Annotated in this window: 87 protein-coding genes, 2 tRNA genes, 1 other RNA gene and 1 pseudogene (1 of these 91 running past the window's edge); 75 read left to right on the forward strand and 16 right to left on the reverse strand. The window is 48.2% G+C overall.

Annotated elements, in window-relative coordinates; all coding sequences use genetic code 11:
• From EKM94_RS05025 to EKM94_RS12330, 15 genes are all read left to right on the forward strand, one after another.
• Nucleotides 1–346, forward strand: partial view of a type II secretion system F family protein gene (locus tag EKM94_RS05025; RefSeq protein ID WP_164511110.1) — the 3' portion only. The gene continues 647 nt to the left of window position 1, outside the view; 346 of the gene's 993 nt are visible here — the last part of the coding sequence; its start codon lies beyond the left edge, outside the window; its stop codon occupies nt 344–346.
• Between the two features lie 2 nt (nt 347–348).
• Nucleotides 349–696, forward strand: coding sequence for a competence type IV pilus major pilin ComGC (gene comGC / locus EKM94_RS05030; protein ID WP_125598430.1), 348 nt, complete (start codon nt 349–351; stop codon nt 694–696).
• 43 nt (nt 697–739) lie between these two features.
• Nucleotides 740–1,126 carry a substrate-binding domain-containing protein gene (locus tag EKM94_RS05035; protein WP_125598433.1) on the forward strand — a complete coding sequence of 129 codons (387 nt, stop codon included), beginning with the start codon at nt 740–742 and terminating at the stop codon, nt 1,124–1,126.
• Nucleotides 1,113–1,388 (forward strand): LapA family protein, encoded by a 276-nt coding sequence (locus tag EKM94_RS05040; RefSeq protein WP_125598436.1) that lies wholly within the window; start codon nt 1,113–1,115, stop codon nt 1,386–1,388. Before EKM94_RS05035 ends, EKM94_RS05040 begins: the two co-directional genes overlap by 14 nt.
• On the forward strand, nt 1,321–1,962 hold the full coding sequence (locus EKM94_RS05045) for a competence type IV pilus minor pilin ComGF (protein ID WP_125598439.1): 642 nt from the start codon (nt 1,321–1,323) through the stop codon (nt 1,960–1,962). The genes EKM94_RS05040 and EKM94_RS05045 overlap by 68 nt, the downstream gene beginning before the upstream one ends.
• On the forward strand, nt 1,949–2,140 hold the full coding sequence (locus EKM94_RS05050) for a hypothetical protein (protein WP_125598442.1): 192 nt from the start codon (nt 1,949–1,951) through the stop codon (nt 2,138–2,140). Before EKM94_RS05045 ends, EKM94_RS05050 begins: the two co-directional genes overlap by 14 nt.
• Before the next feature lie 124 nt (nt 2,141–2,264).
• Nucleotides 2,265–3,278: a class I SAM-dependent methyltransferase gene (locus EKM94_RS05055; protein WP_164511112.1), complete on the forward strand. Its 1,014-nt coding sequence runs from the start codon at nt 2,265–2,267 to the stop codon at nt 3,276–3,278.
• Nucleotides 3,279–3,291: 13 nt separating this feature from the next.
• Nucleotides 3,292–4,485 carry an acetate/propionate family kinase gene (locus tag EKM94_RS05060; RefSeq protein WP_125598448.1) on the forward strand — a complete coding sequence of 398 codons (1,194 nt, stop codon included), beginning with the start codon at nt 3,292–3,294 and terminating at the stop codon, nt 4,483–4,485.
• 79 nt (nt 4,486–4,564) lie between these two features.
• Nucleotides 4,565–5,026: a hypothetical protein gene (locus EKM94_RS05065; RefSeq protein WP_125598450.1), complete on the forward strand. Its 462-nt coding sequence runs from the start codon at nt 4,565–4,567 to the stop codon at nt 5,024–5,026.
• A gap of 23 nt (nt 5,027–5,049) precedes the next feature.
• Complete coding sequence (locus EKM94_RS05070) at nt 5,050–5,496, forward strand: hypothetical protein (protein ID WP_125598453.1); 447 nt, start codon at nt 5,050–5,052, stop codon at nt 5,494–5,496.
• Between the two features lie 246 nt (nt 5,497–5,742).
• Entirely contained in the window at nt 5,743–6,201 is a 459-nt protein-coding gene (locus EKM94_RS05075; RefSeq protein ID WP_125598456.1) for a hypothetical protein, read from the forward strand.
• 5 nt (nt 6,202–6,206) lie between these two features.
• Complete coding sequence (locus EKM94_RS05080; protein WP_125598459.1) at nt 6,207–7,466, forward strand: ABC transporter permease; 1,260 nt, start codon at nt 6,207–6,209, stop codon at nt 7,464–7,466.
• 1 nt (nt 7,467) lies between these two features.
• Nucleotides 7,468–8,145 carry an ABC transporter ATP-binding protein gene (locus EKM94_RS05085; protein WP_125598462.1) on the forward strand — a complete coding sequence of 226 codons (678 nt, stop codon included), beginning with the start codon at nt 7,468–7,470 and terminating at the stop codon, nt 8,143–8,145.
• Nucleotides 8,146–8,147: 2 nt separating this feature from the next.
• Entirely contained in the window at nt 8,148–8,300 is a 153-nt protein-coding gene (locus EKM94_RS12325; RefSeq protein WP_164511113.1) for a hypothetical protein, read from the forward strand.
• Between the two features lie 5 nt (nt 8,301–8,305).
• Complete coding sequence (locus tag EKM94_RS12330) at nt 8,306–8,443, forward strand: hypothetical protein (RefSeq protein ID WP_164511114.1); 138 nt, start codon at nt 8,306–8,308, stop codon at nt 8,441–8,443.
• A 160-nt stretch (nt 8,444–8,603) separates the two neighbouring features.
• On the opposite strand, the gene ssrA is transcribed toward EKM94_RS12330, so the two are convergent.
• Nucleotides 8,604–8,970: a transfer-messenger RNA gene (gene ssrA / locus EKM94_RS05090) on the reverse strand.
• A gap of 283 nt (nt 8,971–9,253) precedes the next feature.
• Nucleotides 9,254–10,030, reverse strand: a complete 777-nt coding sequence (locus tag EKM94_RS05095; protein ID WP_125598465.1) for a Cof-type HAD-IIB family hydrolase — start codon at nt 10,028–10,030, stop codon at nt 9,254–9,256.
• A 296-nt stretch (nt 10,031–10,326) separates the two neighbouring features.
• On the opposite strand from EKM94_RS05095, the gene EKM94_RS05100 reads away from it, so the two are divergent.
• The 3 genes from EKM94_RS05100 (at nt 10,327) to EKM94_RS05110 (ending at nt 13,308) form a co-directional block, all read left to right on the forward strand.
• Nucleotides 10,327–10,677, forward strand: a complete 351-nt coding sequence (locus tag EKM94_RS05100) for a hypothetical protein (protein WP_125598468.1) — start codon at nt 10,327–10,329, stop codon at nt 10,675–10,677.
• A 379-nt stretch (nt 10,678–11,056) separates the two neighbouring features.
• Entirely contained in the window at nt 11,057–11,794 is a 738-nt protein-coding gene (locus EKM94_RS05105; protein ID WP_125598471.1) for a response regulator transcription factor, read from the forward strand.
• The gene (locus tag EKM94_RS05110; protein ID WP_125598474.1) at nt 11,794–13,308 is read left to right on the forward strand and encodes a sensor histidine kinase; all 1,515 of its coding nucleotides are present in this window, start codon (nt 11,794–11,796) and stop codon (nt 13,306–13,308) included. The genes EKM94_RS05105 and EKM94_RS05110 overlap by 1 nt, the downstream gene beginning before the upstream one ends.
• Before the next feature lie 261 nt (nt 13,309–13,569).
• Here EKM94_RS05110 and EKM94_RS05115 read toward each other — a convergent pair whose 3' ends face one another.
• A complete protein-coding gene (locus EKM94_RS05115; RefSeq protein ID WP_191987495.1) occupies nt 13,570–15,801 on the reverse strand; it encodes an LTA synthase family protein in 2,232 nt (743 codons plus the stop codon).
• 294 nt (nt 15,802–16,095) lie between these two features.
• Here EKM94_RS05115 and EKM94_RS05120 point away from each other — a divergent pair, with 294 nt between their 5' ends.
• From EKM94_RS05120 to EKM94_RS05130, 3 genes are all read left to right on the forward strand, one after another.
• A complete protein-coding gene (locus tag EKM94_RS05120) occupies nt 16,096–16,728 on the forward strand; it encodes a VanZ family protein (protein ID WP_125598481.1) in 633 nt (210 codons plus the stop codon).
• Between the two features lie 173 nt (nt 16,729–16,901).
• Entirely contained in the window at nt 16,902–17,783 is an 882-nt protein-coding gene (locus tag EKM94_RS05125; RefSeq protein ID WP_125598484.1) for a class II fructose-bisphosphate aldolase, read from the forward strand.
• Nucleotides 17,784–18,010: 227 nt separating this feature from the next.
• Nucleotides 18,011–19,351: a glucose-6-phosphate isomerase gene (locus EKM94_RS05130; protein ID WP_125598488.1), complete on the forward strand. Its 1,341-nt coding sequence runs from the start codon at nt 18,011–18,013 to the stop codon at nt 19,349–19,351.
• 135 nt (nt 19,352–19,486) lie between these two features.
• On the opposite strand, the gene EKM94_RS05135 is transcribed toward EKM94_RS05130, so the two are convergent.
• The gene (locus tag EKM94_RS05135; protein WP_125598491.1) at nt 19,487–20,005 is read right to left on the reverse strand and encodes a hypothetical protein; all 519 of its coding nucleotides are present in this window, start codon (nt 20,003–20,005) and stop codon (nt 19,487–19,489) included.
• A 298-nt stretch (nt 20,006–20,303) separates the two neighbouring features.
• Between EKM94_RS05135 and EKM94_RS05140 the strand changes: the two genes are divergently transcribed.
• The gene (locus EKM94_RS05140) at nt 20,304–20,939 is read left to right on the forward strand and encodes a superoxide dismutase (protein WP_125598494.1); all 636 of its coding nucleotides are present in this window, start codon (nt 20,304–20,306) and stop codon (nt 20,937–20,939) included.
• Nucleotides 20,940–20,973: 34 nt separating this feature from the next.
• On the opposite strand, the gene EKM94_RS05145 is transcribed toward EKM94_RS05140, so the two are convergent.
• Nucleotides 20,974–21,645 carry a histidine phosphatase family protein gene (locus EKM94_RS05145; RefSeq protein ID WP_125598497.1) on the reverse strand — a complete coding sequence of 224 codons (672 nt, stop codon included), beginning with the start codon at nt 21,643–21,645 and terminating at the stop codon, nt 20,974–20,976.
• Between the two features lie 73 nt (nt 21,646–21,718).
• Here EKM94_RS05145 and EKM94_RS05150 point away from each other — a divergent pair, with 73 nt between their 5' ends.
• The 4 genes from EKM94_RS05150 (at nt 21,719) to EKM94_RS05165 (ending at nt 22,566) form a co-directional block, all read left to right on the forward strand.
• Nucleotides 21,719–22,045 carry a hypothetical protein gene (locus tag EKM94_RS05150; RefSeq protein WP_125598500.1) on the forward strand — a complete coding sequence of 109 codons (327 nt, stop codon included), beginning with the start codon at nt 21,719–21,721 and terminating at the stop codon, nt 22,043–22,045.
• A complete protein-coding gene (locus EKM94_RS05155; protein ID WP_125598503.1) occupies nt 22,038–22,235 on the forward strand; it encodes a hypothetical protein in 198 nt (65 codons plus the stop codon). The genes EKM94_RS05150 and EKM94_RS05155 overlap by 8 nt, the downstream gene beginning before the upstream one ends.
• Nucleotides 22,236–22,416: 181 nt before the next feature.
• A tRNA-Glu gene (locus EKM94_RS05160) sits at nt 22,417–22,488 on the forward strand.
• A gap of 5 nt (nt 22,489–22,493) precedes the next feature.
• Nucleotides 22,494–22,566: transfer RNA gene (locus EKM94_RS05165), tRNA-Gln, on the forward strand.
• Between the two features lie 241 nt (nt 22,567–22,807).
• Here the strand turns inward: EKM94_RS05165 and EKM94_RS05170 are convergent.
• From EKM94_RS05170 to EKM94_RS05190, 5 genes are all read right to left on the reverse strand, one after another.
• Complete coding sequence (locus EKM94_RS05170; protein ID WP_125598506.1) at nt 22,808–24,208, reverse strand: glycoside hydrolase family 1 protein; 1,401 nt, start codon at nt 24,206–24,208, stop codon at nt 22,808–22,810.
• The gene (locus EKM94_RS05175; RefSeq protein ID WP_125598509.1) at nt 24,208–26,499 is read right to left on the reverse strand and encodes a helix-turn-helix domain-containing protein; all 2,292 of its coding nucleotides are present in this window, start codon (nt 26,497–26,499) and stop codon (nt 24,208–24,210) included. Before EKM94_RS05175 ends, EKM94_RS05170 begins: the two co-directional genes overlap by 1 nt.
• Entirely contained in the window at nt 26,492–27,172 is a 681-nt protein-coding gene (locus EKM94_RS05180; protein WP_125598512.1) for a DUF624 domain-containing protein, read from the reverse strand. The genes EKM94_RS05175 and EKM94_RS05180 overlap by 8 nt, the downstream gene beginning before the upstream one ends.
• Nucleotides 27,173–27,262: 90 nt before the next feature.
• A complete protein-coding gene (locus EKM94_RS05185; protein ID WP_164511115.1) occupies nt 27,263–29,134 on the reverse strand; it encodes a beta-N-acetylhexosaminidase in 1,872 nt (623 codons plus the stop codon).
• A 192-nt stretch (nt 29,135–29,326) separates the two neighbouring features.
• Nucleotides 29,327–29,788 (reverse strand): hypothetical protein, encoded by a 462-nt coding sequence (locus EKM94_RS05190; protein WP_125598518.1) that lies wholly within the window; start codon nt 29,786–29,788, stop codon nt 29,327–29,329.
• 167 nt (nt 29,789–29,955) lie between these two features.
• On the opposite strand from EKM94_RS05190, the gene EKM94_RS05195 reads away from it, so the two are divergent.
• The 12 genes from EKM94_RS05195 (at nt 29,956) to EKM94_RS05245 (ending at nt 44,019) form a co-directional block, all read left to right on the forward strand.
• A complete protein-coding gene (locus EKM94_RS05195; protein ID WP_125598521.1) occupies nt 29,956–31,356 on the forward strand; it encodes an alpha-L-fucosidase in 1,401 nt (466 codons plus the stop codon).
• Nucleotides 31,357–31,384: 28 nt separating this feature from the next.
• Complete coding sequence (locus tag EKM94_RS05200) at nt 31,385–32,344, forward strand: ABC transporter permease (RefSeq protein WP_125598524.1); 960 nt, start codon at nt 31,385–31,387, stop codon at nt 32,342–32,344.
• Between the two features lie 15 nt (nt 32,345–32,359).
• Nucleotides 32,360–33,283, forward strand: coding sequence for a carbohydrate ABC transporter permease (locus tag EKM94_RS05205; RefSeq protein ID WP_125598527.1), 924 nt, complete (start codon nt 32,360–32,362; stop codon nt 33,281–33,283).
• 30 nt (nt 33,284–33,313) lie between these two features.
• Nucleotides 33,314–34,975 carry an extracellular solute-binding protein gene (locus tag EKM94_RS05210; RefSeq protein ID WP_125598530.1) on the forward strand — a complete coding sequence of 554 codons (1,662 nt, stop codon included), beginning with the start codon at nt 33,314–33,316 and terminating at the stop codon, nt 34,973–34,975.
• A gap of 70 nt (nt 34,976–35,045) precedes the next feature.
• Complete coding sequence (locus EKM94_RS05215) at nt 35,046–36,095, forward strand: glycoside hydrolase family 18 protein (RefSeq protein WP_164511116.1); 1,050 nt, start codon at nt 35,046–35,048, stop codon at nt 36,093–36,095.
• Between the two features lie 362 nt (nt 36,096–36,457).
• The gene (locus EKM94_RS05220; RefSeq protein WP_125598536.1) at nt 36,458–37,210 is read left to right on the forward strand and encodes a class I SAM-dependent methyltransferase; all 753 of its coding nucleotides are present in this window, start codon (nt 36,458–36,460) and stop codon (nt 37,208–37,210) included.
• Between the two features lie 242 nt (nt 37,211–37,452).
• Nucleotides 37,453–38,121 carry a TetR/AcrR family transcriptional regulator gene (locus EKM94_RS05225; protein ID WP_125598539.1) on the forward strand — a complete coding sequence of 223 codons (669 nt, stop codon included), beginning with the start codon at nt 37,453–37,455 and terminating at the stop codon, nt 38,119–38,121.
• Nucleotides 38,114–39,850 carry an ABC transporter ATP-binding protein gene (locus tag EKM94_RS05230; protein WP_125598542.1) on the forward strand — a complete coding sequence of 579 codons (1,737 nt, stop codon included), beginning with the start codon at nt 38,114–38,116 and terminating at the stop codon, nt 39,848–39,850. The genes EKM94_RS05225 and EKM94_RS05230 overlap by 8 nt, the downstream gene beginning before the upstream one ends.
• On the forward strand, nt 39,843–41,732 hold the full coding sequence (locus EKM94_RS05235) for an ABC transporter ATP-binding protein (protein ID WP_125598545.1): 1,890 nt from the start codon (nt 39,843–39,845) through the stop codon (nt 41,730–41,732). The genes EKM94_RS05230 and EKM94_RS05235 overlap by 8 nt, the downstream gene beginning before the upstream one ends.
• A 29-nt stretch (nt 41,733–41,761) precedes the next feature.
• The gene (locus tag EKM94_RS05240; RefSeq protein WP_125598548.1) at nt 41,762–42,502 is read left to right on the forward strand and encodes a hypothetical protein; all 741 of its coding nucleotides are present in this window, start codon (nt 41,762–41,764) and stop codon (nt 42,500–42,502) included.
• 272 nt (nt 42,503–42,774) lie between these two features.
• On the forward strand, nt 42,775–42,936 hold the full coding sequence (locus EKM94_RS12335; RefSeq protein WP_164511117.1) for a hypothetical protein: 162 nt from the start codon (nt 42,775–42,777) through the stop codon (nt 42,934–42,936).
• A 69-nt stretch (nt 42,937–43,005) separates the two neighbouring features.
• Nucleotides 43,006–44,019 (forward strand): serine hydrolase domain-containing protein, encoded by a 1,014-nt coding sequence (locus EKM94_RS05245; RefSeq protein WP_318531099.1) that lies wholly within the window; start codon nt 43,006–43,008, stop codon nt 44,017–44,019.
• Between the two features lie 3 nt (nt 44,020–44,022).
• Here the strand turns inward: EKM94_RS05245 and EKM94_RS05250 are convergent, their stop codons facing one another.
• Nucleotides 44,023–45,372, reverse strand: coding sequence for a Mur ligase family protein (locus tag EKM94_RS05250; RefSeq protein ID WP_318531101.1), 1,350 nt, complete (start codon nt 45,370–45,372; stop codon nt 44,023–44,025).
• Between the two features lie 321 nt (nt 45,373–45,693).
• Between EKM94_RS05250 and EKM94_RS05255 the strand changes: the two genes are divergently transcribed.
• The 24 genes from EKM94_RS05255 (at nt 45,694) to EKM94_RS05370 (ending at nt 64,738) form a co-directional block, all read left to right on the forward strand.
• Nucleotides 45,694–46,284 (forward strand): thymidine kinase, encoded by a 591-nt coding sequence (locus EKM94_RS05255; RefSeq protein WP_125598557.1) that lies wholly within the window; start codon nt 45,694–45,696, stop codon nt 46,282–46,284.
• Nucleotides 46,285–46,341: 57 nt separating this feature from the next.
• Complete coding sequence (gene prfA, locus EKM94_RS05260) at nt 46,342–47,439, forward strand: peptide chain release factor 1 (protein WP_125598560.1); 1,098 nt, start codon at nt 46,342–46,344, stop codon at nt 47,437–47,439.
• Nucleotides 47,417–48,286, forward strand: coding sequence for a peptide chain release factor N(5)-glutamine methyltransferase (gene prmC / locus EKM94_RS05265; RefSeq protein WP_125598564.1), 870 nt, complete (start codon nt 47,417–47,419; stop codon nt 48,284–48,286). Before prfA ends, prmC begins: the two co-directional genes overlap by 23 nt.
• Nucleotides 48,287–48,360: 74 nt before the next feature.
• Nucleotides 48,361–49,404 carry an L-threonylcarbamoyladenylate synthase gene (locus EKM94_RS05270; RefSeq protein WP_125598567.1) on the forward strand — a complete coding sequence of 348 codons (1,044 nt, stop codon included), beginning with the start codon at nt 48,361–48,363 and terminating at the stop codon, nt 49,402–49,404.
• A gap of 272 nt (nt 49,405–49,676) precedes the next feature.
• Entirely contained in the window at nt 49,677–50,915 is a 1,239-nt protein-coding gene (glyA, locus tag EKM94_RS05275; RefSeq protein WP_125598570.1) for a serine hydroxymethyltransferase, read from the forward strand.
• 69 nt (nt 50,916–50,984) lie between these two features.
• Entirely contained in the window at nt 50,985–51,614 is a 630-nt protein-coding gene (gene upp, locus EKM94_RS05280) for a uracil phosphoribosyltransferase (protein ID WP_125598573.1), read from the forward strand.
• Between the two features lie 167 nt (nt 51,615–51,781).
• On the forward strand, nt 51,782–52,501 hold the full coding sequence (atpB, locus tag EKM94_RS05285) for a F0F1 ATP synthase subunit A (protein ID WP_125598576.1): 720 nt from the start codon (nt 51,782–51,784) through the stop codon (nt 52,499–52,501).
• 30 nt (nt 52,502–52,531) lie between these two features.
• Nucleotides 52,532–52,747, forward strand: coding sequence for a F0F1 ATP synthase subunit C (gene atpE / locus EKM94_RS05290; protein ID WP_125598579.1), 216 nt, complete (start codon nt 52,532–52,534; stop codon nt 52,745–52,747).
• Between the two features lie 48 nt (nt 52,748–52,795).
• Entirely contained in the window at nt 52,796–53,329 is a 534-nt protein-coding gene (gene atpF, locus EKM94_RS05295) for a F0F1 ATP synthase subunit B (RefSeq protein WP_125598582.1), read from the forward strand.
• Nucleotides 53,316–53,867 carry an ATP synthase F1 subunit delta gene (gene atpH, locus EKM94_RS05300; RefSeq protein WP_164511118.1) on the forward strand — a complete coding sequence of 184 codons (552 nt, stop codon included), beginning with the start codon at nt 53,316–53,318 and terminating at the stop codon, nt 53,865–53,867. The genes atpF and atpH overlap by 14 nt, the downstream gene beginning before the upstream one ends.
• 29 nt (nt 53,868–53,896) lie before the next feature.
• Entirely contained in the window at nt 53,897–55,408 is a 1,512-nt protein-coding gene (gene atpA, locus EKM94_RS05305; RefSeq protein WP_318531100.1) for a F0F1 ATP synthase subunit alpha, read from the forward strand.
• 53 nt (nt 55,409–55,461) lie between these two features.
• Nucleotides 55,462–56,394, forward strand: a complete 933-nt coding sequence (locus tag EKM94_RS05310) for a F0F1 ATP synthase subunit gamma (RefSeq protein ID WP_125598591.1) — start codon at nt 55,462–55,464, stop codon at nt 56,392–56,394.
• 28 nt (nt 56,395–56,422) lie between these two features.
• Complete coding sequence (gene atpD, locus EKM94_RS05315) at nt 56,423–57,838, forward strand: F0F1 ATP synthase subunit beta (protein ID WP_125598594.1); 1,416 nt, start codon at nt 56,423–56,425, stop codon at nt 57,836–57,838.
• 13 nt (nt 57,839–57,851) lie between these two features.
• Nucleotides 57,852–58,289, forward strand: a complete 438-nt coding sequence (locus tag EKM94_RS05320; RefSeq protein WP_125598599.1) for a F0F1 ATP synthase subunit epsilon — start codon at nt 57,852–57,854, stop codon at nt 58,287–58,289.
• Nucleotides 58,290–58,435: 146 nt separating this feature from the next.
• On the forward strand, nt 58,436–59,089 hold the full coding sequence (locus EKM94_RS05325; RefSeq protein WP_125598602.1) for a YczE/YyaS/YitT family protein: 654 nt from the start codon (nt 58,436–58,438) through the stop codon (nt 59,087–59,089).
• A 154-nt stretch (nt 59,090–59,243) separates the two neighbouring features.
• Nucleotides 59,244–59,474 carry a DUF1146 family protein gene (locus EKM94_RS05330; RefSeq protein WP_125598605.1) on the forward strand — a complete coding sequence of 77 codons (231 nt, stop codon included), beginning with the start codon at nt 59,244–59,246 and terminating at the stop codon, nt 59,472–59,474.
• An 18-nt stretch (nt 59,475–59,492) separates the two neighbouring features.
• Nucleotides 59,493–60,794, forward strand: coding sequence for a UDP-N-acetylglucosamine 1-carboxyvinyltransferase (murA, locus tag EKM94_RS05335; RefSeq protein ID WP_125598608.1), 1,302 nt, complete (start codon nt 59,493–59,495; stop codon nt 60,792–60,794).
• 231 nt (nt 60,795–61,025) lie between these two features.
• A complete protein-coding gene (gene mreB / locus EKM94_RS05340) occupies nt 61,026–62,015 on the forward strand; it encodes a rod shape-determining protein (protein WP_125598611.1) in 990 nt (329 codons plus the stop codon).
• Between the two features lie 14 nt (nt 62,016–62,029).
• Entirely contained in the window at nt 62,030–62,215 is a 186-nt protein-coding gene (locus tag EKM94_RS12615; RefSeq protein WP_225422165.1) for a DNA-directed RNA polymerase subunit beta, read from the forward strand.
• A gap of 18 nt (nt 62,216–62,233) precedes the next feature.
• Nucleotides 62,234–62,539 carry a membrane protein insertion efficiency factor YidD gene (gene yidD, locus EKM94_RS05350; RefSeq protein ID WP_125598614.1) on the forward strand — a complete coding sequence of 102 codons (306 nt, stop codon included), beginning with the start codon at nt 62,234–62,236 and terminating at the stop codon, nt 62,537–62,539.
• Nucleotides 62,540–62,542: 3 nt separating this feature from the next.
• Nucleotides 62,543–62,761 carry a DUF2969 family protein gene (locus EKM94_RS05355; protein WP_125598617.1) on the forward strand — a complete coding sequence of 73 codons (219 nt, stop codon included), beginning with the start codon at nt 62,543–62,545 and terminating at the stop codon, nt 62,759–62,761.
• 27 nt (nt 62,762–62,788) lie between these two features.
• The gene (locus EKM94_RS05360) at nt 62,789–63,997 is read left to right on the forward strand and encodes an FtsW/RodA/SpoVE family cell cycle protein (protein ID WP_125598620.1); all 1,209 of its coding nucleotides are present in this window, start codon (nt 62,789–62,791) and stop codon (nt 63,995–63,997) included.
• A gap of 94 nt (nt 63,998–64,091) precedes the next feature.
• Nucleotides 64,092–64,439 (forward strand): cupin domain-containing protein, encoded by a 348-nt coding sequence (locus EKM94_RS05365; protein WP_125598623.1) that lies wholly within the window; start codon nt 64,092–64,094, stop codon nt 64,437–64,439.
• On the forward strand, nt 64,436–64,738 hold the full coding sequence (locus EKM94_RS05370) for a cupin domain-containing protein (RefSeq protein ID WP_125598626.1): 303 nt from the start codon (nt 64,436–64,438) through the stop codon (nt 64,736–64,738). The genes EKM94_RS05365 and EKM94_RS05370 overlap by 4 nt, the downstream gene beginning before the upstream one ends.
• On the opposite strand, the gene EKM94_RS12340 is transcribed toward EKM94_RS05370, so the two are convergent.
• Entirely contained in the window at nt 64,730–64,894 is a 165-nt protein-coding gene (locus EKM94_RS12340; RefSeq protein ID WP_164511119.1) for a hypothetical protein, read from the reverse strand. The genes EKM94_RS05370 and EKM94_RS12340 overlap by 9 nt on opposite strands.
• A 556-nt stretch (nt 64,895–65,450) precedes the next feature.
• On the opposite strand from EKM94_RS12340, the gene EKM94_RS05380 reads away from it, so the two are divergent.
• The 12 genes and pseudogenes from EKM94_RS05380 to EKM94_RS05435 all read left to right on the forward strand — a co-directional run bounded on the left by EKM94_RS05380 (nt 65,451) and on the right by EKM94_RS05435 (nt 76,591).
• Entirely contained in the window at nt 65,451–65,678 is a 228-nt protein-coding gene (locus EKM94_RS05380) for a hypothetical protein (protein WP_125598632.1), read from the forward strand.
• Between the two features lie 273 nt (nt 65,679–65,951).
• On the forward strand, nt 65,952–66,254 hold the full coding sequence (locus EKM94_RS05385; RefSeq protein ID WP_125598635.1) for a glycine cleavage system protein H: 303 nt from the start codon (nt 65,952–65,954) through the stop codon (nt 66,252–66,254).
• 117 nt (nt 66,255–66,371) lie between these two features.
• A complete protein-coding gene (gene sufC / locus EKM94_RS05390) occupies nt 66,372–67,160 on the forward strand; it encodes a Fe-S cluster assembly ATPase SufC (protein WP_125598637.1) in 789 nt (262 codons plus the stop codon).
• Between the two features lie 11 nt (nt 67,161–67,171).
• Nucleotides 67,172–68,512 carry a Fe-S cluster assembly protein SufD gene (gene sufD, locus EKM94_RS05395; RefSeq protein WP_125598640.1) on the forward strand — a complete coding sequence of 447 codons (1,341 nt, stop codon included), beginning with the start codon at nt 67,172–67,174 and terminating at the stop codon, nt 68,510–68,512.
• Nucleotides 68,481–69,710, forward strand: coding sequence for a cysteine desulfurase (locus tag EKM94_RS05400; RefSeq protein ID WP_125598643.1), 1,230 nt, complete (start codon nt 68,481–68,483; stop codon nt 69,708–69,710). Before sufD ends, EKM94_RS05400 begins: the two co-directional genes overlap by 32 nt.
• On the forward strand, nt 69,707–70,162 hold the full coding sequence (sufU, locus tag EKM94_RS05405) for a Fe-S cluster assembly sulfur transfer protein SufU (RefSeq protein ID WP_125598646.1): 456 nt from the start codon (nt 69,707–69,709) through the stop codon (nt 70,160–70,162). Before EKM94_RS05400 ends, sufU begins: the two co-directional genes overlap by 4 nt.
• 34 nt (nt 70,163–70,196) lie before the next feature.
• Entirely contained in the window at nt 70,197–71,594 is a 1,398-nt protein-coding gene (gene sufB, locus EKM94_RS05410) for a Fe-S cluster assembly protein SufB (protein ID WP_125598680.1), read from the forward strand.
• A gap of 657 nt (nt 71,595–72,251) precedes the next feature.
• Entirely contained in the window at nt 72,252–72,824 is a 573-nt protein-coding gene (locus tag EKM94_RS05415) for a TetR/AcrR family transcriptional regulator (RefSeq protein WP_125598649.1), read from the forward strand.
• A gap of 13 nt (nt 72,825–72,837) precedes the next feature.
• Nucleotides 72,838–73,583: pseudogene (locus EKM94_RS05420) on the forward strand (SDR family NAD(P)-dependent oxidoreductase).
• 15 nt (nt 73,584–73,598) lie between these two features.
• Entirely contained in the window at nt 73,599–74,663 is a 1,065-nt protein-coding gene (locus EKM94_RS05425) for an alkene reductase (RefSeq protein WP_125598652.1), read from the forward strand.
• 62 nt (nt 74,664–74,725) lie between these two features.
• Nucleotides 74,726–75,730 carry an NADP-dependent oxidoreductase gene (locus EKM94_RS05430; RefSeq protein WP_125598655.1) on the forward strand — a complete coding sequence of 335 codons (1,005 nt, stop codon included), beginning with the start codon at nt 74,726–74,728 and terminating at the stop codon, nt 75,728–75,730.
• Nucleotides 75,731–75,823: 93 nt separating this feature from the next.
• Nucleotides 75,824–76,591, forward strand: coding sequence for an alpha/beta fold hydrolase (locus tag EKM94_RS05435; RefSeq protein ID WP_125598658.1), 768 nt, complete (start codon nt 75,824–75,826; stop codon nt 76,589–76,591).
• A 266-nt stretch (nt 76,592–76,857) separates the two neighbouring features.
• On the opposite strand, the gene EKM94_RS05440 is transcribed toward EKM94_RS05435, so the two are convergent.
• On the reverse strand, nt 76,858–78,375 hold the full coding sequence (locus EKM94_RS05440; RefSeq protein ID WP_125598662.1) for a hypothetical protein: 1,518 nt from the start codon (nt 78,373–78,375) through the stop codon (nt 76,858–76,860).
• On the reverse strand, nt 78,372–78,590 hold the full coding sequence (locus EKM94_RS12620; RefSeq protein WP_225422166.1) for a hypothetical protein: 219 nt from the start codon (nt 78,588–78,590) through the stop codon (nt 78,372–78,374). Before EKM94_RS12620 ends, EKM94_RS05440 begins: the two co-directional genes overlap by 4 nt.
• Before the next feature lie 81 nt (nt 78,591–78,671).
• Between EKM94_RS12620 and EKM94_RS05450 the strand changes: the two genes are divergently transcribed.
• On the forward strand, nt 78,672–80,300 hold the full coding sequence (locus EKM94_RS05450) for an ABC-F family ATP-binding cassette domain-containing protein (RefSeq protein ID WP_125598665.1): 1,629 nt from the start codon (nt 78,672–78,674) through the stop codon (nt 80,298–80,300).
• A 115-nt stretch (nt 80,301–80,415) separates the two neighbouring features.
• On the opposite strand, the gene EKM94_RS05455 is transcribed toward EKM94_RS05450, so the two are convergent.
• Together EKM94_RS05455 and EKM94_RS05460 are read right to left on the reverse strand one after the other, a co-directional pair.
• Complete coding sequence (locus tag EKM94_RS05455; protein WP_125598668.1) at nt 80,416–81,159, reverse strand: class I SAM-dependent methyltransferase; 744 nt, start codon at nt 81,157–81,159, stop codon at nt 80,416–80,418.
• A gap of 67 nt (nt 81,160–81,226) precedes the next feature.
• The gene (locus EKM94_RS05460) at nt 81,227–82,000 is read right to left on the reverse strand and encodes an HAD family hydrolase (RefSeq protein WP_125598671.1); all 774 of its coding nucleotides are present in this window, start codon (nt 81,998–82,000) and stop codon (nt 81,227–81,229) included.
• Nucleotides 82,001–82,987 lie beyond the last annotated feature (987 nt).

Consider the following 82,987-nt stretch of genomic DNA (forward strand, 5'->3'; position numbering starts at 1 on the left):
TATTCTGACTTTATTGATCACCACGGTTCCCCAGTCCCTACAAGGGCAAGTGGCCGCGTTAGTTCAGCTGAAGTTGCAAGCAGGCCAGCCACTGGCGACCGTCATTCAAGAAGAACCCTTGTTGCCCCGGAAGCTCACCTTATTGCTGGCACAAAGCCGCCCCCGTGCTTTCCAGGGGGCCGCGCTGAAAACACTGGCCCAGCAAAGTTACCAGCGGCTCGATCAACGCTTACAACATCTGATCGATCAAGTTCAACCGCTCTTATTCGTGGTGATTGCATTGATGATCACCCGTTTGTATTTACAAATTCTCTTACCGATGTATCACATGATGAAAGGATTTTAACAATGAAGAAGATGGACCTACATTTATCCCGCCGCCAGCAAAAGCGATCAGGCTTTACTTTGATTGAAATTTCTCTGGTTTTGTTAATTATCGGCCTGCTGTTACTTATCATGATTCCGAATCTCAATCAGCAGAAGAAGATGGCCGAGCAACGAACTGACGCGGCATTTGTAACTAATATGAACACCCAAGTGACCTTGTACCAAAATGATGAGCAGGAGGCACCAGTCAGCTGGTCCTCCTTGGCTAAGGCAGGTTTGATCAGTTCGAAACAGCAAAAAAAGGCGGAACAGATGAAATTGACGATTCGCACGGATGAGTCAGGTAATTATTGTGTGGAGACAGAATAAGAACAGTTGTCAAGCCGCGTTCACTTTAGCTGAAATCAGTCTAGTGCTATTTTTGATCAGTGCGGGGTTGATCATTGGTGGTTATTTTTGTCGGCCAAATTGGGATGAACTCCTTGAACGGGCAGCCTTCCAACGCTTTCAAGACGCCTATGAACAGGCCTTTGACTATAGTTTGGCTCACCGTGAGGACGTTACCATGATGATCGACGAGCCAGGTAAACAAGTTGTTTTCGAGGCAGCGGCCTGGCGCCAACCGCATTGTGTACATTATCCCGCAACCGTAATGATCGAAAAGAACTGGACCAAACGGATGTTGATCAGTCAAGGACGGGTCAAATCACCAAATACGATTCGTTGGCGTGGTCAATATTGCCAGTATGATCTCAAACCACAAATGCGCTGGGGGCGATTGAAAATTGATCGGAAATAGCCAGTATCCTCGCCGACAAACGAATCATAAAGTGGTGTGTTCTCAGAAAAACGCCGGATTTATCTTGTGGGAAACTGTCGTGGACTTGATTGTGGTTATCTTGATCAGCTTTTTCTTATTTGAAACGATCACGGTCGATCAACGGCAACTTAATCAATTGCAGGCCACGAACCAAAGATTGATCGAGGAGAATAATGAACTCAAACAAACTTGGGCAGTCCAACAGCCCCAAACGCAATTTGATCCGGAAGATTCTGAATAAACAGTGTGCTGGGTTCACCTTAGCCGAAGTAACGGCCAGCCTATTCATTATGCTGCTGACCTGTCAGTTATTAGTGGGCAACTTACAATTATGTCGGATCGGCGCACAACTGGTCCAAACAGGTCAGCAGGCGCCCACCGAGGTAGGCTTGCTCCAACTGGAAGAAACGCTTCAGGAAATGACGATCGATTGGTCTTGCAGCACGAAAACCAAGTTATTGCTGGTCGATCAACAAGGTAAACGGTTCTATTTGTCACATAAATTGGAAAAGCCTAAAAGCGCCAGTTATCGTGATGTTCTGCTGTCGGCGGAAGATGGTGCGGGCTACATGCCTTTGTTACAACGAGTGTTGCGGATCAGCTGGGACTATCAAGCGCCACTCCTGACTTTGGATTTGAAAATGATGGATGAGAAGCAGACAACCTATCACCGCTGTTATTTAATCTGGCCGAACCAGCGCCCAACCAAAAATGAGGCGAACGCCGCTGATACCAGTCCTGAAGATGTCAGTGACAAGCACCAGAAAATTGAAGACCAGCGAGACATGAGTGAGGTGACAGATGGATCCAACTAACTTTTGCAGGCGGAAACGTGCTGGTAGTATTACGTTATTAACTTTGACGATTCTAACCTTTGATCTCCTCTTGATCGGATTGTTCCAAAGTTATTACAGCCAGCGCGTGACCCATTATCAGAATCAAAACTTTTATTATCAACAGCAAAATCAACAATTACGGCGTCAACTCAAGTAAGTTCACCGCCATTGGTTGCCCGATCTGAACTAGACCACGCTTGCGATTCGTCTGAAAATGCTTGCATATCCGTGACGATATCGGTAAAATGGCAACTAGGTTCATCATTGATTGGAGTGACGGGATGACGGCGAATTTGGATCAAATCGAGAAAACGTATCAGCAGATTGATTCTGCTGTGGCACTGTTACGATCAGCGTTGAATTCTGACTATCTAACTGCTTTGACAGAAACATTGAGTAATCTGCTCCAGCATCAAGTTCATGTGGAAAATGGTGCTCCCAACGCTGAAACGGTTGCTGACTTAGAGGCAAAGTATGCCCAGATCGAATGGGTCTCCTTATCGGCAGCACAACGGCTAGAACTCAGTCAGTTATTATTGTTCCGACGCCAGCAACAAGACCATCCACAGGCCAACTTCCAAGCGACGCCAAATGCGATCGGCTTGTTGATTAGCTTGTTGTTGGTGACCTTCATGAAGCAAGACACCCCGGCCTTATCGATCGTGGATCCTACGGTTGGCTCGGGCAGTTTGCTGTTCACGTTACGGCAGCAACTGCGGTTTCGTGTTCCTGAGGTCAGGTTAGTGGGGCTGGATAATGATGATGATCTGTTGGCGCTAGCGGCGGTGTTAAGTGAGTTTCTTCCTAGCGACTTGGCTCTGATGCATCAAGATGCGTTGATGCCTTGGTTATTGGATCGTGCCCCTGATGTGGTTGTTGCGGATTTGCCGGTGGGGTATTATCCGGTGGATTCACGGGCGCAAGCTTATGACCTGCATGCAAAAAGTGGCCATTCTTTTGCCCATTTCTTGCTGATCGAGCAAAGCATCAAAATGTTAGCTCCTGGCGGGTGGGGGATCTTTGTGGTCCCAGCGAACCTGTTTAATAGTGCGGGTGCCCTAGATCTGTTGGGTTGGCTGACCAAACACGCTTATTTACAGGCGTCTTTGAGTTTAGCGAACACGACTTTCCAAAATCAGCAGGCTGAAAAGGCATTGATCGTCTTGCAAAAACACGGCGATGATGCGCAGCAGGCCAAGGAAGTTTTGATAGCCAAAGTTCCAGATTTAAATAAAGTTACTGCCGTTCAGCATTTCTCACAGGAGTTGCAAGGCTGGGCGCGGGATAATTTATAGAGGAGATTGACAAATGGTTAAGATTTTAGCGGTAAATGCGGGAAGTTCGACACTAAAGTGGAAGCTCTTCGAAATGCCTCAGGAAACGGAAATCGCTTCGGGCATGGTCGATCGTTTAGGCCTTCCAGGTTCGACGTTCGCAGTGAAATTCAATGGTACGAAAACAAAAGACGAGATCGATATTCCCGATCAAGAAAAGGCAGTTAGTTTGTTGCTGCAACGCTTGACGGATTCGGGAATCATCGCTGACCTGACCGAAATCAAAGGTGTTGGTCACCGAATCGTTGCTGGCGGTGAATTTTTTAAAGAGTCTGCTGAAGTCACCCCAGAGAATCTACAAAAGATCATTGAATTATCTGCCTATGCGCCATTGCATAATCCTAATGAGGCCAAGGGAATCCAAGCATTCCAGCATAATTTACCACATGCCAAGCAGGTTGCTGTTTTTGACACTTCTTTCCATACGTCAATGCCAGAAGTCAATTACCTTTACAGCGTGCCGATGGATTACTATCACAAATATGGTGCTCGGAAATATGGAGCGCACGGAACTAGTCACCGCTATGTTTCACAACGAGCGGCGGAAATTCTGGGCGTGCCTTTGAAGAGCCAGCGGATGATCACCATGCATTTAGGCAGTGGTGTTTCGATCACCGCCATTAAAGATGGTAAATCATTTGATACATCAATGGGCTTCACACCGCTGGCAGGTGTGACGATGAGTACACGCTCCGGCGATATTGACGCTTCTCTAGTTGCATTCTTAATGAAGAAACTCTCAATTACGGATCCCGATGAGATGATCGACATCCTTAATAAGAAATCTGGTTTGCTGGGCATTTCGGGGCTGTCTCCTGATATGCGTGATTTACTTGATACCAGAGCTGAGCGTCCAGAATCACAGTTGGCGATTGATATTTTCGTTAACCGCATTGTTCGTTATGTTGGACAATACGTGGCTGAAATGGGTGGCGTCGATACTTTGGTCTTCACCGCCGGGATGGGCGAAGGCTCGATTCCAGTTCGGAAGATGATTGTCGATAGTCTTGGCTTTATCGGTGCGAAGCTGGATGAGGAAGCTAACAAAGTTCAAGCCGTTGAACGGGTGATTTCAGCACCGGATTCAAAGGTCAAGGTACTGATCGTGCCAACGAATGAAGAGCTGATGATCGTTCGCGATGTGATCAAATTGACGAATCTAGCGTAGACAATCGAGTGACAACAATACTGAGGGCGGCACTGACCGCCCTTTTTTTGCTAAGAATGATTGTTTGGGAGGTGGCGTGATGGCAGTAGGTTATTTGTGGTTAGCGATCGTGATCGGAATTTTCGACTTGGTTGCCTTGGCCACGAACTGGTTCTTCTTGGAGATCCATGCAGGTTGGTCAATGGTCCGCTTGATCATTGGCGGGATCCTAGCCGTGGGACTCACGATTTTGAATTTACGCTTGTCGGCGACCACTGATGCGGTCCAGCACCTGGTTTTGGCGATTTTCGCGTTGACCGCACTGCTTTGGGCCGTGATTCGGAAGGGGTTGGGCAAGCGCTATGTTTTGACCTCTTTAAGTACTAACGGCCTCAAGGACTGGCGGGCCTTTAGTGATTTCCGGATTGAAACGGATACGGCCGATCGCACGCTTCTCACGTTGATCGACTTCGGTCAGCGCGAGTATCAGCTCAAGTTGATGGCCACCGAGGCGGAAGTTCGGGACTTCGTGACAGCACACATTAATCAGCAATCATCATGAACAGCAACAATGGAGTGGAAAAAATGGCAATTGAACAACGAAAGCAACGTATTTTTTATGGCCGTTGGTGGCAAGGTAGCAATCAGGCGACCCGAGATGGCGAATTGAACAATGAAATCGAGAAATTTCTGGCTCAATACCCTGATCTGACTCAGTTTACTGGGATTGCTTTTCATGATATCCCAGGTGGTCTCCGCTACTTTATTGGTTCGGAAAACTTGGGGATCGGTGAGGCTTTCACTTTGATCGCCGATGATTACTGGATCGAACCGGTGAAGAACGGTCGGGTGAAGCCGGTTTATCAGCGGATCCAGCGAGCGTTTAAAACAGATGATCTATCCGTGATCATTGAACCACTGGCTAATAGTACTGATTTCTTACCGATCAAGATCGAGAATTACCAGGTCGATGAAGAAACCGGTGAATTTCAGGTGGTCCAAGTGGAGATCCCGATCGATCCCAAACACTGATTTATATTCTCAATAATCTAACTGCGAAATCGTTTCTTTTTCAATTGGGCCAAAGCGCCTGATTGTTTTGAGAAACGATTTTTTGCGTGGGCGGATCCGGGCACCAACTAACGGCAACAAGCGAGAAGCTAACGATTAAGGGTTTATTAAGAATGTTCACAAAGATTAAGACTAGCTTGATAATAACAAGATAAGGAATAAAATAAGAAATGAAAGCGCGTTCAACTATTCGGGAGGCTTGGGCGAATGGACAAGGATGTGGTGTTGTGTGGCAATCGAATCATCATTCTGATCATTGATCTGCTATTTGCCGGTCTGTTGGCTGTGACCTTAGTTTTGTACCAAGCTGATTTCCAAACGACGAATCGCTGGCTCCTGTTGTTGACGCTACATCCGCCGCTGTTGTTCGGCTTGCTACTCTTCTTTGACTTGGGTGGATTATTGGTGATTTATCACCTGAGTGAACAAACGCGAGTTGAGCGGCGGTTGCGCGTTATTCTGGGGGCGACCGCGGCAAGTGTCAACGGCTTGCCACTAGTTGATTTAAGCATCATCGGGGCGGCGGCCGGTATCCTTGGTTTGGGCGGGTGGTTCGCGTTGGCGTCGCGAACTTGCTCGATTAGCTTAGTTGGTTGGTTTGCGCTGATTTTGGGTCTCTTTGTCGGGCAACAAGTTGCGCTTTGGTTGTATTTAGTGGGCAGGTGACGGGGTTGAAATATTTCGAATTTATTCGGCATGTTTATTTGAAGCGGATGGTGCTGACGATTTTGGGCGTGCTCTTCATGATGGCGTTTGCCTTCATCGCCTTTATTTGTACGAGTTCGCTTGTTTCGGTCGTCCGTGGTTATCAGGGGCTGGCGGCGTTGCGCAGTGAAGAGGTTTACGCGGGAAATAATCAGTCAGATCCAGAGAAATTGAATCAGGCTTACCAAAATGATCCGGAGAAACTCGCCAAAAATACAGCTGCGATCATGGCCAGTCTGGAAAAGACTGGTGATTACGTGTTGCACTGGCGCTATACGACGACGCAAAAATTTCCGAACGCCAAGGGGACCGAGAGTTTGACGGCGGAATTAATGTTTGCCAATCAGCATTTTTTCAAATTCTATCCGCTGACCGTGGTTCAAGGTGAGCCGTTGGACAATGCCGTTTTCCAACAAACGGGGTCAAAGATTCCGGTTCTTGTCGGGGCGAATTTAGCGGCGGCCTTACCCTTGGGGCACACATTCAAACTAACAGATCCCGGTTTGGGGCGGTCGGAGTCTTATTATGTGCGTGGTATTTTGCAAGCGAATCAGGGCATTCAGTCGATGTACATGCTGGATTCTGAAGATTTATTGAATAATACGATTGTTCGACCATTGCGGCAGCGAGATCTGGCGACCCTTAGTCCGGATCAGCTGTCAGCCGGGTTGCAGGACCTGCTTGTTTTTGGCAAAGCCACCAAACAGTTACCAGCAATCAGCCGGCAAATCAATCGAGATCAGATCTTCAAGGTGAAATTCTATTCCGTCGAAGCCAATATCAATGAATTTCTCACGTTTTATCGTCAACAGGATCCTTTAGTCATTATTGCACTGGTCATTTTGCTGGGGACTGCCGGCTTTTTAGTCTGGAATACCATCAAAACAATCAGGGATTCTCAAAAAGAAATTACGCTTCGTTTGGCGCTGGGCTTGGCGCCGAATGATGTTTTCCTGGCAACTTTTATTTTGGAAGCCTTGGCGTCCGTGATCGCCTTAGGTCCGGCGGTGGCTGCCGCGCGAATGCTGGCCCGATTTATGCAAGATCCCGCGTCATCTGGAGGCGTACAGCTGGCCCAGACAACCTTGATCAGGAACGATGATTTGCTTGCCTTAGCCATTGTGGCGCTGATTTTATTGGTGCTGGCGCTACTGCTTAGCGTGATTGCGCGGCGAACTGTCCGTCAAGGAACCACACGTCATGGAACAACGATCGAGGTCAATTAAAATGGTTAAACTTACTGGCGTTAAGCTTTCAAAATCCTTTTCCCAACATGGTCAGGAGCAGCGAGTGCTGTGGGACCTGTCACTGGCGCTGACGCCGGGAACGATGACTGCGTTGATTGGGCCATCGGGAATCGGGAAGAGCACGTTGCTAAATATTCTCGGGTTATTGGATCGTGACTATCAGGGCACGGTCAGTTTGGATCAAACTGTGACCAACGATCTCAATGACCGTGAGTTAGCGCATCTGCGTAATTCTCAGATCGGTTTTGTCTTGCAGGAGGCGTTATTGATTGAAAGGCTGACGGTTCGAAAGAACATTTTGTTGCCAACGATCTACGGGGACAAACAGGATAAAGCTGTGCTGGCCCACCGCGTTCAGCAACTGGCGACACAGATCGGCATCGAAACCCTCTTGGATAAGTATCCGCGGCAACTTTCAGGCGGGCAGAAGCAGCGGGTCGTGTTGGCCCGCGCTTTGATCAATGACCCCGATATCATCTTGGCGGATGAACCGACGGGGTCGTTGGATGAACAGAACGCCGCCAGCGTGGTGGCCTTGTTGGCGCAGTTGGCCGCCCAAGGGAAGACGGTATTGACGGTGACCCACGATCATTTGGTCGCCGAGCAGCATCAGTATATTTTTCGGATGGCGTCCGGGCAATTAGTGAAGGAGCGATAACAATGGGATTTTGGGCAATGATAGGTTCATTCTTTCTGGGGTTGATTTTGGTGGTCCTTAGTTTTCAAGCGAAAATTCGCCGTCGCTGGCCGCAATATCTTCTCTTATTGCTCGGCGTCGCGCTGCTTGTTGTCGCAATCATCTTGGCGCTCTGACTCTGTTGGCTGATGATGAATTTTTTGAAATTGATGAGATCATGGCCACCTTGCTTCAAACAGCGAGTTTTGACGTCAAATATGGGCCTATGAGAATCGGTTGGATGTATGAAAGCATTCGAGACACCATGGCGGAGATGTAGCACCTAGTAATTGCGCTAAGTGCTATTTTTGTACCCAAAAAAATGCGCACATCATGTGCACGCGCGATTTCAAATCAAGCAAAACGAGTGCAAACAAAAACCGTCAAAATGTTGATTTGACAACATTCTGACGGTTCAAAGGAAGCAATTAAAAGCCTGGAAATGGAGGCGAGGGGAATTGAACCCCTGTCCATCCATACTGCAACGCAAACGTCTACATTCATAGCTGTACTATTTGGGATTTAATCATCAGCGCGCGCCGCACCGCATGGCTAACCGCTAATGACGAGTCTGCGAATCTCTTCACCACGCCTCAGACGGCAACGTGGTGCGTAACCTAATTAATTTGAGACCCTAAATCTGAACCTTAGGTAAATCCAGCAGGATCACGCTAGCTGGTTTTTAGGCAGCTACTGCGTAAGTGTTTTCTTTGTTTGCAGTTAGATTAACTGTGGCGTTTTTACGTAGACGCGACCTACGGAATGCAATTCACGCCCAGATACAAATGTCGAATCCAGAACGCCCCCGATTTGGGTTACTTAAGTATTATACCACAGTGCCCGCATGTGACAAGCAAATCCATTGGCATTAGAGTGCGAGCTACCCCGGGCAGCTTCTGAGCATTAGCCTAGCCAGGATTTTGGAGGCTGGGCTTGGCCTCCGAAATCCTGGCGTAGCTAAGCGGAAGAAGCTGGGGTAGCGAACACGTTTCAAAAAAGCGTGGCTGATGATCTGGCAGTGTTGGCATTCAAAGTGATCTTCTGGAGGCGAAAAGGACCGGCTGATTTATGAGGGCGTTCATCGATTCATTTAGATCAAATCGAAGTGTTGCAGACCTTTAATGATCCCCCCGTCACGATTACTATTGGTGACAAACTCGGCGGCTTCCTTGGCTGCCGGGATGCCATTAGCCATAGCGACGGCGTGATCAACGTAATTCAACATGGTCAGATCGTTGGGACCATCGCCGAAACCGTAAGTCGGCAGATCAGTCAAATGCAGGCGATCGATCAGTTCAATGATCCCATTCATTTTGGAGTTTCCTTGGCGCACGGTATCGATGGAGTAGGCGCCGTTCCGGTAATAAGTGAACTCTGGAAAACGTTCTTGGTAGATCTGGTCGTTTTTCGTGGTCAGCACCAGCAACATTAGAATTTCGTGGGTCAGATAGTAAGCTGGCTCGATCGTCGGCACCGGTGTGTGGATCGAATGGTAAGAGGCTTGTAGATTAGCGTCATCCTTGATGGCGTGGATCGCGTCTTTGCTATAAAACGATAATGAGTCATTTAGTTCGGTGGCGAGGTCAACCATGCCGCGAATCAGTTCTGTCTCAATGACGCCTTGGTAAACCGGGCGTTGGCGATGTTCCAAATAACTGCCATTTAGGGAAACGAAGGTATCGATGCCAGTTGCCTGGCAAGTGTCCACGATTTCCAAAGGCGAACGGCCAGTGTTGATCACGGGCAGATAGCCATTTTTCCGTAATTGATGGATCGCCGTGCCCACTTCGGGACTGATCTGTGAGTGTTCGTTCAGTAAGGTGCCGTCAAGATCGAAGAAGACGACGCCACGATATTCTGTTGCCAAATTTGTGACCTCCGTGTGTCAATTTAACTTGATTCTATTTTTGCTGGATTCCATTTTAACTTGATTCCATAGCTAGCTTGATTCTGTTGCTAACCTGATCTTGCTCTAAAGATCGATCGTTTCCATTTTAACAGATAACTGGGGCTTGGTAAAATTACCTTATTCTGAAATCACAAGGAACTTGGAAACGGTAAATCGATGAAGCGCTTTAATTAAATTTATGATAAGACGCGCAGGTTGGCCATATTCCATAGAAAACATGATATACTAGACATATCTGTAGGAGGAATTGCCTAATGATCAATACAGTACTTGGTAGTGCATTTGTTATTTTTGGTTTGATTTTTCTCTTTCATCCCGCTCAAAAACCATCGACCGTGCTTAGCTATAAATCTTTGTTGGCCCGTCAAACGACCAGTGGCTTTTATTTGGCGCAGCGTTGGTGTCGGGATATGCTTTTGTTGACAGGTGTCTTACAATTAAGTATGGGGCTGGTCATCAATTACTATCACTTGAACCATTTGAGCCCGCTATGGCTGGCCTTGACTGGTTTACTGGCTTGGGGTAGCTTTCTGCTTTTGGAAAGTAAATTACGTCATTATTTGATGCGGATCGGACAATTACCAATCAAATATCAGTCTAAATAGTCGCGCAGCAGCGAAACCTGATCGCCAACCTAGCTTCTTCCGCTTAGCTACGCAATTGTCTAGGAGGCAAGAATCGCCTCCAAAACAATTGCTAGGCTAATGCTCAGAAGCTACCCAGGTTGGCTCACACTCTTAGACGAAACGTGATCGCCAACCTAGCTTCTTCCGCTTAGCTACGCATTTGTCTAGGAGGCAAGAATCGCCTCCAAAACAATTGCTAGGCTAATGCTCGGAAGCTACCCAGGTTGGCTCACACTCTTAGAAGTTTTTTGTTCACAAAAAAGTAGTATTTGAAAAATGTCGGTTTTTTAAGTGAATTTGCTTTTTTCACGGCGTTTTATCGTTATAATACTTATCAAACGGGGATGTGCAAGCTTTTATGAAATTATTGATGGTCGAAGATAATACGTCAGTTTCTGAAATGATGGGGATGTTTTTCCAGAAAGAGAAATGGGACGTGGATTTCGCTTACGATGGCAACGAAGCCATGGACAAGTTCAAGAGTGACCCAGAAAGCTGGGACATGATTACGCTGGATCTCAATTTACCTGGTAAGGATGGCATGCAGGTTGCCAAGGAGATTCGCGAGATTTCAAAGACCGTGCCTATTATTATGTTGACGGCGCGGGATAGTGAAAGTGATCAGGTTCTTGGCTTAGAGTTGGGCGCCGATGATTATGTGACGAAGCCGTTTAGTCCGATTACCTTGATCGCACGGATCAAAGCGATCCATCGGCGGGCGGACTTAAACAATGGTCACACAGCGGCCGATGGCGATGGTGACGTGGACGTCAATCAAAGCCAATTCGATGTGACTACGGATAATTTCAAACTAAGCTCGAAGACCCGAGAAGCCTTCTTGAATGGTAAGGAGATCCAGGGGTTGACGCCAAAGGAATTCGATTTGTTGAAGACCCTGGCCAAGAAACCGCGGCAAGTTTTCTCACGTGAACAATTGTTGGAATTAGTCTGGGATTACGAGTATTACGGTGATGAACGGACAGTTGATGCACACATCAAGAAATTACGACAAAAAATTGAGAAAGTGGGGCCACAGGTGATCCAAACTGTTTGGGGCGTCGGTTATAAATTCGATGATTCGGAAGCAGGTCGTTAATGAAACTTATTTATCAACAAATGATTGGCTTTTTTGTGGTGATTCTGACCACACTCTTGATTGTTAGCGCGGCCGTCATTAATTACAATAATCGCCAAGCTTACGAGACCACCTGGGTTCAGTTGGAAGGTTACGCTCGTAATTTTGGCGATCTTTTCACAACTAAGGATAAACGTACTGGCGAATATACGGCGATTTCCACGGACTTCTTGGATGAGGTCCAAATGGTGTTGCGCAGTGACGCAGTGGTTTACGCTGTTTATAATGCAGACAATGAGCAGATCTACCCCAGCTACTCCGTCAGCAAGGGTAATCAACCGTCGCTTTCCAGCAGCGTTTGGAAAACGTTGAAGTCTGGTAAAAGCGTGCGCAAGCAAACCAATCGTGCGAGTGGTACCCAGGGACCTGCCCTAGGCAATGGCGCCGAGTTGACTTATGTGATCTATCCTTGGTTTGATAGCAATAAGAAGTTTGTTGGCGCGATGTTTATTGCCTCCAAGGTGACCAAGATCAGGTCAACGGTGCAGGAAATGGAAAAGAATCTGTTTACGGCACTGTTGCTTTCGTTGTTGGTGGCGCTGGGGCTAAGCTTCCTGCTGGCGCATTTCTATGTGCGTCGGATCAACCGATTGCGGTCAGCGACGCGGGCCGTGGCTGATGGTAATTTCGACGTGGAGTTGGTGTCGCGCGGCCGCGACGAAATCGACGATCTGGCCAATGATTTCAACTTAATGGTTCATTCTTTAGATGAATCCAATAAAGAAATTGCCCGCCAAGAAGAACGACGCAAGCAATTTATGGCCAATGCGGCTCATGAAATGCGGACACCGTTGACTACGATCAATGGGCTTTTGGAAGGCTTGGCTTACGACGCGATCCCTGAAGAGGCCAAGGACAAGAGCATTACACTGATGCAAAATGAAACCAAGCGCCTGATTCGACTGGTCAACGAGAACTTGGACTACGAGAAGATCAGGAACAATCAGATCGTCTTGAACAAACGAACCTTCAATGGGACTGAGGCGTTAAGTAATATCGTCAGTCAGCTGCAACAGAAGGCGGAGGCGGCTGGTGACCAGTTACTTTTGACCAGTCAGGAGCCGGTGACGGTTTTCGCGGATTATGATCGCTTCGTCCAAGTTGTTTTCAATATCAGTCAAAACGCGATCCAGTTTACGACCAAGGGGCAAGTTACCCTGAGCATTACCAGCGTTGATCATGGTGTGAAGATTGTCATCAGTGATAATGGCATCGGCATGAGTGATGATCAACTGCAGAATATCTGGGAGCGGTACTATAAAGCGGATCCTTCACGCAAGAACACCAAATATGGCGAGTCGGGGCTGGGCTTAGCCATCGTCCATTCGCTGGTGGAACAACACTATGGCACGGTTTCGGTGACTTCGGCGTTGCATCAGGGGTCGACTTTCACGGTATTCTTCCCTGATGAGGCCACGGCCAAAGAAAAAGCGATCACGGCCGAGAGGAAGACAATCAAGCCTAAAGATAATTGATCGATTGATAGCGCAAAGGAGCGTGATTCTCAGAAGTTTACTTCTGAAGAACCACGCTCTTTTTTTTGAAATGTGTTCGCCACCCCAGCTCCTTGCGCTTAACTACGCCAGGCTTCTGGAGGCCAAGCCCCGCCTCCAAAATCCTGGCTAGGTTAATGCTCAGGGGCTACTCGGGGAGGCTCTCACTCTTTTTTGAAACGTGTTGCCACCCCAGCTCTTTGCGTTTAACCTCAGTCGAGAACGTGCCTACTTGCGCCTGGCTTAGTTGGACTTGCTGGCGTTTTTCGTCTGACTGGAGCTACTTTTGGAAGTTTGCTTTGAGCTAGTGCTACTTTGGGCACCCTTCTTGGTGGTATCGATCTCGGGAAATTCTTCAATATCATTTTCAGGGTCAGTCAGCTCTGGTGCGTCGGTTTTGTACATTTTAGTAGTAGTGTGACCAGTTTGGCTATAAAGGGAGGTTGATTGATCGCCTAATTTATCTTGTTGCTGGATCAAGGCGTTGATTTCGTCTAAATAATCAAATTTAGTAGGATCAACGGGTCGGAAGCCAGTCGGTGTATAAAAGCGGAGAAGGTTCTTATAATTCAACGAGTCGGACAGTGACAGGGCTTGATCCACCTTGTCTTGGTCCTGATCGATCGCTTTCGTTTGCGTGTCAGTCAGTTCAGTCAACAGTTGTCCCGTGGCGTTATCATAGACACTACTTTTGGCGCCCTTACCGCCGAGGACGGTGTATTGCTTGGTGATAAAATTATTATTTCGAAAGGCGACGATTTGTTGATGATCTTTAGAAAGTAAATCTTGACCGAATTGAATATAATTGGTTGTTTTGACGCCCAGTAAGTGGAGAAGTGTTGGTAGCACGTCGATTTCACCGCCATAAGTATCTTTGATGCCACCCTTCAAACCGGGCATGTGGATGATCAATGGCACCCGCTGTAATTGCGCGTTGTCAAAGGCGGTCCATTCTTCTTTATCAGGATCCAGTAAGGTCGCTAACGCCTTGTTGTCGGTATTGGAGAGGCCATAGTGGTCGCCATAAAGCATGACCAGGGAATTCTTGGCCAAACCGGAACGATCCAAGTAATCGAAGAATTCTTCCACCGCCTGATCAAGATAGTGGGCGGTCTGGAAATAGTTGTTAACGGAACTGTTGGCCGTGTCAGGAACTTCAAAGTCGGTATCAGCCTTGGCCAAATCGAAAGGAAAATGGTTGGTCACCGTAATGAATTTCGTATAGAAAGGTTGTTGCAGGCGCTCCAAGTATTTGACGCTCTCGGCAAAAAACAGTTTATCTTTCAAACCGTAGCCGATATTCGCATCGGCACTGGAATTGAAATAGCTTGAGTCGAAGAAGTAATCATAACCGAGATTCTTATAGGTATGATTACGGTTCCAGAAGCTACCCACATTACCGTGGAAAACGGCACTGCTATAACCGTCTGTTTGTTGCAGAATCGCTGGCGCGGCCTGGAAAGTGTTGTCTGTGCCCAGGGAGGTGAACGCCGATCCTTGTGGTAGTCCGAAAACACTATTTTCTAACATATTTTCGGCGTCAGAAGTTTTCCCTTGACCTACTTGATGGAAGAAATTACTGAAGCTCAAGGAATTCTGATCGTGATACAGCTGATTGAGGAACGGGGTGACCTCTTGGCCGTTGACCTTGAAGTCTAGCAGAAATTGTTGGAAGCTTTCCAGATGAATAATGATCACGTTTTTGCCCTGGGCCTTGCCAAAGTAGGCGGCATTCGGGGCTGCCTGGTGGCTACTGTTATAGTTCAAGACTTCGTTGATGTCGGTGCCGTCCGCCGAGGCGCGGATCTGGTTGTTCTGGGCTGTTTTGACGCCATCGTAGACCATGAAGGTATTCAAGCCCAGATATTTGACGATGTAGTTTCGGTCAAAAGTTCGTGTCAGCAATTGCGGCCGATTGGATTCACTGAGGGTCAAATTGAGCAGGAAGATAAAGGCCCCCAGAGAGGTCAAGGTGAAAGCCTTGACGGTGCTATATTGCCGTTGATCGATCTTGATCCAGCCGCGTAGCAAGGCAATCAAGATCACAATCATGTCAAGAATCAAGAAGAGGTCAGGCCAGGTTAGAATCGAATTGATACTTTTGCCTAAGCCGTTGGTCACTTTCCCGACGCCGGCGATGGTATTGATCGTTAGAAAGTCCGTGAATTGGCGATAGTAAATAACATTGGCCAGTAGCAGGATACTATCGAGGACATAAATGCCGTACATGACCCAATAGCTTAAACGGGGACGCTTGATGTAAAAGCCGAATGATAGTAAGAGGATCGTGGTTCCAATGGGATTGAAAATCATTAATAAATGTTGAAGCGGATCGCTGGCGCCTAGTGAAAAGCCAAGATAATAACTGGCAACTGTTTTGACCCAGATCAGGATAGTCAAAAGAGAAAAGAAGCCGAGTCGCGTTTGCAGCCAACGCTTAAGGGGCAATTTTTTCAATGATAAAACCTCACACATAGAATGTCTTTATTCTACAATGTTTTGACCCTAATAAGCAATTTATCCCGAATCGTGTTCTGAAAGCGACGCTGCCGCAAGCCTTGATGAGCATGGATTTGTGGTCATCAGTTAAACTTTAAATAAGTTTGCGCGCCGATGAGGTGGGGACTGATCGGCGGCCAACGGGGCGTCGTGGTGATCGCGCCAATGGGCAATGTTTAGCAATTTCTTTAAAATGTCACAAAAACAAACCGGTGACGCGACTTTCTGGTAAACTAAGCTTGAAGCATTTCGGTGGGAAGAGGTAATGCCATGTATTTTTTAGGGCCGCTGTATCGGATCGTGGTTGCGCACTATGCGGATCGGATCAATCATTTTCCGTTGGTTAAATTGGTATTTTATAGTTTAGATAAAACGATTTTGTATTTCATCATTTTCATGATCTTGCGGGTGTTGTATCTGAAGCTGACGGGACGTCCTTGGCGATGGGGACCGGAATTATTGCGGGCGGCGTTTTTATTCTATCTGCTTTTGCTGTTGGCGCTGACCGTCTTTCGCGGCATCTATTTCCCGTGGCAAATCAAGATCTATTGGAATCGATCTCCAGCGTTGATCAATTGGACGGTCTTGACGGAAACGCTGAAATTGCAATATGCACAGTCAAAACTTGATTTCCTGTACAATTTCTATGGAAATATTCTTTGGTTCATTCCTTTTGGCTTGATGTGGCCCCTGGTCCATCAGCGTCGAAGCGGGCTAATGTCGACGGTGATCACAGGCGCGCTTCTCTCGGTGTTGATTGAAACGATCCAATTCTTCTTAGCAACCGGTGTGAGCGACATTGATGACGTGATTTTTAACACGGTGGGGGCTTTGCTGGGTTACATCATCTATTTGGTGTTGATTCCGCGACGAATCCGGCGAAAAAAAGTTATCACCACATGAAATCGCTGACATTGAGCTGTGAGTAAGTCAGCTCGCATTTGCAGAAATAGCTATTTTCTGAAATATTGCTAAATCAGCAAAATTTCTTTCAAAATATTACCATTTTATCTCAAAAAATGATAAAGTAACAATGTAGGTAAAATTATAATTTACACACACAGGAGGATTCATCAATGTCATTAGTACATGGTACAGAAATTTTTGCCGCTGCACGTAAGGGTCATTATGCAGTAGGTGCGTTCAACACAAACAACTTGGAATGGACTCGCGCAATCTTGTCCGCAGCCCAAGAAAAGAATGTGCCCGTTTTGATCCAAACATCAATGGGTGCTGCAAAATATATGGGTGGCTATGAACTTTGCCAACAATTGATTGCTGCAACAGTTAAGAGCATGGCAATTACTGTTCCTGTTATTATCCATCTTGATCATGGTAACTACGAAGCAGCTAAAGAAGCCATCGCTGCTGGTTACAACTCAGTTATGTTCGATGGTCATGACTTACCATTTGCTGAGAACTTGGAGAAGACCAAGGAAATCGTTGAATTGGCTCATGCTAAAGGCATCTCTGTCGAAGCAGAAGTTGGTTCGATCGGTGGCGAAGAAGACGGTATCGTTGGCGAAGGCGAATTAGCTGACGTTGAAGAAGCTAAGCAATTAGCTGCAACTGGGATCGACTTCTTGGCAGCAGGGATCGGCAATATCCACGGCCAATACCCAGCTAACTGGACTGGTTTACACTTTGATCGTTTGCAAGAATTAGCTGACGTCATCTCAATTCCTTTGGTATTGCATGGCGGCTCTGGCATCCCTCAAGACCAAGTTGAAAAGGCGATCTCAATGGGTGTTGCCAAATTGAACATCAACACTGAATGCCAATTAGCATTTGCTAAAGCAACTCGTGAATATATCTTAGCTGGCAAGGATCAAGAAGGTAAAGGCTTTGATCCTCGTAAGTTATTAGCACCTGGTACTGAAGCAATCAAGGATACTGTTGAAGAGATCATCGACTGGATGGGTACTCGTCCAATCAAATTGGTTCCTGAAGAATTATAATTTAAATAAGTGGACAGCGGCTTTGTGAGCGCGGTCCAAACAAGTGAAACTGGGGTGGTTAGCCAACTTCCTCAGTTTCTTTTTGGTTGAAAGCCCGGTCAGGCTTGATTTTGTGGGAAAATCACTTGACTAGACCAATAGCCAATAACCTTGCAATTATTGATAAAAAAGGCTAAAGTTAACAAGTGAAAAGTCACTTACTTTTTATTTCTAGGAGGATCAGATCAATGGCACATATTTCTTTTGATAGTAGTAAATTAACACCTTTCGTTCACGAAAATGAATTAGGTGAAATGCAAGCGATGGTGACCGCGGCTGACACAGAGTTACGTCAAGGCACTGGTGCAGGCGCTGATTTCCGTGGCTTCATTGACTTACCAGTTGATTACGATAAGGACGAGTTTGCTCGCATCAAGGCTGCTGCTAAGAAGATCCAAGGCGACTCAGAAGTGTTCGTGGCGATCGGTATTGGTGGTTCATACTTAGGCGCGCGCGCTGCGATCGATTTCTTGAACAGCACTTTCTATAACATGGCGCCTGATCGCAAGGGCCCGCAAATTCTATTTGCTGGGAACTCAATCAGCCCTAATTATTTGGCTGATGTGGTCGCTTTGATCGGCGACCGCGATTTCAGTATCAATGTGATCTCCAAGTCAGGGACGACCACAGAACCTTCGATTGCTTTCCGGGTCTTGAAGGAAAAATTAGTCGCAAAATATGGTCGCGAAGGCGCCAAAGGTCGGATCTATGCCACGACTGATCGCGCTAAAGGGGCTTTGAAGTCTGAATCCGATACAGAAGGCTACGAAGAATTCGTTGTGCCTGATGATATCGGCGGACGTTTCTCCGTTCTTTCTGCAGTTGGCTTGTTGCCGATCGCCGTTGCTGGTGCTGATATTGACGCCTTGATGCAAGGTGCTGCTGACGCGCGCAGTGAATACAACGATCCTGATTTGACCAAGAACGAAGCGTACCAATATGCGGCCTTACGGAATATTTTGTACCGCAAGGGCTTCACAACTGAATTGCTCGAAAACTATGAACCAACTTTGCAATACTTTGGTGAATGGTGGAAGCAATTAGCCGGCGAATCAGAAGGTAAGGATCAGAAGGGCATCTACCCATCATCCGCAAACTTCTCAACGGACTTGCACTCATTGGGTCAATATATTCAAGAAGGTCGCCGCAACCTGATGGAAACCGTCGTCAAAGTTGACGCACCTCGGGCTGATGTTCAGATTCCTTCTGAAGAAAAGGACCTGGATGGTTTAGGCTATTTGGAAGGCAAGTCAATGGACTATGTCAATGACAAGGCTTATAAGGGCGTTGTCTTGGCGCATACTGATGGTGGTGTTCCGGTCATGACTGTCAATATTCCTAAGCAAGATGAATACACGTTAGGCTACATGATCTACTTCTTTGAAATTGCCATTGGCATTTCTGGCTACTTGAACGGAATCAACCCATTCAACCAACCAGGTGTGGAAGCTTACAAGAAGAACATGTTCGCCTTATTAGGCAAGCCAGGCTTTGAAGCGTTAGGCAAGGAATTGAACGAACGCCTGTAAGACGGCTGCGTCCGGCGAGCAGTGGACGCTGGCGTTAGCTTTTACCATTAATCTGACCGCTGCGCTTGACTGAATTTAATCAAAAAAATCTGTTTCCTGCGCTTTTGAGCGGCTGGAAACAGATTTTTTTATTTTCTACAAATGATCGTTGATCTTACCGGTTTTTTCCATGTGTTCTGCCCGCTCAATGGCACGCAGGAACTTCCGTTGATATTGCCGATATTGACTATTGTCTTTCTGATTGTCGATGAAGTCCTGCAATAGGGCGACTTCATTGCGATACTGCCGCATTTGGTGATAATTAGCCGCAATCCGCTCAGTGATCACGCCGCGCATATATGAGTGCTCAGCAGGAATGTTCTCCAATAATGGCAAGAGCAGATCCTGTGATTCGGCGCAATAGCCATCATTGGTCAATCTTTCCGCTGTCACCAAAGGACGCCGAATTTCTGCCTTTTGACGTTCCTGCTCCTGCAACCAAGCTCGTCGATTCTCCACATTCTCCGTAGTCAGAGAATTCAATATTTCTTGGCGTTCTAAATAATTCTGCTTGGCGGTGGTACTTGTTTTCTCAGCAGTTGAATCTGGTCCGGTAGTGGGACCGTCTCGTTTTGATTTTGGTTGTTTTTTAAATAGATTTGTAAATATGCCCATTTTTATTAATCCTCAGCCTAATAATCTTAACTCATGTGGTTCCGTGTTGTGTTGTCAGTTTTTCGTTCGTTCGGAGCCCTTAACTACATTATAACGTGATTAGTTTTTATTGAAAGGTATTTACGACTTCTTGTCCAAGTATTTTTAGATAATGGCTTTAAACGTGGATTCTGGGTTAAGCCAGCTGGCGTGTACCTATGATTTCCGAATCTTCAATAATAACGCACAAGCAAAAAGATTGCGACGACTGATTTGATTCGATAATATTTGCTTATGGTTATCAAAAGGAGGAAATAATATGAAATTTCAATTGGCGCCGTTACCTTACGCGTACGCAGCTCTAGAACCGGTGGTCGACCGGGAAACGATGCAGCTTCACCATGATCGTCATCACGCTGCCTATGTTAATAATCTGAACCAGGCCATTGCCAAGGTTGGCGGGATCTGGGCGACGCGCTCGCTGCCGGAGTTGCTGCTGGATCTTTCGGCGCTACCGGTTTCGATTCGTGAACTTGTCCGCAACAATGGCGGAGGTCATTTGAATCACACGTTATTCTGGCAGATGCTGCAACCAGGAGGCGTCACGAACAAACCAGCCGAATTGACCACGGTGATTCAACAGCAATTTGGTGGCTGGTCACAGTTAAAAGAACAAATCATCACTGCTGGCCTAGGCCGCTTCGGTTCTGGTTGGGTTTGGCTGGCGCAAGATGAACTGGGTCATTTACAAATATTGACGACCGCCAATCAGGATAATCCGCTGAGTTCCGGTTGGCATCCGGTACTGGGTCTCGACCTGTGGGAGCATGCCTACTATTTGCAATATCACCAGCAACGCGCGATTTACCTGGAAAACCTCTGGCAGATCATTGATTGGAAATTCGTCCAACGCTTATGGCTAGATCCCACCCGCGTTCAGCATATAATTTACTAAAGCAAGCAGGCTGGTCAAGCCAAACCTGGGCGCTTTAGGCGCGTAGCAGGGTCTGAATTGTCGCGGGATCAGTCAAGTTGACGGCGCGGACCTGGAAGCCGGCCGCGTCTTTGGTAAGAATCGAAACACTGGTGTTTTTCAGCAAGAAGGCTGGCAATTCCTGCGGGGCCAACAAATGGATCATCATACTCAGCAGGAGTCCGTGGGCGACAACCAAAACATTGCCATCGCTTGGGTTCGTCGCATAGGTGTCCAATAATTGTTGGGCACGCGCCTTGAAGTCGGGATACGTCTCGGCTTGTTTGGTGTTATCTAGGGCGGCGAACCCGCGCACCAGCTGCGGGAAGCCTGAGCCGCGGCGGGTACAGTTCAAGGTCTGGCGCAGGCCAAATTTCCGCAGAAAGTGGCGCAGGATCTCACCTTCGTCTTGGCCTTCCAAGGCCCCGAAATAATACTCCCGCAAGAGCGGCTCTGTTGTGATCGGGACTTCCGGGAAACGGTGAGCCAAAATCAAACTGGCCGTATCTTCGGCTCTTTCGCGGTCGCTGGTGTAGGCGGCCGTTAATTTGATCGGTTCTAGGACCTGCCGTAATTCTTTGGCCGTTTCCCGTCCTCGTGTTGTCAGCGGGGCATCGATCCAGCCCTGAAGTTTGTTTTGAGCGTTAAGTTCTGTTTGACCGTGACGAACAAGAATCAAGTTTTTCATTTTGGGACCTCCACTGATTTTTAGCTAAGCAAGTATGTTAAAATAAGACTAATAGGAAAGTGTGGCTTGAAAGATGACAGAAAAAGAAATTGTTAAAGCAATCATTAACTTCATTTTAACCAATTCAGGCGTTGTACGCGAGCCCCGTGTTTATATTAATCAAATTACTTTTGCTTTCGCGGACAATTTACCGGTGCCTGGGGACGACGTGTTCTTCCCATCCATGCGGTTACATGTGTTTCGACTGACCCCAGAATTCGTTAAAGAAAATCAGGCCATACTCCAGCAACTGTTTGCGCAAACAGCCGAGGCCAAGTCCGAATCTTACGACCAAGTCTGGTTTACCAGCTCGCACTTGACCGATCGCCACTTGAACTTGGTGGAGTTCTCCTTTGAATAGATGGCATCTATTTGGTGATCGGGTCAGCCAAACGACTGGCTTTGCGGTGTTGACTTTAGTTTTGCGTTTCATGGAATTGGGCTTTAACTTGCCGGTCCTGCGCTATTTTGTTGCTGTCAGCGGCGGCGTCACAATCGTCCTTTTGATTTGGACGATCTGGCAGGCGCTCTTGACCCACCGGGGACGATAAGGACGCAATGGACCTTGTGGGTGCAGTTCGCTGCAGTCACGCGTTACTTGCAAGCAACCGGAACAAGATTTGCATGGTTGAACGCGGGCCAAGATAAAAACTAAAAAGGCTGACTGTAAAAACTAAAAAAGGCTTGACGTTCATATTTAGATACGCTAAACTATTACTTGTGCTTTTTAATTGCCCGTTGGTCAAATGGTTAAGACGCCACCCTCTCAAGGTGGAGTTACGGGTTCAATTCCCGTACGGGTGATTCATTGGGATATAGCCAAATTGGTAAGGCGGTGGACTCTGAATCCATAATTTCTTGGTTCGAACCCAAGTATCCCAATATTGTTATCACGAAAGTCTATCTCTGGATAGGCTTTTTTTGTTGCGCAGCTTTTGGCGCAGGGGCAATGTTTTCCTTGGTAGAAGTAAAAAAGCAAACCCTGTTTATGGAACGATGGTTTGCTTCCGGTATGGAATTGGGTTAATTAAAATTTTTAGGCCCATAAACTGCCAGTCGGCCACTAGCCGGCTTTTTTATTGCGTTTTGGCGCCTGTGGTCTGGGTTGGGCGTGATCGCGAACTTATTGGTCCAAACTAAAGCCGTTATTCTGGCTGAGGTCGTGGAACCAGTAGGCTGAGCGCTTCAAGGTTTTGGTTTGGGTATGGATCTCGTTGCGAATCAGGCCATAGCGATTGCGATAAGCATTGGCCCACGACCAGCAGTCGATCGGAGTCCAAACATGGTAACCGTGGCAATTGGTGCCTGCCGCGATGCCTTGATGAAGGTAGGCCAAATGTTGTGCCATGAATTTGATGCGATACGCGTCGTTGATCAGGCCTTCCGCATCAAGAAAACGCTCTTCCTGATGGACGCCGATGCCATTCTCGGAGACGTACCAAGGAATATTGTCATATTGGTCGCGAATCGTGATGGCGATGTCATAAAGACCGCGGGGATAAATTTCCCAGCCTTTATCCAAGTTCATCACGCGCCCAGGCAGTTGGTAGCCGCGATAATATTTGCTGGGGCGCCAGGCCATCAGGCTATCGGGAGAAACATCCGGGCGTTGCACGCGTAAAGGTTGGTAATAATTAACGCCCAGTTGGTCAATGGTTTGTGCCTGGATCAGGGCGAGTTCATCAGGTGTGCTCTCCCACAACACCCCGTCTTGGCGCAGCATTGCCACCAGCTCAGGCGCAAATTGACCTTTGATTGCTGGACCGAGGAAAAGCTGATTGACCCATAAATCGGCCATGTGCGCCGCTGCTAGATCGGCTGGTTCCTGCGTTGCCGGATAGATCGGCGCCAGATTAAGGATGATCCCAATTTTACCTTGATTGTGCTGGTCCAGTTGGCGGTATTTGGCTATGGCTTTGGCCGAGGCCAAGGAGAGATTATAGGCAACCTGAACGGCCTTGTGACCATCAACCAGTTTGGGATATTGGTATTGCGAAAGGTATTGTCCGTCCACCATCACCAGCGGCTCGTTGAAAGTAAACCAGTTGGTCACACGGTCGCCAAAGAGCTTGAAACATTGTTCGGCGTAAGCGGCGAAGAGATCGGTGACGTGCTTGTTCTCCCAGCCGTGATAGCGTTGATAGAGTTCGATCGGCAGGTCGAAGTGGTTGAGGTTGATGATCGGGGTGATTTGATTGGCTAAGAGTTCATCGATCAGCGCGTTATAGAAGCGAACGCCATCCGGATCAGGCGTGGCCGTTTCAAAATCGGCGATCAGCCGACTCCATTGGATCGACGTGCGCAATGAGTTGAGACCGGCCGCCTTCATTAACTGAATATCGGCCCGAAAACTGTGATAGAAGTCGGAGGCGGTATCTGGACCGACGAACTCATAGAAATCTTGCGGTTGGGTGTCGTACCAGTAGTCAAACATATTGGCGTGGGGTTTATGGAAGCGACCTTCACTTTGCGGGCCAGAAGTTGCGGCGCCCCACCAGAAATTCTTTGGAAAAGTAAGTTGCATCAGCTTTTATCTCCTGTCGTGGTCTGATCGGATTCAAAGGGACGATGGTGCGGTTGGTGCGTGCGGCGATAAGCCCCAGGTGTGATGCCGGTCAGTTTTTTGAATTTGCGGGTGAAGCTGGCCACGTCATAGTAGCCATGTTGTTCGATAATCGCTTTGATCGGCAGATCAGTGGTGGTTAGGGCGTATTGAATCATTGTCATCCGCCGTTCTGTGACGAAATCGGTGAAAGTTTTCCCGGTCACCTCCTTGATGTAACGGCTGGTGTAGGGGACGGACAAGTCAAAATGATCGGCCACATCGACCAAGGACAGCGTTGGTGAACAGACATTGGCGATGATGTATTGCCTTAATGCTTCACCTTGTTCTGCCGGCGTGGGCGTTGGTGTTGGTGTAGGGTCAGCGGTTGTGATCCGCTGGATCGTTTTCAGCAAAATCCCGTGAAGTTGGCTGAGGGATTCATTCATCAACAGTTGCGAAACGAGCTCATCATTGACTTCCGCGTGTTTTTGATAGTCAGCCTTGAGGATACGCGTAATTAGGTTTGACATGCCCAAATCGAAGCGGGCCCGAGGATCATAACTTTGACTAGCCAGGTTGAACAATTTCTCGAAGGCTTCTTGGGCGTTGCGATAATTTCCCTGAATAAGGCTGTTATCCAATTTCAGTTCACTGGTAAAATCAAATAAATCTTCACCCAGCAAGGTCTGATTGTTGGCAGTGTCATAGGTGACTGTTTCACCCACCCGCGGATGCGCCGTGATCTGGGTAGAAATGGCCTCGATATAGGCTTCATGAAGGTCGCTGAGTTGATCCAGCGAGCGACTTAGGTAAATCGCGGTTTCTGGACCGATCAGCGGCACTTTCTCCCTCAGCGTCGCGGTCAGCTTGGTCAACGGTAATTCATTGGTGTAATTGAGTAAGATGACCACTTGTTCTTGGGTAACTTGATAAATGAAGTACGCCGAGAAATCGGGCGTGGTCAAGGGATCCAGCGAACTGTTATCTTTCCAAGAAACAGGTGCATCGATCAGCACCAGCATCCAATGGGGACGTTTGAACTCAATCGCGGCGATGGTGAGAAAGTGTTTGATAATAACTGGATCCACCACACGTCCATTCAGGATCAATTGTAGAATCTGATTTTGAACGAATGGTAATTGGTTCTTGGAGGTGAGAATGAGGTCCTGATGACTGGCCACATAACGGTCAAAGGATTGTTGCAGTTGGGCTGCCTCAGAATGGGCCAAGCCATCACTGAGCGGCTTGGGGAGGCTGGCCTCCAGCTGGCGGATGATCGAGTATTGACGTTTGCTGAACCAATGGATCAACAGACCACCTAAGGTCAAGATCAAACAAAAGAGCCATAAGTAATGATTGAGAAAGGTCAGCAGTGGGTGACTAGGCGCAGCCGGGCGTGTGTAGGAAACGACTTTGAAGAAACCGGTATCGCTCGACCGTGTTTGGAGCGCAATCGTTGTTTTGTCGCGCTTGAACTTCACAGGTTGGTTTGGCGAATGATTATCTTCCAGCAGACGCCGGCCAGCCGGACTTGCAGTGAGTTCCGCTAAAGAGATGCCAGCTAGTTGGTCATGAGGTAATAAAATACTGCGCTGGTTCTGAGCGATGCCCAAGACTTGATTCTTTGAAACGGCGCTGGTCGCCAGCCAATCCTGTAGGCGGCCGCTGTTCAGCACAAAGAAGACGGTGCCTTTAGGACCAGTATCGTGTACCACCAGCGGAACTTTCAGGCAAAGCGTACTTTCTAAGGCCCCATTTGGGTTGCTGATGGGAGTAATGACCAATTCTGGGGTACTGGTGTGCAGAGCGGCCGTGATTTGTGCCGGCTGCAGTTGCGGAGCCAACAGATGATAGGTCTGAATTGCTGGGTCAGTGTCATAGGTGCCATCCGTTGCATAAAGCGTGTTGGGATTTCGATAAAGGTTAATGAAAATTTTATCGATCAGGGTGGTGCTGAGATTATATCGTTGGATCGCCTGTTCGATCGTGTGAAAATCCTCAGGGGTATTAGGTTCCGCGAAAAAATCATCATCGAGTGCGATCTGGTTGGCGGTGCTGATCAAATGGGCAATGGTGTTATCTAGGCCGTCAGTGATTTGATCCAAGGCGTGTTCCTGGGTAGCGGCCACGATGCGTTTTTGATTGGCGACTTCTTCACGGAGCCAATTGCCACTGAGAATCAGGATCGGGATCAAGAAAATCACAAGAAAGAAAAACCAGTACATGGTGATGATTTTTTTAGGTTGCCATTGACGCAACCACTTAATCAAGGTTAGTCACATCCTGTTGGCTAATGAAGGCCTCGACGAAAAGGCAGGAACGGTAGGAGAACCAGATCAACGGGGTCAAGTACAGTGGGATCAGTGCGATGATCGAGAGAACTGGGAAGAGGACAATCAATGCCGTGATCAAAACGATTCCCAGGGCGATTGCTAGTGTGTTGCTGAATTTCGCGATCGAGATGATCCAGGCTTGGCGGAAATATTGCCAGAAGGTCAATTGGTAGCGGGCGTAGATCGTGAGAATATACAACCAATAAATCAAAGTCATCGCTAGTAAAACAATCAAGCCATACTGGAGCCAAGTGGAGTGCAAGAAGCTGCGGTTGACCGCGAAGTCCACCAAGAGCAGTGCCATTAGAATTGCACCCAAGTAGCTGATACCATTAAATTCCCAGAAAGATGCTTGATAGAAGTTTCGAAATTCTTGATAGAGCGGCGCGAAACGTTCGTCACTACCGGCGAAACGGTCATGCCAGTCGTCAGTCCGTGTCAGTCGACGAATCAATAACTTGGCGCAGCTGGCCAATGCTGGAAAGAACCCCAACACGACGAACCCGCGGATCGTGAACCACAGCCAAAGCAATTGTAGCTTGAGGCCAAAGACGAGTAAATAACCAAGATCGATAGTTAGTTTGACGATACCACGTGGTTCTGTTTTCATGTTGATCAGACTCCCTTACTTTGTTCTGGCCAGTTTGTCAGCCGGCTCCCGCCTCCCATTATAATGAGTTTGCGGGGAAGTGCTGCCGGCTTATACGCCAGAAATTTTACTAGTTGTGACAATTTCTGAATAGAGACCGCGACCAATACTATTTGCGGTGACGGTACCATTGACTAAGTTAGGTTCAGTTAGTTCGGGCAGTGTGTTGACCGTACCATCGGCCCAGTCCATTAGGCGGACCTGGCTAGAGTGGCAGCGCGCGATCAATCCGCCATAACGAATATCCATGACTTCCCAGCCAAACGGCGAGTAGAGGCTTAGCCACACTTGGCGATGGGCCGTCTGCAAGGCCGTTAACTGTTGGGCGAGTTTGGTTAATTCAGGCACAACCTGAGCCATTGCTGAGCGATCCTGTGATCGGTAATGCTGTTGAATCAGAGTCAGGAGCCGATTTTTCAAGACCAATGTCCGGGCCAATTCCTGATAAAAGCGGAAAAGTTCGGTCTCGTCCGGCTGCACTTGCACCTGATCTAGTTTCGCCTGTAGTTGTTGATAATGATGGGTCAAATCAACTTGGGCGAAATTAGCCTGAAACAAAGGATGCAGGAGGTCCTCATAAAGTAGAATCTTACTTGGATTGGTGGCGTCAGGATTTCCCGCGGTCAGTTCAGGTAATTGGTCGAATTCATCGAGCAACCAGTAATTAGCGGCTTGTTTGTTTTGATAGGTGGTCAAAGCGGTAGCCAATGCTTCGGAAGTTGGGGTGGCTTGATGATAGACTTGCTCCGCGAACGCTTGGATGCCCAAGGCGCCGGCGGTGAATGGCGTCTCACCGCCGTCATCGCCCCACATGGTGGCGTAAACGGTTTTAACGCCAACTTTCTTAGCGCCGGCCATTCCTGCCGCCATTGTGCGCATGGTCTTGCCATAGTTGGGCGCGAGACCATTCCAAGTCCAAACTCCTGTCGCAAAACTGACCGGTGTGCCTAAGTCTTGGTGGAGGCGCAGAACTTGTTCGTAATTTTCTTGGCTATTATTGTAATAGTCCCAATACATCAAATCAACATCGGGAATCTGCTCCTTCAGCGCTTCAGGGAAGACGGTCTGGGGATCACCATAACCAAAACCAGCGGCGTTGAACCACATGTCACTCCACATGATCGCGTCGAGATCCAGGGACTTGGTAATGGCGATCACTTGGCGAACGTGATCAAGCATGATTTTGGTGCGATCGACCCAACCGTGTTGATTCAAATAAATGCCGCGGCCAAGGTCGTGAGCCTCATCCATGCCAATATGAATCTTCTGCGAACGAAATGGCCGGGTCGCCGCCGCAATGATCTGACGGAGGAAGTCATAGGTTCGCGGTTCGTCAACCAGGAGAATGCCATCGGTGTCGCGGATCTGATCCATAAAATGCCATTTCATCGGGTTGATCAAGTGGGCGAGCGTTTGGATGCAAGGAATCAATTCCACACCCAGACTATGAGCGTAATCATCGGCAGCTTGTAACTCGGACTCCGTCAAACGGCCGCGTTGGTAACCCCAATAAGGATAGGCTTCAACTTGATAAACATCTTCCATATAAAGGAGGGCCGCATTCAGACCTAACTTGGCGCTGAGACGAATCATTTGCTTGAGCCCATTGAGATTCAGGGCGGCATTACGAGACATGTCGATCATCAAACCACTGGTTGTAAACTGAGGTGTCTCGTTCAGTTGTAGCGGTTGGTCTGCTTTGATGGCGGCGACTAGGGCTGTTAATCCCCGGAAGAAGGCGGCGGGGTATGGGTAGGAGATGGTCGCCTGATTCTCTTGGTAAGTGACGGTCAAATCCGCGGCTTGGGTCTGCACCGTGATGGGGACGCCATCGGCCGCGATCTGGTAACCTAATTCGGTTTGCAGCAAGTCGATTCCGGTGGCTAATTCACCGGGTACGGACATGAAATTCAATTTGATCAAAATGATTCCCTCCATAAACTAGATTGGGGGTGAGCCCCCATAAATTCAAAACTGAACCGCGCAAAACGGCGTTATAACGATATAGCGCTTACATTTATGATGCCAACATCTTTTGATTTTACCTGATATATCAACAATCAACACTGACAAAACTATAGATTTTGTGCAGAATCAATGGAACTTGCAGATTTATCAATTGGTCACGACGTTGAAGAGAATGCTTTGCTTGATGTACCACTGCTCACCGTGTCGCGTGAATTCCAGATTACTCTCGAGCACCTGCTGCTTGGCTTGACCTTTGGTAGTCTGGAGTTGGTCAACCTTCGCCACGAGACGATCCGCGGTTTGTTTCTGCACAGTGAAGCGTCGAAGTTTGAGCTGGGTGCGTTGTTGCTTGAATGTTGGCGCTAGTTCTTGCTCTGTTGTTGCCCGTTTCGAAGGGGCGATCGTCGCCAAGTAAGCCGCTAGATCACCTTGATTGGTGGCCGTGATATTGGCCTGCAAGACGCGTTTGGCGGCTTGACGATCCGCTTGGACCGTTGCAGGAGCTAAATCAGCCACCACCACTTGGCGGTCTTTCTGGGTGAACCAAATCAAACCGATCACCAATAAACTGGCCAAGCTGATGACGAAAACTTTTCCAAATTGACGCATGCATCAACCTCCTCTGTGATGAAAAGGCTATCATTCACGCTATGAAGTATAGCAGGTGTAACGCCACAGCGACAAGCAAAGGTTAAGAACTGCATAGTCTAAAATTTCGCATATTGTAATCGCTTACTCATCCGGGTTATGCTCGACATGCAAAAAGGAGGGAGCACATGTCAGAGCAAGATTCTGAACGTCAAGATATTGAGCAAGCCAAGGCCGGGCCGTTAACGCCAGCCGATTTTGCTCAATATCCTGAATATTCAGCTTTAAAAAAGAATTGGCACTGGTTCCAAAATCAGAAGATCGGCGTCCTACTTCACTGGGGCTTATACACTGTCCCGGGCATGGTGGAGTCATGGCAACTATCTGATGAGGATACTTGGGCACGAGGCAACAAACCTTTTCGTCCGAATATGCGGCAATTGAAACGGGATTATTGGGGCTTAGCCACGCAATTCGTCCCTGATCACTATGATCCAGACGCATGGGCCCGTCTTTTTAAAGAGGCGGGGATTCGATACGCGATCCTAACCACTAAGCATCATGACGGGTTTACCCTATATGATACGGCGCTCAGTGATTTCAAGGTGACCAATCCTGATTATCCCGCGGCGCATCTCCAGCAACCAGATCTGTTTGGTCGTTTTACGACAGCGATGCGCGCTGCTGGCGTCATGCCGGGGGCGTATTATTCTAAAGCGGACTGGCATTATCCAGATTATTGGCGCCACGATGGGTTACCTAAAGGTCGTCACGCGGACTATCTGCCCAGTGAGGATCCGCAACGCTGGCAGCGCTTTGTGGATTTCGTCCACCAGCAACTGTTAGAGATTTCCGGAAATTATGGGCCGCTGGGCATGCTCTGGTTAGATGCGGGGTGGGTCGGCAATCAGCGTGAACCGTTGGATTTTGATCCGCTGATGGCGCAGATCCGGAAACTGCAGCCAGAGATGTTGATTGTTGATCGTACGATTGGCGGGCGTTATGAGGAATATGTGACCCCTGAACGGCAAGTCCCAGATCCGGATCATTTACCGACGATGCCTTGGGAGAGTAATATTCCCTTGACCCATGATTGGGGCTATGTCCCTCATGGCCAATATAAATCGATCGAAACGGTGATCGCCACGATTTTACGGGTGGTTAGTTTAGGTGGAAATATTGTGCTAGGGGTGGGTCCCAAGGTCGATGGCACGATTGCGCCGCCTTATCGCAAATTGTTACGGCAATTGGGCGCTTGGTTACAGCTGAACGGTCAAGGAATTTACGGTACTCGCGGCGTCCAGCCAAGCTTGTTCAAGCGAGCAGCGCAACTTGGTTGGTTCGTGACTGAAGATGCGGGACACTACTATCTGTTTCCACAAATGACAGTGCCACCGCGGCAACTTGACCTGAAACGCTTTGATTTCCCTGAAGCGATCAGTGGCGCCGCCTTGTTGGGTCGCACCCAAGCCTCCTTGCCGCTTGCGCCTACAGGTTGTTTAGGATTGCCTGGTGGACTACGCCAGCAACTGTATCCTGGCATCGTGTGTGTGAAAGCAACTGCAGGTACGCCCGAAGCATCAAATTGATCCGATGATAAAGAAAGGAGTTGCTGAAATGGCTGCTGCAACCGCAACTGTCAGTGCACCAAAACAAAAAAAGACCCGCGAACCGCTTTTTTCCAAACGACGGCTGAAACAGAATTGGCAATTATATATTCTGATTTTACCTGCATTCTTGTCCTTCTTGATTTTCTCCTACATTCCGATGTATGGGATTTTGATCGCGTTCAAGGATTACGTGCCAACTTTGGGCATCTGGGGCTCACCATGGGTTGGGTTCAAATATTTCAAACAATTTTTTGATTCCTATTACTTCTGGGACTTGATCCGCAACACAATCGGGATCCAAGTCTACGGGTTGATCGTTGGGTTTCCATTGCCCATTATTTTGGCCTTAGCACTCAACGAAATGAAGGATGGTTTCTGGAAGAAATTTGCCCAAACGGTGACTTATGCCCCTAACTTCATTTCGATCGTCGTTATGGGTGGGATGTTGATCGCTTTCTTGGATCCATCAACGGGGATCATCAACCATGCCCTGGGCTTCTTCGGCGTCAAGCCGATCGCCTTTATGTCCGACCCGAAATGGTTCAAAACCGTTTACGTCTTGTCAGGCGTTTGGCAAGGGACCGGTTGGGGTTCCGTCATTTATTTGGCCGCCTTGGCCGGGGTCGACCCGAGCTTACATGAGGCAGCGATCGTTGATGGTGCCTCGCGGGTCCAACGAATCTGGCACATTAATTTACCTGCGATCGTGCCAACGATGGTTATTTTATTGATCATGAACGTGGGGAGCTTGTTCTCCATGGGCTATGAGAAAATTCTGTTGTTGCAAAATCCGCTGAATATGTCCAGTTCTAACGTGATCGCGACCTTTGTTTATAGTCAAGGGTTGATCAACGGGCAGTATAGTTATGCCGCCGCGGTTGGCTTGTTCAACGCTGCGATCAATGCCGTGCTCTTGATCAGCGTTAATGCCATCGCCCGGCGCGTGTCAGAAAACAGTTTATGGTAGAGAGGAGATCAACAAATGACCAATACGAATCATTTGATCAAGGATACCAAAGCTGATCGCGTCTTTAAGGTCTTTCTCTACATTTTCATTTTCCTTGCTGTCGCAATCGTGGTTTACCCCTTGGTTTATATCATCAGCGCCTCAATCAGTTCGCCGCAATCCGTTAACTCTGGGGCGATGTGGTTCTTCCCGAAAGACATCACTTGGGAAGGATATGGCGTTATTCTCAAATATAAGGATATCTGGCGTGGGTACGGCATGACGATCTTTTATACCGTGACCGGAACGTTAGTCAGTTTGATTTTGACGATTCCTTGCGCCTATGCGATTTCGCGCCCAGATTTCTCGGGGAAGAAATGGTTCACCAGTTTCATGCTGGTGACAATGTTCCTTAATGGTGGCTTGATCCCCACCTACCTCTTGATTCGGAATATGGGGATGATCGACACCGTCTGGGCCATTATCTTACCAGGCGCCGCCTCAGTTTACAACATCGTGGTTACCCGTTCGTTCTTCCAGTCTAGTGTTCCTTGGGAAATGCAAGAGGCCGCGAAAATCGATGGTGCCTCCGATTTCCAAATTTTCTTCAAAATCGTCTTGCCCCTATCAGCGCCGATCATTGCGGTGATGGCCCTGTTCTACGGGGTGGGGATTTGGAATTCCTATTTCAGCGCGTTGGTTTACTTACAAAATAAGGCGCTGTATCCGTTACAAATGGTTTTACGTCAAATCTTAGTGCTGCAAGATATGCAACAAGGCGCGGCCACTGGGGCCAATGTGACCGCCAGCGCGGCGCAAGCGGCTTATGATAAAGCAACTTTAGCCGCGATTATCAAATATGGCGTCATGATCGTTTCCAGTTTGCCGGTCATTATTGTCTATCCATTTTTACAGCGATTCTTTGTTAAGGGTGTTTTGATTGGATCTTTAAAAGGTTGATCAGCGTTTAAAATTGAGAGGAGCAAAATCATGCATTTATCAAAAGTAGTCAAAGGGCTGGGAATCACAGCATTGGCCGCACTTGCCTTGGCAGGCTGTGGCAAAAAGAACGATTCTGGAGGTAGCGCCACGGCCAAAAACGATGCGAAAGTCGCCACCTCCGGCTTCCCGATCGTCAAGAGCAAGATGAGCATGACCTTGATGGCGCCAAGTATGGGCGAGGCTGAATGGAAGGACATGCAGGTTCTCCAGGATTATGCCAAAAAAACGGGGATCTCGTTGAAGTACAACACCCCACCTAACAGTGACTTTGGTACCAAATTAAATTTGGCATTTGCATCGCAGGACTTGCCAGATATTATCTATGCGGCGGGGACAGCGAACTTGACGCCGGCTAATGAAGTGACTTATGGGGAACAAGGGCAGCTCGTCGCGCTAGAGAAGTTGATTCCCAAATATGCGCCTAATTTGAATAAGTTAATGAAGGAAGATCCGAGTATCGCGAAATCGATCACAACACCAGATGGTCATATTTATTCGTTACCAATGCTATCGCGGGGCTCAACTTCAGCTTGGTACATTGGGCCACTGTGGTATAACGGCGAATGGCTCAAGAATTTGGGTGTGACCGAACTACCAAAAACCGCTGATGAGTTTTATGATTTGCTGAAGCGTTTCAAGACAGAGGACCCCAACAAAAACGGGAAAGCCGATGAGATCCCACTAAGTGATGTCAAGTTAGATGCCAGTCGTTGGTGGCTCATGTCGATTTTCGGTTTGTTGACAAACGATGTACAAAATAATGGCGATAAAGTCTTCTATACGCCAATTTCCAATCAATATAAAGAATACCTGACCTATATGCATAAACTATACGAAGAAGGCTTATTGGATAAGGATACCTTCTCCCAATCCGATGATCAAAAGAAGGCCAAAGGGAAGGCCGATCGTCTTGGGGTGTTCCAAGATTATTACTCACTCTTCACCACTGGTCGTTCACAATCGGAAGCAATGAGTGATCCGATGTGGCAACCTTTGACCAGTTCTGTTTCCAAGAAGGCGGTTGTCCCTGGGAATCCTCGGATCAGTCGCGGTAATTTCGCCATCACTAAGAATAATCCTTCACCTGCCGCAGCATTACGCTGGGTCGACTATTTCTACTCACCAATTGGCGCAGCATACCTAGCTAGCGGTCCAGAAGGCCTACTTTGGAAGTACGAGACGAATAAAGCCGGTGAAAAAGTACGTGTTTACGCTGACGGTATCAACTCTGAAAATGCCGAAGAAAAACGATCAAAGATCACGCCAGATTATGGTTTGACGGTACCAAAATTATCCGGATCAGATGCGAAAGGTGAGGCTGAATACAAATACGCGATTCGGCCATCCGCAGACGCCAGTCCAATTGATGATTTCACCAAATTCATTAATAGCGAAACGGCTAAGAAAATCGATCCTTATGCAACTGTTCCATTTCCTTTGATTTACCTGACCAAGGCAGAACAAGATTCTGTTTCGGCAACGGCCAACGATTTAAAGACCTTTGTAACGCAATCAGAAGCTAAGTTTATTACAGGAGTGACACCGTTGTCTGATTGGGACAAATACGTGAAAACCATCGAAGGAATGAACGTGAAACAATACGTTAAGGTTTATCAAACCGCCTATGATCGGTGGAAGAGCGCCAAGTAATTTAGAACGAATGGTCAAATTAAGCAGTGTCGCAAGCAATTGCGGCACTTTTTTAAAGGAGGAAAGTGCAGTGACTGAAGTGATTGTGTACTTAGACGATAATTCAACCTGGACGCAGGCTGAGATTCCTTGGCAAAACCTGACGTGTATCAATTATGCCTTTGGGAAAATCAGTGGGACCACGATCGTTCCCGAACTTAAGAAGATTGGCCTGATCAATGGGCTGAAAAGAGCGCATCCTGAGTTACGGACTTGCTTAAGCATTGGCGGGTGGAGTACCGAGGGCTTCTCGGATGGGGTGGCGACGGCCGCTTCCCGGCAGGCCTTGGTGGCCAGTATCGTCGCCTATTGTCAGCGCTATGATTTCGATGGGGTCGATCTCGATTGGGAATATCCAGGGATGGATTTGGCTGGGATCAAAGCGCGTCCTGATGATGCCGCTCATTTCTTGGCCTTTGTCCAGGCCTTGCGTCAGGCATTGGACCAGGCCGAAAATGATCATTCGCGGCGTTACTGGTTGACTGCGGCGATCGGTGCGGCGAAACCGTTGCTAGATACGATGAGTCCAGACGATGATTACCACTATCTTGATTATCTCGATTTCGTTAATGTGATGACTTATGATCTGCGGGGGAGCTGGACGCATGAGGCCAGTCATCATACCAATTTATTCTCCTATGGTGACACGGATTTTACCGCTTTATCAGCGGATCAAGCAGTGTTGAATTTACTGGCGAAAGGGGTCAGTCCCGACAAAATCGTGATTGGGGCGGCTAGTTACAGTCGTGATTGGTTTGGTTTCCCGTCAGAAACAACAAGTGGGTTAGGGGCCGTGGCTGCAACTTTAGGCACGGCCACGACGGATTACAATCAGTTACGACAATTGATTGCAACCCATCCCGAGTTTTACCATTGGGACGAGCAGGCCCAGGCGCCTTATTATTTCGATGGTCAGCGTTTTTCTTCCTTTGATGATGTGCGGTCGATCAAGGCTAAGGCGGACTATATTAGACAGCACCAGTTACGAGGCATGATGTTCTGGGAATATTCGCTGGATCATTCGGGCGAACTGTTGGCCACCGCCGCCGCTGAATTGCGGGCCCCTAATCAAGGCAGTTAGCTTTTCCGACAATCCGTTGGTGGAAAATAGATTTGGACCGTCAAGTCTAGAACCGTTAAGTTTAGAACCGTTAAGTTTAGAACCGTCAAATATCAGGGTGGCAACACCTCCCCTGGTGTTTGACGGTTTTTCTGTGCTTCGCAACGGCCAGCCATCCAGTCAAATTGTACGGTTGACTTTGAGTTGGAGAAGTTTTAGATTCAAGTTAGTCCGTAATTACTATTACTGGCAAGTAACCGCCGGACCGGCAATTGCCCAGACCGAAAATCAAGGGGCAGGCACGTTGATTGACGTGGCCGTTGAGCGGCACAATGAATTGCGATCTGTTTCAATTACTGGCAACTGACAGGGAGGCTCGTCTGATGAAATATCAAGATATTAACGCGCGAACGATCGATCACTGGGTTCACGAAGGTTGGCAATGGGGGATTCCGATCGATCACGCCACGTACTTGGCGGCCCAACAAGGCCAATGGTCGATGGTGTTGACACCGACGAAAGCAGTTCCCCGAGACTGGTTTCCCACCACTTTCGAGAATCTAAAGGTGCTGGGCTTAGCTGCTGGCGGTGGCCAACAAATGCCGATTTTCGCCGCGCTGGGGGCGAGGGGCACGATTTTAGATTACTCGCCTGCACAGCTCGATAGTGAGCGCATGGTTGCGCGGCGCGAAAAATATGAGATCGAGGCGATTCGCGGTGATATGTCACAGCCTCTACCCTTCGCGGACAATAGTTTTGATTTGATTTTCCACCCGGTTTCTAATGTGTACATCGCCGATGTGCGGCCGGTTTGGGCAGAGTGTTACCGCATCCTCAAGCCCGGCGGTCGGTTGTTGGCCGGCTTGGATAATGGCGTCAATTTTCTGTTTGCTGATGATGATGAAAGCCAGGTCAAATTTAGCCTGCCCTTTGATCCGCTGATTCATCCGGAACAAATGGCGTCCTTGCAAGCCAGTGACAGTGGCGTCCAGTTCTCCCATACCTTGGATGAGCAGATCCGGGGTCAGCTTCAGGCTGGATTTAAATTGCGAGATCTCTACGAGGATACCAATGGCGAAGGCTTCTTGCATGAACATGGGGTACCCACATTCTGGGCCACTTGGGCTGAAAAATAATTTCGATCAGCTGGTTGAAATAGCGTTGGGCAGCAAAAGCCAACGCTATTTTTTGTGGACCAGTGAAGTGGTCGCGGCCAAGCTGCTGGCCACTTTCGGTCAGTACAGGTCATTCCGCTGCCCGAAGTCTGAGCGGCAAATAATCCTTGCATCTGCCGCCGAGGGTGTTATAATGACACAGTGTCATATGACAAGCCGTCATTTTTTTGGCGGTCGAATCTTCTGTGAGAGGAGTTGCGGTTATGCCCAGTCGTACTTTTTTTGGCTTGTCGGCAGGCAAACAACGGAAAATCATTCAAGCCGCACGGACGGTTTTCGCGACGGCGCCCTATACTGAGGTCACCATCGCGGATATCGTCAGTTTGGCGGAGATCCCCCGTGGCAGTTTTTATCAGTATTTCGCTGATAAGGAGGATCTCTATTTTTACCTTTTGAAAACGTTCATGGACGATTTCCAGAAGAAATTTATTAGTAATCTAGAGGACTTGCATGGTGATCTGTTCGCGACCTTTCGCTTGAGTCTGCAACAGCAGACTGACTTTCTCGCCACGAGTCCTGATCGCGAATTGTTACGGAATTTGTTTATGCGGATCGATTATCACGATTTCCAGAAATTTTCGCAACGACAGGCGCATCAACCACCGCATCCTCATCACTTGCTATCAATGTGGAGTGCCGAGGTGGAACAGAAAACAGATTTTACGAAATTGCGGATCAAACCCGATCAATTCTATCTTCTGTTTAGAATGTTGTTAATGATTTTGGGTCATTCGACGGCCCATTACTTTTCAACAGTCGAAGAACAGCCGGAACAAGCCAGCGAAACCTTTCAGAAACAATATGAAATGGTCCTGAGTTGGTTCGAGCACGGCGTAGCGCTAAATTCGCAAGGAGGAAACAAGGATGCTTAAAATCGCTAAGAATCGTGTTTCCATTTGGGCAGTCATTGGAGCGATCCTGTTCATGACTGGCCAAGTGATCACGAATCTTTATTTACCGAATTTAACCTCGGATTTGGTTAACGACGGGGTCGCCACCGGGGATGTTAGCATGATCTGGCAGATCGGTGGAAAAATGTTGGTGGTTTCATTTCTAACGGTGATTTTTGCCTTCGGAAATGTGCTGCTGGCGGCGCGGACGTCACAAACATTAGGGAAGAATCTCCGCAAAGATATTTATAAAAAAGTCCTGTACATGTCTAACGATGAATTCGATCAGGTCGGGACTTCTTCACTGATCACGCGGACCACCAACGACGTGATGCAGATCCAAAACGTGGCGATGATGGCCTTACGGATGATGATCATGGCGCCGATCACCTTGATCGGGGCCAGCTTCATGGCTTATCAGAAGGACGCTGAATTGACGGGGATCTTTCTGGTCGTGATCCCGATCATTATTGTGGTGATCGGCGTGGTGATGTATTTCGCCGTCCCTCTATTTAAGGCGATGCAGTCAAAAACAGACCGGTTGAACTTGGTCTTTCGTGAAGGCTTGACCGGCGTTCGGGTCATTCGGGCCTTTATCAGGGATAAATTCGAGCAAGATCGCTTTGATGTCGCTAACAAAGATTATACCGATAACGCGCGGCGTGTTTTCTCGATCATGGCGGCAATGTTGCCGATCATGACTTTGGTAATGAGTGGGACAAACATTGCTATCACGTGGATGGGTGGTCATTTGATCGCCAATCAATCTATGCCAGTAGGGAATATGTTGGCCTTCATGACTTACGCGATGCAGATCTTAATGAGCTTCATGATGCTGGCCATGGTCTTCGTCTTCATTCCGCGGGCCCAAGCCTCAGCGGAACGGATCCAGAAGGTCTTTGACTTGGAAACTCGGTTAACGGAACCAGAACAACCGCGTGACGTGCAAAACGTTGCCGCCGCTGCCTTGGACTTCGATCAGATCGTTTTCCGTTATCATGGCGCCGAAAAACCAGCGTTGACAGGGGTGGACGCTCATTTACGGAGTGGTCAGACCTTGGCGATCATTGGTGGGACTGGCGCCGGCAAATCGACGCTGACCAACTTGATCCCCCGCTTTTACGATGTTGAATCCGGCGCGGTCAAGGTCAATGGGTATAACGTGAAGGACGTCGCCAAGATGGCCTTGCAAGATGTGATCGCGTTGGTGCCACAAAAAGCGGTCCTTTTCAAGGGGACGTTGCGCGAAAACTTGCTTTACGGGAATCCTGAAGCCAGCGATGAGCAACTCTGGCACGCCTTAGAAATCGCCCAAGCGGCCGATTTCATCCGCGAGAATGATGGTTTGGAAACCTTCGTGGAACAAGGTGGGAATAACTTCTCTGGCGGTCAGAAGCAACGCTTGGCGATCGCCCGCGCGCTGGTCAAGAAAGCGTCGATCTACATCTTTGACGATTCGTTTTCTGCCTTGGATTTCAAGACTGACGCCTTGTTACGCCAAGCTTTACGCCAAGACGCGACGATTCAAAAGGCAGTCGTTGTGATCGTTGGTCAACGGGTCTCTACCGTCGCTGACGCCGATCAGATCATTGTGCTGGAAGACGGCAAAATGGTCGGTCTGGGCACGCATCAAGAATTAAAGGCGAACAACGAAACCTATCGCGAGATCGTCGATTCACAGATCAAAGAAGGGAGTGCCACCAATGAGTGAGAAAGAAACGAGTCGTCCGCAAGCACGGCCAATGGGCGGTCACGGTCCTGGCGGCGGTGGTCGCATGGGGATGCCTGGTGACAAACCCAAAAACTTCTGGGGCACCACCAAACGTTTATTCAATTACATGGCTAAATATCGGATCGCGTTGATCATCGTGATGATTTTCGCGATCGCCTCACAGATCCTGCAAGTCCGGACACCTAAAATTTTAGGGAAAGCGACCACCGAGATCTTTACTGGGGTAATGAGCGGGACGGCCATGCAAAAAGCCGGAATCAGTATGAAACAATTCCCAATCGATTTCGGTAAGATCGAGTCGATCATCATTACGGTGATCTTCATGTATGTCGCTTCGGCGATCTTGAATTTCGTGATGCAGTTCGTGATGACGCGGATCTCCCAGGAGACGGTTTATCGGCTGCGGAAAGAAATGAAAGCCAAGATGCAGACGTTGCCGATCAATTATTACGATACCCATTCCAATGGTGATATCATGTCCCGTGCGATCAACGATATGGACAATATTGCCGGGACCTTACAGCAAAGTGTGACTCAGTTGATCACCAGTACGGTGATGTTTGTCGGCACGTTATGGATGATGTTGACGATCAGTTGGCAATTGACCTTGGTCGCGTTAGCTACGATCCCATTGAGTTTGGTGATCGTTGGCGTCGTCGCACCACGTTCGCAAAAATATTTCGCCGCGCAACAGAAGAGTTTAGGTTTGCTGAATAATCAGATCGAAGAAAATTATTCTGGCCAGATCATCAACAAGAGTTTCAATCATGAAGAAGCGGCGATCGGCGAATTCGTTGAAGAAAATGAGCGCTTGTATACCGCCTCGTGGAAGGCTCAATTGATTTCGGGGATCATCATGCCTTTAATGACCTTCGTCAATAACTTAGGCTATGTTTTCGTTGGGGTCCTTGGTGGGATCGGCGTCGCTAACGGTACGATGACTTTAGGGAACGTGCAGGCGTTTCTGCAGTATACTCAACAATTCTCGCAACCGATCACGCAATTGGCCAACTTGGCTAATACAATCCAAGCTACGGTCGCTTCCGCGGAACGGGTCTTTGAAGTTCTGGACGAACCAGATATGACCGATGATCACGTTGATTTACCAGCAGTGACAACGGATGATATTTTGACGATGGAACATGTGCAATTCGGTTATCAAGGTAAGGATTTATTGATGACGGATTATAATTTGCAGGTCAAACCGGGACAAATGATCGCCATCGTTGGCCCGACTGGCGCCGGTAAAACCACGATCATCAATTTGTTGGAACGCTTCTATGATATTTCCGACGGTTCGATCCGCTTAAAGGGGACGGACACCCGGAATATGAAGCGCGCTGAGTTGCGGAAGCATTTCGCCATGGTTCTGCAGGATACCTGGCTGTTTACGGGCACGATCTACGATAACTTGAAGTATGGACGCGAAGAGGCGACCCACGATGAGATCATTACCGCGGCCAAAGCAGCCCACGTTGATGAGTTTGTGCGGCAATTACCGGATGGCTACGACACGATTTTGAACGAAGAGGCCTCCAACATTTCTCAAGGGCAACGGCAATTGTTGACGATCGCCCGGGCCTTCGTCGCTGATCCAGAAATCTTGATCCTAGACGAAGCCACTTCTTCAGTTGATACGCGGACAGAGTTACAGATCCAGCATGCCATGGGCTTACTGTTGAAAGGGCGGACCAGCTTCGTGGTGGCCCACCGGTTGTCAACGATTCGTGACGCCGACAATATCTTGGTCATGAATCATGGCGCGATCGTGGAGACCGGCAATCATGATGACCTAATGGCGCAAAACGGCTTCTATGCGGATCTCTATAATTCGCAATTTTCCGGAAACGTTGAGATCTAAGCGCGTGTTGAGCGAAAGGAGTTTTTATGATGAAGTTAAAGAAAGCCGTAATTAGCGCGCTACTGGCGGTCGGTTCACTGTTCCTCTTGGCAGGTTGTGGCAACGATTCGCTAAAGCTTGACCCCAGCGCCGCCAGTTACAGTCCTGATGGGATCGTGACGGTCGTTAAAGGAAATGTCGCTAAAAAGGCCAAGCTGACCTATCAAATCGGCGACGGCGCGAAGCAAGCAGCCCATGTGGAAGATGGGACATTCGTGATCCAAGTGCCCAGTCAGTTAAGTGATACCAAAGTCAAATTGACCGCTACCGAAGCGGGAAAAACCGCCACGAAAACAGTGACCGTCAAGAAGACCAAGTCACTGGTGCCTTACACGCAGTTTGCGATGGCCTACAACATGGCCAATCAACAGCTGAAAACCGGCGCCAAAGCCTTTCCTGTAACCATCAAGGATGGCCTGCATGACCTGGTCGATGCCAACGGGATGCGGATCCGCGTCAATGTTCAGAATCAGAATGTGGTCGGCGTCGCCTATGTTTTCGCCGTCAAGAAGATGAAGAACAAGACCCAAGTCAAGAACTTCGCCATGCAATTGTCGATTTTGGCGCAAGGCGTGGGCGCTGATGGCAAACAAGTTTTGAAGGATTATCAGAAACTTGCCAAAAAGGCGGAAAACGGCCAGACCACGATTGATAATATTTATAGTAAGGCGGTCAAGTTTGAAACGAACTTCTCTACCGAAGCGCTCTATATGTATATGTTGAAGAAATAAACTGACCTGATCAAGCTCGCATTCACGGATAAAGTGGATGAGAGCTTTTTTTGAGTCGTTTTTAAAAATACCATTCCTGATTTTATTACTTTGCTTGATTGCAGATTTGTTGGGTTTGGGCGTGTGCTGGGCAAGATTGAGCCTATCTGCAATATAGGCGGAGTAAGTTACGAAGTGTTTTTGCAAGTGTGTCAGTCAAACTAGTGTCATTTCGATTGGAAAAATGGTGTGACAACTTTAACTGTCTATAATCGTTGAGCAACTGCAACGGAGTGGTTCGGGGTAAGGTCGCCGTGAAATTGGTCTTAGTGGCTGTGCCACTTAGACCAAGGCTCAGCTTTGAGATTCGCGTTCTTTGCGAAGCTCAAAGTGATGCCCACAGCGAACTTGCCCCGAACCACGCAGTGAAAGTTACAGCCAAGATACAGAAGTAGAAGCACAGCGAGCGGATCACGAATTTGTGTTAAACTAGAACCGTTTAACAAATCACGGAAAACGAGGTCGTGTCATTGTATCCGCAAACAATCAAGCTTTTAAACAAATTGGTCAGTGCCAGAATCGTTCCCGGAATCAGCTATGCCCTGATCGACCGACAACGGGTGCTCACCGAAGTCCGGGGCCAGCGGCGTTGGTTACCCACGCTGGCGCCGTTAACACCAGGCTTACGTTACGATTTGGCCAGCCTAACCAAGGTGATCGGGACAGCCACGGTTATTTTCCAGTTGGTGGAACAAGGGAGCGTCGCGCTGACGGATCCTGTCCAACAATATCTGCCGGAATTTACGGATGCCCGCGTTCAAATCCAACATTTATTGACCCACACTTCGGGCATTCATGGCTTTATTCCCCAACGCGATCAACTCAGCGGCGCCGAACTGAAGCACGCTCTGCTGCGGCTACCGGTGACGGCAACCTTTGAACGGAAAATGGTTTACACCGATGTTGGCTTTCTCTACTTAGGGTGGATCATTGAAAAAGTTACCGGCCAACCTGTTCAAACGGTGATCCAACAACAGGTGTTGACGCCGCTGCATCTATGGGAGAGTTCGTTCGCGCCGCCTGCGTCTGCTTGCGTGCCGACAACTTACGCCCATGGCATTCTCCGTCAGGGGGAAGCGCATGATCCGAAGGCGCGCCAACTAGGGGTCCATTGCGGTTCGGCCGGGCTGTTCGCCTCGCTTGCCGACGTGGTTACTTTCAGCCAATGGTACTTGGGTCAACGTCCGGATCTGCCGGCACTGCTCAGCCCACAATGGCGTCAGCGCTTGTGCCAGGATTGGACGCGCCGGCATTTGGGGCGCTCTTTGGCCTGGGATCTGCGTCAAGATCAACGTGACGGCCACCAGCTTCTTTACCATACGGGCTTCACCGGAACGTTCTTATTGCTGGACCTGGCGCGGCAACAGGGCTTGATCGTCTTAAGTAATCGCGTCCATCCCAGCCAAAAAAACGACCCCTTCTTGCAACAGCGAGAAGTGATCGTTCAGCGTTTTATTCAAGAGTTACCACGGCGCTGATCATCAATAACCAGCGGCGATGAACCCTTGTTCAGCCAGCAATTTCCGTAGCGCTAACATGGCGGTATAGGTGGTCAAAATATAAATTTTCTCATTAGGGATCTGGCCAGCTTGGGTGATGAAATCGCTTAAAGATTGGGTTTCTTTGATCTTCGCTTGCGGAGCCTCAGCGACTTCAAAGCGTAATTTGATATCTGCTTGGCGTTCACCGCCTACCAAAATCTCCGGAATCGCCGTCAGCGGTAAATCCTCAAATTCGCCGTCCCAGATCCAGCTGGTATCACGACCATCGGCGGGATTAGCGTTGAGGAGGAAACCGAGGGCGAAAGGATCAGGATCGGTTTTGATCAGGTCAAAGACTTGATTCAGACCGACGGGATTTTTGACCAAAATGATTGTGGCGTGCTTGCCATTGAGTTTGATGACCTCTTGGCGCCCAAATACTTGCTCGTCGTGGCGTAAGGCCTGCACGATTTGCGCCGGCGCTACCGCTAAATAGGTCGCGGCGCTGTATGCGGCCAAGGCGTTGTAAATATTATACATCCCGCCAACATGGATCTTAAACGGCGTGCCGTTGATCATAAACTTGGAGAAATTAGGCCGGAGCTCTTCCACCGCGGTGACTTTGTCCGTCAACTCTGGTCGGTGGAAGCCACAATTCGGGCAGAAGTAGTCGCCTAGATTGGCGTAGGTGATACTGTGATAGTGCAGAATATGATGACAGACTGGACATAAGACCCCGTCTGAATTGAAACTGGCGCGTAAGTCGGTTTCGCTGTCATCATTGGCGAAACCATAGTAAATGATTGGGTTGGGCAGTTGGCGGTCATTGAAGATCGCCGCGTCACCATTCACGATCAAAGTTGCCGCCGGCGCCAGTTTGATGCCATCAACGATTTTTTGATAAGTGGTGTAGATCTCACCGTAGCGGTCCATTTGATCGCGGAAAATATTGGTCAGCACGAAGGCCTTAGGGGTCAGTTGCGCGCAAATCGGCGCCACATTGGCCTCATCGACCTCAAGCACGGCCAGCGCGCGGCCCTGGGGTTTCTTCGCCGCCAGAAACGCGGTCACGATGCCTTGAACCATGTTGGAACCACTGGGATTAGTCAGAACTTGATCATATTTCTGATCGAGAATTTTGGTGAGCAGGGAAGTGGTCATGGTCTTGCCATTGGTACCGGTGACGATGATCACATCGTAGCTTTTCCCGAAACTGCGCAGAAATTGGGGATCAAGTTTCAGCGCGATTTTCCCGGGAAAGGAACTACCGCCGCCGCGAAAAGTGTGCAGGAACCAATAACTGCTGCGACCAAGAAGCTTAGCTAAAGACGTCTTCAATGACATTGTTATACCTCGTTTAAATTGATGAGACTCAGCGCAATTTTTGACTGGAAATCGTGGGTGCGCTCAAGTGAAGCTGAGCGGCTTCAACAAATTTCAGCGGCGCAGAGCGTCAAGGTGAGTCTGGACTTATTTTAGCATATTTGGCCGGAGCACAACAAATCTGGCTCAAGAAATTATCAGGCGGCTGGGATTTGCGTTGTTGACGAAACGGGGCCAGGTTGCCCTGGCGCGACTTAAATGAGTGCGACCCAATCGTAATTTTTATTGGGCAATTGCGCGAGAATCGGTTATACTAAAAAGCGGAATGTATTTTTGGGAGGTAGACAAATGGCACAGCTATTCTTTCGCTATGGTGCAATGAACTCTGGTAAGACGATCGAAATCTTGAAGGTTGCTCACAACTATGAGGAAGAACATAAGTCCGTGATTCTTCTGACGAGTGGCATCGATTCCCGCGATGGGGTCGGTTACGTGTCCAGCCGCATTGGGTTGAAGCGTAAAGCTGAGCCGATCTTCCCAGAAACGAATATTTTTGAGACGGTCAAGACCATCAATCCGACCGCGGCTTGTGTGTTGATCGATGAGGCGCAGTTCTTGGAGAAGCACCATGTCTATGAAGCGGCGCAAGTGGTGGATCAATTGAATATTCCCGTGATGACTTTTGGTTTGAAAAATGATTTCCGCAACGAATTATTCGATGGTTCGCGGTACTTATTGCTTTACGCGGATAAAATCGAAGAAATCAAGACGATCTGTTGGTTCTGCTCGCGTAAAGCGACGATGAATTTGCGGGTCCATGATGGGCAGCCGATCTATGAAGGCGAACAGGTTCAATTGGGCGGCAATGAATCCTATTACCCCGTTTGTCGCCAACATTATTACCATCCTGACCTGAGCCAAAATGTGCTGGATCAGTAGCCAGACACCGCTAATCATCCTTGAGTTTTTGTGAAAGAAATGGAACAGGTGAATTAAATGGATAAAATTCTAGCACAGCTAGACGGACTATTGATCCGGTATGAAGAATTAACTGAAATGATGGCGGATCCCGAAGTCATTGGGAATACCAAACGGTACTTGGAGGTCTCCAAGGAATCCGCGGGAATGACTGAGATCGTCAATAAATATCAACGCTATAAGGAAGTCATGAAAGAAATCGCGGATAACAATGATTTGATCCGCGAGAGTAATGACAAGGAATTGACCGATCTGGCGAAAGAGGAATTGGCGGAGCTAACGACAGAACAGGACAATCTTGAACATGAAATCATGTTATTGATGTTGCCAACGGACCCGAATGATGACAAGAACATTATCATGGAGATCCGTGGCGCTGCCGGTGGCGATGAGGCCTCACTTTTCGCCGGGGATCTCTTGAATATGTATCATCGTTACGCTGAGCGGCAAGGCTGGCAATTTGAGCTGGTTGACGAGAACCGGACCGAAGTCGGTGGCTACAAAGAAGTCGCCGCGATGATCAGCGGCACCAACGTTTATTCCAAACTGAAATATGAAAACGGCGCGCATCGGGTGCAACGGGTGCCGGAAACAGAATCGCAAGGGCGCGTGCACACGTCAACAGCCACGGTGGCAGTGATGCCTGAGTATGACTCGGTTGATCTGGAAATCGACCCTAAAGATATCCGGGTTGATGTTTACCGGTCATCAGGCGCTGGTGGTCAGCATATCAACAAAACCTCGTCCGCCGTGCGGATGACCCATTTACCGACAGGGATCGTGGTTGCCATGCAGGATCAGCGGTCGCAGCAACAAAACCGGGAAAAGGCCATGCAAATTTTGCGGTCACGGGTCTATGACTTTTATGAGAGCGAAAACCAAAGTGAGTACGATGCCAGCCGGAAATCCGCGGTTGGGACCGGGGACCGTTCGGAGCGGATCCGGACCTATAACTACCCACAAAATCGGGTGACGGATCACCGCATCGGCTTGTCGTTGAACAAGTTGGATCGCATCATGAATGGTGAGATGGATGAGATCATTGACGCGCTGATCGTGTCGGATCAAACCAAGAAGTTGGAGCAGATCACTGATGACAACACCAACGTACTCTAAGGCCCTTAGTTGGGCTTTTTTGCTGTTGCAGGAAAAAGGACTAGATGATTATGGCGCGGAATATGTTCTGCTAGAACGCCAAAACTGGCGCAAGACCGATCTGTCCTTCCATGAACGGGAACCGATGCCGGCCCCAATTTGGCAACAGTTTCAACAAGATGTGCAAACACTTCTGACTGGTGAGCCGGCTCAATATTTACTGGGAGCGGCCTGGTTTTCGGGTTTGCAATTGAAGGTAACGCCGGCCACCTTGATCCCTCGTCAAGAAACAGAAGAATTGGTGGCCTGGGTCGAGCATTTCGCCCAACGTTTCGCGCGGCCACGGATCCTGGATCTGGGCACTGGGAGTGGCGCGATCGCGCTGGCTTTACAGCAGCAATTGCCGCAAGCGGAGGTCTGGGGCAGCGATCTGAGCGCCGCGGCGTTGGCGGTGGCTGAAACAAACGGGCAACGCTTGCAGTTACCGGTAAAGTTTGTGCAAGGGGACCTCTTCGCGGCAGTAGCGGCGCAACCGCCCTTCGATGTGATCGTTAGTAATCCGCCGTATATCAGTCACCGCGAAGAGCCGGTGATGGATTATTCGGTCAAACACTTTGAACCGCAGCTGGCCCTATATGCGGACAATGATGGCCTAGCCATTTATCAGCGCATCGCCAGTACCTTTGCCACGCATTTGACGCTGCCTGGGGCCTTATTCTTGGAGTTTGGCTACCAGCAAGCGCCGGCGATCAAACACCTTTTCGGTGGGGACCAAGCGCACTGGCCGCTTGTGATCCGCCCAGATTTGGCTGGATGGCCGCGAATGGCGCAGATCGGGCCAGCCGCGACGCAAGCGACACGCAGCTGACCGTGGCAGTTCTAACCGGCAGATTAGGAAAATGTTTATTTGATTAGAATTTGATGAAATGAGACGACTATATAATGCAAACAAAAATTTTCGACACCAGTGAAATTCCGGCGGCAGCGGCGTTGTTACGGCAAGGACAGCTGGTCGCTTTTCCCACAGAAACTGTTTATGGTTTAGGCGCGGTGATCAACAACGAGACCGCCGTCAAAAATGTCTATCAAGCCAAGGGACGGCCCAGTGATAATCCCCTGATCGTTCATGTGGCCACGCCGGAGATGGTTTGGCAATATGCGCAACCTAACAAACTGGCGCAACAGTTGATGACCCGTTTCTGGCCGGGACCGTTGACGATTATTCTGCCGTTGAAGCCGCAAAGTCTCTTGGCGGTGGTGACGGGCGGACTGACGACGGCGGCTTTCCGAATGCCGGATAATTCGGCCACCTTGACGTTGATCAAGGAAACCGGGATCCCCATTGTTGGCCCCTCAGCTAATACCTCAGGGAAACCCAGTCCGACCACGGCGCAGCATGTCTATCATGATTTAGCCGGGAAAATAGCGGGAATTTTAGACGATGGTCCGACCAAGGTTGGCCTGGAGTCGACGGTGATCGATCTGAGTGTGCAACCGGCGGCGATTTTACGACCGGGCTATCTTACTGCTTCGGCGCTGACGCCAATACTGGGTGAAGTGGAGACAGAGCAGCATCATGTGGCCGCAAACGTTGTCCCGAAAGCCCCCGGCATGAAATATAAGCATTATGCGCCCAATGCTCAAGTGGTGATCGTCGCGCCAGCGGTTGACTTTACGGCGGCGGTCCAGGCCACCCGGCGGCAAGTGAGCGGACCATTAGGCGTCTTGGCCTTTGATGATCAATTGCGCCAAATCGCGGCCGCCGGCAATCACGCGCCGGCTGTGGTAACCTTCGCGTTAGGGGATGATCTGGAGCAGGCGGCGCAGGAACTTTTCGCCGGGTTGCGCGCGTTCGATGATCAACCCGCGATCAAAACGATTTTGGCCGCCGGCGTTCCGGAAACAGGTCTAGGCATTGCCTACATGAATCGATTGAAGAAGGCGGCTGGCGGCCAGTTCTTTAGCTTTGACAGCGGCGAAAAGTAGGCCAGCTCAATTCAGGCTAGGCTTAGCAGCTTCGGCAACTTGTCGTTGAGGTCGGCGCTGATGGTGGGCGATTGTTCACAGTCCACGAGGGCCGCGTGCTCCATCAGGATCGACGCGGGATGATCGGATAGAATTGCTAACAGTTGATCAGCTTCAAATGGCCAAGTTGGCCATGAGTGGACCGGGAATCAGCGCGAGTTTGTTCGCTGGTTCCTTTTCTTTCGCTTATTTGCGGAAATCGGTATAATATGAGTGACAAGGAGGGGTTGCGTTTGGATTATATTGAAAAAGATCAAGAAGTTTGGGCGGCGATTCATCGCGAAGAGCAACGCCAGCGACGAAATATTGAATTGATCGCTTCAGAAAATGTGGTTTCCGAAGCGGTGCGCCGAGCCCAAGGCAGTGTTTTGACCAATAAGTACGCGGAGGGTTATCCTGGCCACCGTTTTTATGGTGGGTGTGAGTACATCGATCAGGTTGAAGACATCGCCATTGCCCGCGCCAAGAAATTGTTTGGCGCGGAATATGCCAATGTTCAGCCACATTCTGGCTCGCAGGCAAACGAGGCGACTTATCGCGCCTTGTTAAAGCCAGGTGATCGGGTTTTGGGGATGGATTTGACTGCAGGCGGTCATTTGACCCATGGTTCACCGGTGAACTTCAGCGGTCAGACCTACGAATTTCACAGCTATGGGGTCGATTCCGAAACGGAGCAGCTGGATTATGCGGCGATTTTGGCTCAGGCCAAGGCGGTACAGCCGAAATTGATCGTAGCTGGGGCTTCGGCTTACAGCCGGACAATTGATTTCGCGGAATTTCGGCGGATTGCTGATGAGGTCGGAGCGCTTTTGATGGTGGACATGGCCCATATTGCTGGGTTGGTGGCTGCTGGGCTCCATCCAAATCCTGTTCCGTATTGCGATGTGGTCACGTCCACAACCCATAAAACGCTGCGTGGCCCCCGTGGCGGGCTGATCTTGGCCAAGGCGAAGTACGCCAAGCAGTTGAATGCGGCAGTCTTCCCTGGGACGCAGGGGGGACCGTTGGAGCACGTGATCGCCGCCAAAGCAATCGCCTTTGGTGAAGATCTGCAACCGGAATTCAAGGATTACGCGGCGCAGATCATCAAGAACGCGCAGGCAATGGCTGCGGTTTTCAACGATGACCCAACGTTGCGCTTGATCTCCGGCGGCACGGATAATCATTTGTTGCTCCTTGACGTGACAGGAACCGGGTTGTTTGGCCGGGATATTCAAGAGCTGATGGATTCGGTCCAGATCACCTTGAATAAGAACACCATTCCCTTTGAGCAGAATGGTCCCTTCAAGACATCGGGGATCCGCATTGGCACGCCAGCAATCACCACGCGTGGGATGAAGGAAGCTGACGCCCGTCAAGTGGCGCAATTTATCCTAGCTGTTTTGCAGAAACGTGATGAGCCTCAAGCAATCAATCGGTTACATCAGGAAATCAATGCTTTTGCTGAAAGTTTTCCGATAAATTGGGGCTAATCAGGTAGCTATTTAGGCTTAACTAGCTTATCATTGATATGATTTTTAAAATTGAAAGGTGGCAAAAGTATGGGAAAGTTTACGGTTTTGAATCATCCGTTGATCCAACACAAGTTAACGATCATTCGTGACAAGTCAACGGGTACAAAGGTTTTTCGTGAGGTGGCCAACGAGATAGCGGAATTGATGGTTTATGAGATCACCCGCGATCTGCCCTTGACTGACGTCGAGATCGAAACACCAATGGGAAAAACCGTTCAAAAACAATTGGCTGGTAAGAAACTGGCTGTCGTTCCAATTCTACGGGCCGGCTTAGGCATGGTCGATGGCGTATTGGAATTGATCCCAGCGGCAAAAGTCGGTCATATCGGGATGTATCGTGACGAGAAGACCTTAGAACCACACGAGTACTTCGTTAAAATGCCGCCAGATATCGATCAGCGGATCCTGTTTATCGTTGATCCAATGCTGGCGACTGGTGGTTCGGCCAACATGGCGATCGAGGCCTTGAAGGCTCGGGGCGCGAAAAGTATGCGTTTAGTTGTTTTAGTGGCGGCGCCTGAGGGAGTTAAAGCCGTTCAGGATGCCCATCCAGATGTGGATATCTATGCCGCGGCTTTGGATGAAAAATTAACTGAAACTGGATATATTACGCCAGGTTTAGGCGATGCCGGTGATCGCCTATTCGGCACCAAATAAGGCTTTATTCGATAAAGCCCTTACAAAGCCAACTTTTCTTTGAATTTTATTTTTGCTGGTGGTAGTATGAAGGTTGTGTTTTCTGAACATGGTTTAGAGGCTGAACACAGTATTGCCGTCAAGCTTGACTTGCCGGGATTCATAGAATATTGGGAAGGAGGCGCGCTTTGGAGAATAAATATCAATACCTAACTTTTTTAGGACTTACATTTAATGTGGCCAACTGCCTTTCAATTATTTTGACAGCACTGGTAGTCTTCTTCCTTGTTTTCTTCCTCTCACGGAAGATCACGATGAGGCCGGGTAAACGCCAAAATGTGTTAGAGTATTTGATTGATTTTAGTAATGGTATCGTGAAGTCGATCATGCCAGGTGATGAGGGCAAACCGTTTTACTTCTATATTTTCGTCTTATTCCTTTTCTTGCTCGTTTCGAACATCTTAGGGCTGTTTCTCGAAATTAAAGTCAATGGCTTTACTTATACGAAATCACCAACGGCTGATCCGATGGTCACAATGCCACTGGCTTTGATGTCCTTAGTTCTATCGCACTATTATGGTGCTGAAAAGTATGGGTTCAAAGGATATTTGAGTAATTTCGCTCGCCCAGTCGGTTTCATGTTGCCCATGAACCTGATTGAAGAGTTTACCAATTTCCTGACTTTATCGTTACGTCTTTATGGGAATATCTTTGCTGGCGAAGTTTTGATCGGATTGTTAGTGATGATGACTCAAGGTGCTGGTTTGTCTGGCGTCTTCGGGAGTATCGCCGCGATTCCATTGATGATGGTTTGGCAAGGGTTCTCTGTCTTTATCGGTGCGGTGCAGGCTTATATCTTTGCCACATTGACTTGTGTTTACTTCTCGCGGAAAATCACCCGAGAATAAAGTTTTAAAAAACTAGGAGGAATTTACAAAATGACTAAATATGTCGCTGCTGCTATTGCCGCAGGTATTGCTGCCTTAGCTACTGCCTATGGTAACTCAAAGGTTATTTCTAAAGCTATTGAAAGTATGGCGCGCCAACCAGAAATCGCTGGCGAGATCCGGAGCACAATGATCATTGGTGTTGCCTTGATTGAAGCGGTTCCTATCTTAGCAGTCGTTGTTGCCTTCATCATCCTTTTTGTCTAATAATCATCGTGACACCTATTTTTATTAGATTAGAAGGGAGCGTTGTTCATGGCAAATGGATTAGTTATTGCTGCCAAGGCTACCATAGTTAACGGTAGTACCGGCGACTCGCTTATTCTGATCATAGCTTTCATTCTGTTATTGATTCTGTTGAAACATTTCGCTTGGAAACCGGTCGTTAAAATGATGGACGATCGCCAAAAAAAAATCTCAGATGACCTTGATGGCGCTGCGGATTCTCGGGCTAAAGCTGAAGCGATGGCCGCCAAACGTCAAGCAGAATTGAAGAATTCTAAAGCTGAAGCAATCCAAATTGTAAATACCGCCAAAACAAATGGTGAAAAACGCCGTGATCAAATCGTCTCCGACGCCCAGACCGAGGCTTCGCAAGTCAAGGATAAGGCGCACGCGGACGCGGATCAGGTTCGGACCGAGGCTTTAAATAGCGCTCGTGCCGAGGTTGGTCAGATCGCGATCGATATCGCTGAATCACTGATCAAGAAGGACTTGGATACCCAAGATCAACAGAACTTGATCGACGCGTATATTAAGGGGTTGACGAATGCCGATGAAACAAAATAAATTTTCAGTGGCAAAACGTTACGCTAAAGCCCTTTTTGAATATAGTGACGAACAAGGTCAATTGGATGCCGTCTATCAAGAGCTGGTGACGATCCAGCAAGTTCTTCAAGAAACGCCTGATTTTCTGGCGGTGATGAAGTTGGATTCCGTCACCACGGCGGAACAATCCAAGATCGTGGCGACACTGGCGCAACCATTCTCAGCGACGACGCAAGATTTCTTGCATCTGGTTTTTGATTATGGTCGTACCGCCGATCTTGATTTGATTATTGCCGAATTTGTGGAACGTTATAATGCGACTCAGGGGCGGGTCATGATCCATGCGGTCAGCGCCACTTCTTTGTCTGCGGAACAACGCCAGCAGATCGGTCAGGCTTATTTACAACGTTTTAATGGAAAGAGCGCCCAAGTCACGAATACAGTTGATCCCGAGTTGATCGGCGGCGTCATTGTTGAAGCTGAAGGTCGGCGGATCGATGGCAGTATTCGGACGAAGTTACTCAAAATGCGGGCGTTACTAGCTCAGCCACTTAGATAAGCTACGAGAGAAAAAGTGAGGTGAATCGGTTGAGCATCAAAGCTGAAGAAATTAGTGCATTAATCAAACAACAATTAGCAAATTATCAAGACCAACTCAAGGTTGAAGAGATCGGCACAGTCACGTATGTTGGTGATGGGATCGCGCGGGCTCATGGCTTGGATAACGCCATGGCCAGTGAGTTGCTGCAATTCTCCAACGGCTCCTACGGGATCGCCCAGAACTTGGAAGCCAATGACGTTGGGATCATCGTCTTAGGTAAGTTCGATGATATTCGCGAAGGCGACACAGTTAAGCGGACTGGTCGAATCATGGAAGTTCCTGTTGGGGACGAAATGATCGGACGGGTCGTGAATCCTTTGGGTCAACCGGTCGATGGTGCAGGTCCGATCCACACTGAGCGGACACGGCCAATTGAAAGCCCCGCACCTGGGGTTATGCAACGGCAATCCGTCGATCAACCGTTACAAACCGGTCTAAAGACGATCGATGCTTTGGTTCCGATCGGTCGTGGTCAGCGTGAGTTGATCATTGGTGACCGGAAGACTGGTAAAACATCGATCGCGATCGATACGATCTTGAACCAAAAGGGTCAAGATACGATCTGTATTTATGTGGCGATCGGTCAGAAACAATCAACCGTTCGGGCGCAAGTGGAAACCTTACGTTCCTTTGGCGCGATGGACTATACGACGGTTGTCGTCGCAGGTCCTAGTGAACCAGCGCCAATGCTGTATATCGCGCCATACGCGGGTTCAGCGATGGGTGAGGACTTCATGTATCGGGGCAAGCATGTTTTGATCATCTTTGATGATTTAAGCAAGCAGGCCTCCGCTTATCGTGAAATTTCCTTGCTGCTTCGTCGTCCGCCTGGTCGTGAAGCCTATCCTGGGGATATTTTCTACTTGCACTCACGTTTATTGGAACGCGCGGCCAAGTTGAGTGATGAATTGGGTGGCGGTTCAATGACGGCCTTGCCAATTATCGAAACCCAGGCTGGGGATATTTCTGCGTATATTCCAACCAACGTGATTTCAATCACCGATGGTCAGATTTTCTTGGAAAGCGATTTGTTCTATTCTGGCACACGTCCCGCCATGGATGCTGGTAACTCAGTTTCTCGGGTTGGGGGCGCGGCGCAGATCAAAGCGATGAAGAAAGTTGCCGGTACTTTGCGGGTGGACTTGGCTTCTTATCGTGAATTGGAATCATTCGCGCAATTCGGTTCTGACCTGGACGAAGCGACTCAAGCGAAATTGAATCGTGGGCGCCGGACGGTTGAAGTCTTGAAGCAACCATTACACAAACCACTGCCTGTCGAAAAACAGGTTGTCATTCTCTATGCGTTGACGCATGGTTTCTTAGACAGTGTCCCTGTTGATGATATTCAACGGTATCAAGATGAGCTTTTTGCGAATTTCGATAGCAATCATGAAGATCTGTTGACAGAGATCAAGACAACTGGCAACCTTCCTGATGAAGCTAAAATGGACGGTGCGATCAAGGCCTTCGCTGAAGGTTTCACCCCATCGGCTAATTAGTGTTGATCAGTTGCGTGTTTTTCGATTTAGTGAGCAAAGGAGTGGTGAAGTAATTGGCTGAATCATTGATCGATATCAAACGGCGGATCACTTCGACCAAGAAAACCGGCCAGATCACCAGCGCGATGCAGATGGTCTCCGGGGCGAAGTTGATCAAGCTGGAAGATAAATCAAAGAATTATCAAATCTATGCCAAAAAAATTCGGGAAATCGTCACCCATCTTGCTGCTAATAAGGTTTTAGAACTTGCAGTGATGCGTCAGCACGCTCAAAGCAAAACTGGGACCACCGAAGAAGATGTCCTCTCTTTGAGTAATCTTCTCGTTGAACGACCAGTTAAGAAAACCGGTTACTTGGTTATTACCAGCGATCGGGGCTTGGTTGGTGGTTATAATAGCAATATTTTGCGTTCTGTGATGGATATCTTGTCCGACCACAAGGATCCTAGCGAATATGCCGTCATGGCAGTCGGTGGGATGGGCGCGGAATTCTTCAAGGCGCGCGACATCCAACTCGCTTATGAGTATCGTGGTGTCAGCGATGTTCCGACCTTCAATGAGGTCCGGGAAATCGTTAAAACAATGGTGACCATGTTTGATGATGGTGTTTTCGACGAACTTTATGTTTGTTACAACCACCACGTCAACTCCCTGTCATCGGCGTTTCGGGCTGAGAAGATGTTGCCGATCACTGATTTAGATACCGACAAAGTCAATGATGACGCGGCGACGGAATATTTAGCAGATCCTTCTGTTGATGTTGCGTTGAACGCCATTTTGCCTCAGTATGCTGAGAGTTTGATTTTCGGCGCGATCATGGATGCCAAAACGGCGGAGCACGCTTCGTCGATGACGGCCATGAAGAGCGCCACGGATAACGCGAATGATTTGATTCGGGACTTGTCGACACAGTTGAACCGTGCACGACAGGCTCAAATCACAACGGAAATCACCGAAATCGTTGGCGGTGCTGCAGCATTAGAATAATCATAAAAGATGGGAGGAATTAAAACGTATGAGTGTTGGTCATATTGTTCAAGTTATTGGACCAGTTGTTGACGTTGAGTTTCCCCTCGATGAAGGGTTACCTGATATCAACTCTGCATTAAAAGTAACGAAAAGCGACGAGACGACCGTTGTTTTGGAAGTTGCCCTTGAACTGGGCGACGGTGTAATGCGGACAATTGCGATGGAATCCACCGATGGCTTGCAACGGGGAATGGAAGTAGCTGATACTGGCGCGCCCATCTCTGTGCCGGTCGGTAAGGAAACATTAGGCCGGGTTTTCAACGTTCTGGGCGATACAATCGACTCCGGACCGAAATTCGGCGCTGATTTCCGTCGTGATAGTATTCATCGAGAAGCGCCTAAGTTCGAAGAGTTGAGTACGAGTTCTGAGATTCTTGAAACTGGGATCAAGGTCATTGATCTATTGGCGCCTTATATTCGTGGTGGTAAAGTCGGCTTGTTCGGCGGTGCCGGCGTTGGTAAGACCGTCTTGATCCAAGAGTTGATTCATAATATTGCCGAAGAGCATGGTGGGATCTCTGTCTTCACCGGTGTTGGTGAACGGACACGTGAAGGGAACGACCTTTATTTCGAAATGAAGGGTTCCGGTGTTCTGGAGAAAACAGCCATGGTGTTTGGTCAGATGAACGAGCCGCCTGGTGCCCGGATGCGGGTTGCCTTGACTGGGTTGACGATCGCGGAATATTTCCGTGACGTTGAAGGTCAGGACGTCCTGTTGTTTATTGACAACATTTTCCGGTTTACTCAGGCTGGTTCTGAAGTTTCGGCATTGCTCGGTCGGATGCCGTCAGCCGTTGGTTATCAGCCAACCTTGGCGACAGAAATGGGCCAATTGCAGGAACGGATCACTTCGACTAAGAAGGGTTCCGTAACATCGATCCAGGCGATCTATGTTCCTGCCGATGACTACACTGACCCGGCGCCAGCGACTGCTTTCGCCCATTTGGACGCGACAACGAACTTGGAACGTAAATTGGTTGAACAAGGGATCTACCCAGCTGTGGATCCGTTGGAGTCTTCGTCAAGCGGTTTGGATCCCCAAATCGTGGGTCAAGATCACTACCAAGTTGCCACCCAAGTCCAGCATGTTTTACAGCGATATCGTGAATTACAAGATATTATCTCCATCTTAGGGATGGATGAATTGTCTGATGACGAAAAGATCTTAGTTGCGCGGGCCCGGAAGATTCAATTCTTCCTTTCCCAAAACTTCTTCGTCGCGGAAGCCTTTACTGGTCAACCAGGCGCGTATGTGCCCGTTAAAGATACGGTTTCTGGCTTCAAGGCGATTCTTGATGGTCAATATGATGATTTACCTGAAGATGCTTTCCGAAACGTTGGTAAGATCGAAGATGCGGTCGCGAAGGCTGAGAAGATGGGCTATCATCATCAAGCAAACTAAGGGGGCGTGAGCAATGGCAACTTCACAGAAAGTGTTGACAGTTAATATTGTGACGCCTGATGGCTTGGTCTACGATCACCATGCAACTATGTTAGTGGCTTGCGCCGTTGACGGTGATTTAGGGATCATGGCCAACCACGAACCGATCATCGCGCCTTTAAAAATTGGGGAAGTCCGGGTCAAACGCACGGACAATCCTGATCACGAAGATGCGGTGGCGGTCAATGGTGGTTTTCTTGAGGTCAATGATAATGTGGCATCAATCGTCGCTGATAGTGCGGAACGTGCGCGAGATATTGATTTGAAGCGGGCGGAAACAGCCCGCGAACGGGCCGAAAAGAAGATCAAGGTTGCCGAAGCGCAGCATGATATTGATGAGGTTCAACGGGCGCAAGTCGCGCTGAACCGGGCGATCAACCGGATCAATGTTTCCAAACACCGTCGGTTCTAGTGGCGTGTCAATTAAATGATTTTTCAAGGTCGAGCTTGCTCGACCTTTTTTTATTGGCGTAAATGGGTTAAACTGAACATATTCGCTTGGTGACGCTTAGATCTAGATCAACCTGCGAGAATGAGAAAAGGATCGGGTAGTTGAACGTGCACTCACAACAAGATTTTCCGCGACGCCTGGGCTATTTGGTGTTTGCAATCGTGCTAGACGCCGCCAACGCGTTAATGATCAATAGCAATTTAGGCAGCGCCGTTTGGACGGCTTCTGGGGTCAACCTGGCCCAAGCGTTACAGGTTTCTTATGGGACAACTTTGTTTGGCTACGCTTTAGTGGTCACGGTGGCCAATCAATTTCTTTTGCGGCGCTTTGATGGTCGCATGTTGATTTCAAATTTGATTTTCTCGTTACCCTTTAGTTATTTGGTCAATTTCTTTGTCTGGCTTTATCAGCCCCTTGCCTTAGGTCAGTTGCCCTTATTCTGGCGGCTATTAGTCAATTTACTGGGGCTATTCGGAGTGGCCGCGGGGGTTTCGATTTACCAGCGCGCGAATGTGGTGCAGCATCCCAACGATGAACTGGCCTATTTGTTACGTTTCAAGTATCTGAAGGGGTCGGCGGTCTGGGGCCAATTGCTAAGTTATACCCCGCCGATCCTGGTGATGTTGGTGTGCTGGCTAGTGACGGGACATTTGACCGCCATTGGGATCGGAACCTTATTGGCGCTGACTGTGCAAGGATTTGTGATTGGGTGGTCTGACCAGCATTTGATCCCATCGTTGAAACACCATTATTCCTTTTAAACGATCTTGTTCACCGGCGCGGCCAAGCTTGCGACGTTGCGCCGGGACTAGTGTTAGGTAGTGACGTCTGCGTTTTCCCAACAAAAAAGTAAAAAATACGCTGATCGATCATGAAATATGATAGACTGGGGTATAATCAATTGGAGGGCACAACATGAGTTCGGTTACAGTTACAGCATTATTTACGATTTTGTGTCACTTGGCTTTTATTTATTTAGCGTATCAAGTGCTCGATGTGATTCGTTTCGATGTTTTTTTGCATAGTCACCAAGAGGGCAAGGTCCGTTTATTGCGTGTGTTACTTGCGATTGCCCTGGGCTTTGCGGCCAGTTCGTTCTTACTTTCAGTCATTAATAACTTGAGCACCGTTTTCTTTGGGCTCTGATCAACATAAGGAGTTTATATGGAAGAAATCATTATCAATGGCGGCCATCGGTTACAAGGAACTGTTGAGATCGATGGGGCCAAGAACGCGATTTTACCGATCATGGCAGCCAGTCTGCTGGCGACAGAAGGTGTGACGGAGATTGACGATGTGCCGATTTTGGCCGATGTTTACACCATGTCCGCGGTGCTGGAATCCTTAGCAGCAGAGGTGGCGTTTGACAAAAATAGCCAAAAACTGCGCATCGACGCCAGCAAACCCCTAAATTATGAAGCCCCCTTTGAATTGGTTTCACAAATGCGGGCGTCTATTATTGTGCTGGGGGCGCTACTAGCGCGTCTGGGTGTTGCCAAAGTCGCCATGCCTGGAGGTTGCGCCATCGGATCACGCCCCATCGATCTGCATTTGAAGGGGTTACGTCAATTAGGCGCGCGCATCACCCAAAACGGTGGCTACATTGAAGCGCGCGCGCAGAAATTGATCGGCGCCGATATTTATCTCGACTTTCCTAGCGTCGGGGCCACGGAGAACATTATGTTGGCGGCGACTCTAGCGGAAGGCACGACTTTTATCGAAAACGCGGCGCGAGAACCGGAGATCGTTGACTTGGCGATCATGCTAAGTGAGATGGGCGCCCATATTTCTGGCGCTGGGACTGAAACGATCAAGATCGTTGGCGTCAAGAAATTGCATGGGATCAGTCATCAGGTCGTTCAGGATCGGATCGAAGCTGGGACGATGATGGTGGCCGCCGCGATCACCCAGGGGCATGTTTTGATCAAAAACGCCATTGGTTATCATAATCGTCCGTTGATTTCTAAATTGACCGAAATGGGCGTTAAAATTGACGAGCGCGATGATGGTATTCTGGTTGAAGGGCCAGAGAAGTTGCGGCCGGTCAACGTTAAGACGATGCCACATCCTGGTTTTCCGACGGATATGCAACCGCAAATGACAGTCGCACAATTGTTGGCCGATGGGGTCAGTGTCATGAATGAAACGGTGTTCGAGAATCGATTCATGCACATGAATGAGTTGCGCCGGATGAACGCGGATTTTGAGATCGAAGGGAACACACTGCTGCTCCATGGGCCTGCCGATTTGCGCGGCGCTCAAGTTGAGGCGACCGATTTACGGGCGGCGGCCGCGTTGGTTTTGGCTGGGTTAGTCGCGGATGGCGAAACTCGGGTCGGCCAGTTGCAATACTTGGATCGCGGTTATTATTTGTTGCATCAGAAGCTGAGTTTATTGGGCGCCGATATTCGCCGCGTTGATATTGATGCTAGTGGCGCAGAACATCCAGTTTTGTCAGCGATTTAAATAAAATCAAATAGGTCAGCAACAAGTTTGATCGGGCGTAAACGAGTTTAACTCTAACGCCCGATTTTAGCGGGCACCGCCAAATCCACCAATGAAGCTAATGAAGTTAGGGTAAGTCACGGAAAAAGTCTGAATATTCTTTAAACTTTCGCGAACCTATCCCTGAGCGTCTTGGTTGGACTTGGGAAATGTGATATAATTTTTCAGTGAATAGCGAGAGGAGCAACAAATATGGCTAAAGATATCGGGGTCGATCTGGGGACGGCCAATGTACTGATCAATGTCCGCGGGAAGGGCATTGTCTTGAACGAACCATCTGTCGTCGCAATTGACACAACGAATGGTAGTGTCGTTGCCGTGGGCGAAGATGCTTATAAAATGGTTGGTCGGACGCCAGGCAATATTCGCGCGATTCGCCCGTTAAAAGACGGGGTGATCGCTGATTTCGATATTACCGAAGCGATGCTAACGTATTTCATCAATAAATTAAACGCGAAATCATTTATGTCGAAACTGAATATTTTGATTTGCTGTCCAACCAACATCACTTCTGTTGAGCAAAAGGCCATCGTTCAGGCCGCACAAGCAGCGGGCGGCAACAATGTTTATCTAGAGTTGGAACCGAAAGTCGCGGCGGTCGGCGCAGGGATGGATATTTTCAAACCTCAAGGCAACATGGTGATCGATATCGGTGGTGGGACCAGCGATATTGCGGTGCTTTCCATGGGCGAAGTGGTCACTAGCCGGTCATTGCGTCAAGCCGGGGATAAGATGGATGCGGCGATCGTCAACTATGTCAAACAGAAACATAATTTGCTGATCGGCGAACGGACAGCCGAAACCATCAAGAAAGAGATCGGCACCGCCTACGAGCCCGCAGAAGACGCGACATTAGAAGTTCGCGGCCGCGATTTGGTCGATGGGTTACCGAAAGAAATTACCATTGACGCGGTTGAAGTGGAAGAAGCGCTTCACGAAAGTCTGATGAATATCGTTGCGGCAGCCAAAGAAGTCCTGGAACAAACGCCACCAGAATTATCCGCTGATATTATTGATCGTGGGATCATGTTGACCGGTGGCGGTGCCTTACTCAAGGGCGTCGATCGCCTCTTCTCAGATCAATTGAAGGTTCCGGTTGTCTTGGCGGAAAATCCACTGGATTCTGTTGCGTTGGGCACTGGCATGTTGCTCGACAATATCGCCCACCATCAACAGCATTAAGCGGAGTGATTTGATTGAAGTTAAAAGTAGATAAAGAACATGTGCTTGCAGTACTCCGATTTCTTGGTATTACTTTGTTAGCCATGGTCATCGCGTTGTTGGTGGGAAGCGTGATCGGTTACGGGATTTCCGGCAAGGGCAATCCGTTTCAAGTTTTCTCACCAAAAACATGGCAGCATGTGCTTGATTTTTTGCGTTAGAACGGAAGGAGTTCGTTGATGCGGCGATTCTTGATTGGCGTGGTCCGCTTTTATCAGCGGTATATTTCCCCATTGTCGCGGCCGCACTGCCGTTACTATCCCACTTGTTCAAGCTACATGGTGACGGCGCTGACGAAGCATGGCGCCTTTAAGGGAACGCTCATGGGGATCGCTCGGATTTTGCGTTGCAATCCCTTTGTTCGTGGCGGATTTGATCCGGTTCCGGATCACTTCAGTTTACGCCGTCATCCTCATCCCGAATTGTTTGAAGATGAGATCATTGCTGCGAAATTTCACCCTGATAAAGTCCAGCCAAAGGAGTAAAATATGACAAAAGTAACACGTCCCGTCGAGATTCGATTAGTTGATCAAGATGACCAGCATTGGCAAGTAGAAACCGGCCAAGGTCATTTTATTGGACGAATCGAGCAAGATGGTAAGAAATTCTTGAGCTTTTACGGTTCAGAAGAACAGGCTCATCGTCATCAGAACCTTGATGAAGCAACTCATGAGCTGATCATGCAGTTCAATTTGCACCAACATTGATTGGTGCTGACGTAAGGTAGGGAAAGTATGCCAGTAGAGAAACATTCAGAAGAGAAAAGATCGAATCGAATTGATTACGGTGTTCTTTTTTCGGTGATGATGCTGGCCATTTTCAGTATCGTTGCCGTTTATGTCGCGACTTATCATGATAGCAGCGCCAGTAGTCCGATCCGCGCGGCAATCATGCAAGTGGCGTGGTATGTGGTTGGTGGCATCGCGGTGGTGGTGATCATGCAATTTGACGCCGAACAGCTGTGGAAGATTGCTCCCTATGTCTACGGCATGGGGATCCTCCTCCTGTTAGCAGTTTTGCTCCTGTATGATCGCCAGACCTTTGACAACACCGGCGCGAAAAGTTGGTTCAAATTCCACTCGTTCACGTTTCAACCGTCTGAGGTGATGAAGCCGGCCTTTATTTTGATGCTGGGCCGCGTGGTGACGGAACATAACGTGAAGTACCCCACCCATAGTGTGAAAACCGATTTCCTGCTCTTGGGGAAAATGCTTGTTTGGACTGTCCCGGTGGCCATTTTGCTGAAATTGCAGAATGACTTTGGGACCATGTTGGTTTTCTTAGCCATTTTCGCCGGGGTCACCTTGGTTTCCGGCGTGACTTGGAAAATTCTATTGCCGGCAATTTCCGCGGTGGCGGTGATTGGTGGCGGGGCCATTTATCTGGTCACGCAAGATTGGGGTCAGACTTTCTTGCGCTCAGTGGGATTTAAGACCTATCAATTCAATCGGGTCCTGAATTGGCTGAATCCGTCACAAGATACGAGTAACAGCGGGATGCAACTTTGGCAAAGCATGAAGGCGATTGGCTCGGGTCAAATGACCGGCCGTGGTTTCAATAACATTAAAGTTTACGTTCCCGTCCGCGAATCTGACATGATTTTCTCCGTGATCGGGGAGAATTTCGGCTTCCTGGGGAGCTGTGCCTTGATTTTGTTGTACTTCTTGCTGATCTACCAAATGATCAAGGTAACCTTCGATACGAAAAACGAGTTTTACGCTTACGTTTCGACCGGGGTCATTATGATGATCCTCTTTCACGTTTTTGAAAATATTGGGATGAGCATTGGCCTGCTGCCGCTGACTGGGATCCCGCTTCCTTTTATTTCACAGGGGGGCTCGGCGCTGCTAGGCAACATGATCGGCATTGGCTTGATCATGTCGATGCGTTACCATTACAAGAGCTATATGTTTACGAACAAAGAGAATGAAGAGTTTGACTAAACGTGTGCCGCGCTGGGTTCTGGCGCGGCATTTTTGCATCGGGCTCAGACTCGGCAAGTTAACGTACTGAATTTATTTTGGAAAAGGTGATCAAATGTCATTAATTAATAAAATCCCCGCGGAAAAAGTTCTTGATTTGCGCCAAGAAGTCCCGATCGAGCCGGAACAGATGCTTAGCAAGACCTTGGTTCAGCGTGATTCCCTAGGTATCACGGTCTTTGCTTTGGATCAAGGCCAAACGATCCAGCGGCACCAAACAAACGGCGACGCGTTGGTCAATCTTTTGTCAGGCGTGGCGAAAATCACGATCGGGAGCCAGGATTATTTGGTTCACGCTGGCGAAAGTCTGCTTATGCCCCAAGGAATCCCACACGAACTGCACGCCCAGGAAGCCTTCCAAATGTTATTAGTTGTGGTCAAACCCGAAGGAGCCCAAGCATGATCTATGATTTAGCCGCGCTGGTCAATTATCATGACCAGCAAATCACCAGTCGCGAATTGACCGAGAAATTCGGCTTACCCGCGGCCACCACCCTTTATGCTTTTGCGGCTGGTGAAACAATCAGCGCCGAACAAAGCCCGCAAAACAAGCTGTTGTATGTCCTTGCTGGGGAGTTAACGGTTATCACCGATCGATCGCTGACGATTCAGTCAGGACAGCTTTTGACCTTGGCGGCTGGTGTCACTCATCGGTTGCTGGCGAACCAGCCTTGTAAGTTTTTGCAGATCGAATTAGGCTAGACGTTCAGATTGCTGAACGTCTTTTTGCTTGATTGCGGGTGTGGGTGGGTGTTGCGCGTGAGCGCAACCGGCTGGGACTGCTGTTGCGGACTGGAACGTGGTGGGCGTCGTTTTGAGCCTTGTCCTAAGCGGCAAAGCCGCCAAGGACAATTTCACCACTGAGCCGCGCAGTCCCAGCCGGTTGCTAGGCAGAATTGAGCCTATCTGCAATCGAAGTCGGGTATCTGACGAAGTGCTTTTGCAAGCGAGAAATCAAACAACTCCTTCTTTTGGGTGGTCCGGCAATGTCAACTTGTTTTGTTCTTGAACCTGTGCTGATTGAGGACTTGTTGGTGACGCAACCGACCTAAGACGTTTGTCGTGGCTGGAAACGTGCCCACCGACCCAGCTCATAGCGCTTGGCTACGCAACTATTCCTGACACGCAAACCAGCCTCCAAAATAGTTGCAAGACAAATGCTCAGAAGCTGGCCAGGTCGGCTCTCACTCAGGGTAGAGACGCGCAGTCCCAGCCGGTTGCTGAACAGAATTGAGCCTATCAGCAATCGAAATCGGGTATCTGACGAAGAGGTTTTGCAAACGAGAGGTCAATACAATTGTCCACTTTTGGAGTGGAACGGCAATACTAGCTGATTTGGATCAAGCGGTCGAGTTATTTTGCGTAGGCTGAACAGCTCTGCTTGATTCCTTAACAATCCCAAGGTGAAAACCGATTGATTCAACTGACTGATCAAAAACCTGCCTCAGTTCATCAGACAGATTGCACTGGTGTCACCAATTTAAAGCTGGTGACCAATGCCACGGCCGTTAACTGCGGGGATTCCCCATCAATTGACCATAGCTTGCCAGTTGGCGTGAGTGCTCAAACGGCTGTTAAAACGTTGAGCGGCTGGAGCGGAGAAATTCGGGGTGAGATCGCCGTGAAATTGTCTGCCGCTTAGGACAAGGCCTGATTTTGAGACAAGCCGCGCACTTTGCGGATTGGCTCAAAACAGCGCCCACAGCGAGCTCACCCCGAATTTCGCAGCGCAAGCTGCGGACAAATTACTTTCATGGTGACAAAGTAATCTCAGCTAAAAAACCCACACCGCGGTGTGAGCGAAAATCAGTAACAAAAAATAAGTAAAACTGAAATGAAAAAAGCAGCTGTGTTATAATGCAACTAGTAAAAGCAATTTAGCTTGTGTACGATCAAATTATTGGAGGATTTCAAAATGGCTGAACAAACATATTTTTGGCAAGAGAAAATGGCTAATGGCCAAATCAAATTAGGCTTGAACCAAGCCGCACGCGAAGAATTAGGCCAGGTCAAGTACGCGGAGTTACCACAGGTCGATCAAGAATTGGCAGTGGGCGATACGTTACTGGCGGTCGAGGCGCAAAAAATGGTCCAAGATTTACCTACACCGATCGCTGGACGCATCGTGGCGACCCACGAGGCGTTAACAACCACGCCTGAACTGTTAGATACGAATGATGATCAAGAAAATTGGATTGCGATCGTTGCCCAAGATTAAAGGTTAACTGGCCTAATATTTTAGGGCTGCTTGATTTTAGGACTGCTGGTCAGGCGATATTTCAATGCGCGGGAAGTTACTAGTTTTCAGACTATTTTTGATAAAGAGAGGTTGCTTATGTCAGTTTTAGAAGTGCGCGATCTACACGTTCGTGTTGATGATCAGAATGAACATAAAGAGATATTAAAAGGTGTCGATCTGACCATGAAAACCGGGGAGATCCATGCGGTCATGGGGCCCAATGGTACAGGAAAGTCGACCTTATCTGGGACGATCATGGGGAATCCGCGCTATCAGGTGACTAGCGGCGATATTCTGTTGGACGGCGTCAGCTTGCTGGATAAACCGGTGGACGAGCGGGCGCGGGCAGGGCTGTTTCTAGCGATGCAGTACCCAGCGGAGATCGTTGGGGTGACCAACGCGGAATTCATGCGGGCCGCGATCAATGCCCGCCGTCCCGATGATGATCCGATTTCGGTGCGCCAGTTCATCAAGGAGCTTGATCACAATCTGGCGTTGCTGGACATGAGCGAAGGCATGGCCGAACGTTATCTGAATCAGGGCTTTTCTGGCGGTGAGAAGAAGCGTAATGAGATCTTGCAATTGTTGATGATCAAACCGACGTTCGCGATTTTGGATGAGATCGATTCTGGCTTGGACATTGATGCGATGAAGGTTGTGGCTAAAGGAGTCAACTCCATGCGGGGCGCTGCTTTCGGCTCACTGATCATTACGCATTATCAACGCTTATTGGATTATATCAAGCCTGATGTGGTCCATGTGATGATGGGCGGACGCGTGGTCAAATCTGGCGATGCCGATTTGGCGCGGAAGCTGGAAGACGAAGGTTACACTGGCTTGCGGGATGAGTTAGGCCTGGATATTCAATTGACGGATGAGAACTAGGGGGTGTTGAGATGGTTCGTGTAAAACCTTTCACCACAGCGGCCGAACTAGCCACGTTCAGCGCAGATCATCATGAAATGGCGTCGTTAGCAGCGTTGCGTCAACAAGCGCTGGCAGCCTATCCGCAGTTGCCCTTACCAACGTTTGAGAAGATTCGCTATCAACGTTGGCCACTTTTTAATGGGAATTTAGCACCTGAGCAAGCCGCAAATCAAACGGTGACGTCAACATCTATGTCAGCGCCCGTGGCCCCGTTAGCGACCACGGGCGCGGCTGACCAAGAGCCAGCGATGATCCAGCAACTGGATCTGCAGGTGCCCCGGGTCCAGTTATCGGCTGAGGCTCAAGCCCAAGGCGTTGTCGCGCTAGATTTCTTTCAAGCGCAACGAGAATATCCGGAACTTTTCGCCAAGTATTATGGGACTTTAGCGGCGCCGGCGTTGGCCAATCGTTTGGCGGCTTTCCATACGGCCGCAGTCAACGGCGGGCTGCTGATTTATTTGCCGGCAGGCGCGAAATTAACGGCGCCGTTGACTTTAGAACTCACGCAAAGCGGGGACAATGGCCAACTGTACGCGCAACATCTCTTGTTGGTCGCCGGTGAAAATAGCGAGGCGACGATTTTGGCGACGCGGCACACCACCACCGCCGGCAGTGCCAGCGCGAATATTGTGGAAGAGTTGATCCTCGAGCAGGGGGCGCAGCTACGCTATACTGCCATTGATGGCTTGAAAAACACCACCTATTTAGCGCGGCGGGCCTATCTTTTCGCTGACGCGCGGATCGATTGGGCGCTGGGCGAGATGAATGATGGCGATATCGTCACCGATTTCAACACTGATTTAGTCGGCAATGGCAGTCAGGCTGATTTCAAGGCGGTGGCGATCTCGACGGGGAGCCAATTCCAAGGGATCACCACGCGCCTGACCAATTACGGCCTGCATACCGTGGCGAATATTTTACAACACGGGGTGATTTTGTCTGACGCCACGCTGACCTTTAATGGCGTGGGTCACATCGTCAAAGGTGCCCGTGATTCCGATTCTCAACAAGAAAATCGGGTCTTGATGTTGTCGCGGACTGCCCGCGGTGACGCGAATCCGATTTTATTGATCGATGAAAATGACGTTCGCGCTGGTCATGCGGCCTCAGTTGGCCGGGTCAACGAGAGTCAGATGTATTATTTAATGAGTCGTGGTCTCTCGAAAGATTTGGCGGAGCGACTGGTGATCCGGGGGTTTCTTGGTTCTGTTTTGACGGAGATCCCGGTGGCCGCTGCCCGCGCCGCGTTGACTGCGACGATCGAAAGGAAGCTTATTGATGGTCAACGACATCGCGATCGCGCGCAATGATTTTCCAATTTTAAAAGAAGTGGTCAATGGCCAGCCCTTGGCCTATTTGGATAACGCCGCGACCACCCAGAAACCGCAAGCGGTGATCGACGCGCTGGTTCATTATTACCAGCATGATAACGCCAATATCCATCGCGGGGTCTATACTTTAGCGGAGCGGGCCACCGAGCAATATGAAGCGGTGCGCCAGCAAGTGGCGACCTTTATCAACGCAGCCAGCGTCGCCGAGATCGTCTTCACCCGGGGAACGACCACCAGCTTGAATTGGGTGGCCCAGACCTATGCGCCGACGATTTTGCAAGCAGGCGATGAGATCGTCATCTCGATCATGGAACATCATAGTAATCTGGTTCCCTGGCAACAAGTAGCTCAACGCACCGGCGCGAAGTTGCGTTATGTTGAGTTGACGGCCAGCGGCGAATTGGATCTGGCTCAATACGGTGATTTGCTGAATGCGCGGACGAAGATCGTCTCCTTGACCCACGTTTCCAATGTGCTGGGCACGATCAATCCCATCAAGAAAATGACCGCCATGGCCCATGCGGTTGGCGCCACCGTGGTGATCGACGGCGCTCAGGCCACCGGTCATTTCCCGGTGGATGTTCAGGAACTGGACTGTGACTTTTATGCCTTTTCTGGTCATAAAATGTATGGGCCAACCGGGATCGGCGTCCTCTATGGTCGCGAAGCGTTGTTAACGGCGATGCCACCAGCAGAATTTGGCGGCGAAATGATCAACTTGGTGACCCGCCAAAAAACCGACTTTAAGCCGGCGCCGGCTAAATTCGAAGCAGGTACCATGCCCATCGCCCAAGTTATCGGATTGGGCGCGGCCATCAGCTACTTGCAACACCTAGGTTGGCCGGCGATCATCGCCCAAGAACAGCAGTTGACCGCGCAAGCTTATCAGGAGCTGACGGCGATCACCGGGGTGACCGTTTACGGCCCGACTGAGCCGACGCGGCGCTCCAGTGTGTTGTCGTTCAATTTACAAGGCTTGCATCCCCACGACTTAGCGACGGTTTTAGATATGCAAGGCGTGGCGATCCGCGCTGGTCACCATTGTGCGCAACCCCTAATGACCGATCTGGGTGTTAGCGCCACGGCTCGGGCTAGTTTCGCGTTTTATAATAATCAGGCTGATCTGCGGCAATTGGTCACGGCCGTGCAAGCAGCAAAGGAGTTCTTCAAATTATGAATTTAGGCGGATTGAATGACTTATATCGGCAATTGATCATTGATCACGCCCAGCATCCGCACCATCACGGGGAGTTGCCCGCGGCCAGTCAAACGATCACTTTGAATAATCCCACTTGCGGTGACGTGATCAAGTTGGCGGTGACCTTTGCGGACGACCGCATCGAGCAGATCGCCTTCAGTGGTGAGGGCTGTTCGATCTCGCAAGCTTCCGCCAGTATGATGACTGATCTGGTCCAAGGCCAGACCCGGGCACAAGCAAAAAAAGAGATCCAAGTTTTCTTGGAAATGTTGATGGAAAATCCAGAAGCGACCCAAGACGACCCAGATGAGCTGCTCGGGGACGCGGCGGTCTTGGCGGCGGTGGTCAAATTCCCCGCACGGATCAAGTGTGCCACCTTGGCTTGGAAAGCCTTAGAACAAGCAATCAGCGAGGAGGAAGCTCATGAGTGAGACTAAAACGAAAAACACCAAAAACAACGAGGAAATGACCAACAGTGTGCCGGCGTTCGTTGACTATGATTATGGGTTCAGTGATGATGTCAAGCCGGTTTTCTCCACCGGTCGCGGGTTAACGGAAGCGACGGTTCGCGAGATCTCCGCGGCCAAGCATGAGCCCGACTGGATGTTGCAGATTCGTTTGCGCGCTTACAAAACCTATTTGAAAATGGCGATGCCTGATTTTGGCCCCGATCTGTCCGGCTTGGATCTGGACAACATGTTGTATTACCAAAAGGCGACCGACCGGCAGTATCGTGATTGGGATCAAGTCCCGGACCAGATCAAGGATACCTTTGAGCGCTTAGGCGTGCCTGAGGCGGAGCGGAAGTATTTGGCCGGCTCTTCTGCCCAGTATGAGTCCGAAGTGGTGTACCACAACATGCGCGACGAATTTGAAAAACTGGGGATCGTTTTCATGGATATGGATTCCGCCTTGAAGGAATACCCGGAAATGGTCAAGGATTATTTCGGGTCCCTGGTCCACATGAATGACAACAAGTTCGCGGCTTTGAATACCGCCGTTTGGTCCGGTGGCACCTTTATTTACGTACCGAAAGGGGTCAAAACCGAGATCCCGATCCAGTCGTATTTCCGGATCAATGCGGAAAATTCAGGCCAATTCGAGCGAACGCTGATCATTGTGGACGAAGGCGGCAGCGTTAACTACGTCGAGGGCTGTACCGCGCCGAATTATTCCTCGGACAGCCTGCACGCGGCGGTCGTCGAAGTTTTCGTCAAACGGGAAGCGTATTGCCGCTACACCACCATCCAAAACTGGTCCAAAAACGTTTATAGTTTGGAAACCAAGCGAGCTCAAGCGCTGGAAGACGCGACGATGGAGTGGGTCGATGGCAATCTAGGTTCAAAGATCACCATGAAATATCCCAGTGTTTACCTTGATGGTCGCGGCGCTCGCGGCACCATGCTGTCCATCGCCGTGGCCGGTGAAGGCGTGATCCAAGATAATGGCGCCCGCATGATCCACGACGCCCCCAACACCTCCAGCTCGATCGTCTCCAAGTCAATCTCCAAAGATGGCGGCGCCGTCAATTATCGCGGCACCGTTCGCTTCGGCCGCAAAAGCGATGATTCCTTCGCCCACGTGGAATGCGACACGATCTTGATGGACGAAAAATCCAAGTCCGACACCGTGCCCTTCAACGAGATTCTCAACGGCAATGTGGCCATGGAGCATGAAGCCAAAGTCTCGAAAATTTCCGAAACCCAATTGTACTACCTCATGAGCCGCGGCATCTCCGAGGCCAAGGCCACCGAAATGATCATCATGGGCTTCGTCGAGCCCTTTACCAAACAACTACCGATGGAATACGCCGTCGAGTTGAACCGACTGATCAGCTATGAGATGGAAGGGTCAGTGGGGTAAGCACCTGCCTAGCGTCATCAACATTGAACAATCAATGTTGATGACGCTTCTTTTTTTGAAACGTGTTCGCCACCCCAGCGCTTTCCGCTTAGCTACGCAATTGCTCCGGAAGCAAGCTGCCGCTTCCAAAACAATTGCTAGTCTAATGCTCAAGCACTACCCGGGGTGACTCGCACTCTTTTTGAAAAGAGCAGACGAACTACAAAACTTAGGACAACACCCAGCAAATAGCGTTTGGTAAAAAAGCAGAGACATCCCAGCTGCCAGCCCCCGAATACAATATTTAATAAGTATTGCTCTTTTTTTGTTCATAAACTCGTAACTAAATCATTGTTCAATTAAAATTTAGATTTATGAGTATTAAGACAAATATTGGGTGGAATCAGAAACTTAAAAGTTTTTGACCCTTATTTAGTCTACATTCTATCGATTGTGTAATGGCTCAATTAATTATGTTCAGTTAAATAATAGTTTATAAAGTGTAATTTGAGCTATTTACTTTACAATCAATATTAAATCAATTATTCTAGAATGGTCATTCTAAAATAATTGTTTAAAGTTCTTAGTAAGCATGGTTAGTAAATAAAATACAAAAAATTTTAGCATTTATTAGAATGATTGTTCTATTAAATAGAACATGACGAAAGGAGATACTTTATGGCTAGACAAAAGGAATTTGATACACAAATTGTTTTAGAGAAAGCAATGGATGTCTTTTGGAAAAATGGATACGAGCACACATCAATGCAAAACCTTGTTGATGCTATGGGAATTCACAGAAGAAGCATATATGACACATTCGGCGATAAGCACAACTTATTTATACTTTCACTCAAACTATATGAGGAGTTGATAATTCGAAATATTCAACTGAATATTCTTGAAAGTATGAGTGTGCATGAGAAATTAAAAAACGTTTTTTCGGTAATCGTTAGCGATAACGATCATCGTGCAGGATGTTTGATTGTGAATACTGCTGCAGAACTTTCTAACATAGACCCAGTTGTTGAAAAAGAAATACAAGATTTTTTTAATCGTGAAGAGCACCTAATTTTTAATATATTGCTTACGGCACAGGAAAAAAACGAAATAGCAGTATCAACTGATATAGAAGCCTTGTCCTGTTTTCTGCACAACGCTTTAATCGGTATACGTGTCTTATCAAAAACAACCAACGACAATGAAAAATTGAATATGATCATTGACCAAACTTTAAAAAATATAAATTAAAGGATATATCACCATGAAATTTGCAGTTATTACAGGAGCAAGTTCGGGAATTGGATATGAAACGGCATTAGCGTTTGCTACAAAAGGAAAACATTTAATATTAGTAGCTCGAAGACTAGAAAAGTTAGAGGAATAAAAAAACAAATTCATTCAATCGATGAGTCACTAGAAGTTGTTCTAAAGAGTTTCGACTTATCAAATCGGGATCAAGTTTATAACTTATACAAAGATTTAAAACCTTATGATATTGAAACATGGATAAATAATGCTGGATTAGGTGATGCTGGCTTAATAATTGACGAGGATCTTCAAAAAATTGAGAATATGCTTCGAGTAAACATTGATGCAGTAACCATCTTGTCTACGCTTTATGCGCAAGACTATGCGGATAAAGAACAGGCGCAATTAATTAACGTTTCTTCTGCAATGGGTTACATGCTTGCTGTTGGGAATATAGTTTATTCCGCAACAAAGTATTATGTTAGTGCCTACACAGAAGGACTAGCAAAGGAATTATCTGGTCATGCTCTAAAAGCCAAAGTATTGGCTCCAGCTATTACTGAAACCGAGTTTATTGATAAAGCCAACAATGTTGAGAATTTTGATTACAGTACTGGAGTTAAAAAATATCACACGGCAAAAGAAATGGCCCAGTTTTTAATTGAGCTTTACGAAAGTAATAACACTGTAGGAATTGTAAATGAAAACTATGATTTCGTTCTAAATGATGGGATTTATCCTGTTTTACAAGGATTATAAAAGGGAGATAGCGAAATAGATAAATTATTTGAAGAAATTACATTAGGTGATATCACCTTAAAAAATCGATTAGTAATGGCACCTATGACGCGAAGTAGAGCAACTGCCGATGGTCTTCCAGGAAAGTTTGCGGAAAAATATTACGGACAGCGCGCTTCCATGGGCTTGATTATCACTGAAGGAGTTCAACCATCTGAACTAGGTCAAGGATATTTGAACACTCCTGGTATTTATACGAATGAGCAGGCAATGGCTTGGAAGAAGATTATTGATCATGTACACGAAAAAGGTGGGAAAATTTTTATTCAATTAATGCACGTAGGTAGAATGTCTCATCCAGATAATCTAAGTACTCATAAACAAGCGATTGCCCCATCCGCAATTGCTCCTGGGGAAAAAATGTTTACTTTAGGTGGTATGAAAGAAATTCCAGTGCCTACTGAAATAAAAACAGAAGATATTCCTACCATTGTCGATCAATATCGAAGCGCTGCAGCACTAGCTATTAAAGCTGGTGCAGACGGTGTTGAGATCCATGGCGCAAATGGGTATTTGATTCATCAGTTTTTAGGGGGGAATTCAAATATTCGTAAGGATAATTATGGCGGATCTATTGAGAATCGTGCTAGATTTGCTTTAGAGGTAACACAAGCAGTAGTGGAAGAAATTGGCGCTTCAAAAGTAGGTATTCGGTTATCTCCAATGAATCACTTAGGGAACGTTGATGAAGGAGAATATGGCGAGGATCTGTATCGATATTTGGTGGCTGAATTAGCTGAATATGACCTTGCATATCTACACTTGATGCATGTAGGTAATGAATCTCTATTAGAAGATATTAGAAATTTGTGGCATACACGATTGATGGTTAATCGTGCCGGAAGACCACTAGAAGATCTTACCGTTGACTTAGACAATAATTTAACAGATCTTGTTTCTGTAGGAGTTTGGTCGCTGGCTAATCCGGACCTAGTAGATAGATTAAGAAATGGCGCACCTCTTAATCCACCTGTTCCTGACATGTTTTACGTAAATCAAGAAGAACTTGGATATACCGATTATCCCACAATTAATCAATAAACGAATTTTGGGCCATCAATACAGAGTTGTTGATGTCTTATTTAATAAGGAGTGAGATTGTTATGAAAGCAGCACAGATAAAGAAGTACTCTAAAGATATAAATGTTTTAATTAACGAAGTACCAAAGCCTATGATACAAGAAAATGAAATACTTATTAAAGTTAAAGTAGCGGCGGTAAATCCATTAGAGCTATTAAATATAACAGGCAGTGTGAAACTGATACAAGATTACCAAAAGCCATTCACTTTAGGTAATGAGTTATCCGGTGTAATAACAGAAGTAGGTAGTAATGTAAAGAATTTTAAAAAGGGCGATTCTGTTTATACTAGATTACCAATTGAAAAAATTGGCGCTTTTGCAGAATTTGTAGCAGTAAATCAAGATGCGGTATGGTTTTTACCTAAAAACTTAGATTATACCTCTGCGGCGGCCATTCCTTTGACAGGTTTGACAGCTTATCAAGCATTTACAGATATTCTAAAAGTAGAATCAGGGCAATCAGTATTCATTCCAGGAGGTTCTGGGAGCTTTGGGCAAATGGCAGTGCCAATTGCCAAGTACCTCGGTTTAAATGTGATAGTGTCAGGAAATTCTGCTTCTAAAAATCGTATATTGAAAGCTGGAGCAGATCAATACTTAGATTACAAGAAAGAAAATTATTGGGAAGTATTGGATAAGGTTGATTATGTGGTAGATACATTAGGCGGAGCTGAAATCGAAAAAGAATTGACCATTATAAAGCCAGGAGGGAAGTTACTTAGCCTTATAGCTGGACCTAATAAGCAATTTGCGATTGAACAACATTTACCTAAATGGAAACAGTGGCTGTTTGGATTAGCTGGTAGAAAACTGGATAGTCAAGCTAAAAAACATAATGTAGATTATCGATTTATTTTTGTAAAATCAAATGGAGAACAATTACACAAGATAACAGAAATTGTAGAAAAAGAAAATATTATACCAGCCATCGATCCTAATATCTTCACATTAGAACAGGTGAATGAGGCAATTTCACTGGTGAAAAACGGGCGGTTACATGGAAAAGTGGTTATTAAATTCGATTAAGGGAAGGGGAGAGAAGATGACAATACAAACAGACTATTTAACTGCACCTAATCTATTTTTAAAGGGAAAGAAAAACAATTTGCTTATAGAGAAATGGGGGAAGAGAAAGGAATTCCTTTAGTTTTATTAACCCATCTGTCTGCAACTTTAGATAACTGGGATCCACTATTAATAAACACTTTGGCAGAAAATCATTGGGTAATTGTGTTTGACAACGTAGGTGTAGGTCTTTCTGATGGAAAAGCGCCTAAAACAATTAAAGAAATGGCTGATGGTGCATTAGAGTTTATACATGGTCTAAATATTGAACAAGTTGATCTACTTGGTCTATCCATGGGGGGGATGATAGCTCAAGAGTTAGTTGCAAAAGAACCGCTTCTTGTAAGAAAGTTAATCTTGGTCGGAACCGGTCCTCGAGGAGGGGATGGGATTTCTGAGGTTACTAAAGTAACCAACAAGGATTTTTTGCGATCTATTTTAACTAGAAAAGATATAAAAACGTACTTGTTCTTTACTGAAACAGAGAATGGAAGAATAAAAGCTGCAGAGTTTTTAGAACGAATCAATACTCGTTCGCTAGCTAAAGATAAAAACATTCGTTTTTCGAGCTACCAGAATCAGCTAACCGCAATCAATCGCTGGGGAAAAGAAAAATCAGCAGATTTGTCCACAATCAGTCAACAGACATTGATTGTGAATGGTGATCATGATCGTATGGTGCCTACAGTAAATTCATACGATCTAGCTAAAAGAATTGCAAAATCGACATTAAAAATCTATCCTGATGCAGGCCATGGATCTCTATTCCAATTTCCAATAGATTTTTCCCAAATAGTTTCAGAATTTATTTATGCAAAATAAAAAAATCCAATGCCATATGTTTGAAAAAATTTTTTAAGTAATAAATTTTGTTCTTTTCTATAATACTTTGAATTAGAGGTCCAACAGGGTATACCCTGTTGGTCTATTTGCCGATTGGAATATATAAACCGTTCTTGGCGGCCAGATATGTTGCGCAAATTAGATTTCAAAAAAATTGTATACTATTAAATTGTTGAAAAGAGTGTTCACCCCCAGCCGCCAGCTGAGAAATCGCTGCTTTTCAGTTTTTTGTCAGATCAGTATCCTTATAGCGCCAAATCAAGTCCCAGCAAGATCAGCATCAGAACTGCATAGACGCCGCTTGTCAGTGTGATCAGGCTGCCGCTCAAGGGGAGGAGTCCAGTTGCGCCATTCAAATAGGCGAACCAAAAGACAATCATGATGACCGAAAACGCGCGGCCATTATGGGATAGGAATCCTAATAATTGGGCCGAGAGAACCAGCGTTAAGCCAAATACCACAAGAAGTGGCAAGCTGGCGAGATTCTTCAATGCCACCGGTAAAACTAACAGCCAAAACAGGCCAACACCAGCCAACAGTTCCACCATGCGCTGGCGCCGTCGCCCACTTGGCACGGTTTGGGCCCAATCATAAACGCCGGACGATTGGCAACGACTTCCTAAGGCGCAAAATAGCGGTATGGCCAACAAGACAATTAGCGGCATAAACACTTGCTGCGCGATCTTGGCTGGTGTGAAAATTGTCGCGCTCCAAATAATCACGATCAAGCCTTTATTCCAGTTAGTCAGTTCGGTCAACAGCAGCCAAATTGTCGATTTGAGCAGGCTGACGACTGAGAAACGGCGCTCACTGACTGGTTGAGACATCAAGAAACCGGGCTGTTCCATTAAGTCACCCTGATTGATCAGATCTTGATTGCCCATAGAAGGGGCAGGGTGGTTGCTTCGCAAAGGCCACTTTTGGAAAATCAGAGAAGCAGCAACGAGCACGAATCCCAACGCTAATCCCAACTGCAAGAGCATGGCGACAAAATCACCGGTATCAAGCCTGACCGCAGGAATAACTAGACTTTGTTGTCCCGAATGCGCACTACCAGGACTGCCAATAATTTGGAGCACCTTCAGAACATGGCCGGTCGTGTTCAAACTTGCTTGATTCAAGGTACGATATAAATAACTTGAACCAGATGGATTCAGAATTTTTGACCAAATGACTTGGTCGGAACTAGCCGCATTAAACATCAATATGCAAAAAGTGACGACCACATTACCAAAATTACGACGGGTCAAAGGGAAGGCCTCACAGAAAAGCGCAACTGCGGCAATTAGGACCAGTCCAGGAACCAAAACCAAAAAGGGCGATAAAAATTGTCCGAGACTGATCGTTTCTCCGGGGAATCGAACCACCACCATGCCCAAGGTCCCCAGCATGACGACGGCCCAAATGACCAGCAGCAAGAGAAAATTTGATAAGAATTTTCCGAAACAATAGCTTAGGCGTGGGAAAGTAACAGAACGCATGATATCAAAAACACCCGTTTGCCGATCGGTTTCCAGCGAATTCTTAACTAACACAAAACCGAAAATCGGTAAGAAAAAACCAGTCATCAGCGCGGCGCTGATCGGCAACCAGGTGGGATTGTCGGCTTGGCGGTAGATGTTAGGGTCCAGCAGTAAGATCGCAATCGCGCTATGAGCTCGCGGCGTGCCAATGACCGCTAAAAACAACGTGAGGATCACGCCGCCCAAAAATGAAGGCCGTTTAGATCGTTCTAGAAAATCGGATCGTAATATTCTAATCATTGAATAATGCCTTCCATCATCGCCAAGCTCGCGTCCTCTAAACGAGGGGCAACGAGCCGCGCGTTAGTTGATGGTGAATCTTTTGCAATGACACGAATATGGGTCCCGTCGATCGCTTGGACGATCGAACTAACATTGTGGTCGTGCTGAGGCACTTGGCCAAAGGGGAGCACGTCTTCCCAGACACAATTCTTGACCCGATCGATCAGGCCCATACATTTTCCTGAGATGCCTTGCTTCCCACCGGATTAATCGGTATAATTCATGGGATTACTAACAAGAAATGAGGATAACGATTGATTACTGTAAGCGATGTGAGTCTGCATTTCGCGGACCGCAAACTTTTTCAAGATGTCAATATTAAGTTCACTTCCGGCAATTGCTATGGGTTGATTGGAGCTAATGGCGCCGGCAAATCAACCTTTTTGAAAGTGCTGTCGGGCGAGATCCAACCGTCCACGGGCACGGTCACGCTGGATCCCAACGAGCGCTTGGCTACATTACGGCAAAATCACTTTGATTACGAAGACAATACGGTTTTGGAAACGGTCATCATGGGCCATACCGATCTGTATCGGATCATGCAGGAGAAGGATGCCATTTACATGAAGCCTGATTTCGACGAGGCCGACGGGATCCGAGCGGCGGAGTTGGAAGCGGAATTTGGTGAGATCGGTGGTTGGGAAGCAGAAAGTGAAGCCTCTCAATTATTACAAGGGTTGAATTTACCGGAAAGCTTTCACCAAGAGAAAATGTCAGCCTTGACGGAAGGGCAGAAGATAAAGGTTTTGCTGGCGCAAGCGCTGTTTGGCAAACCGGACGTGTTGTTATTGGACGAGCCGACCAACGGCTTGGACGTGGCGTCGATCGATTGGTTGGAAGAGTTTCTGATCAATTTCGAAAATACGGTCATCGTGGTTTCCCATGACCGCCATTTCCTTAACAAGGTTTGTACCCACATGGCCGATCTGGATTTCAGTCGGATTCAACTTTATGTGGGCAACTACGATTTCTGGTTGGAATCATCGCAATTGGCTCAGAAGCTGATGCAGGATCAGAACGCCAAAAAAGAAGAGAAAATCAAAGAATTGCAAGCGTTTATCGCGCGTTTTTCGGCGAATGCTTCCAAGTCCAAACAAGCGACCTCACGAAAGAAAATGCTGGATAAGATTACCTTAGACGACATTCAACCAAGTTCGCGGCGCTATCCTTTCATTAAGTTCGTGCCTAATCGGGAGATCGGAAACGATTTGTTACAAGTCGATGATCTGTCCGTAACGGTCGCCGGGAAAAAGGTTTTGGATCATGTCAGCTTTATCCTGAATAAAGATGATAAAGTTGCCTTCTTGGCGGATAACGATATGGTCACGACAACCTTATTCAAAGTGCTCACCGGCGAATTAACGCCGGATTCGGGGACGGTCCGCTGGGGTGTGACCACTAGCACTGCTTATTTGCCGAAAGACTTCACCGCTATTTTTGATGAAGAGACGTCGATTCTGGATTGGCTCCGACAATTCGCGGAAAAGGGCGAGGACGACAATACATTCTTGCGCGGTTTTCTCGGACGGATGCTTTTCTCCGGCGATGACGTTTTGAAATCGGTCAATGTGTTGTCTGGTGGCGAGAAGGTGCGAGTGATGCTGTCGAAAATGATGCTGCTCAAAGCCAACGTGTTGCTGTTGGACGATCCGACCAATCATTTGGATCTGGAATCGATCACGGCCTTGAACGATGGGTTGATCGACTATCAAGGCGCGATTTGCTTTGCTTCTCATGACCACCAGTTTATCCAAACGGTTGCTAATCGGTTGATCTATCTGAGCGCCAACGGGGTGGTTGACCGAGCGGAGACTACCTATGATGAGTTCCGCGCGAATCCTCAGGTCCAAGCGCGTTTAGCGGAATTGGCGCCATCAGTTTAGCGTGCCCGTCTTTTTGAACGGTCATAATTGTTAAGAAGCATACAAAAGATCCTGTCCGCAAGCTTGCTGCGGGCAGGATCTTTTTCTAACTTTAGGGTGGTCATCAAAACATCTGCTAAGCCCGTTGCGCGCGGAAGGTCAGCAAATCGCTGGTGGGGTCTTGACCATAACCGGTTTGTTGCGTAATGGTTTGAAAGCCAGCCTTTTCCAGAAGCAGGCGCATTTCCGTGGGACCGTACCAGTACAAGACGAAATGGGACAGTTCTGATTGGACAACTTGGCCTTGATCCAAGAGCTCGTAGCGATGACTGTAACTGACTTTCTGGTGATGCCAGTCAAATTGTTCGCTGGTGCTGGTGAACAAGATCCCCCGCTGTTGATCCAGGGGAAAACTATCGACGGTCACCTCGCCGGGCTTGAAGTCGCTAGGCAGGGCCGTATCAAATAGCAAGAACCCATCCGGCGCTAAATGTTGATAAAAGCCTTGCAATACTGACAAGATCTGCGCTTTTGGCAAAAGGTCAAAACTGCCTGTGGGCATGATGATCGCCTGATAAGTTCGGTCTAGTTGGAGGTGAGTCAGATCTTGGTGGAAAAGGTCAGCGGTCAGGCCGGCCGCTTGTAAGTTCTCTCGACATTGATCCAGCATCTCCGTCGAAAGGTCGATCCCGTCAACTTGAAGGCCTTTTTGCAGCAAGGGGATCAGCATCCGTCCCGTACCAACGCCTGCTTCAAGGATCCTGCCGCAACAATCCGCCAGTTGTTGGGCGTAGAAGGCCAGATCACCATTCAGCGCGCGACCGATGGGTTTCGTAATTTGATAAACTTGGGTGCTCAATGCCCCATATTCTTTAAACATGACTGACTCCGTTCCGAGTTTGCTGGCGCGTTCCCACGCAAGAAGCCGCCGTTAGCGCTCATTTTTTTCATTGACCAACAGCTTGGTCATTTTGTTGGCGTAGAAGCTCAGCTACCGCCTGAGCCAAACTAGCCACTGTATAAGTCGCGGCCTGGCGCACACTGGCCGGACTGTCATTGAAGGTGAAACTTTGGTCGCTGGCGGTGAGCATGGGCAGGTCATTGTAAGAATCACCGATGCACGCCAGATCTGAATCCGCGATCTGATACTGCTGTTGAACCAACTTCAGCGCGCGTCCCTTAGAATTTCCTTGCGCCACGACGTCGATGTCGATCACATTTTGAAAGGCCGTGATGGGCAGGCCTAACTGATTGATCTCGTTGGTGATCCGGCGCGTTTCTTCAACGCTATCGAGGTGGAATGAGAAATTATGGACACCACTTTCTCGAATTTCGTGGAGGTCTTCGATCAAGCGCACGCCGCTACCTGGCCACGCGTGATCGAAGTGATATTGGTAGATACCCTGATCGACCATGGCAAAACTAGCCAAGTGGTCGAAATGCCGCATCACTTTGATGGCAAGTTCGGTGGGAATATCTTCTTGGTAGCAAACTTTTTGGGTACGATCGAGAATCACACTCCCGTTATTCAGAATGAAGAAGTCAAAGTCGATCAACCCCGCCGTGGCGTCAGTGATCGCCGTCAAATTGCGTCCGGTACAGATGCCAAACAGGTTACCCGCCGCTTGAAAACGGTGAATCGCCGCCAGATCTTCCGGATGAAAAGCAGGTGTTTCGTTAAAATATAAGGTGTTGTCAAAATCGCTTGCCAATAATTTCATTTTTTTAAAGGACTCCTTCTGAAACGTGTTCGCCACCCTAGTGCTTTTCGCTTAGCTACGCAATTGTTCCGGAAGCGAAGTGCGGCTTCCAAAACAATTGCTAGGCTATGCTCGAGCACTACCCGGGGGTGGCTCACACTCTGTCTTGAAACGTGTTCGCCACCCCAGCTTCTTGCGCTTAACTAAGCCAGGCTTCCGAAGGCCAAGACCCGCCTCCAAAATCCTGGCTAGGTTAATGCGCAGAAGCTACCCGGGTTGGCTCACACTCTTTGGTTACTGGTTCAGTATAGCATGACGGTTCTGGATAAAGTAGGGCCGGTTCGTTTAAAACTGGCCGTACCGCAAGTGCTTTGAGTTGATTTGAAAAGTAGGGCTTCTATATTACTACTTCGTTTGATTGCAGGTTTTGGTGGGTGTTGCGCGTGAGCGCAACCGGCTGGGACTGCTGATGCGGACTGGAAACGTGCTCCGCGCAACTGACTTCTGTGCTTAGCTACCCAATGGCTCCGGAAGCAAAGTGCGGCTTCCAAATCCATCGTTAGGCTAATGCTCAGAAGCTGACCAGGTCGGCTCTCATTCTGATTAGAGCCGCGCAGTCCCAGCCGGTTGCTGAACAGAATTGGGCTTATCTGCAATCGAAAGCGTTTATCTGACGAAGTGCTTTTGCAAGCGAGAGGGCAAAACAATCGTCCACTTTTGGAGTGGAGCGTGGCGTTGAAACGTGTTCGCCGACCTAGCTTCTTCCGCTTAGCTACGCAACTATTCTGGAGTCATAGACCGGCCTCCAAAATAGTTGCTAGGCTAATGCTCAGAAGCTGACCAGGTCGGTTCACACTCTGGCGTTGGTGGGCTGTTTACTAGTTGGCGGAAGGTCGGGCTGGGGGTGAGTCAGCCGCGATATTATTGTTGGCGATTTATCGCCTACAATAAGGCCGAGTTTTGAGATTTTCGGCGCACTTCCGAAAAGCTCAAAATCGTGCCCGCCGC

The organism is Lapidilactobacillus achengensis (assembly GCF_003946655.1).
Classification (GTDB): Bacteria; Bacillota; Bacilli; order Lactobacillales; family Lactobacillaceae; genus Lapidilactobacillus; species Lapidilactobacillus achengensis.

Excerpts from the sequence above, each read along its gene's own strand:
- EKM94_RS05050 (WP_125598442.1), top strand. The coding sequence starts at position 1,949 with ATGGATCCAACTAACTTTTGCAGGCGGAAACGTGCTGGTAGTATTACG.
- EKM94_RS05200 (WP_125598524.1), top strand. The coding sequence starts at position 31,385 with ATGGCTGCTGCAACCGCAACTGTCAGTGCACCAAAACAAAAAAAGACC.
- atpD (WP_125598594.1), top strand. The coding sequence starts at position 56,423 with ATGAGTGTTGGTCATATTGTTCAAGTTATTGGACCAGTTGTTGACGTT.
- atpH (WP_164511118.1), top strand. The coding sequence starts at position 53,316 with ATGAAACAAAATAAATTTTCAGTGGCAAAACGTTACGCTAAAGCCCTT.
- murA (WP_125598608.1), top strand. The coding sequence starts at position 59,493 with ATGGAAGAAATCATTATCAATGGCGGCCATCGGTTACAAGGAACTGTT.
- EKM94_RS05225 (WP_125598539.1), top strand. The coding sequence starts at position 37,453 with ATGCCCAGTCGTACTTTTTTTGGCTTGTCGGCAGGCAAACAACGGAAA.
- EKM94_RS05125 (WP_125598484.1), top strand. The coding sequence starts at position 16,902 with ATGTCATTAGTACATGGTACAGAAATTTTTGCCGCTGCACGTAAGGGT.
- EKM94_RS05220 (WP_125598536.1), top strand. The coding sequence starts at position 36,458 with ATGAAATATCAAGATATTAACGCGCGAACGATCGATCACTGGGTTCAC.
- EKM94_RS05415 (WP_125598649.1), top strand. The coding sequence starts at position 72,252 with ATGGCTAGACAAAAGGAATTTGATACACAAATTGTTTTAGAGAAAGCA.
- EKM94_RS05320 (WP_125598599.1), top strand. The coding sequence starts at position 57,852 with ATGGCAACTTCACAGAAAGTGTTGACAGTTAATATTGTGACGCCTGAT.
- EKM94_RS05180 (WP_125598512.1), bottom strand. The coding sequence starts at position 27,172 with ATGAAAACAGAACCACGTGGTATCGTCAAACTAACTATCGATCTTGGT.
- EKM94_RS05460 (WP_125598671.1), bottom strand. The coding sequence starts at position 82,000 with ATGAAATTATTGGCAAGCGATTTTGACAACACCTTATATTTTAACGAA.
- comGC (WP_125598430.1), top strand. The coding sequence starts at position 349 with ATGAAGAAGATGGACCTACATTTATCCCGCCGCCAGCAAAAGCGATCA.
- EKM94_RS05235 (WP_125598545.1), top strand. The coding sequence starts at position 39,843 with ATGAGTGAGAAAGAAACGAGTCGTCCGCAAGCACGGCCAATGGGCGGT.
- EKM94_RS05365 (WP_125598623.1), top strand. The coding sequence starts at position 64,092 with ATGTCATTAATTAATAAAATCCCCGCGGAAAAAGTTCTTGATTTGCGC.
- EKM94_RS05440 (WP_125598662.1), bottom strand. The coding sequence starts at position 78,375 with ATGATTAGAATATTACGATCCGATTTTCTAGAACGATCTAAACGGCCT.
- EKM94_RS05140 (WP_125598494.1), top strand. The coding sequence starts at position 20,304 with ATGAAATTTCAATTGGCGCCGTTACCTTACGCGTACGCAGCTCTAGAA.
- sufU (WP_125598646.1), top strand. The coding sequence starts at position 69,707 with ATGAATTTAGGCGGATTGAATGACTTATATCGGCAATTGATCATTGAT.
- EKM94_RS05105 (WP_125598471.1), top strand. The coding sequence starts at position 11,057 with ATGAAATTATTGATGGTCGAAGATAATACGTCAGTTTCTGAAATGATG.
- sufD (WP_125598640.1), top strand. The coding sequence starts at position 67,172 with ATGGTTCGTGTAAAACCTTTCACCACAGCGGCCGAACTAGCCACGTTC.
- yidD (WP_125598614.1), top strand. The coding sequence starts at position 62,234 with ATGCGGCGATTCTTGATTGGCGTGGTCCGCTTTTATCAGCGGTATATT.
- EKM94_RS05060 (WP_125598448.1), top strand. The coding sequence starts at position 3,292 with ATGGTTAAGATTTTAGCGGTAAATGCGGGAAGTTCGACACTAAAGTGG.
- EKM94_RS12325 (WP_164511113.1), top strand. The coding sequence starts at position 8,148 with ATGGGATTTTGGGCAATGATAGGTTCATTCTTTCTGGGGTTGATTTTG.
- EKM94_RS05110 (WP_125598474.1), top strand. The coding sequence starts at position 11,794 with ATGAAACTTATTTATCAACAAATGATTGGCTTTTTTGTGGTGATTCTG.
- atpE (WP_125598579.1), top strand. The coding sequence starts at position 52,532 with ATGACTAAATATGTCGCTGCTGCTATTGCCGCAGGTATTGCTGCCTTA.
- EKM94_RS05130 (WP_125598488.1), top strand. The coding sequence starts at position 18,011 with ATGGCACATATTTCTTTTGATAGTAGTAAATTAACACCTTTCGTTCAC.
- EKM94_RS05270 (WP_125598567.1), top strand. The coding sequence starts at position 48,361 with ATGCAAACAAAAATTTTCGACACCAGTGAAATTCCGGCGGCAGCGGCG.
- EKM94_RS05230 (WP_125598542.1), top strand. The coding sequence starts at position 38,114 with ATGCTTAAAATCGCTAAGAATCGTGTTTCCATTTGGGCAGTCATTGGA.
- EKM94_RS05205 (WP_125598527.1), top strand. The coding sequence starts at position 32,360 with ATGACCAATACGAATCATTTGATCAAGGATACCAAAGCTGATCGCGTC.
- EKM94_RS05115 (WP_191987495.1), bottom strand. The coding sequence starts at position 15,801 with ATGTGTGAGGTTTTATCATTGAAAAAATTGCCCCTTAAGCGTTGGCTG.
- EKM94_RS05385 (WP_125598635.1), top strand. The coding sequence starts at position 65,952 with ATGGCTGAACAAACATATTTTTGGCAAGAGAAAATGGCTAATGGCCAA.
- EKM94_RS12620 (WP_225422166.1), bottom strand. The coding sequence starts at position 78,590 with ATGGGCCTGATCGATCGGGTCAAGAATTGTGTCTGGGAAGACGTGCTC.
- EKM94_RS05370 (WP_125598626.1), top strand. The coding sequence starts at position 64,436 with ATGATCTATGATTTAGCCGCGCTGGTCAATTATCATGACCAGCAAATC.
- EKM94_RS05135 (WP_125598491.1), bottom strand. The coding sequence starts at position 20,005 with ATGGGCATATTTACAAATCTATTTAAAAAACAACCAAAATCAAAACGA.
- EKM94_RS05145 (WP_125598497.1), bottom strand. The coding sequence starts at position 21,645 with ATGAAAAACTTGATTCTTGTTCGTCACGGTCAAACAGAACTTAACGCT.
- sufB (WP_125598680.1), top strand. The coding sequence starts at position 70,197 with ATGACCAACAGTGTGCCGGCGTTCGTTGACTATGATTATGGGTTCAGT.
- EKM94_RS05255 (WP_125598557.1), top strand. The coding sequence starts at position 45,694 with ATGGCACAGCTATTCTTTCGCTATGGTGCAATGAACTCTGGTAAGACG.
- EKM94_RS05400 (WP_125598643.1), top strand. The coding sequence starts at position 68,481 with ATGGTCAACGACATCGCGATCGCGCGCAATGATTTTCCAATTTTAAAA.
- EKM94_RS05455 (WP_125598668.1), bottom strand. The coding sequence starts at position 81,159 with ATGTTTAAAGAATATGGGGCATTGAGCACCCAAGTTTATCAAATTACG.
- prfA (WP_125598560.1), top strand. The coding sequence starts at position 46,342 with ATGGATAAAATTCTAGCACAGCTAGACGGACTATTGATCCGGTATGAA.
- EKM94_RS05360 (WP_125598620.1), top strand. The coding sequence starts at position 62,789 with ATGCCAGTAGAGAAACATTCAGAAGAGAAAAGATCGAATCGAATTGAT.
- EKM94_RS05150 (WP_125598500.1), top strand. The coding sequence starts at position 21,719 with ATGACAGAAAAAGAAATTGTTAAAGCAATCATTAACTTCATTTTAACC.
- upp (WP_125598573.1), top strand. The coding sequence starts at position 50,985 with ATGGGAAAGTTTACGGTTTTGAATCATCCGTTGATCCAACACAAGTTA.
- EKM94_RS05075 (WP_125598456.1), top strand. The coding sequence starts at position 5,743 with ATGGACAAGGATGTGGTGTTGTGTGGCAATCGAATCATCATTCTGATC.
- mreB (WP_125598611.1), top strand. The coding sequence starts at position 61,026 with ATGGCTAAAGATATCGGGGTCGATCTGGGGACGGCCAATGTACTGATC.
- sufC (WP_125598637.1), top strand. The coding sequence starts at position 66,372 with ATGTCAGTTTTAGAAGTGCGCGATCTACACGTTCGTGTTGATGATCAG.
- EKM94_RS05170 (WP_125598506.1), bottom strand. The coding sequence starts at position 24,208 with ATGCAACTTACTTTTCCAAAGAATTTCTGGTGGGGCGCCGCAACTTCT.
- EKM94_RS05120 (WP_125598481.1), top strand. The coding sequence starts at position 16,096 with ATGTATTTTTTAGGGCCGCTGTATCGGATCGTGGTTGCGCACTATGCG.
- EKM94_RS05070 (WP_125598453.1), top strand. The coding sequence starts at position 5,050 with ATGGCAATTGAACAACGAAAGCAACGTATTTTTTATGGCCGTTGGTGG.
- EKM94_RS05065 (WP_125598450.1), top strand. The coding sequence starts at position 4,565 with ATGGCAGTAGGTTATTTGTGGTTAGCGATCGTGATCGGAATTTTCGAC.
- EKM94_RS05435 (WP_125598658.1), top strand. The coding sequence starts at position 75,824 with ATGGGGGAAGAGAAAGGAATTCCTTTAGTTTTATTAACCCATCTGTCT.
- atpF (WP_125598582.1), top strand. The coding sequence starts at position 52,796 with ATGGCAAATGGATTAGTTATTGCTGCCAAGGCTACCATAGTTAACGGT.
- EKM94_RS05195 (WP_125598521.1), top strand. The coding sequence starts at position 29,956 with ATGTCAGAGCAAGATTCTGAACGTCAAGATATTGAGCAAGCCAAGGCC.
- EKM94_RS05100 (WP_125598468.1), top strand. The coding sequence starts at position 10,327 with ATGATCAATACAGTACTTGGTAGTGCATTTGTTATTTTTGGTTTGATT.
- EKM94_RS05330 (WP_125598605.1), top strand. The coding sequence starts at position 59,244 with ATGAGTTCGGTTACAGTTACAGCATTATTTACGATTTTGTGTCACTTG.
- EKM94_RS05210 (WP_125598530.1), top strand. The coding sequence starts at position 33,314 with ATGCATTTATCAAAAGTAGTCAAAGGGCTGGGAATCACAGCATTGGCC.
- EKM94_RS05190 (WP_125598518.1), bottom strand. The coding sequence starts at position 29,788 with ATGCGTCAATTTGGAAAAGTTTTCGTCATCAGCTTGGCCAGTTTATTG.
- EKM94_RS05045 (WP_125598439.1), top strand. The coding sequence starts at position 1,321 with ATGAACTCAAACAAACTTGGGCAGTCCAACAGCCCCAAACGCAATTTG.
- EKM94_RS05085 (WP_125598462.1), top strand. The coding sequence starts at position 7,468 with ATGGTTAAACTTACTGGCGTTAAGCTTTCAAAATCCTTTTCCCAACAT.
- EKM94_RS05355 (WP_125598617.1), top strand. The coding sequence starts at position 62,543 with ATGACAAAAGTAACACGTCCCGTCGAGATTCGATTAGTTGATCAAGAT.
- EKM94_RS05055 (WP_164511112.1), top strand. The coding sequence starts at position 2,265 with ATGACGGCGAATTTGGATCAAATCGAGAAAACGTATCAGCAGATTGAT.
- EKM94_RS05240 (WP_125598548.1), top strand. The coding sequence starts at position 41,762 with ATGAAGTTAAAGAAAGCCGTAATTAGCGCGCTACTGGCGGTCGGTTCA.
- EKM94_RS05430 (WP_125598655.1), top strand. The coding sequence starts at position 74,726 with ATGAAAGCAGCACAGATAAAGAAGTACTCTAAAGATATAAATGTTTTA.
- prmC (WP_125598564.1), top strand. The coding sequence starts at position 47,417 with ATGACAACACCAACGTACTCTAAGGCCCTTAGTTGGGCTTTTTTGCTG.